The sequence below is a fragment of the Rhizobium sp. R693 genome (assembly GCF_002211315.1).
In the GTDB taxonomy this organism is placed as follows: Bacteria; Pseudomonadota; Alphaproteobacteria; order Rhizobiales; family Rhizobiaceae; genus Rhizobium.
Map to the genome: position 1 here is coordinate 56,588 of NZ_LOKY01000045.1, position 115,343 is coordinate 171,930.

Sequence of the window (115,343 nt, forward strand, 5' to 3'; positions counted from 1 at the left end):
GCACGTGGTCGATATGGTTGGCGTTCCAAAGCGGCTCATAGAGCGCGTTGGCAAAGCGCAGCGCCATCAGGTTCTGCACTGTCTCCTTGCCGAGATAGTGGTCGATGCGGAAGATCTGCTCTTCCTTGAAGACCTTGCCGATCGTGTCGTTCAGCTGCAGCGCGGAAGCGAGATCGCGGCCGATCGGCTTCTCGACAACAATGCGCGTCGACTTGGTGATTAGCTTGTGGTCATGAATCTTCTGCGAGATGTCGCCGAAAATACCAGGCGCGACGGCGAGGTAGAAAGCGCGAACGCGATCCTTGCCTTCATCGAGAAGCTTCTTCAGCTGGTCCCAGCCGGCATCGGAGCGCGCATCGACCGGCACATAGAATAGGCGCTGCAGGAATTTCGCGACTTCGGCCTCGTCGTATTCGCCCTTCTTCAGGTGCTCCTTGAGGGCGTCCTGCGCGAACTTGCGATATTCCTCGTTCGTCAGCGCACTGCGCGAGGCACCGATGATACGGGTCGGCTCGGAGAATTGCCCCTCGATCTGTCTATGGTAAAGGGCCGGCAGCAACTTGCGCTCAGCAAGGTCGCCGCTGCCGCCGAAAACGACATAATCAAAAGGTTCAACGGGGATGATTTGGCTGCTCATGAGGATGTCTCTCAATCAGACGGGTTGTTGGCCTCTTTAATCTAATCGATTTAAAAAAGCCAGTGTGCGATGCAATGAATCTCTCGGAAAGAGGTTTTAGTTCGAATTGCCGCGCGATGAAATCCGCAATCTGACTAAAACTTGTCGCGCAGGGCAAACCAGGAGAGCGCCAGGAAAAGCAGCGGCGCGCGCATGGCCGCACCTCCCGGAAAGGCCGGAATGTCGAGCGACTTGAAAAGATCGAGGTCCGCCGATCTTCCAAGAACCGTTTCCGCGTAGAGCCTTCCGCAATAGTTGGACAGCATCACGCCATGGCCGGAATAGCCGCCGATGGATGTCACACCAGGCATGACCTCGCGCACGAAGGGCTGTCGCGGCATGGTGATGCCGACCGAACCACCCCACGCATGGGTGATCTCGATATCCCGAAGTGCGGGGTAGATCTCCGCGATCTGCCGGCGGATGTGCTGCGTAATGTCGCGCGGATTGTCGGCCGTATAGGCTTCGCGCCCGCCGAAGAGCAGTCGCCCGTCCTTGGACTTGCGGAAGTAGCGCACGACGAAGCGCGAGTCGGCTACGGCTTCACTGCCCGGCAGCACCTGCGGATACCCGTCAAGCGGCACGGTGGCGCCAATGAAGGAGCGAATCGGCATTACGTGGCTCGCCGTCACCGGCTCGAGATTGCCGATATAGCCGTTGCAGGCGATCAGTGCCTGATTGGCGGTGATCGTTCCGTTCGATGTCTCGATTGTTACCTTGCCACCGCCTTGACGTATCGCCGTTGCCTTCGTCATCTCGAAAATCTGCGCGCCGGCGTTGGCCGCAACGCGGGCAAGGCCGATGAGCAGCTTCAGCGGATGGATGTGGCCGGTACCGGTGTCGCGGACGCCGCAGTAATAACGCGTCGAGCCGAGTCGCTCCTGGGTTTCGGCTTTGTCCATGAAGCGCACATGCGGATAGTTGTAGCGCATCGCCGCGATCTCGGCATTTTCGTAGTAATCCGGCTTGTAGCTCTCCTTGTGGGCCACATTCATCTGCCCCGGCATGTAGTCCATGTCGATCTGACGATCGGTGGCGAAATCGAGGAGATGCTGCTTGGCGGCCTCGGCGAGATCGAAGAGGGCGCGGGACCGCTCATAGCCGATCTTTTCTTCAAGCTCTTCCGGCCACCAGCGCTGGCCAGTGCCGAGCTGCCCGCCATTGCGCCCGGAGGCGCCGTCACCAAACCGGCACGCCTCGATGAGAACCACCGAGACGCCTGATTTGGCGAGGTTGTAGGCGGCCTGAAGCCCTGTATAGCCTCCACCGACGATCGCGACGTCACACGTCTTCGAGCCATCCATGCCAGGATAGGTCGGGCGCTCGCCTGATGTTGCCTGATACCAGGAAATGCCGGGCGCAATGGGGCTCTGCCATCTCTCCTGCGATGTCATGATCGAGCCCTCCCTAAACGTTCAGCAGAAGAAATTCGCGTTCCCAGGGGCTAATGACCTGCATGAAGGTTTCGAATTCTCCGCGCTTCACGCCGGCGTAGATGCCAAGGAACTCCTTGCCGAACACTTCCTCGAAGGCTTCCTCGTCTTCCATCAGTGCGACGGCTTCCAGAAGACCGCGCGGCAGATCGATCGAGCCTTCGTTTGCCGTGTCCTCGGTCGGCGCCGTCGGCTCGATGCCCTTCATGATGCCGAGCAGACCGGACGCGAGCGAGGCGGCGAGCGCGAGATAGGGGTTTGCATCCGAACTCGGTAGGCGGTTTTCGACGCGCCTTGCCTGCGGGTCGGATACCGGCACGCGGAACGCCGTCGTGCGGTTGTCGTAGCCCCAGGCATTGTTGACGGGAGCCGACATATCAGGCGTCAATCGCCGGTAGGAATTCACATAGGGCGCCAACATCACCATCGAGCTCGGCACATATTTCTGCAGGCCGCCGATGAAATGGAAGAATTCGCGAGAGGCGGAACCATCCGGATTCGAGAAGATGTTCTTGCCGGTCTGCTCGTTGACCACGGATTGGTGGATGTGCATCGCCGAACCTGGCTGCCCCTGCATCGGCTTGGCCATGAAGGTCGCGTAGATGCCGTGCTTCATCGCGGCTTCGCGGATCGTGCGCTTGAACAGGAACACCTGGTCGGCAAGCTCGATCGGATTACCGTGACGAAGGTTGATTTCCAGCTGCGCCGGCCCTTCCTCGTGGATCAGCGTATCGATCTCGAGGCCCTGCTTTTCAGAGAAGTGATAGATGTCGTCGATCAGTTCGTCGAACTCGTTGATGCCGGCAATCGAATAGCCCTGACCACCGAGGATCGAGCGGCCAGAGCGGCCTTTCGGTGGATGCAACGGGTAGTCCGGGTCGTCGTTCTTGGCAACGAGATAGAACTCGATCTCTGGCGCGACGATCGGCTTCCAGCCGCGGTCGCTGTAGAGCTTCAGCACGCGCTTGAGGACGTTGCGCGGTGTATAAGGGACTTCTTCGCCGTCCGAATTGACGATGTCGCAGATCACCTGCGCCGTCGGATCGGTTTCCCAAGGGACAACCGAAAGCGTCGAGAGATCTGGAACCAGCTTCAGGTCGCTGTCGCGCGGCTCGTAGCGGAAGCTTTCCGTCTCATCCGGATATTCACCAGAAATGGTGTGACGGTAGATCGCCGACGGCAGGGCCAGAGAGGTGTTCGACGTGAATTTGGAGCTCGGCATCATCTTGCCGCGCGGCACGCCGGCAAGGTCAGGCGTGATGCATTCGATGTCTTCGATGCCACGCGCCCGCAAGAACTGCGCTGCTTCCTTCCAGTTTTCCACGCCGCGCTGATGTCCGGGGTCCGGGGGTGTTTTCTTTGAGGCAGGTACGTTTCTGGCAGGCTTCAGCGTCGTCTTTTTTGGGGACATGACACACCGGTTTGCGTTGATCGTGACGGCATCATAGCTGGAGTTTGGCAATTGGCGAGGGGGAGGGCACGTTGACTTTCGCCTCCTGATGGAAAAAGAAGACGCCTTTCGGCAAGGGAAGTGGTTTTGCAGCGAAACAGCGATGTGATCGTCATCGGCGCAGGCGCCGCCGGCATGATGTGCGCCATTCGCGCCGCCCAGCGCGGCCGCTCCGTCATCGTTCTTGACCATGCAAAATCGCCGGGCGAAAAGATTCGCATCTCTGGCGGCGGTCGTTGCAACTTCACTAACATCAACACCAGCCCGAAAAGCTTCCTCTCCGCCAATCCGCATTTCTGCAAATCGGCACTCGCGCGCTTCACGCCTTCGGATTTCATCGCCATGGTCGATCGCCATCGGATCGCCTGGCACGAGAAGACGCTTGGGCAGTTGTTTTGCGACGACAGCGCCAAGGACATCATCCGCATGCTGCTCGACGAGATGCAGACCGCCGGCGCGGCCTTGCATCTGCGTACCGAGATCGCGGATGTCGAAAAGAACGGCGACGGCTTTCGCATTTCGACGTCGGAGGGCGCATATGCATGCAGTTCGCTGGTCATCGCGACCGGTGGCAAGTCGATTCCGAAGATGGGTGCAACCGGTTTTGCCTATCGCATCGCCGAGCAGTTCAGCCTCTCCATGGTGGAGACGCGCCCGGGCCTCGTACCGCTGACCCTCGATCCGGCGACGCTCGAAAGCCTTTCGGAATTGTCGGGCATATCGGCCGCTGCCGAAATTCGTCATGGCAAGACGGCGTTCCGCGAAGCACTGCTTTTCACCCATCGTGGCCTCAGCGGCCCAGCGATCCTGCAAATCTCCTCCTATTGGCGCGAGGGCGATGACATCACCGTCGACATCGAACCTGATGTCGATCTCCTCGATCATCTGAAGGCGGCAAGGAAGGCCAATGGCCGGCAGTCCGCGCAGACGGCGCTGGCGGACATTCTGCCAAAGCGACTGGCGCAATATCTGACGGAACGCGAGGGCATCGCCGGCCACATGGCCGATCTTTCGGACAAGATCCTGGTGCGCCTTGTCGAGGCGGTGCAGAGTTGGAAAATCAGACCCTCGGGTTCCGAAGGATACAGAACCGCCGAAGTGACGCTCGGTGGCATCGATACGGCTGCACTCGATTCCCGCACCATGGCAGCGAAGCAGGTTCCAGGGCTCTATTTCATCGGAGAATGTGTCGACGTGACCGGCTGGCTCGGCGGCTATAACTTCCAGTGGGCATGGGCTTCAGGCTTCGTTGCCGGTGAATCTTTGTAGGCGCGAACAATCTGCTCGATTCAAGAGTTCTTAAGGAGGGTGCGCCATCCTGCCTCAATGACGGATGGAAAAGCACTTACTAAATAGAGCTTTACCAACAAGTCGTTTTGTTGGATTGTATGCCAGAGATGAAGTGAGGTTCTGCAAATGAACAGGAACACACGACGCGCCCGCGCCATTGCAATCGCTCAAGCCAAGCCCGACAACAAGCTCGTTGCCGTCCGCTACTTCGTCCTTTCCGCCAGTGCATTGGCTGCCGTGGCCTCTCTCCTTCTCGCACGCTGGTTCTAATCCCCACGATCTTGCATGGGCTCATGGCAGGAGCCCCTTTTGCTTTGTCCGGTATCTTGCGGATAAATCGATTTGAGCGCGGCTATCCGTAGCTTTCGCTTATCCGAAAATTAAGACATCCTCTGCAAAACTGGCTCGATATTTCTTGGGCGCTTCCGTTCTGCGTGAAGCGAGCTGGCAATGACTGCCGCCTGGGCCTGCGCCTGGGACTCCCACTTGTTCCAATAAAGCAGCTCGATGCACTCGGTCGGCGCTCCGTCAGGCGACCGGCGGGAGGAGTGGTGTATGGAAGGCCGGAACCGCCATGTTGATTGATAAGATTCTTTCCCGTTTCAGGATCAAGACCAAGGTCCTGATCTTTGTATTGCCCTTCGTTGTAAGCATTTCAGCCGTCGGCCTGACCGGTCTCTATGCCTCTGGTCTCCTGCAGGGGCGTATGGAAATCTCCAACAGCGTCCTGCAGTCGTTAAGCGGGTTCAAGGATCTCTATGGCTCCATGGACGACTTCCTGCAGATCACCAGCCAGGAAGCACGCGACAAGCTCTATGGGGACATCAAAACGCAGCAAGGCACGCTGAACGCAACGCTCAAGCAGATTGGCGACAATGGCGGTCGCGAAAACCTGCGGGCTGCAACGGACGGCACCTCGGGGATCGCCGACACCGTGGGCAAGCTCTGGACCCTGCATGAACAGGAACTCGCTCTCCGCAAGTCCATCGACGACGCGCAGAAGGTGATGATCACGAGCCGCTTCAACGTCAACTACGATGCGCAGCAGCTTGAGGAAAACATCCGCAAGGACGAAGGCAACGCCACCGCAACGCTGCGCGCCGCCGATCGCCTGCTGAAGGGTGGGGATACCCTTGCCTCCGTCATGGGTGACTTCAACAAAGCCCAGTTGCCAGCCGACAAGCTGAAAGTCGTTACCGACGCCATTCCCGCCATCGCCAAGGCGCAGCGCCTGATCGAGATTTCGGTACCCGCGAACCAGAAGAGCATGACACAATCGCTGTCGCAGACGATCAGCGACGTGAAGACACAGGCAACTGCCGCCGACGCCGGCACCGATGAGGCGATCGCCAATCTCGGGCGGCTCGTCTCTCGTTTCCGTCAGATGTCCACCTACACGCAGTTGACGGCAACGCAGATGATGCGCGAGGCGACGACCACGTTCGTCGAACTCGACAGCCGCATCGCTCAGACGAACTCTGTTCTCGAGGACACGCGTCGTCTGGAGAGCGCAATCTATTCGCTGCAGCTCGTCTTGGGTGAATTTGCTGCCAAGCCGGGCAAGGAAAATCGTGTCCGCCTGCATCAGGAGATCGCGACACTCGGCACCAATCTCAACACGCTGCTCGCCAGCGCGAAGGGTATGAATTTCGCGGAAGACATCGTCGCGGCGATGTCTCCGGCTCTCGCCTCGATGGACAAGGACGCCCAGAGTCTGGTCGACACGATCAACCAGCGCGTTGCCGATTACGCCTCCGCCCGCCAGCAACTTGATGCCGTCTGGGGTCAGCTGACCACCTTCGCCGAGTTGCAGAAGCAGAGCGCCGGTGCCGAGCGCACCCAGGCGAATGGCATCTCGGTGCTGACCACCGGCCTTGGCATTCTCGTCTCGATCATCGGCGGCATCGCGCTTGTCCTGACGCTGCAGCGTCCGATCGGCCAGATCACCGCTGCGATGCGTCGCATTGCCGACGGCGTGCTCGATACCAACATCTCGGGCGATCAGCGGTATGACGAAATCGGCGACATGGCTCGCGCACTTGGCATCTTCAAGGAAAATGCGATCTCCAAGATTCGCATTGAGGAACAGAGCGAAGAGGAGCGCGTCGCGGCCGACCATGAGCGCCAGCGAAACGATGCCGAGAAGCGCGAGATGGATCGCCAGATCGAGTTTGCGGTCAATGCGCTTGCGTCCGGTCTCGAGCGCATGTCGCAGGGCGACATTTCGACCACGATCGATACGCCGTTCATCGGACGTCTCGAACAGCTCCGCCAGGACTTCAACGGTTCGATGATGCGCCTGCAGGCCACGATGAGCCAGATCCGCGATAACGTCGAGATGATCCAGGGCAACGGCAATCAGATGGCTCAGTCCGCCGAGGATCTCTCCAAGCGCACCGAGCAACAGGCAGCTTCGCTTGAAGAGACCGCCGCTGCGGTTGAACAGATCACTGTGACGGTTCGCTCCTCCGCGGAGCGCGCCAAGGACGCGGATCAAATCGTACGCCAGGCCAAGCGCAGCGCCGACGACTCTGCCGTCGTTGTCAGCAACGCCATCGACGCGATGGGCCGCATCGAAGATGCATCCCGCCAGATCGAGCAGATCATCGGTGTCATCGATGAGATTGCGTTCCAGACCAACCTGCTGGCGCTGAACGCCGGCATTGAGGCAGCACGCGCCGGCGAGGCCGGCAAGGGCTTCGCGGTCGTTGCGATGGAAGTGCGTGAGTTGGCGCAGCGTTCCGCCGCTGCGGCGCAGGAAATCAAGGGTCTGATCAACAAGTCGACGACAGAAGTCAGCTCTGGTTCGCAGTTCGTGCAGGAGACCGGAACGGTGCTCGCAAAGATCAGTGCACAGATCGTCACGATCAGCCAGCACGTCGAAACGATCGCTCGTGCGAGCCACGACCAGTCCAGTGCGCTGCAGGAAGTCAATGCGACGGTGAACCAGATGGATCAGATGACGCAGCAGAACGCGGCAATGGTGGAAGAGACCAGTGCAGCAAGTCGCGAGCTTGCGGTCGAGGCGGATTCACTGCTTCGGCTTATCCAGCAGTTCAAGATCGATGGCGACATGCAGGCGACCGTTCATCGCGCCGCATAAGACGACCGCCGACGCAAGGCATTGGAAGGCCCCGGTCGTCCCGGGGCTTTTCGTTTTCGACCTATCGCGCCTGCGCGGAAGCCCTTAATTTTGGGGCGAGGTAATTTCAAATTTTTGACGATTGCCAATTTTTTGAAGATTTTCTTTAAATTTTTCGAATTACCCTGCGAGGCTCATGTCTCAGGGGATATCCATGCTGCGTTTGTTCTCGGCTTCCATCGTACGTCAGATTGTTGCCATCACGCTTGTATTACTCGTCTGCAGCACCGCGGCGATCGTCTGTGTCACCTATTACAATCTGAGCGCCTACGTGATGGCGAGCGCCGTCTCCGACGCAAAGGACGCAAGCCGGACCATGGCGGTCCTCTACGGCGCAAGCGACGCCACCGTGAAGATTGACGTCAGCAACAACCAGCTTGCCGGGGTGACTGAGGATAAACTTCCCTCGCTCAGCGATCATGTTCTGGTCGATCGCACCGCGCAGTCGATTGCAGGTGTTGCCACGGTCTTTGAACACCAGGACAGCGACTACGTCCGCGTCTCTACGAACGTGAAAAAGGAAAACGGCGACCGCGCCGTCGGCACGAAGCTCGCCGCGGATCATCCTGCGCAGGCAGCATTGGCCAAGGGCCAAGCCTATTACGGCCCGGCAGAGCTGTTCGGTCGGAAGTTCATGACGGGCTATTTCCCGATCAAAAACGCAACCGGTTCAAACGTCGGCATTCTTTTCATCGGCATCCCGATGGAAGTCTATTACAACAGCCTGCAGCAATTGCTGATGCTGGTGGCAGGCGCTGGTGTAGCGGTGTTGTTGCTGGTCGGCGTGGTCGCCTACTTCGCCATCCGCGCGTCCGTCAAGCCACTGGAGGCATTGACCGCGACCATCCACACGATCTCTGCAGGAAATCTCGACGGACCAGTTCCCTGTGTGGAGAAACAGAACGAGTTCGGCGCGATTGGACGCGCTCTGGCTCTCTTCCGGGACAACGCCCGTGCCCGCCAGACATTGGAAATGCAGGCCGCCGAACAGCGGCAGCTCAGCGATGACGAGCGCGCCCGCAACGATGCCGAGAAGCGTGCGCTCGATGGGCAGATCGACTTCGCCGTCAATCAACTCGCGGCCGGCTTGGGGCGCCTGGCGCAGGGCGATGTCTCTCAGACGATCCAGACGCCGTTCGTCGGTCGCCTGGAACAGCTTCGCGTCGATTTCAATGCGTCGCTTGTTCGCTTGCAGGAAACGCTTGCGCGCATTCGTGACAACACGGCTTCGATCCAGACCAATTCAGGAGCCATGCTGGCTTCCGCCGACGAGCTTTCGAAGCGCACAGAAGCGCAGGCCGCCAATCTCGAAGAAACCGCAGCTGCCGTTGAGGAAATCACCGCAACAGTCAAATCCTCCGCGGTGAGAGCGCGCGAGGCGAACGACGCCGTATCCGTGACGAAGAAGAACGCCGATAGCTCAGGCGCCGTGGTCAGCGACGCAGTCGCGGCGATGGATCGCATCGAGGAGGCCTCGAAACAGATCGAGCAGATCATCGAAGTCATCGACGACATCGCGTTCCAGACGAATCTTCTGGCGTTGAACGCTGGCATCGAGGCGGCACGCGCCGGTGAGGCCGGCAAGGGCTTCGCGGTCGTTGCACAGGAAGTGCGTGAGCTTGCGCAGCGTTCCGCAGACGCAGCGCGCGAAATCAAAGGCCTGATTGAGAAGTCGACGCGGGAAGTCATGACCGGGTCCGGCCTTGTGCAGAAGACAGGCTCGGTGCTCGCCGCGATCAGTCAGGAGATCATTGCGATCAGCGGTCACGTTGAAACGATCGCGACAGCAAGCCAGGACCAATCGGCTGCTCTGCAGGAAGTCAACGGTGCCGTTAATGCGATGGACCAGATGACACAGCAGAACGCCGCAATGGTCGAGGAAACGACCGAGGCAAGCCGCCAGCTTGCCAATGAGGCGGATGCGCTGATGGCGTTGGTTCAGCAGTTCCGCTTCGAAGCCACTTCGGATTACGGCCGCGCAAGGCAGGCGGCCTGATCTTCCCGTTCAGACTGACAACGACCGGGTGCCCTGGCGAGAAGTGTTTTGACCGAGATTCCGAAGGATGTGACGAAGGCCGCGACCCGGACCATGCGGGAGCTGCCAAAGCTTTCATAGAATTCGTTTTCGGCTCGTGCCGAATACTTGTCGCGGCTGCAGTTGAGCATGTCTGCAATTTCCGCAATGGCGATTGGGGTAATCATGACGATGTCCTTCCGTGTGGGGCATCGCCTTAACTATCCCTCAAAATCTGCTTTATAAACGCGAGTTATCTCACTATGTTTTTCGTCTATGAAAAACACGCAGTGGGACTCTTTTCAGCTCTTTCTTCAGGTCGCCCGGTTTGGTGGGCTGACCGGTGCCAGCGCATCGAGCGGCCTTAGCCCCGCGACGATCGGCCGTCGCATGCTCGATCTGGAACATGAGATCGGCAAGGCTCTCTTTGTCCGCAGTCAGATGGGCTACAGCCTCACTATGGACGGCCAAGTACTGCTGGACCATCTACAGGACATGGAGGCGGCAGCGCGCAAGGTCGATGCCTGGCGGCAGGCGGGCAGCGTCGGCGCAACGGTGAGGATCGCGGCCGGCACTTGGATCGCGTGGCTTCTGACGGAGAATTTTGCGGCGGTCCGCAAGCCTGGCGATCCCTTCGCAGTCTCGCTGACCATTGGCGAAGCGCGCGCCAACCTCAACTACAGGGAAAGCGACATCGGTATCCGCGCCTTCGAACCGGAAGAAAGCAACCTTGCCGCCCGCCTGCTCGGCGAGGTTGCCTATGCTGTTTATACGAGACGCAATGCCGAAGGCACCGATGAGCGATGGGTCGCTGTCGCCGAAGAGGATGCGATCTCGAATTATCTGCGTTGGCCGCATCGCAACGCTGCCGGCTCGATCGTTGCGACCGTCAACCGGCCGCGCTCGCTTCTGGAATTGCTGAGGGCAGGGACGGGCAAGGCGGTTCTGCCGTGCTTCGTCGGCGATCTCGATCCCGAACTGCAGCGTCTCGGTGGCGAGCTGCCGGAACTGCGCCACCGGCAATGGATCGTCATGAACAACGAGGATCGGCACCGGCCGGAAATCCGGACCGTTGCCGATCGCATGACGAAATTGCTGAAGAGCTACGTCGATCTCTTTGCGGGTAAGCGCCCCAGCCGAAGCTAGGGCGCCCGTGGTCTCAGTTGCGGCCCGCGACGATGACGGGGATCAAGAGGTCTCCCCAGTTCCCGTCGCCGCCATGATGCCTTGCCGAGCGAACCAACTCGACGGAAACCCCGGCATCGACCGCTTTCATGACCGACTGGTTCAGTCGGTGCAGGTCGTTGGCCAACATGCGGATCATCGTCTGCTGGTCCGGGGTCATGCAGGTGGATTGTTCTTCAGCGCGTTCCTTGACGCGTGCAAGCGTAGGCATGGCATTCTCCTCCTTGGTGCGATCATTCTGCTGCTGGTTTGAACTGTGCGTGTTCGGTGGATTCCTTCATTGCCGTGGTCGACGAACGTCCGCCGGTGATGGCCATCGAAACGGCATCGAAATAGCCGGTGCCGACTTCGCGCTGATGCTTGGTCGCGGTGTAGCCGTTGACCTCGGCCGCGAACTCCGCCTGCTGCAGTTCGGAATAGGCAGCCATCTGCCGGTCCTTGTAGCCTCGAGCGAGCTCGTACATGCCGAAGTTCAGCTGATGGAAGCCGGCCAGCGTGATGAACTGGAACTTGTAGCCCATCGCACCGAGCTCGCGCTGGAACTTGGCGATCGTCGCGTCATCGAGGTTTTTCTTCCAGTTGAACGACGGCGAGCAGTTGTAGGCGAGCAGCTTGCCGGGATGCACCTTGTGGACGCCTTCGGCAAAGCGGCGGGCCTGCTCGAGATCCGGCTTCGAGGTTTCGCACCAGATGAGATCGCAGTGCGGCGCGTAGGCGACGGCGCGGGCGATGCACGGCTCGAGCCCGTTGCGAACCTTATAGAAGCCTTCGACCGTGCGACCCGCATCATAATCGACAAAGGGCTGGTCGCGCTCGTCGATATCGGAAGTGAGCAGCTTGGCGGCTTCCGCATCCGTGCGGGCGATGACGAGCGTCGGAACGCCCATGACATCGGCGGCGAGGCGAGCCGCATCGAGGTTGCGGATATGCGCCGCGGTCGGGATCAGGACCTTGCCGCCCAGATGGCCACACTTCTTCTCCGACGCCAGCTGGTCCTCGAAGTGGACACCGGCCGCACCTGCCTCGATATAGGCCTTCATGATCTCGAAGGCATTCAACGGGCCTCCGAAGCCGGCCTCTGCGTCAGCGACGATAGGCGCAAACCAGGTCTCGACGGAGAGGCCGTTCTGCTCTGATGTTTCGATCTGGTCGGCGCGCTGCAGGGTCCGGTTGATCCGCTTGGCAAGCTCTGGCCCGGCGTTTGCCGGATAAAGCGACTGGTCCGGATACATGGCCGAAGCGGTATTGCTGTCTGCAGCGACCTGCCAGCCGGAGAGGTAGATTGCCTTCAAACCGGCCCGGACCATCTGCATCGCCTGATTGCCCGAAAGCGCGCCGAGCGCATTGACGAAATCATCCTGATGCAGAAGCTGCCATAGTCGCTTGGCGCCCATTTCCGCGAGTGTATAGCGCAGTTCCACGGAGCCGCGCAGACGCTTGACGTCGTCGATCGAGTAGGGACGCTCGACCCCGTTGAAGCGTCCTGCCGGAAGGTCCCGGTGCAGCTTGTCAAATTCTGTCATCTCATGCTCCCTTGCAGTTTATGTGGTCGGTTTGGATGATTAACAGAATTTACAAGTTTCCGAGAAAAGCCAGAGATATCTATGGAATAGCCAACAGAAACGAGTTAGGATGCAAAGCCTTTGACATAGGCGCTCTGTAAATTTGTAAAGTATTGTAAATTCCGGTTGGTCGGTATCTTGTAAAGGATTGTCACATGGCGGAGCGCAAGATTTTTGCGGGACCGAAGGTTCGGCGCATTCGCAACGGCCTCGGCTTGACGCAGTCTGCGATGGCCGAAGAGCTTGGCATCTCTCCGTCCTATCTCAACCTCATCGAGCGCAACCAGCGGCCTCTCACCGTGCAATTGCTGCTGAAGCTGTCGTCGGTCTATAAGGTTGATTTGGAGGAGCTGAGGGATGAGAGCGGCGGCAGCCTCAACCAACTGCGCGAGATTTTTGCGGATCCGCTGCTGGCCGGCGAACTTCCCGGCGATCAGGAACTCGTGGAGGTCGCGGAAGCTGCGCCCAATGCGGCAAGTGGCATAATCAAACTCTACCGCGCCTATAGTGAGCAGGCCAGCCGCCTCTCTGACCTGACGTCGCTGACGGCAGGTGCGGGGCAGATGCCGCTTGCCGGTGCGCGACTTCCGGCCGACGAGGTCCGCGATGTTCTGGAGCGGCGCTCGGCATATTTCACCGAACTCGAAGAGGCCGCCGAGACGTTCTCGGCGCGTTTTTCGGAAACCCGCGATCTCCCGGTCGCGTTCAGGGAGTGGCTGCGGGCGGAGCGCGGCATCAGCGTCCGTGTCCTGCCGGTTCACGTCATGCCGGATCTTCGGCGTCGCTTCGATCGGCACTCGATGCGGCTCTTCGTTTCCGAACGCCTGTCGCCGGCCGATCAGGCGCATGAGATCGCGATTGAGGTCGCGACGCTGGCATTGCGCGATGCGATCCTTGCGGAACTCGATGGCCTGGCATTGTCGACGCCAGAGGCGAAGCGGATAGCGCGCTTCGAACTCTGTCGTTACGGCGCATTGGCGCTCGCGATGCCCTATGCACCCTTTCTTGCTGCGGCCCAGGGCAGCCGGTATGACGTGGATATCCTTCGTTCCCGCTTCGGCGTTTCCTATGCGCAGGCGGCAGCCCGGTTGGTCATGCTGCAGCGGCCGGGTGCCTCCGGCATTCCCTTTTTCATGATCGAGATCGATGCGGCTGGTCACCGGCTGCGGCGGGCTGGAGCGCACGGCTTCCCGCATTCGCGTTTCGGCGGCGGCTGTCCCAAGCTGAACATTCATGCCGCCTTCCTGCAGCCCGGCCAGATCCTTGCCGAAACGGTCGAAATGCCGGATGGCGGCAGTTACCTTACGGTCTCTCGGACACTTGAGGGGCCAAACACCGCGTTCGGAGAGCGCATCAGGCGCACCGCCTTGCTGATCGGCTGCGAAACTGCTGCAGGCGAAGCGTCGGTCTACGGCCAGGTTGCGACGACGCAGCAGCCGGTTGCGATCGGACCGGCTTGCCGCCTTTGCGAACGGCGCGGCTGCCTTGCGCGCGCCGAGCCGCCTGTCACACGGCCGCTGGGCCTCGATGAGATGGTTGCAGGTCTCAGCAGCTTCGATTTCCAATGACTGTGAAATGATTGAGACTGCAGGTTTTTGCGCTTGTCGGCTTCTGAAAAGCTTTCTAGTCTGGTTGCAAAACCAGAGGGTAGGCGTCCGTGAAACGGCGCCGCAAAGCGAAGAAGAAGACAGGAGATATCATGAGGTCAACAATCGCAAGACTTGCAGCGAGCGCCGTTGTGCTCGCGTTCGCCGCTGCGCCGTCCTTTGCGCAGGAGCGGGTGGTCAACGTCTACAACTGGTCGGATTATATCGACAGCTCCATCCTCGAAGACTTCACCAAGGAAACCGGCATCAAGGTCGTCTACGACACCTTCGATTCCAATGAGACGGTTGAAACCAAGCTGCTGGCCGGCGGCACGGGCTACGACGTGGTCGTGCCGAGCGGCGACTTCCTGCAGCGCCAGATTCAGGCTGGTGTCTTCCAGAAGCTCGACAAATCCAAGCTGCCGAACCTCTCCAACATGTGGGATATGATCCAGCAGCGCACCGCGATGTATGACCCCGGTAACGAATACGCGGTGGACTACATGTGGGGCACCAACGGGATAGGATACAACAAGAAGAAGCTCGCTGAAGTCCTCGGACCCGACGCAAAGGCACCGGGCCTTGAAGCAATCTTCGATCCAAAAGTTGCTGAAAAGTTCAAGGATTGCGGCATCTATGTCCTCGATGCACCGAAGGACGTCATGCCGTCGGCCTTGACCTATCTCGGACTTGAACCCAATTCGAGCAAGCCGGCCGATCTGCAGAAGGCCGGCGAACTGCTGGAAAAGGTACGGCCCTTCGTTCGCAAGTTCCATTCCTCGGAATATATCAACGCCTTGGCTAACGGCGACATCTGCATCGCGTTCGGTTACTCCGGCGACATCTTCCAGGCTGCCAACCGCGCGACCGAGGCCAAGAACGGCGTGGAGATCGGTTACTCCATTCCGTCACAGGGTGCGCAGATGTGGTTCGACATGATGGCGATCCCGGCGGATGCCAAGCATGTTGCTGAGGCGCACGAATTCCTCAACTACATGATGAAGCCCGAAGTCATCGCCAAGGCCAGCAACTACGTGTTTTATGCCAACGGCAACAAGGCGTCGCAGCAGTTCATCGACAAGGCAGTCCTCGAAGACCCGTCGGTCTATCCGAGCGAGGACGTGATGAAGAAGCTCTATAGCGTCACCCCATGGGATCCGAAAACGCAACGCACAGCGACCCGGATCTGGACGAAAGTCGTCACCGGCCAGTAATTTAAATCAGGCCCGGTCGGCAACGCCCGGGCCTTTTCTTTCTATGCCGGTCTCGGGGAAGCCGGCTTTCAAAAATGACTTTTCGGGGCACAATATGAAGTCACTTGGCAATATCCGCCGTTCCTTTGCGCCGTGGGCAGACCCTGCATCGAAGCCGTTCATATCGTTCAACAATGTCACGAAGCGGTTTGGCGACTTCACAGCCGTTGATGACCTGTCGCTGAACATCTATCACCGCGAGTTCTTTGCCCTGCTGGGGGCTTCCGGCTGCGGAAAATCCACGCTGCTGCGCATGCTTGCGGGCTTCGAACAGCCAAGCTCGGGTGAAATCGTCCTCGACGACACCAACCTCGCCGGAACGCCGCCGTACAAGCGGCCCGTCAACATGATGTTCCAGTCCTATGCGCTCTTTCCGCATATGACAGTGGAAAAGAATATCGCCTTCGGTCTGCGTCAGGATGGCATGCCGAAGGAGGAGATCGCCGAGCGCGTTCTGCAGATGCTGAAGATGGTGAAGCTCGAGAAGTTCGCCACGCGAAAGCCGAACCAGCTGTCAGGCGGCCAGCGTCAGCGCGTGGCTCTGGCGCGTTCCCTTGCCAAGCGGCCGAAGGTGCTGCTGCTCGACGAGCCGCTCGGCGCGCTGGACAAGAAGCTGCGCGAGGAAACGCAGTTCGAGCTCATGGATCTGCAGCAAAACCTCGGTCTAACCTTCGTCGTGGTCACGCACGACCAGGAGGAAGCAATGACCATGGCCGACCGCATTGCGGTCATGAGCCACGGAAAGGTCATCCAGGTCGCGACGCCGGCCGAGATCTACGAAGCGCCGAACTCCCGCTTCGTCGCTGATTTCATCGGCGACGTGAACATCTTCGACGGCAAGGTCGCGAGCGCCAACGACAGCACCGTCGAGATCGCCGTCGACGAGCATTTCTCGATCAGTGTCATCACCCCCGAAAAGCCGGCCATGGGGTCTTCGGTCGGTTTTGCGATCCGTCCGGAAAAGCTGAAGGTCTCACGCAAGCCGCCAGCCAATCCAAAGGTGAACGCAGCCTCCGGGGAGCTGTGGGATATCGGCTATCTCGGCGACATGACGGTCTTCCACGTGAAGCTCAAGAGCGGCAAGGTGGTCAAGGCCTCGCTTCTCAATGCCCAGCGCGCGGTTGACGATCCTTTCACCTATGACCAGGAAGTCTGGATCACCTTCGCCGAGGATGCCGGCGTCCTCCTCAAGGATTGAACCATGGGCAAGCTCGGTTCCGCAGTCTACAATCGCCTGGTCATCATCGTCCCCTATGTCTGGCTGCTGCTGTTCTTCCTGGCGCCGTTCTTCATCGTCTTCCGCATATCGCTATCGACGACGGCGATCGCCATGCCTCCCTACGAGCCGGTCTTTTCCCTTGGTGACGGCTGGGCAGGGTTCTGGGAGAAGGTCGGCACCTTCTCCTTCGACAACTACAGCTATCTCATCGATGATCCGCTCTATGTGAACGCCTACATATCGAGCCTCGTGATTGCCGGAGTATCGACGTTCCTGACGCTGTTGATCGCCTACCCGATCGCTTACGGCATGGCCCAGGCGCCACGCAGCATCCGTCCGACGCTGCTGATGCTCGTCATCCTGCCGTTCTGGACGAGCTTCCTGATCCGTGTCTACGCCTGGATCGCGATCCTGAAGCCGGAGGGGTTGTTCAATCAGCTGCTGTTATCGCTGCACGTCATCGATACGCCGTTGATCATCCTTAACACGAATGTCGCGGTCTATATCGGCATCGTCTATTCCTATCTGCCGTTCATGGTCCTGCCGCTCTATTCCTCGCTGGAAAAGATGGATGGCACCTTGATCGAGGCTGCGCAGGATCTTGGCTGCACGCCGATCAGCGCATTCTGGCGGGTGACTTTCCCGCTGTCACTGCCGGGCGTCGTCGCCGGCTGCATGCTGGTGTTCATCCCCGCGGTCGGCGAGTTCGTTATCCCGGATCTCCTTGGCGGATCGCAGACGCTGATGATCGGCAAAACGTTGTGGAACGAGTTCAACGCCAATCGCGATTGGCCGGTGTCCTCGGCCGTGGCGACGATCCTGCTGCTGATTCTGGTGATCCCGATCGTGTTCTTCCAGAACGCGCAGGCCAAGGCCGACGAGCAGGGGAGATAGACATGCTGAGATGGACCCGTTTCAACGTCGCCACCGTCGCGCTCGGCTTTGCGTTTCTCTACCTGCCGATCGTTCTTCTGGTGGTGTTTTCCTTCAACGAGTCGAAGCTCGTGACCGTCTGGGGAGGCTTCTCGACCAAATGGTACGTTTCCCTCCTGCACAATCAGGCTTTGCTCGATGCCGCCTGGGTGACGATCCGCGTCGGTATCCTCTCAGCCACCGCGGCAACGATTCTCGGAACGCTCGCGGCGATCGCCTTGGTGCGGTACACCCGCTTTCGCGGGCGCATGCTGTTTTCCGGCATGGTGTATGCGCCGCTTGTCATGCCTGAGGTGATCACGGGCCTGTCGCTTCTGCTGCTCTTCGTGGCAATCGGCCTTGATCGCGGCTTCTGGACGATCACGCTGGCGCACACGACGCTGACCATGTGTTTCGTTGCCGTCGTCGTGCAGTCGCGACTGTTGAGCTTCGACCGGTCGATCGAGGAAGCGGCACAGGATCTCGGCGCGCCGCCGGTTAGGACTTTCTTCGAAGTCACGCTGCCGATCATTGCGCCTGCGGTGCTCTCCGGCTGGATTCTCGCGTTTACATTGTCACTCGATGACCTCGTCATTGCGAGCTTCACCTCGGGTCCCGGGGCGACGACGCTGCCGATGAAAATCTATAGCCAGGTCCGTCTCGGGGTGACGCCCGAAATCAACGCGGTCTGCACTATTCTGATCGGCATCGTGGCGATTGGTGTGATCTGCGCCTCCACCATCACGAAGCGCCGCGAATTGCAGCGTGAGCGCGACGAGCGGGCGGCGGCAAACGCGCCGTGATTACTTGGTCGATCCCTGCTGTGTGACGGGCGCAGGCGAGATCACAGGCTCCGGCCAGGCGCCGCCAACGAAGAACGGCAGCGGCGGGAGGCTCGTCGACGCAGTCGGATCTGTCGCTTCGATCGTGCCCGACAACGCCAATCCATTCGATCGGTATGGGATGACACCGGAAAGGATGATCGTCTGCTGCGGTCCCTCGATCCGTCCACCATGGATCGTCGCCGCGCCATCTGCGAGATCGGCGACGATGTCGAAACTGTCGAAGGCGAAGGCTCGGTGCGATACCGCGTTCAAGGGGAAGAAGTCGGCCCGTGTGGCCTCTTCGCGTACTGCTTCAGCATCGAAGCCCGGAAGCGAGCCCGAGCGCGCGTGGAAAGCGATCCTGCCAGTGACGTCGCCCGCGCCGACCTTCCAGAGCGGTACGGATGTCTTGAGCGACATGTCGAGGGAGCCGGTCGTAAGGGGAAGCGGTCCCTTGAGCTGAAGCCGCTCGATCAGGCCGGCGAAGTCGGCTCCCCGGATCGACAGCTGCAGCTTGCCGCCGCCGTCAAAGTCACCGCGCATCGCCTCTAGATGAGCGGATAGCGCCCCGCCTTCGAACTGACCGTCGCCGATGTCGAACTTTGCCTCGTTGCTCGAAACGATGATGCTGGCCCCGACATCCGACAGCATGAAAGGTTCGATCAGCGCTTGTTTCGCGGAAAGCCGGAGGTCGAGATCCAGCTTCTGCAAGGCGCCGCCATCCGGCGGCCCGTTGGCTTCACCTGCGGCCAGGCGAAGGATGAAAGCGTCGAAGAGCGACCGGAAATTCATCTGGTCGAAAGCCAGCGTGCCGCCAAGCTTGGCGCGTCTGCCTGGCGGAAAGGCAACGTCCATTACGCCCTTCGCATTCGATCCATTCATGCTCATGCTGACATTGTCGAAGCGAAACCCGTTCGAAACCGAAGCGACATCGGTCTCGATCGAAAAGCTCTTCAGGGTCGCGAGAACAGGCAATGAACGATCAGCCCAGGTCAAAAGTGCCGGCAGATCGCCGATGCTGAGGGACATGTTGCCGGAAAGATCGAAGAAGTGCGAAATGTTCGCCAAACCCTGGAACCGTGCCGTGAGCAGGCTCGAGGTGAGCGATCCGCTCATTTCGGCCTTGTTGCCACCGAAGATAAGCAGCGGGCTGGGGGATGAGAAATCGAGCTTGAGGTCCTGTCCGCTCGTCCGCGCGATCAGCACGGCGGTAATCGGACTCGATAGCTTGCGCCAGCTGACATCGGCGGTCACACCGTCGAAGCGAAAAGTCCTTCCGCTTGCGACATCGGCAACATTGACCGTCCCATCCTCAACGGTGATGGCACCGACAGCGGCATCCAGTTTCTTGTCGAGAACTTCTCGTCCGCCCTCCTCGCGTGCACCAGCAATCGCCCTTGCCAGAAGTCCCTCATTGGTCCAGTCGATCACGCCGTTGCTCTCACGGGTGAGTTGCAAAGTGGGGCGGAGAAGATGGAACTCGTGGAAGCTTGCGCGCCCCCTGATCGCATCGATCAGGCTGAACTCGGCGGAAAGGCTTTCGATGGTTCCCAAAAGCCTGTTCCCATCGCCCTGCTGGTGAACCGAGATCTTGTTGAGGGTGATGCGAGGCGTCGGCCAGAACTCGATCACCGGCTTGCCGGCAATCTCTGCGCGATAGCCGGCCCATTTGGAGAGTGCATCCTCGATGCCGGAGCGCACGAGGCCGGTGGAAATCAGATAAGGGCCGGCGACGCGAAGCGCGACGAAGATCGACAGGAAAACGAGCAGGATAATCGTGGCAAGCCGCGCGAAGCCCGGCAGCCAGCGCGACACGGGCCTGATTTTCCTCTGCCATCGCGGTCGTCTTGACGTACCCATGAATTCCGCCAGTATTTCGGCCGTCGCCGGCCCTTAATGCTCTGAAATGCCGGATATATCAAATGCCGGCTGCTTGCAAACGCGAGCTGCCGGCGCGGTTCGTTAGTACCTTTATAAGCTGATATTGCATGGTATACAGGCAAGCAAAATAGGAGAAGTGTCGAATGCGCGACGATAAGCCACTCTGGGTGCCTTCGCGAGCATCGGTTGAAGCGAGCCCGATGTACGCCTTCATGCAGCAGTGCAATCGCGACTTCGATCTGTCCCTGGCAAGCTACCAAGATTTGCACGCTTTTTCGGTCGCCGAGAGGGAGCGGTTCTGGACGTCGGTCTGGGAATTCTGTGGCGTCAAGGGCGAGCCCGGAACTCGCGCGCTGCTCAATGGCGACATCATGCTCGATGCGCGTTTCTTCCCCGATGCGACCCTGAATTTTGCCGAGAACCTGCTTTCCGCGGAAGGCGCGGGTGACGCACTGATCTTTCGGGGGGAAGACAAAGCTGCCGATCGCTGGAGCTGGGACCGGTTGCGTGGCCTCGTTTCCAGGCTGCAACAGGCATTCAAGGCAATGGGTATAGGATCCGGAGATCGGATTGCCGCAATGATGCCCAACATGCCGGAGACGGTGGCATGCATGCTGGCGGCCGCGTCGATCGGCGCGATCTGGTCGTCATGTTCGCCTGACTTTGGGGAGCAGGGCGTCCTTGATCGTTTTGGTCAGATCGGACCGAAGCTTTTCATCGCCTGCGACGCCTATTGGTATGGCGGCAAGCTGCAGGACGTGAAGGCCAAGGTGGCGACCGTAACAAAGCAGCTCGGCACACCATGCCTCGTCGTCCACTATGCCGGCGATGCCGCTGCGGTCGCCAACGAGACATCTGCCGCCGAGACGCTGGAAGACTTCATCGCGCCGTTCGAAGCGCGTGCAGTCGAGTTCACCCGCCTGCCATTCTTGCACCCCCTTTATATCCTTTTCTCGTCGGGAACGACCGGCGTTCCGAAGTGCATCGTGCATTCCGCTGGCGGCACATTGTTGCAGCATCTCAAGGAGCACCGACTGCATTGCGGAGTTCAGCCAGGGGAGAAGCTCTTCTATTTCACCACATGCGGCTGGATGATGTGGAACTGGCTGGTGAGCGGCCTGGCGGCCGGCGCCACGCTTTGCCTTTTCGACGGCTCGCCATTCGCGCCCGACGGCAACGTCCTTTTTGATTTTGCGGCTGCCGAGAAATTTGCTGTTTTCGGGACGTCGGCGAAATATATCGACGCTGTGCGCAAGAGCGGGCTGACACCGCGCACCAGTCACGACCTCTCCAGCCTTCGGTTGATGACATCGACCGGATCGCCGCTCTCGCCCGAAGGCTTCTCCTTCGTCTACGAAGGCATCAAGGAAGACGTGCAGCTCGCATCCATTTCCGGTGGCACGGACATTGTCTCCTGCTTCGTCCTCGGCAATCCGTTGCTGCCCGTCTGGCGCGGCGAAATCCAGGGGGCGGGCCTCGGCCTTGCCATGGATGTGTGGGACGACGAGGGCCAGCCGGTTCGCCAAGAAAAAGGTGAGCTCGTCTGTACAAAAGCCTTTCCGTCGATGCCTGTGATGTTCTGGAACGATCCTGATGGCGCCAAATACAGGGCAGCCTACTTCGAACGCTTCGACAATGTGTGGTGCCACGGCGACTTCGCAGAATGGACCGAGCACGAGGGCATCATCATTCATGGGCGGTCTGACGCCACGCTCAATCCAGGCGGCGTCCGCATCGGCACGGCTGAGATATACAACCAGGTCGAACAGATGAACGAAGTTGCGGAGGCGCTCTGCATCGGCCAGGAATGGGATGACGATGTCCGCGTGGTTCTTTTTGTGCGCTTGGCTCCCGGTGTCGTTCTCACCGACGACTTGGCGAAGGCGATCAAGAACCGCATTCGCTCAGGCGCTTCACCACGCCACGTGCCCGCAAAGATCATCGCCGTCAGCGATATTCCCCGCACCAAGTCCGGGAAAATTGTCGAGCTGGCGGTTCGCGAGGTCGTTCACGGTCGGGCGGTAAAGAACAAGGAGGCGCTCGCCAATCCGGAGGCGCTCGATCTCTTCGCGGAGCTTGCGGAGCTGCGCGTCTGACCGACGGACGGCACCACTGATTACAAGCTTTTACCTTTGAGAGATTGAGGGCTGCGGCAACCTTTCGTTAAGAAACGTTGGTCAAAAGTAAATCCAACTTGGGGCTGCATATGAACGAGGCAGCCGGAGCCTTCGGCTCCCAAAACATGATGTTAGCTTGACTAAGCCCTTGTTGAACAGCACCCGAACTCTCAGGCAGCCTCTCGGCTGCCTTTTTTCGTTCAGCCTGCCAGGACGCGCTGCGACGGGAAGGCGATCTCGACCAGCGTGCCTTCATTGGGCGCGGAGCTGATCGCGAAAATTGCTCGGTTGGCGTCAACCATCGCCTTCGTCAGCGGCAGGCCGAGCCCTGTGCCGTCGCCCCGGTGACGCGACTGTGCGGAGACCTGCCGGAACGGCTTCATGGCTTGATCCAGCTCGCTCCGGGTCATGCCGACGCCGGTATCGCGAACCCGCAAGACGACGCTGCCGTTTGCCTCATAGGACGTGGAGACGACAATCTGTCCACCGGCCGGCGTAAACCGTATCGAGTTTGACAGGATGTTGAGGGCAATCTGCTTTATCGAACGAAGGTCGGCGACGACATCAGGCACGGCCTGGGACAGGGCCGTGCGGATGATGACACGCTGGCTGTTGGCCTGTGGCTGAAGGAGCGAGACTGCCTCAGCAACCGCCTCGTTCAAATCGATCGCGCCGAAATCCAGGTCCATTTCGCCGGCCTCGATCTTCGAGATATCCAGCAGATCGTTGACGATATCGAGGACATGGCGTCCGGACCGGCCGATGTCGTTGGCATACTCGACATAGCGGGGGTGTCCGATCGGCCCGAAGCGCTCGGTCGCCATCATGTCGGAGAAGCCGATGATCGCGTTGAGCGGCGTGCGGATCTCATGGCTGACACGTGCCAGGAAGTCCGTCTTGTGCTCGCTGGCGGTCTCCGCTGCGCTCTTGGCGCTACGCAGTTCGTCCTCAGTGCGCTTCCACTGGGTGATGTCACGGATCACCGCGCAGTAGCCGCTGGAGGAGGTGAGCCGTCCCATTGTCATGAAGAGCGGCACGAAACCGCCAGCGGCTTCACGGCCAATGACCTCCCTGCCGTCATTGAGCACGCTTGCGACCCCATGACCCGACAGGCCGCCAAGGTAATCAAGCACGGCCTTTTGGCTCTCATGCGCAAAGAGCATGACGAAGGGCTTTCCGCGGGTCTCGTCTTCGTCGTAGTTGAACAGTGCGCTTGCCGAACGGTTCATCGAGCGGATGTCGCCCTCGGCGCCGATCACTACGACACCGTCCGTTGCCGTCTCCAGGATCGAACGCAGTTCCTCGACTTCCACCTGCAGCTTGGCGACCTTCTCCAGCATCCTTTCGAAGGAACGAGGTTCCGCCGGAGCAACGGGGCGCGCAGGAACTGCGGCGTCACTCGCTGCGGGCATCAGTGCGAGCATTAAGGCACTGCTTTCTTCCCAGCGAATGGATTGCAGCCGCGCCGTGACCGGAACAAGACTATCATCGACCGTTACCAGCATCATCGTGCCGGCGCGGCCGGCGCTCCCCTCTAGCTCCGAGCGCTGTAACAGCGCATCAATGCCACCGACCTCGCTCAGCGCTTCCAGCGTCTGGTAGCCGGTTAGTCGCATGAATTCCGGATTGGCGTGGATCAACTGGTCGCCCGCATGCACGAGGACGGCGACAGGCAACTGGTCGATGGTAACGGCGGATAGGCCCACGCCCATTTTCGCGCGTGGCGGAATGAAGCTCGCCAGCATGTCCATTTGGCTGACGGTTTCCTCCAGCCCTTCGGTCACGTCGTCCGCCGCCTCGGTTCCGTCGGCTGCAGCCCGTGCCTCCTCAGCGCCTTCAATTTCCGGCGCCACATCGACCGCATCATCCCCGAGAGCGACTGTCTCATTGGGGTGCGCGGTCGGGGCTTCCGCTGTCGCGATGTCGCGTTCCTCGGTTTCGTTCGCCACAGGCTCATCGTCGCGCGGCTCCGGCTCGCGGACGCCGAAGGCTTCGAGACGCTTGGCGATCTCGCGGAAATTTGCCTGTTCGGCGGAGGTCAGCTGCGGGCCGACGCCGTGCAATTGCACGATCTTGTCAGTTAGCCGGCGGCTCGGATTTTCGACGATCCGCAAGGCCGGCGGCTCGGTAGCTGGCTGCGGCTCGGTCGGTTCGGACGTCGTCTGAATGCCTGCTTGTGTGGTCGCAGCCTCGTCAGCAGTCGGCTCGGAAGCCGGGGCGACCGTTTCTGCCACCGTCGGTTCGCCGGTCGCCACGTCATCGGCGAGCGCCGACAACACCGTGTCTTCAGAGGCTTCGGCCCGCTGATCGAGTGCGGCCACGTCATTGATGATGCCGTTCGGGCCAAGCGTCAGGCCGAGCGCCAAAGGATCTTCGGCGGCATCGGACAGGCGCACGACCCCGAAGCCGCGAAAACCGTCGAATTCCCGGCTTCGGGTATAAGTGGGCAGGGCCGCGAGATCGACCGGCACAGCCAGGCTTGTTCCCTCGATCGGCCAGTTGATCGTCTTGCCGGACCAGGTGTCACGCCGCGCCAGGGCTTCGCTGATCTTGCCGTCCGGATCGAGGTTGAACAGCGCGGAAATATCGCTGAACGGCGTGCCGATGATATCAGCGGCATGCGGCCCGACGGCTTCGGCAAATTCGTTCGACACTTCGCTGAACCGTCCCGCTGCGTCGATCTTCCAGACAAAACGCGTGGCACGACTGTTCGGATTGAAAACGAAGGCACCTTTCCTGGAGGCCATCCCCGGGTCTGGCTCCGACTGCTCCGTTTCGTTGACGACGTCGGCATCGACGGTTTCGGGCGCTGGTGCTTTCGCCAGGCCATCTTCGACCGCGGCGGACGCTGCTTTCTCGTCCGGAGCAGCCACAGCCGGTTCGTCCGCCAGGCTTTCCGGCGCGGTCTCGATCGCGGTTGGCGCTTCGACGAGCGAGGGCTGTCCGGCCTCTTCCGCTGCGGCGAGTAGCGCTTGGTCTTCGTGGTTGATCTCTTCGGGGGCTGGCTCGGCGTCCAACGCCTCTTCCGCGATTGCTGCGGCTTCGGCGGTCACCGCTTCTGCCGCATCGCGCTCATGCGTTTCCTCTTCAGGAGGCTCTTCCATGTCTTCAATGCCGGCAATGGCATCGATCGCGTCGACGAAGTTCGCGGCCTGCGGAGGCGCAATATGGTTAACGGCGGCTGTGGATAAGTCTTCTTCAGGCGCCGGCGGGTCGATCGGATCGAGGTGACCGATGACGGTCTCGACGGCGAAAAGGAGATGGAGCGCCGGCTCGTCGCTAAGTCGCCCGACAGCCGCCGGAAGGTAGCCTTTGCCGGTCGCAACGGGGCGCTTCGCCAAGCGGTCGGCATGATTGCCTGCAAGCGCGGTCATTGTCTTGGCGGTTTGCTGCGTGACACCCAGCGAGGCAAAGCCGGGCGAGGCGGCAATGATCTCCCCGTCGGCGCCGATAACTGCCATATGCGTATCTGGATCGTCGAGGCCCCGGAGCATCTGTTCGGCGGATGCCGTTATCGACAGGGCGTTGGTCGCAACTGGCAGCGACAGAAGAACGGCGCGCTCCCCGGATGCAAGGCGGATCAGTTCCACCGTTGCCTGAACCGGAACGCGCTGGAAGCCACGAGCAATGCGGATCATGAAGTTGCGGCTGTCGCCGACATTCACGAGCTGCCGCGCTGTTACCTCCAACTGGCGGAAGGTGATGTCGGCTCGGTCTATCCCCTGGTCCAGCAGGTCGTAGACGGCCGATTGCCCGAAGAGTTCGGCGCCGGCGCCGTTTGCCCAGAGCGCGCGGCCGAGATCCGCCGACAGCAGGACCATCGCTTCGCCACGCGAAAAGCGTTCCCGCACCCGGGGATGCACGGCGATGTCGATGAACGGATACTGCACTGCGGGCATGATCGAACCTTCGGCTTCGGTCATCGTGAAAATTAATAGTCTATTAATAACGATAGCCCGGAACGGGGTCCAGAACAGAGCCCGGCTTTCGGCTGGAAAGGTTAACGCGTTGTGCGTCGCACAAACATATTGCAATGCACAAGAATCTGCGCTATATGATGGACATCTAACCTACGAGGCCATCACGCATGCCGAGGCAAAAGGAGCGCAAACCAATGGCTAACATAAAGATGGACGACGTTTTTTCAATGTCGTCATTTGATCCTTCCAAGTTCACCGAATCCTTCCGCGACTTCGCGGAAAAGGGCGCACAGCAGTCGCGTGAAGCCTACACGAAGATGAAGACCGCCGGCGAAGAAGCAAGCAAGACGCTCGAGGCAACGGTTCAGACCGCCCAGGCCGGCGCTGTCGAAATCGGCCACAAGGCGATCGACGCTCTGCGCACGAACGCTGAAAACTCGCTGACCCACATGGAAGCGCTGCTTGCAGTCAAGTCGGTCGCCGAACTCGTCGAGCTCCAGACGACCTTCCTGCGTAAGCAGGTCGAGTTGACGATCGAGCAGGCCAAGACCATGCAGGAAACCTCCAAGCAGGTTGCCGAAAAACTTGCCAAGCCTTCCAAGGAAGCTGCTGAAAAGGTCATGGCCTCCTTCAAGGCGGCCTGATTTTCGACAGGACACACGAAGAGGCTGGACCATTTGTCCGGCCTTTTTGTATATTGGGGAGAGATAGGGCTTGAATTAATTTTCAAGTCCTCGTATGTGACCCCCGTCGCGGCAGACGCGATTTGTGCGGTTGTAGCTCAGTTGGTTAGAGCGCAGGTTTGTGGCACCTGAGGTCGGTGGTTCAACTCCACCCAACCGTACCATTTCTTCCTACAGCAGATGTCATTTCACCGTAGTCGTCAGCTCGCGCGAAAACGGTCATGCTCTCACCTTACCCAAGTAATGCTGCTTCGGAACAATGCGGGTCGATGAAGCGAGCACGGCGGCCTGCACGTGCCCACGGGACCGGTTTCCCAATCAATACTTCGAAGGCACGTAAAGCTCCGGCGGCAGCACCTTGCGCTCATAATCCGGATTGAAGACACGATTCGGCAGCGTGATCTCCTCGTGCGGGACGTCCGTGTAAGGAATTTGATGCAGTAGGTGATCGATGCAGTTCAGCCGTGCCCGCTTCTTGTCGTTGCCTTCCACGATATGCCACGGAGCTTCCGGAATGTTGGTGCGCGCGAAGGTTTCTTCCTTCGCCTTTGTGTAGCCTTCCCAGCGGACTCGCGATTGCAGGTCCATCGGTGAGAGCTTCCACTGCTTCAAGGGATCGTGAATGCGCACGAGGAAGCGCATCTGCTGCTCTTCGTCCGTGATCGAGAACCAGTATTTGACGAGCCGGATGCCCGAGCGAACGAGCATGCGCTCAAATTCCGGCACGTCGTTGAAGAACTGCTCGACCTGGTCCTCAGTCGCAAATCCCATGACCCGCTCAACACCCGAGCGATTGTACCAGGAGCGGTCGAAGAGCACGATTTCGCCACCGGCAGGCAGGTGGGGCACGTAGCGCTGGAAGTACCATTGCGACTTCTCGCGGTCTGACGGCGCTGGCAGGGCGACGGTGCGGACGACGCGCGGATTGAGGCGCTGCGTGATGCGTTTTATCACGCCGCCTTTTCCGGCAGAGTCGCGGCCCTCGAAGATCACGACAACCTTTTCTTTGTTGTAAACCACCCAATCCTGCAGCTTGATCAGTTCCGCCTGCAGCGAAAGTAGCGCGCGAAAATAGTCAAGCCGGGGAACCGACGCCGGATGGGCGTTGCGGTAGATCTTGCGGATCGCGTCGGAAAGCGCCGGCTCGGAAAGCTCCAGCTCGTAGTCCTCGTCAATGGTGTCGGCCAGTTCGGCTTCGAGCCAGTCGGAATAGTTGTTGTCGGTTATACTGTTCATGGACGTTCACCCTCAACGTTTGTGGCACGATTTAAAAAGACGGTCTGCTCAGGTCTCGCTTGAGTGCATATGCGCCACAGCGGTACCGAGAATACAGGTAGAGCAATCACTTTCCTGATCTTGTTGCCTCAAGTGGAGTGTTGGCGCGATCACGACGATGTTCTTCAACCTGAACTATTGTCATCGCCGGCTCCTCTTGGGGCTAATCCTTAGTCGGGTCTATTCCCTTAGAATGAAGCTCCTGTGACATTGGACGCGCGCCTCGTGCGTTGAATTTGAAGAATTGCTCGCTCTGTACGTGCGCCATCAAAGAATTAGACATAGATAGAAGACAATATCGCGATATCGACGAGGTTTGGCCATGTTCCTGCCACCCCTTGTTCATTCTTTGCTAATAAATCGATCCGCGGGGAACGGGCCACCAAAAGGGATCGCGGACTGCCGGAACGTTTAGTACGGTCATTTGTGGAGGCCGATTGGTTCCGGCGCTAGCTGCGATTTCCCGTGTCCTGACCCGAGGCTCAGCTGTCTGCATGGCGGTTTCATTCGCCCGATTTAGGTCACGGTGATTCGTCTCGAAACCGGTGCGAATGCCGGAAAATAGGTGACAAATCGCCGCGTGCGAGACGTTTTTTTGGCGTGTGGACGCCTCTATCGGCGCCATCAGGTGGGCCGGCAAAACTGCTTTGCTTACAAAGGGCAATCAGATTTTGCCAACTTGTTCGAACTCCCGTCGTTGGGCTCTCGTCGATCACGGATTAACCATACTGCATTGCAAATCGTGATCGAGAGTGCCATTTTCTCGCCGGGGGCTAATTCAGAGTGATTTCAGAAGGAGACGTAAATGTCCATTTCGCTCAGCAATCTGGATGCATCCAAGGCTACCGCCGTTTCGGCCATGAATGTAGCCGCTGCTGTACGTGCCGCTCGAGAGGCAGTCGGCTATAGCGTCGATGACCTCGCAGTAACCTGCGGTCTGGTTGTCAATGAGATTGAGGAAATCGAGAGCGGTGAGGATGCGGATCCCGCCAAGCTCAAGCGGATCGCCTCTGCATTGCAGGTGCCGGTCTCATCATTTGTTCCGATGTGAAGATAATCTCAGGGCCGGGCAGGCAACTGCCCGCCTGGCCTTGCCCCCGTCAAACCGCCTGAAACGACCTTCCTTCATTTCTTTTTAACTTTCCTCTCCGACCCGGCTGAACGCTTTTACCCGCAAAGGGTAGTTTTACCGTCGCTGGTTGTGCGGTGCGTTAGCAACTTCATAGCAAATGTCCCTCGAATGAGCCGAGCGCCTGCGCGCTGCGGCGGTTTGCTGTATCGGGGAGAGGGGAATGAGCCGGGTTCGTCGCATTGGCGCCACGCGACTTGATTTGAACGAAATTATGAAGCGCGGCGCACTTGCCGTCCTTTCCGTTCTCGCAGTCCTGCTGCCGATCCTGAAGATCAGCTTCACGAGCGAGACAGACGAGGTCGTTCTGGGGGATTTCCAGCTGCTGGGTGGGGCCGCCTATCTTCTGCCTGCTGCATTTCTATGCGGTCTTGCGACCGTCGTCTTCGATGGCATGCGCGTCCACGCCCGCTTCGTTGACATCGCCGGATTGATCATCGTTTTCGCAGCGGTCTCGCGTGCCGCTTATAGCCTCGGCTCAAGCCTTAGACAGGACGCTGCGGCGGTTGATGCACCTGCACAGAGGCTGGATCAATTGGCACAGGTTTCCTTGTCCTACGGCAGCATCCCGCTGTTGCTCGTCCTCTTTGGTGCCTTGTGGCAGTTGCGGAAATCATGGCGCAGCTGAGCGATGCGTTGGCGCATGGAACTGTCATGTCTCCTTGGACGTTCGGTCTACAGGAGAAATGTGCATGTCGAAAACGCCTCTTTACGGTGCAACCAAGGTGGACGAAGGCAACGAGGCTTATTCCGCGCTTGCGAGCCTTGAGCAGTTCCAGTGGCGCAACCGCGTCCTAGTCATCTTCCCCGACAGGAGAAACGCGCGGGCTGCTCGCCAGGAAAACCAATTGCTTGCCGACCGCGATGCCTTGCAGAACCGCGATATGGTCATTCTCAAGATTGCCGGCGGCAGTGTCAGGGTGCTATTTGGGGCTGGTGAAAGTCTGGATGCTACAGCGATCGCGAGCGAGTTGGGGGATCCAGCGGCCGGAGAGTTTGCGGCCTTTCTCGTCGGCAAGGACGGGACGGTTAAGCTGAAAGTCAGCGAGCCGATCTCGAGGGGTGAACTGCTTGCCATTGTCGACAGCATGCCTGTGCGCGCGGCCGAGATTGCCTCGGACAAGCAGCAGACAAGCGACGAGTCCGAGAAGCGCGACGACTGACCTGATGTTGAACCGATGTCATAGAAATATGTGGCGCTCGGCGGCGACGAGTTCCTGAAGGAAATCGGAAACCGTGCGTACCCGCACGAGTTCGCGCGCGCTCTCGTGAAATGTCGTCCAATAGGCTCGCCGGATCGAAATATCCGGCAGAATGCGCACCAATTCGGGATGCTGCCGGGCAATGTAGTCATGCAGGATGCCGATCCCTGCACCCGAAAGCACGGCTTCTGTTTGGCCAGTCGCCGAAGAAATCTCGAAGGCGGCGTTCCAGTTGCGCATCACCTCGCCGGTGAAGTTCAGCGACTGGGAGAAGATCAGATCCTCGACATAGCCTATCCGTCGGTGCTGCTTCAGGCCCTCTGCATCGGAAGGCAGGCCGTTGAGGTCGGCATAGCTTCGAGAGGCGTAGAGACCGAGCGTGTAGTCGGTGAGCTTGGCTGAGACGAGGCGACCCTGTTCAGGCCGTTCCAGAGTGATCGCAATATCAGCCTCACGCTGCGAGAGCGAGAACGAGCGTGGTACGGGTACAAGCTGGATCTTCAGTTCTGGATGGCGCTCGATAAGGCGCCCCATCCTTGGCGCGAGAAAGGAAACGCCGAAACCGTCAGGTGCCCCTACACGCACGGACCCCGCGATCGCCGTATCGGTGCGACCGAGATTGGCCTGCACGGAGAGCATCTCGGTTTCCATCCGCTCCGCCGACGCAAGGAAAACTTCGCCTTCTGCCGTCAGTTCGCAGCCGTTTGTGCGGCGAACGAAAAGGCGGCTCTGCAGCGCCTCTTCCAGCGAGGTAAGCCGCCGCGAGAGCGTGGCGTGGTTGAGACCCAGTCGCTTTGACGCGGCAAGGATTTGACCGGTACGGGCGACAGCCAGAAAGATGCGGACGTCGTCCCAGTTCATAATTTGCCATGCATTGTGATGGGGTCGACGTCGATAAGCGTCAGGGACGTCACCATCCCGGCGGTTGCGTTCTTGTATTTGAGGAAATGCGGTGTCTGCAGATGCGCTTCGTAGGCCGTCTGGTTGGCGTACACCTCCAGGATTCGGATCTTATGGGGACTGCCCTTGATGGAAACCGCGCTTAGCGACAGAACGCCAGTCTCGAGTGCGACGGCGGCCTCGATCTCCTCAGTCAATAGGAGGCGATAGGTTTCAAGCTGGTCGGGCTCGATCTCGAGCTCCGCAATTCTGACAATCAGTTTCCCGCCCATTGAAGCACTATCTCCTCTTCAGTTTGGGTCGACCGTGGTAGTCTAACCAAGTCCTGCGTAGACGATCAGGAAGCGTCAGCCTGATCTAGCTGGCTTCAATTTATGCACAACGGTTGCTTATATCAGATCATTGATTTGTGCAAATTGTAGTGCGATTGTTCGCCATCCAAAAAACAGGAGGAGCACTCATGCGTGAGATTGGTCATTTCATCGGCGGTAAGCATGTCGCCGGCACCAGCGGCCGCACCAGCAACGTCTATAATCCGGCAACCGGTGAAGTTCAGGCAACGGTGGCGCTCGCAAGCGTCGAGGACATGCGCGCCGCTGTCGAGAACGCCAAGGCCGCTCAGCCGAAGTGGGCAGCAACGAACCCGCAGCGCCGCGCCCGCGTCTTCTTCAAGTTCGTCGAACTGCTGAACAAGCACATGGATGAACTCGCCACCCTGCTGTCGAGCGAGCACGGCAAGACAGTCGAAGATTCCAAGGGCGACATCGTTCGTGGTCTGGAAGTCTGCGAATTCGTCTGCGGTATTCCGCATCTGCAGAAGGGCGAGTTCACGGAAGGCGCCGGCCCGGCAATCGACATGTACTCGATGCGCCAGGCGGTCGGCATCGGTGCGGGCATCACCCCGTTCAACTTCCCCGCCATGATCCCGATGTGGATGTTTGCTCCGGCAATTGCCTGCGGCAACGCTTTCATCCTGAAGCCGTCCGAGCGCGATCCGTCCGTTCCGATCCGTCTGGCAGAGCTCATGATTGAAGCCGGCCTCCCGGCAGGCATCCTCAATGTCGTTAACGGCGACAAGGCTGCGGTCGACGCCATCCTGACCGATCCTGACATCGGCGCGGTGTCCTTTGTCGGTTCCACGCCAATTGCCCGGTACGTCTATGGAACGGCTGCCATGAACGGCAAGCGTGCACAGTGCTTCGGCGGCGCGAAGAACCATATGATCATCATGCCTGACGCCGACATGGACCAGGCCGTCAACGCCCTTATGGGTGCAGGTTACGGCTCCGCCGGCGAGCGCTGCATGGCGATCTCCGTGGCCGTCCCGGTCGGTGAGGAAACCGCCAATCGCCTCGTCGAGAAGCTCACCCCGAAGATCGAGTCGCTCCGTATCGGTCCATACACGGACGAGAAGGCTGATATGGGCCCGCTGGTCACCAAGGAAGCCTATACCCGCGTCAGCGGCCTGATCGATCGCGGCGTCGAGGAAGGTGCCAAGCTCGTCGTCGACGGTCGCGGCTTCAAGCTGCAGGGTTATGAAAACGGCTACTTCGTCGGCGGCACGCTCTTCGACCATGTCACGCCCGACATGGACATCTACAAGACCGAGATCTTCGGGCCGGTTCTTTCCGTAGTTCGCGCCAAGAACTACGAGGAAGCCCTCGACCTGCCGATGAAGCACGAATACGGCAATGGCGTCGCGATCTATACCCGCGACGGCGATGCCGCCCGTGACTTTGCCTCGCGCATCAACATCGGCATGATCGGCATCAACGTCCCGATCCCGGTTCCGCTCGCCTACCATTCCTTCGGCGGCTGGAAGGCATCGAGCTTCGGTGACCTCAACCAGCACGGTTCGGACTCGATCAAGTTCTGGACCAAGACTAAGACGGTCACCGCTCGCTGGCCCTCGGGCATCAAGGACGGCGCCGAATTCGTCATGCCGACGATGAAGTAAGGCGAAAGAACGATGATGTTATCGAATTGGGGGCTGCGGCCCCCAATTTGCGTTGAGGAGGTCGAAGGGCATGCTTCGGGTGCTGTCCCGGTAGTTGCCGACTCCGAACGGACCGCTTGAAAAATTGTCGCGGCAATCCGTCTCACATAAGCTGAATATGAATTTCATATTTTGGAATTGTTCAAAACTACCAAAGCCACTATATAGACTGCTTGTAGACGACGATTCTGGAGATCGGCATGCGTTTGACCAAGCAGACCAACTATGCGGTTCGCATGTTGATGTATTGTGCCGCCAATGATGGGCATTTGAGCCGGATTCCGGAGATTGCCAAGGCATACGGCGTTTCTGAACTCTTTCTGTTCAAGATCCTGCAGCCGCTCAACAAGGCCGGCCTGGTCGAGACGGTTCGCGGTCGCAACGGCGGTGTGCGGCTTGGCAAGCCGGCGAAGGACATCAGCCTCTTCGACGTGGTTCGCGTGACGGAAGACAGCTTTGCGATGGCAGAGTGCTTCGAGGATGACGGTATGGTCGAATGCCCGCTGGTCGACAGCTGCGGTTTGAACTCCGCCTTGCGCAAGGCGCTCAACGCCTTCTTCGACGTGCTGGCGCAATATTCGATCGATGATCTCGTCAAGGCGCGGCCGCAGATCAACTTCCTGCTGGGGCTGACGGGCGAACAGCCGCACCGCAAGCAGACGGTTGCCGCTCCGGCAGCCTGAACTGCGATGACAAGATTTTGATACGGCCGTGGCAACTTTTGTGTGCCGCGGCCGTTTTGCTTTAGGCGAGTTTGAAGCGAAAAATTCGCGCGCGACGTGCGCAATGATGCTGTCCCCGACGCGAAATTATACCAAATGCGACAGGAATCGTGTTTATCCAATCCGTTTATTTCTAAATGCGGCTCATTTTTGGCGGAAAATTACTAAAGTTGTCCATCTGGAAAAATTTTCCACTTCGGTCGTTGATTTCAGCAAATAAATGTCGTTCCATCTGCCGTCATTCCGGAGGGTTTCCGGGATCTCAAAGAAAAGAACAAACCTGGGAAACGATATCATGAAAAAGATGTCTGTCTTGTTGGCCGCGACGGTCCTGGCTTCGGCCATGGCATCCGCAGCCTGGTCCAAAACTCTCGTTTACTGCTCCGAGGGCTCGCCGGAAGGCTTCGATCCCGGCATTTACACTGCAGGCACCACCTTCGACGCTTCTTCTCGTACGGTCTACAGCCGCCTTGTCGAGTTCAAGCATGGCAAGACCGAAGTCGAGCCCGGCCTGGCCGAAAGCTGGACGGTTTCCGACGATGGCATGGTCTACACCTTCAAGCTGCGTCCGGGTGTCAAGTTCCAGACCACCGAGTTTTTCACGCCGAGCCGCGATCTGAACGCTGACGACGTCGTCTTCTCGTTCGAGCGCCAGCTGAAGGCTGACAGCCCGTGGGCCAAGTATGTTGCAGGCGTTTCCTACGAATACGCTGCCGGTATGGGTTTTCCCGAACTGATCAAGTCCGTGGAGAAGGTCGACGACCTGACCGTCAAGTTCACGCTCAACCATCCGGAAGCCCCCTTCGTTGCCGACCTGGCAATGGACTTCGCGTCCGTGCTGTCGAAGGAATATGCCGACAAGCTGCAGGCTGACGGCAAGATGGAACAGATGAACCAGATGCCGCTCGGCACCGGTCCGTACACGTTCGTTGCTTACCAGCCGGATGCCGTCATCCGCTACAAGGCCAACGAAGCCTACTTCAAGGGCAAGGAAAAGATCGACGATCTCGTATTCGCGATCACCCCGGACGCTTCTGTCCGCGCTCAGAAGTTGAAGGCCGGCGAATGCCACATCATGCCGTATCCGAATGCGGCTGACATCAAGGACCTGCAGACGGACTCGAACCTGAAGGTTTTGGAACAGCCGGGCCTGAACGTCTCCTATCTCGCCTACAACACGCTCCAGGCTCCGTTCGACAAGGCCGAAGTGCGCAAGGCGCTGAACATGGCGATCAACAAGCAGGCGATCGTACAGGCCGTCTTCCAAGGCGCCGGCCAGGTTGCCAAGAACCCGATCCCGCCGACAATGTGGTCGTATAATGACTCCATCCAGGACGACGCCTACAACCCGGACGAAGCCAAGAAGATGCTCGAAAAGGCTGGCGTCAAGGATCTCAGCATGAAGATCTGGGCAATGCCGGTTTCACGTCCGTACATGCTGAACGCACGTCGCGCCGCTGAACTGATGCAGGCTGACCTTGCCAAGGTCGGCGTCAAGGTCGACATCGTCACCCACGAATGGGCTGAATACCTGAAGCTCTCCAAGGACAAGGCCCGCGACGGTGCTGCGATCCTCGGCTGGACCGGCGACAACGGCGACCCGGACAACTTCCTTGACACTCTGCTCGGCTGCGAAGCCGTCGGCGGCAACAATCGCGCGCAGTGGTGCAACAAGGAATTCGACGATCTCGTAAAGAAGGCCAAGAAGACCGCCGACGTCGCAGAGCGCACCAAGCTTTACGAACAGGCGCAGGTCGTCTTCAAGAAGGAAGCTCCGTGGGCGACGATCGATCACTCCACGGAATTCGTACCGATGAGCGCCAAGGTTTCCGGCTTCGTGCAGGACCCAGTCGGTGTTCACCGTTTCGACGGCGTTGATATCGCCGAGTAATCAAAATTATGCAAAGATGCCCGGCAACCCCGGGCTTGGCCGGCGGTCAGGTTTGATACCTGACCGCCGGAACACTACGGACACTTGCCAATGTTGCGATTTCTCATCGGACGCCTCGCGATCCTGATCCCAACCTTCATCGGCGTTTCACTCATCGCCTTCTCGTTCATCCGCCTGCTGCCCGGTGACCCGGTCATGCTGATGTCGGGCGAGCGTGTAATGGCGCCGGAACGCCATGCCCAGGTCATGCATGATCTCGGCCTCGACAGACCAGTCTACGTTCAGTACCTGGATTACCTCGGCAACGTAGTGCAGGGCGATCTGGGCTCGTCGATCGTTACCAAGCGCCCGGTTCTGCAGGAGTTCGGGTCGCTCTTTCCGGCGACGCTTGAGCTTTCGCTTTGCGCGATCATTTTTGCCATCGTGCTTGGCATTCCCGCCGGCGTCTTTGCGGCGGTCAAACGAGGAACCTGGTTCGACCAGAGCGTGATGGGTGTTGCCCTCGTCGGCTATTCGATGCCGATCTTCTGGTGGGGCCTGCTGCTCATCGTTCTCTTCTCGAACACGCTGCATTGGACACCTGTGTCCGGCCGCATTTCGCTGATGTATTTCTTCAAGCCGGTCACCGGCTTCATGTTGATCGACAGTCTGCTGTCCGGTCAGGCCGGTGCGTTCAAGTCGGCGTTCGTCTCGTTGATCCTGCCGACCATCGTCCTCGGTACGATTCCGCTTGCGGTCATCGCGCGTCAGACGCGCTCGGCAATGCTTGAAGTGCTGGGCGAGGATTATGTTCGGACCGCGCGCTCGAAGGGCCTTGCCCCCATCCGCGTCGTTGGCCTGCACGCGCTGCGCAACGCGATGATCCCGGTCGTGACCTCAATCGGTCTGCAGGTAGGCGTGCTGCTCGGCGGCGCAATTCTGACGGAAACGATCTTCTCCTGGCCGGGTATTGGCAAATGGATGGTCGATGCCGTCTTCAAGCGCGACTACACCGTCGTTCAGGGCGGCCTGTTGATGATCGCCGGTATCATCATGATCGTCAATCTGATCGTCGACCTCATGTACGGTCTCATCAATCCACGTATTCGTCACTAGGAGCGGCTTATGAGTGTGATAACCACCAAGTCGACCCAGCCGTCAGGGCTCTCTGAGTTCTGGTACTACTTCTCACGCAACAAGGGCGCGGTCATCGGCTTCGGCATCTTCCTGCTGGTCCTTTTGATGGCGATCTTTGCGCCGTTGATTGCGCCGCATGATCCAAACGTTCCTTTCGACGGTATGCAACGCGTGCCCCCGGTCTGGGCGGAAAAGGGCAATCCAATGTTCCTGCTTGGAACGGATGCCGTCGGTCGCGATATGCTTTCGCGTCTGATCTATGGCACGCGCTTCTCGCTGTTCATCGGCCTCGTCGTCGCGTCGCTGTCGGCTGTCGCCGGCGTGCTGCTCGGTCTGATCGCCGGCTATTTCCGTGGCCGCGTTGATACCTTCATCATGCGCGTCATGGACATTATCCTGGCTTTCCCGTCGCTGCTGCTCGCTCTGGTGCTGGTTGCCGTTTTGGGTCCGGGTCTGCTCAATGCCATGATCGCCATCTCGATCGTCAACCAGCCGCATTTCGTACGACTGACGCGCGCTGCCGTGATCAGCGAACGCGAGAAGGAATATGTCGTAGCGTCGCGCGTAGCCGGCGCCGGCACCTTCCGTCTTATGTTCAAGACGATCCTGCCGAACTGCCTGGCGCCGCTGATCGTTCAGGCGACGCTTGCGTTTTCCGCTGCGATCCTCGATGCCGCAGCCCTCGGCTTCCTCGGCATGGGCGCCCAGCCTCCGACATCTGAGTGGGGCACGATGCTCGCCGATGCGCGCGAATTCTTCCAGAGCTCGCCGTGGCTCGTCACTTTCCCGGGTCTGTGCATCCTGATCACCGTTCTCGCCATCAACCTGATGGGCGACGGACTGCGCGATGCGCTCGACCCCAAACTGAAGAGGTCCTGAGATGGCACTTCTTGAAATTGAAAATCTCGCCGTTGAATTCCAGACGTCGACGGGTCCGTTTCGTGCCGTCGATGGCGTGTCGCTCAAGGTAGATGCGGGTGAAGTTCTGGCAATCGTCGGAGAGTCGGGGTCCGGCAAGTCGGTGTCCATGCTCGCGGCGATGGGGCTTCTGCCGTGGACGGCAAAGGTGACGGCCGACAAGATGGTCTTTGACGGCCGCAATCTGCTCGGCATGTCGGCAAGCGAACGACGCAAGATCATCGGCAAGGATATGTCGATGATCTTCCAGGAGCCGATCGCCAGCCTCAATCCATGCTTCACGGTCGGCTTTCAGATCGAAGAGGTTCTGCGGATCCATCTCGGGCTGGACAAGGCTGCGCGGCGCAAGCGCGCTATCGAGCTGTTCGAGGCCGTTGGCATTCCCAACCCTGCCGAGCGCCTTGGCCATTTCCCACACCAGATGTCGGGTGGCCAGTGCCAGCGCGTCATGATCGCCATGGCAATTGCCTGCAATCCGAAGCTGCTGATCGCCGATGAACCGACGACTGCACTCGACGTCACCATTCAGAAGCAGATCCTCGATCTCCTGATGCGGCTGCAGACAGAGCATCGGATGGGTCTCATCATGATTACGCATAACATGGGCGTTGTCGCCGAGACGGCCGATCGCGTGATCGTGCAGTACAAGGGACGCAAGATGGAAGAGGCCGACGTCCTGTCGCTCTTCGAGTCCCCGAAGAGCGATTACACCCGCGCGCTGCTTGCCGCCTTGCCGGAGAATGCCACGGGCGACCGACTGCCGACCATCGGCGAGATTTTCAAGGGAGCGGCCCAATGACGCCAGTCCTCGAAGCAAAGAACATTGTCCGCAACTATTATCTGCCGGGCGGCCTCTTCAAGAAGGAGAGGACCGTACATGCCGTCAAGGGTGTGAGCTTCAAGGTGGAGCAGGGCAAGACGCTGGCCATCGTTGGCGAAAGCGGTTGCGGCAAGTCGACTCTCGCCCGCATCGTCACGATGATCGATCCGGCAAGCGGCGGCGAGCTGTTTATCGATGGCAAGAAGGTCGATATCGCTGCCGGCGATCTGACACCGGAAATTCGCCGCAAGGTACAGATCGTCTTCCAGAACCCCTACGGTTCGCTGAACCCGCGCAAGAAGATCGGCGACATCCTGATGGAGCCCCTGATCATCAACACCGATACGCCCGCCGCCGAGCGGCGCGAATTGGCGATGGCGATGTTGAAGAAGGTCGGCCTGCAGGAGATCCATTTCAACCGCTATCCGCATATGTTCTCTGGCGGCCAGCGTCAGCGCATCGCGATTGCTCGTGCTCTGATGTTGAAGCCGAGGCTCCTGGTTCTCGACGAGCCGGTGTCGGCGCTCGATCTTTCGGTCCAGGCCCAGGTGCTGAATCTGCTCGCCGATCTGCAGGACGAACTGAATCTCACCTATGTCTTCATCAGCCACGACCTGTCGGTCGTCCGCTACATGGCCGACGATGTCATGGTGATGTATTTCGGAGAGGCTGTTGAGTACGGCACGCGGGATCAGGTTTTCAATGATCCGCAGCACAGCTATACGAAGACTTTGTTCGCTGCCACGCCGCGCGCCGATGTCGACACCATCAAGGCTCGCCTTGCGCGCAAGAGCACGGCGCTCGCTGTGTCTTAGGGTCGAGTTCTCCCGTCTCCGGGAGTCCCGGAACGATGGGAGTGATAAGCAATGCCAGAGACCAACGAAACCCCTTACGCCATCATCGTCATGGGGGTCAGTGGCTGCGGTAAATCCTCGATCGGCCTGAAGATTTCGGACGCCCTCGGCATAAAATTCGTCGAGGGTGACCAGCTGCATCCGGCATCGAATGTCGAGAAGATGTCGAAGGGCATCCCGCTGACGGACGACGACCGTATGCCTTGGCTCGATCTCATCGGTCAAACGATGAAAGCATCGCTTGATCGCGGGCAGGGCGTCACCGTTTCCTGCTCGGCGCTGAAGCGCACCTATCGCGAGCGGTTACGCAACGCCGTAAATGGTAATCTGTCCTTCGTCTACCTGTCAGGCTCGAAGGAGCTACTGACGAAGCGCATGGGTGAGCGCAAGGGTCATTTCATGCCCCCATCATTGCTGGCAAGCCAACTCACGACACTCGAAGTGCCGACCGGTGAGCCGGGCGTCGTGACGGTCGATATCGACGATACGGTCGAAGGAATCGCGGCAACGGCGCTCCGTGATCTCAAGTCTTTGGGCGTCGCTTAGCTCAGATGAAACGCTGCGGCGAATAGGCGGAAATATCGATGAACGGCCTCTCGCCGGTGATTACCTCCGCCAAAGCGCGGCCGGTGACCGGTCCCAGCGTCAATCCGTGATGAGCGTGGCCGAATGCGAACCATAGCCCGTCGTGTCGAGGCGCCTTTCCAATAATGGGCATCATATCAGGCGTGCAGGGGCGGGCGCCCATCCATGGCTCCGGATCAAGCCTCTCGCCGAGCGGAAAGACCGTGCGCGCCACCTTCTCGGCTCGATCGAGCTGCACGGGTGTCTTTGGTGCATCCAGCGCGGCGAATTCAGCACCCGTCGTCGGCCGGATGCCGCGGCTCATCGGTGCAAGCAAGTAACCGCGCTCAGCGTCCAGCGTCCAGTTGTGGAGGGTAGCATTGTTTGCCGCGGCATAGTGCATGTGATAGCCGCGCTTGACGCCGAGCGGAAAAGCATAACCGAGCCGACGTGTGGCCACTGTGGCCCAGGGGCCGAGCGCCAGGACCGCGTGCTCCGCATCCAGAGAGCCTTGGCTGGTCACCACCCTCCAGCTCGCGCCGGAACGACCCAGGGAGTTGGCGTCACCGGTGACGTACTTTCCACCCAAGCTCTCGAAATGGGTGCGATAGGCCATTGTCAGGCCAAGCGGGTCGAGCACTGACCACGGATCACGCCACCGCAGACCGCCAACGAAATCGCCCTTGATGTGGGGTTCGAGCCGCGTTACGTCAGCGGCATCCAACTGCTCGTGCATGACGCCGAACTCGGCGCGTAGCCGCTCGGCCTCGGCGAATTCGGCATTGCGCCGGGCGGCCGTGCGAAATATCTCCATCCAACCATTCTTCCGGATCAGATGCTGCGCATTCGACGCTTCAATCAGATCATTGTGCTCCGAAATCGAGTGCGCGATTAGCGGTGCATAAGCGCGGGAAATCATCTTGTGACGTTTGGCGTTGGAATTCCACCAGTAGCGGCCAAGGAACGCCAGCTGTCCGGGCAGCGCCCGGAGGTGATAGTGGGCATCGATCCGGTTGTTGAAGGCGTAGCGGATCAGAACGCCGATCTGCTGCGGAAAGCCGTATGGCACGACGCCTTCGCGCTGAATGAGACCGGCGTTGCCGAACGAGGTTTCAGTGCCCGGCGGCTTGCGGTCGATCAACGTCACCTGCAGGCCTCGGCGCTGCAGGTGAATGGCCGTCGATACGCCGACGATACCGGCGCCAAGTACGATTGCATTCTTTGTCATTGCCTTGCATTCCACCTATTGCAAGCAATGAAAATGCCGCTCCGCCAAGCGGCAGGCAAACGAATAATTTCGTTTCATTTCAAAAACATTGTCGTTTTCAATGCCTTGTTTTCGGCTTTGATGCGGACGTACAGCACTGCGGCGTTGAGCACCGAGAATACCGCTGCGTAGACGGGCATGCCGAAAGCCAGAGGAAGGACGGCGATCTCGCCTACCACGACGACATAGTTCGGATGCGCGAAGAACCGGTAGGGTCCACTGCTGACGAGCGGAGCTCCTGGCAGCACGATGATGCGTGTCGTCCATCGTCCTTTGAGCGTGCCGATGACCCAGAGCCGGCCCGCCTGTAGAGCCATGAAAACGGCAAACCATAGCGGTTCGATCGGACGGCCGATCGCCAGCAGCCACAATCCGGCGATCCAGCAGCTATGCAGGGCCACCATATAAGGGTAGTGCTGCGGCGCAGCCTCCTTCGCACCGCTGCTCAAAAGTACCTGTGTATTGTGGCGCGCAAGGGCGAGTTCCCCGAGGCGCTGCGCCGTCACGAAGGCGAGGAGTGCAACTGAGGGCCACATCATGCAACCCTCTTTAAAGTCACGCAGCTTGCCGTAAAGCCCGGTCCCATGGCGACCATGGCACTGCGCTTCGGTAGCCCCGTCCTCAAGGCACGCTCAAGCACGAAAAGGATCGTAGGCGAGGACATATTGCCATATTCGGCAAGCACCGCGCGCTCATGGTCTAGCGTCCCCGATTTAAGCGACAAAGCACTTTCCAAGGCAGCCAGCACCCTTGTGCCGCCGGGGTGGCAGATGAAGCGATCGATGTCGGCCCGAGAGAGACCGTTGCGGCCCAGTATCCCGTCAACCGCCGGACCGAGCTCGGTCTCGGCAAAGGGTGGTAGCGATTGAGCGAGAACCACACCGAAGCCGGTGTCGTCAATCTTCCACCCCATGATGCCAAGCGTATCGGGGAAAAGATGTTCACCGGTCGACTCGACCTCCACCTTTCCCTCCGGCCCTGCCCGGAGAATGCAGGCCGCCGCGCCGTCGCCGAAAAGCGCCGTGGCGATAATGTTCGCGCGCGTCAACTCATCCAGCCGGAACGCCAGCGTGCAAAGTTCGATTGTCACGAAAAGCACTGTTGTGCCTGGCCGATCCCTGGCAAACCGCGAGGCGATGGCGAAGCCGGAAACACCGGCCGCGCAACCGAGCCCGAAAACCGGAACACGTTCGATATCCGAGCGAAAACCCATTTTCTGTGCGAGCTGTGCATCAAGGCTCGGCGTGGCAATGCCGGTGGACGAGATGGTGACGATGCAGTCGACGTCGCTTCCTCGCAGGCCCGCCTTCTTCAGCGCATTGGTGGCCGTCTTGAAAAACAGGCTGCGCGCCACTTCGCCATAGGCTTCCATCCGGTCCTGCCAGCCATGCGGCTCGATGAACCATTCCAATGGACGAGCGGCATAGCGCTTGCGAATGCCGGCATTGTCAAAGACGCCGGCGAGGTGGGAGAAGTCCTTGAAGCGTGATGAAAACAGACGGGCGGAAGTCGCCGCCGCCTCCTTCTGTGTGATGACATGTTCCGGCGTTGCTACGGCAAGACTCAGTAATTTTACGGTATCACTCACGGAATGCTCCTTGTGGCCGGCGCGTGAGCGGCTAACACCTCAGCCCTGCATTTATTCGTCGGCGTCGGGATTGCGACACCCGAAAAAAGAAGAACACGCAATCGAATAAAGTGCCAGCCAGCAGTGTTCACTCGCCGCCAACGTCATTTCCCTAGGAGATATCCCATGACGATCGCGACTGTTCGTATTGCTTCCATCCTGGTCGGCGGCTGCATTGCCGCTTTCGCGCTTTCCGCCCCTGCCTTCGCGATGGGTGGCGGTGGCAGCGGCAGCGGTGGCGGTAGCAGTAGCAGTAGCAGCAGCGGCTCCAGCGGCGGCTCTGGAGGCAGCAGCAGCGAAAGCACCATGCCGACCTGCAAGAAGGGCCAGATGTATGACAGGAGAACGAAGAAGTGCGTCAAGCAGAGCGGCGCCAATGTGACGGAAGAAAACCGCACGGACTACGCCTATTCGCTGGCAAAGGCCGGCCGCTACGACGAAGCGCTTGCCATGCTCGACACGCTGAAGAACCCGAATACCGCTGAAGCCCTGAACTATCGGGGCTACGCCACCCGGAAACTTGGGCGTACGGATGAAGGAATTTCTTACTATCTGAAGTCCGTCGAGCTTGATCCCAAGTACGCGCAGGTTCGCGAATATCTCGGCGAAGCCTACGTCATCAAGGGGCGCCTCGATCTCGCCAAGGAGCAGCTCGAAACGATCAAGACGATCTGCGGCACCGAATGCGAGGCGTATCGCGATCTCAACGAAGCGATCCTCAAGCCGTAGGAACTATGACACTGACGAAAAGCGGGAATGCGCAATTTCGGTTGAACGGGAACTACCAAATGCCGGTCGCGTACACCACATTTCCTGCCTATAGTCGCGCGAAACCAAAGCCGTCGGCGAAACCGGCGGCTTTGGAAGAAAAACCCGTGGCGGAGGCTCTCATTATAAGCGAAGCCGACATCAGGAGCGGCCTGGCGGATAATCTTGTGCGGTTGTGGCGCTATGGCCTCGTGCTCTCGCATCGCCGCGATATTGCCGACGATCTCGTGCAACAGACCTGCCTGCGCGCCCTCGAGCGCGTCGAGCAGTTCGAGGCCGGAACGCGGCTGGACCGTTGGTTGTTCTCCATTCTGCATTCCATCTGGTTGAATGAAATCCGGTCGCGGCGCGTGCGCCTCGGTCAGGGCTTTGTCGATGCCGACGAGGCCTTGGTCATCGATGGCGCCCATGCCACGGAAACGCATGTCATGGCGAACCAGGTTCTACGACTGGTCAATGCGCTGCCGGATGCCCAGCGGGCCGCGGTCTTCCTCGCCTATGTGGAAGGCCTTTCCTACAAGGAGGTAGCAAGCGTATTGGATATCCCGATCGGAACCGTGATGAGCCGCCTTGCCGCCGCGCGCGCCAAGATCGCAGCCAATGTCTCGGGCGAGGGGGCGACATGAACGACAAGCACCTGATTCTTTCCGATGAAGAGTTGACGGCCTATATCGACGGTGAACTGTCGGATGCTGAAGTATCGCGCATCGAGGCAATTCTCCACTCGAACGAGCGTGTGGCGGCAAGGCTGGAGTTCCTGTCGCGTAGCGGCCTTCCGTTCAGGCAAGCCTTCGAGCCGCTGCTTGCCGCAGCACCGAAGACCGAACTTGATGCCATGCTCGGCGTTGCGCCGCGCGACGCAAAGCCGGCTGCCGCGCGCGCTGGTCGCCGAGGCTTCCTTGGTGCGATTGCTGCCTGCCTCGTCGCGGGTGTTGTCGGCGACCGGGCCTTCATCGGCATTCGCAATCGCATGCATGCACCTGACGAAAGCAGTGAATGGCGCACTGTCGTTGCCGAATATATTGCCCTCTATACAGTGGATACTCTGGCTGGCCCATCGCCGTCCGATGACGCGAAGGCCGCTCAATTGGCCCGCCTCGACGATAAGCTTGGCCTTTCCCTGTCACCCCAGACGGTGTCGCTGCCAGGTATCGAGTTCAAGCGTGCCCAGCTGTTGCAGTATGACGACAAGCCACTGGCGCAGATCGCCTATCTGGATCCCGAGACGGGGCCGCTGGCGTTGTGCATTGTCCGCTCGGATGTCGGCACGAAGGAACCTGACGTCGAAGGCCGACACGGCATGAACGTTGTCTATTGGTCAAACCCCACGCACGCCTTCATGCTGATCGGCCGTATTCCGATCGACCGTATGCAGGAGCTGGCGGAGGATGTCAGGAAAAGGACTTCGGCGTGAAGTGGAAGCGGCGGCGAGAGCCGCTGCGAAAAAAGGACTGCCCAACTTCGCCATTTTTTGAGACAATTGGATGGGGAGGATTGCCCCTGTGGCTCGTGTAGCCGGTTTCGAACCTATCCCATCGAAACACTCTTGGATCCTGCCCCGTCCGCAGCGTGAGTCGGCTGTCGGCAAGCATCTAGCGAACATTCTCATTGTTCAGCACACGCTAGCCAGGAGCACTTCACATGGTAACGTGGAAACCTGATCCAAGCTTCTATCCGTCACCGCGCATGGCCATGAAGGCAGCGCCGGAGGCAATTGCCTACGTCGTCGCCTTCGATCCGACGCGAGCTGTTCCCGACGAGCTGGCGGTCGTCGATGTCGACCCGGCATCGGCCACTTACGGTCAGATCCTAAATGCGCTTGCGATGCCCAACGTCGGCGATGAATTGCATCATTTCGGCTGGAACGCATGCTCGTCCTGCCTCTGTCCGAACGCACCGCACCCGCACGCTGAACGCCGCTATCTGGTGGTACCGGGACTGAAATCCTCCCGCATCCATATCATCGACACCAAGCCGGATGGGCGGAGTCCATCGATTGTCAAGGTGATCGAGCCCGGTGAAGTGGCTGAACGGGCCGGCTATTCCCGGCCGCACACAATCCACTGCGGCCCTGAGGGCATCTATGTAGCCGCACTCGGCAATGCCGAAGGCAAGGCACCAGGCGGCATTTTCCTGATGGATCACGAGAGCTTTGACGTCCGCGGTCAGTGGGAGATGGATCGGGGGCCGCAACAGCTGTCCTATGACGTCTGGTGGCACCTTGGCCACGATACGCTCGTTACCAGCGAGTGGGGTACGCCGGATACGTTCGAAAACGGCCTCATCCCGGACATCCTGCTCGGCGCGAAATACGGACGCCGTCTGCATTTCTGGGATCTGCACAAGCGCAAGCACCTGCAGACGATCGATTTCGGTGACAAGTATCAACTCGTGTTCGAGCTTAGGCCCGCCCACGATCCGACCAAAGCCTATGGCTTTGTCAACTGCGTGCTCAGCCTCGAGGACCTCTCCTCGTCAATCTGGGTCTGGCATCGTGATGGCAAAAAATGGGGGGTAACAAAGGTAATCGACATTCCGGCCGAGCCTGCCAATGCCGACCAATTGCCGCCGATGCTCAAGGGCTTCAACGCCGTGCCACCGCTCGTCACCGACATTGACCTCTCAATGGATGACAGATTTCTCTACGTGTCCTGCTGGGGAACCGGCGATCTGCTTCAGTACGATGTCTCCGATCCCTTGAAACCGAAGCTGACAGGCAAGGTCCGGATCGGCGGCATCGTTTCGCGTGCGTCACACCCGGGCGCGAAGAATGGCGCGCTCAACGGAGGCCCACAGATGGTCGAGATCAGCCGCGACGGTCGCCGTATCTACTTCACCAACTCGCTCTATGGCGCGATCGACGAGCAGTTCTATCCCGACGGCATCTCGGGCTGGATGGTGAAGCTTGACGCGCAGCCGGACGGCGGCATTGCCTTCGACGAGAAATTCTTCGTGGAATGGCCGAAGTCGCATCGTCCGCATCAGGTCCGTCTGCAAGGTGGAGATTGCTCGTCGGATTCCTACTGTTATCCCTAGGGAAACGACGTCTGGCAGTGAGGCGCCGATGAACGAGCTCTGGCCATGGATGCTGCTGGCGGGACTAGGTGCCTTTCACGGTCTCAATCCGGCCATGGGATGGCTGTTCGCCGTCGCGCTTGGCATTCATCGGCAGAGTTTTATCGCGGTGGTTCAAGCAGTGCCCGCCATCGCCCTCGGACATGCTCTCTCCATCGCGCTGGTGGCGGGAGCCGTGGTCGCCGCCGGCCTTTTCGTGAACCAGGATGTTGTGCGCACGGCCACCGGCGGAGCGCTTGTTGCATGGGCAATCTGGCATCATATCTTTGGGCACAGTCGCCGCGTTCGCATCGGCTTGCGCACAGGGCTCGCCGGCCTTGCGTTATGGTCGTTCCTGATGGCGACGGCTCATGGTGCGGGGCTCATGATCCTGCCTGCCCTGATACCTCTCTGTCTCGCCCAGCCGCCATTGCCCGAAATCGGCGGCATTGGGTCGGCGGGGATGACGATCGCAGCGGTCGGCGTCCACACGCTTGCGATGTTGGCGGTTACAAGCCTCGTTGCCCTGACAGTGTACCACTGGGTCGGGCTCGAGATATTGCGCAGCGCTTGGATCAACGTGGATCTGCTGTGGACCTTGGTGTTGCTTGCCACCGGTGTCGGGCTGCTGATCGTCGCGTGAGGGCGACACCGCTCGCTGCTGTCGATACCTAAAAAGGATCTGTCTCGTTGGAGAGAGCACGCATCTTGGGAAATTAGAGGAATTTGGCTGGGGAACCTGGATTCTCACATAAATTCAAAGGCTTGTCGTAATCGCCTTTGAATTCCCTCTGTTTTCCTGCCGCGAGCGACCGTGGATGCCACCTTTGTGCCCTGGCTTTGGGCATCAGTCAATACGGGCGGTGGAGCGGCAATAATTTCCGCTTTCGGACCTCACGTTTGCGGTGCCGTAGCGATAAAGCGCCCGGCAGCTTTGCGCCCGCATGTCGGTCATTTAGGTCTGTCCGCGGAATTCTCGAAAGCTGCCGGTCTGTGTACGCAACTGCGATGTCCGTGAACGGGTGGGAAGCGGACTGGCGGCTGTCGGACATGTGCGTCGAGAAAGCTGCCCTTCCGAGTGAACTAGCTTCAGCGGCAACGCGCCCCTTTGGTCGCCGTGCGTTAGCATCGCGATTGGCGAAGAGAAAGGGCGTTAGTAACGCCGCATGTTCGGTCCCTCCATTAAGATAGGACAGGCACGGCAAACCTGACTCAACTATTTGTTGAAGTGGCGATTTCGTTGTCCTAACTTCTTTCGAACATTGGTACGGGAACTGATTCTGCGGCTCAAGCGCCTAAGATAAAGGCTTTTTTGGGGATCATCGTTTGCCTCGGCAATGAAAGCGAGTGACGTTGGTTTTTTTCGGCAAGGGGGGAGCGGTAGCTTGCGCGTAATTCATGTGCCGTGCGGACCATTCGCAAATACGAGTGAGCTTAAAGCGTTCAAGGCGATCGATCAGGAGATCAGAAGGAGAACCGGCGACGGAAGCGCCTACATCCTCACTAATCTGACGCATCCGAATCTTCGCGGCCAAGCCGATGAAATCGATATCGTGGTGATTGGACCCGGTGGCGCCATCGTGGTTGAGGTCAAACACTGGGACGCGTCGGCGCTGCGAAAGTCTGACCTCTCCGACCCGGCCGCCGAGCTCATCGTGGCCAAGTCCAAACGAATTGCCGGGAGCTTGCGCTCCGCCGATCAGAGGATTGGTTTCGTCGCCCCCGCGTTCCTGTTTACGCGAGAGGCGGGTTCTATCAAGAAGAACGGACATCTGCCTCGCCATCCAATGGGAGTGGTGACCTACGGGCTTAAGGACGTGGCGGAACTTGTCGCCGGAGCGACTTCTTCCGGACCGATGGATTCGGCGCGCCTCGCGAATGCGCTCGCGGGACGATACAATCTTGTCGATGCTGGACGGCTTAAACGCCTTGCGCGCTTCGACGAACTTCGGCTGCTCACCGACGACCAGGACCGTTTCCAGCGCATCTTCGCAGCGCGCGATCCCCGCACTGGCGATCGTGTTCTACTTCACACCTATGATCTGTCCGCTGCTCCATCAGGAGAGGCTGCGACCCTAACCGATCGTCGGGCGCGACGAGAGTTCGACGTCATTCAGCGGTTTCAGAAGTCGCCACATCTTCCAAGCATCGTCGACACCTGGCAGGCGGTGCCGAACTATGCAGGGGAGATGTATTTCTTCAGCGTCGGCGACAGTTCGGCTGTGCCGATATCCGCACTTCGCGACGATCCGGAATGGACGTCGGTTCAGCGACGCGACTTCGCCAGTCGTACCCTGGCGGCGCTGGCGGACTTCCTTGAGGCTGATGGGGGCGCGCTGCTCCATCGCGCCCTCGACGAAGACAGTCTACGTGTTCGTGCAGACAACACGCCGTTGTTCGCTGGCTGGCGATGGGCCCGGCTGACGCCGGCTCAGACGGTGGGCGCCGACCGACTCGGCAATCAGGCGGGAGATTTTGCCGCACCGGAAGTCCTCTCTGGCGGGCTTGCGGCCGCTACTCCGAAGTCCGACATCTACAGCCTCTGCGCAGTCCTTGCCGAGATTTTCGACGGAGCGGATGACGAGGACGTGCTCACGGTGCTGCAGCTCGGCTGCGACCCTGATCCAGCGCGCAGGCCCTCCATCGCGGAGCTTCGCGCCCTTCTTGATGACCGCCCTAGCGGGCCTTCATCCAATACAAATGCATCTGAGCCATGCGCTGCGCTATCTCCGTCCCGATGGGATGAGGGCCACCTCGTTCAGTGGAAGAAGGCCTCTTATCGCGTGGTCTCCGTCCTCGGACAAGGATCCGTCGCGCGGACCTTCAAGTTGGAGCAGGTTGATGCTGCCGGGGAGCCAATAGGCACCTTCGTCGGGAAGGCGGTCCTCAATCCTGAATTCGGTCCGACCTCACTTGCGGCCTACCAGCGGATGCGCACGTTCTCGCTGCATCCGGGGCTATCGAACATCCTCGAATGCGCGAGCGAATGGAACGCTGGCGAACTTATGGCATTACTGCGCTGGAGCCAAGGCTCGCCTTTGGACGCGTGGCGGGGCGATCTCAACTTCATCGCCCAGGAGACGGGGCAGGATTCGGCCGAGCAACTTCTTCTTGAGTGGTTCGAAAAATTGTGCGAGGCGCTGCTCGCGCTGCATAGTCAAGGATGGGTACATGGGGACGTCAGCCTGTCGAACATCCTTGTCGATGAATCCCGCGTCATGCTCATCGACTATGATCTCTCAGGTCCAATAGGACACAGGCCACTCAGCTCGGGGACGCTCATCTACGCATCACCGGAGCGTCGGGGTGGCGGAGAGATCCAGGCCCGGGACGACGTCTATAGCCTAGCGGCTTCCCTCTTCCACGCCATCACGGATCGCCCGCCAGCGTTTACCGAAAATGGGTCGGGACTTGACTGGACGGACGATGAGAGGGCGGCGTTCCCTACTCTGATCCCGATCCTCGATCGGGCGACCGGTCCGATCGACATGCGTTTCTCAGACGCTGGCGCTGCCCTGTCCGCGTTGCGTTCTGTCGGCTCAGTGCCTCCAGTAGCGGGCGGAGCGAGGTCGGTTCCACAGGTGTTTCAGCCGGCTCTGAGACCCAATGTGGTGCCGAGGGTGAGAGATATCCTGAGCAGCTATCCGGGTTCGCGCTTCGGCAACGCCGAAACCCGCGGGCTCGACACGGAATTCGCCTTTAACACGTATGTTACAACCGACTTGGACACTACGCTCCCGGCCGAGATCAGGTTGGGCAACGTGTCTCTGGTAATCCTCTGCGGGAACGCCGGCGACGGAAAGACCGCATTCCTGCAGCGTCTCATCCGGACGCTTGGTGGGGAGCCGCCGCAATCCAGCGAGCGCGTATGGTCGGGGCGACTCGCCGACCGCAAGGCGATGATCAATTTTGACGGGGCTGCAAGCTGGAAAGGACGGTCGGCGGACAATCTGCTGGACGACCTCTTCGGACCGTTCCTGGATCAACCGCCCAAGGACGGGAGTATACATCTAGTCGCGGTGAACGACGGTAGGCTTATGGAGTGGATCGAGCAAGCGGAGATGCGGCACGGGGAGCGTCCGTTGACCAGCGCACTGACGGCTGCGCTTACCCAGCAGCGCCAAGACATAGCCTCGCACATACGGCTCGTCGAGTTGAACAACCGATCGCTCGTGGGCGGCCTCGATCTCGAGCGAGGCTCCATCTCGACGCATTTCGTGGATGAACTGATCCGCCTTCTGGTGGGTGGCGAGCAAGCCGCGCAGGTCTGGGCTTCATGCCGCACCTGCAGCGCTCAGACCCGATGTTCGATGAAACGATCGGCGGACATGATGGGCGCCAGCGCGGATCCGGCGATCTTAGCGGAAGGCGCCCGACTTCGCGAACGGCTGACCGAAGCACTGCAGACGGTTCACCAGCGCAACGAGATCCACATCACCGCCCGGGAACTCAAGGCAGCGATCAGCTACGTCCTGTTCGGTCTCAACGACTGCGAGGATGTCCATCGCAACCCCGAACTAGACCTGCATGATCCAGCAGATCATGCGTTCAATCCGGAATCCCGCGGACGACAGGGAGAGCTTCTGCGTGAGCTTGCGCGGCTGGACCCCGCCCTCGAAGGCCATGCCCGCGTCGATCGGTATCTCGTTGGGAAGGGTGCGCCTGATCCCACGCATGGCGCCCGCAGGTACCGCGACGCGGTAGGACGCGCATTGCCGCTGCGAGATGCTAGACGACGCGCCTATCTGAGCTGGTCGAGCGACCAAGTGAAGGCAGTCGGGGGCGACGATTATGCGTTGACGCTGCGTGATGGTCGCCGGGCGAGCGAATTCAGGGTATTCCCGCTGTTGTCCGACGATGAGCGGCTTCGCATCAAGCAGCGGCTGTGCAGAGGGCTATCTCGCCTCGAAGCGCTGCCCGATCTCGCCTATCGCGACCCGGAGCGCGTTCCGATCCGTGTCCTACCTCGGACGCCCACGGAAACGGCGTTTTGGATCGAGAAGTCGGCTTCCCGCTTTTCGCTCGCCGCCGAGCGATTTCAGTCGGTCGCCGGGCTCGAAACCCTTCATCGCTTCCTAGTGCTGCGCTACGAGCTTGATCACGGCGGAAGCGAGGAGCTCATCGTGCCGCTTGAACTCTATAGTCTGCTGATGGATCTGGCGGACGGGGTGCAGATCCTTGACGCTTTTTCCGACGACGTCTTCGCCAACCTCGGTGTGTTCACACGGCGGCTTGCGCAAGAGGACGAGCGCAGGCTTAGCGGATGGAACCCCGTTGAAAGCGACGTCGTGTGGCAACTCGGTGTCGTTGATGCTCGGGGCCGGCAGACGATCACTCTTTCTAGTGGGGCAGCCTGATGGCCAACGAGATACGCCAAGTGGTCGAATCCGTGCTGGGGAGCCAGATGACCTTGCAGATATGGACCAGCACTTATCCCCCCGCGTTTCCCTTCACCCCGCAGGACTTCTCGGTCGGTGCCGTTCTGCCCATGATGCTCTATCTGTTCCGGTGGGGTAACCGGCGCGGAAAGGGGCAGTTTGCGGCTACCTACGGCGCGGATGGACCGCCCACCATATCCTCCACTGTGGACCGTCTGATATCGGACGGCGCGATCGAAGGGTTCGACTCCGCGTCGGGCCGGGCGATTCTCGGCGATTTCCTGCTTACCTCGATCATCGAAAACAGGCGGCACTCGGAATCACACGATGAGCAGGTCCAGCGCTGCTTTGCAAACCACTATTACGCTTCTTGGATCGACCTGCCCGTAAGTGCCGCGAACCTTCGCGGCGTTCCGGAGATGGTGACCGCGCTGCTCAGTGACCAAGCTGAAGGAGATACGATAGAGCCGTTCGCCGAACGCGGACGCTATCGCGTCGGCGCTCGCATTCAGGACAACGACTTGCTGCGGGCGCTCGCGCCGGCCACGTCGACGACAGGCTTGAAGAGCGACTTGCGCTCCGACGAGCTCGACGAGGCCGTTCCGCTTCCATTGGATCAACTGCTGACTGTCCGGTTGGCTCAGGGGTGCGGAGAGGCGCCTGCGAAGGCAGTGGGGAGAAACAACCCAGGGCCCATTCCCAATCAGCGACCGATCGCGGTGCGCGCGGGAGAGAACTTCCGCGATGACCTGCTGGTCTTCCTTGATTGCTACGCCGGTGGTGGAACGATGCCGCGATCGACGCTTCTTCAAATGCTCGAATCTGCGATCGCGATCGGGCTTACGAGCATCCTCACTGGCTCAGTTGACATCATGAACCGTTGGGCCACCTCCGGAGTGCTTCCCGAGGTTGACGAGGCCCCGCAGTTCCCATTGTTCTTCGATTGTTCCAGCGGGTCGGACCCAGTCTTGCGTGCAACCTCCGAGGAATCTGGCTTCCTCCTGAGGCAGGCGCTCAACCGCCTGCCTGCGATCTTGATGCACGCCAGATTACTCGATCACTACGTGCGGAGCGAATCTGATATCGATCGGCGAAAACTCCCGGCGACATCGCCAGATGCCACCGCTTGGCTCAATTTAACGGGAAGCCTGCTCAATGGGAGTCACGAGGAGGCTCGGGACGCCCGCCGTCATTTCGCGAGGATTGCGCGCAAGTTGCGGGATGCCGCCGAGGAGGCGGGGGAGCTAGAGCTACGCATGCTGCTTGGTGAAGAAGGATCTGACGGCGATCCAGGCCGCGCCCTGGCGGAGGCGTTGAGCGCTGCCTTTACCGGTTCGTCGAGCAGCGGCACCGAGCGGCTGAATAACTTTCTCTCGTCCGCCTTGATGATAGACGAGGTGAACGGACTTGGTAAGCGCCGTAAGGTAACGCTCCATCAGACACGTCGGAAAGGTCAAGGCCGCACGGGAGATGCGCTGTCTTTCGTGATGACCAATCCGGTGATCGAGTATCTCGTCCATCGACATATCCGGAAGACCGGAAAGGGTCGGAAGGAACGCCCGCTTTCTTACCCGGAGTTCCTGACCATTCTGCGCGAACGCTACGGCTTCTACGTTGACCACGCTCCCCCCAACCTCGCTGTTCCGAGCGAGGTGCTGCAGCGAAATCGGAGAATATTCGAGCGCCGCTTGAGAGACCTGGGTCTGCTCGCTGGCGTGAACGATGCCGAACGGATGAAGAAGATCAAATGGCGATACCGTGCCCAGCAGGATGCTCAGGTGGAGGGCCAGCCGGCATGATGACATTGCAGCATGTCTCGCATCTCGCGCAGGCGATCACGAACCGTCTTGGCGCCCCAACGGTCGGTGCTGTGGCCTTCCTGCGCTGTCTACCGTCCGAGCACGTAGACGCACTTGTAGACAGTGTCGCGTTTAACGTGCCGGGCTGGACCGTCAACGCAGTCGTCGACTCGGCTGGCCCGCGACGCATCACCGCCGACCAAGCCGTTGAACATCGCGAGGACAAAGCTGACGCGGCGCTGCTGTTGATCGATCCACTGCGCGCCGGCGCGGGCCTTGATGGCATCTACAGCGCTGGTCGCGAGATCGGCGAAGCCGAACTCTTCCAAGAGGCGCTCAAGCTGGCGCGAAAGCCGATGTATGGGCGGACAGGCGTCCTTGACAACGCCGTCTGGCGCGCGGAACGCCTCGGTCGACGTCGCCGGCTCACGCCCTGGTCGAAGTTCGATTTCTACGTGAGCGCGGCACAGGACATGGGCCGTTCCCTCGCACGGCTCGGGCTCTGGCCGATCGCGAGCGGTGAGGACCCTTCGACGAGCGAGCTGGATCTCTCCGCGGAGCTCGCAGACCGGCTGCTCTATGTGAGCGATACGCGGGCCATCGCGGAACGCGTGCGGACGCTTCAGCTCGAAGATGCTGAAGACAAGAATCCTGCGCTTGAGCAGGCGCTTCGATCGGCGGCAGGAATGAGTCCCGAGGAGGCTGCCCGCCACATTGAGGACCAGCCTGATCTTTGGCTTGGGTCGATCAAGCCTGGCTTCGCCAGCGAGGAGCTCAGGCGGCTGCAGCTCACCTCGTGGCGCGATGCAAAGGGTAACGTTCTCAAGTGGTCCGGCCTCACGCGACCGGACGACGAGGACACTGTGCCGAGGCTCCTTCTCGACCGCACGGCTTCGACGAAGGACCGAGCGAAGCTGACCGTTCGATGGACCACCGATCCCGAAGTAATCGTGGCCGGCGGCGTTGATTACCGCGTGTCCGTCATTGCGGGCGAGGACATACTCGCTGAGCGCGTCGTGCACCACCGCGACCATCGCACGCAGCAGGTCGCAATCGGGGTTGACGACTTCGAGGACCTAGAAGGCACCGAGAAGTTCGACGCGATCGTCGAGGTCGCCGCTTTAGGCCAGGAGACTGTCGCCCCTGCGCAGAGCGAGGCGTTCACGCTGGAGTTCGGCGAGACGGTTAAGCAGCTTACGAGTTCGTCGGGCCAGGCGGTGCGGACGCTTGTGGAAGGCGCGATAGCGATCGGAGATCGCGCGGCGTTCGACCAGCTCGTCAGTGGTCCCGGCGCGGTTGAGCGGGCCGTGGAGGACAAGAAGGGGTACCTTACTTGGAGGGGCGACGCCTCGACAAGGGCGGCAAAGGTTTTTCGTCCTGCGCTGCTGCGCGCAATCGAGCGGGATTGGGTCCAGCGGGGCGGCAAGATTGGTTACTGGACACAGGTTGTTCGAGCGGATGGGTCACCCGTCCGAGACGTAGAGTTCGTCGAGATCGAAACCGCGGACGTCAGTGCGGCAACCGAGCGTGCTCGGGACGCGAGCAGAAAGCTCGCGGACGAACTCGGGACTGCCGGGATGCTTGGTGTCGTGATACCTCCGGGTTGGACGGCTGCCGACAACTACGTGAACGCTTGGGAGAAGGCGCTTGACGCGGGTGCTCCCATCTTGGCGCGACACGGCACGATTGAGGTGCGGGCGCAGTCGGGCGTTCTAATCGGACTTCTCGTGACGCCCCTGCATCCGCTTCGATTCGCGTGGCAAGCCCACTACGATCAGGTCGTCTCGCACGCGCGGTTCGAACAGGGACTACTCCCGAGCCACATTCAGTCAGCAGTGCAGCCGATCGATTCCTCCTTCTTCCCCTTCGCCCTCCCAGGTAAAGATAACGACCCAGGATTCATCTTCGCGGATGTCATCGGCTTCCACACAATCGCCATGACAGTTGATGGCGAACGCGAGCCGAAGGCAGCGACCGCGCTTCTGACCGCTTGTCTGGGAGCGGGCAGTGCCTCGGCGCCTTCTATCGGCCAAGCGAGCGCGGCCGCGATCGCGCGCGAAATCGGCCACTATCTCGATTGCTACGGAGGAGCGAGCGGCCAGAGGCCGGACCTGCTGTCGGTTCAGGCTTGGCGCGCGGGTGATGGCCTTACGGTCGCTCGGGCGCTTGGCCAGACGCTGGCGGCAAGAGGTCTGAACGAGGACGATGAGGCGGAGGCGCCACTGTGTTTCACTCTCGACCTATTCCACGCGGTTCAGTCCAACGGTGCCGGCCAGTTTCTGTCAGCGGTTGGTCAGCGCCGCCGCGCAGGCGGTCAGGTGCTCGATCCGCGCGACCGTTGGTTGGCGGAGACCTCTGCGCGGCCAGGCGAGGTGCTAGTTCCCCGCTTGCGGTGGGCTAAGCACCAGGAGCCTCCCATCGACGACGAGCAGGCCTGGAGCCACATGCGGGCGTCGCACCTCAGTCTTGCCTTTGATCTGTTCGAGACCAGCCTTTGCACTATACCGCTTTCCTCGGTTTCCGAAGTGCGTCCGCTTCAAGCCTGGGGACTGTTGCGGACTCTGGAGCGACGTGCGACGCCGGACCTGAACCTAGAGTGGATGACATACTGCGCGCCGGAGCTACATGGCGAACCTGCGCCGGAAGGGCGGACGGCAAGCGACAGGCTTCGACGCATTGATCGAGCTATCGGTAGGGCCACCGCTCGAGCGCTCGGCGGTACGAACGAGGATTGGCCGGTTCTCAAGACCCGCCTTTCGGTCGAGGACCAGCTTAAGATCGAGCGGATGCACGCACAAAGCGACTGGGTGATCACACTCGACCGGAACGCTGCGCTCGACTATTTCGATTCTCCGCAGGTAAGCCCTGACGCCTATGAACGGTTCGTCATCGACACGGTACCCGAGCGGGCTGACCTAACATCTATCCAGCTCGTCACCTCGACAACGAAGCTCGATGCGGTGCGCGATCTCGTCGACGAGGCGCTTGGCGACATGGGCCTCAGCAGCAGCGAGCGGAACAGTCGCTTCCTCGTAACCAATCTCAAGGCGCTGAGTGGCAGGCTCGCGATCCGACTTGCCGATGGCGGGACCCGCACAGGTGAACTGATCGCGCTGGCATTGATGTATGCGCACTGTGTGGCAGGCGGCGAGCACAAAGGGCCCTGGCTCAATGTCGCGCAAGGCGTGCTCATCCCAGTCGATGAGATCGCAGACCACGCACCTATCGTCCAGATGCCAGCGCGCGAAGGGGAGAGCGCGCGTCGAGCTGACTTCATCCATGTCAGCGCACCCGCTCGTGGACCGCTGGAGTTCCGCTTCATCGAAGTGAAGCACCGACGTCACTTGAGGACCGCTCGGCAGCCCGACATGCTCGCCCATATGGCAGAACAGACGGGCGAGCTGCGTGAACGATGGATGGACTGGTTCTTTGGCGATGGGCTTGAACCTCTTGATCGCGTGGTGCGACGCGCGCAGCTTGCAAGGCTCTTGCGCTTCTACGTTGATCGCGCAGGGCGGCACAGGCTGTCCGCGCAGGCACTGACGAGGTTGAACGTCGAGATCGACCAACTGCTGCTCAAGGAGAACTATCTGCCCGGCACGGTCGATAGCCCGGATGTGGGTTATGTGTTTTGCCCTGAGCATCGCTCGGGGCAAGTGGAGCGGATCTATTCCGAGCGTAGCGACACAGCGCTCTGGCTGTTCGGTCCGATGATGTTGCCCGACGAAGTCAGCGGCGCTGTAGGCATGAACGTTCTGCCATCTACTTCGACGACGTTGGAGATCGAACCACTGGAAACGGAAGACGTCTCATTGGATGAAAAGCCAGCAGTAGACGATCTGGCGTCGCCAGATAGTGAGAGGCATAACACGGCAAATAGTCTCGCTGACGGTCGGCGCGAAAGCGGCAAGGTAATAAATGAATCGGCTGAAACGCTGGTCGGCTCTGGGCTTCCGACTGGCATCTTAGAACACCCCGGCAATGCGGGGAGCGCCGCCGCCGTAGCAGTAGTCGATCCGGTCGACATCCGCCTCGGCGAGTCCCTGACGCAGCTACCGGTCAATTGGTCGGTGTCGATCCGCAGCAATCCCCACATGATGATGGTTGGTCTCCCCGGGATGGGAAAGACTACCGCCCTGATCAATATCTCGAAGCAGCTAACTACCGCTGGGATCGCGCCGGTTATCTTCTCATATCACGATGACATCGATGAGAAGCTTGCGGACGCGATCGGACCGATGCGCACGATCGACTTCGATGGCCTGGGATTCAATCCACTGCGCGTGGATGCCCCCGGGCCCATGGCCTACATCGACGTCGCGGGAACGCTTCGGGATATCTTCGCCTCAATCTTTCCCGATCTCGGCGAGATCCAGCTTGAGGAGCTAAGGGGGGCCATCAAACAGAGCTACGACGACCTGGGTTGGAACGAGCGAGGCTCGGAACGGTCTGCGCCCCCGCGCTTCCGAACGTTCCTCGACATCCTCAAATCACGCCCGAAGCCGAGCCAGAACCTGCTAGCGCGCCTGCAGGAACTGGAGGATTACGGATTTTTTGACGGTGACGATGGTGCGCCAGGAATATTGATTGATGGAAAGCCGACGCTAATCCGCGTCCATCTCAGTACCAACGAGATCGTGCAGCGGGCCTTTTCGTCTTTCGTCCTATACAGCATCTACAAAGACATGTTTCGGCGTGGTGTTCAGCAGAGGCTGACCCATGCCGTGATTTTCGACGAGGCGCATAGGGCGGCTAAGCTAAAGCTCATCCCACGACTGGCGAAAGAATGTCGCAAATATGGTTTAGCACTTGCATTGGCATCGCAGGGCGTGCGCGACTTCGATGGTGGACTGTTTGAGGCGGTAGCGAACTATCTCGTCCTGCGTGTCACCGAAGCCGACGCCCGCACACTAGCTCGCAATACAGGGCCAACCGTCGAACAGCAGCGGACGACCGACCGCCTGAAAGCTCTCGAACCCTACAGTGCAATGTTCTTCTCTGCGGCATCGCAAAGGCCAATCTCGTTGAGGCTGAGCTCAGCGTAACAGCAGGCATGGTGCGGCCAGCGCAATCGGCGCTGGTGATAATACGGGCTGCTGACGGTTCCAGCTCTGCCGATGGGCGGAACCGAATGAATGGCAAGTTTTGGGTGGCAAAAGCTGTAGTCGGACGGCGACAATGGGGCCGGCAGCGGTCAGGCAACTTTCGCGGCTGCTAGCGGTTAGCAGTCGATGGTCTTTTGCTGCCAATCTACTCACCTGAGGACCAGCCATCTCTATTATCTGGTCGCGCCCACTCCCGCGTGAGCTTTCGAATGCGGCGCGAATCTGAGCCGCAAAATCGATCTCGCCCATGATCCGCAAGCTGCCGCTGACGCCAGCGTCAAAGGACTCCTACACGCGCTACATTCAAAAGAAGGAGATCAGGGTCACGCCCGAGCATCACCTGCTCGAAAAAGCATTCTTGGCCTTCCTCAGGACGATAAACGCAACGGCCATATCGCAGAACAAGAATGCGGTCGACGTTCGCTTCGACCTTTCAAGCTATGGCCACATTATCGCCGAACTCAAACCAGCCGCCCCTGGACTGACGAAGTATCCCATTCGCTTCGCCGTGGGCCAAGTCCTCGAGTATCTGCATTTCCAGAGCCCCAACGCACGCCCTCTCATCGTCCTGGGTGCAAAACCGAAAAACGAGGAGATCGAGTTCTGTCACTCGCTTGGGATAAGTGTGGCGTGGAAAACGGCGACCGGTTTCATCCTTCACTGGAGTTAGTGAGCTGGACAGCCAGCCGAGTCGCTTTGCTGGATCGGGCCATGATGAGAACCAGATGATAAACCTCATTCCAGTGTCCCGATTAAGCAGGCTCTGCCATCGACGGCACTGGTTGGTCGGCGGCAGCTTGGTCTAACTGCTTTTCCAACCGTTCTTTCCACACATGGAACGCTGATCTACACATTGCAGCATATGGATTTTTCCAGTGTAGATAGAGCTTTATGACCTCCCTGAGTTCAAGTCTCAGCCGCGCGAGTGCCTCATTGTAGCGAGTTAAATCCCCCTTGTGTTTTTCGGCGTCTAACCTGCCTCGTTCAATGCTACGCAGTGCAAACTCAAAGCAGCTTAAGCGCGATGTTCGTGCCTTAACGAGACCTGGTCGATTCAAGCCATAGATGTCGATTGACGTTCGCCCCTTGGGATCTTCTACGCCCGCGGCGTTTACTGGTGCAAAAGCGGCAACTTCTTTTTTGGGAGCAATCACGAACCCGAGGTGCGTTGAAGGGTCTTCCGATGATGGATCAATCAGCAAAGGTATCTCGTTTGCGATCCCCGTCTCATCGACGGCATGGTCTGGAGACGCCAAAGGAAACTTGCTGTGTTTCCCGTAAAAGTACCTCTGCTTTCCTACCTTGTGCCATCGTCCCCGATTGCAATCCGTACACGACGGAAGAAGATTTTCCCAAGTTGAGGCACGAAACCAGTAACCCGTCGGTAGCATGATGCCGCTCGCTGTAAAAACCTCGCCTTTGGGCCGAAAATGCTCCACCTCCATCGGTTGGGTAGCCTCGTACGCAGATTCGCAATAGGCGCATTTCCCCGCGAACAGCCTGTTCAGCGCTTCCTTGACCTGATCACGCTTATAGACATTGAATGTCATATTGGTGCCTGGCGGCGGATCTGCAGTGTAGTACGCAACAGCTCTTGCGCGCTCCGCTGCGGCGGGCGATCCAACGTCAGCCAGAACCTGTGGGCGAGCTATGAGCGCTCGTGCTCTAAAGATCATTCGCCATGTCCTGCTCTGCCGCTTCCACTTCGCGGAGAAGGTCGGATATGACATCGACGTTCCACGCATCGCCCCGCGCGGCTTTTTCGGTGGTCTCAAGGTATCGGTCAACGACAGCCATCACGAGGCGCTCCCGCTTTGTCGTGCCGATTGGCAAAGCCGGGCCCAACTCCTCTCTTAGCGTGTCCAACTGAATTCGTTCATCGGCTGGGAGGTTGATCTTTCCCAAGCGCCGATAATAATCGGCCAAAAGCCTGCCGCGTGCAGGATTCTCGGTGCTCTCCAGCCCAAACAATTCAGATGTCAGAAGCTGATCGATGCTCATGCCTTCGATGGGGACTTCTGCAGCCTTGGTGACGGAAATTTGATCGCCGTCGTTGTCGAGTATTGCGACCTCCTCCCTTTGAAGACCTCGCAAGACTAAGGGGTCGTGGGTGGTGATCAGGAATTGCGCTCTTGGGAACGCCTCTCGTAGCGACTCGACGATCCGCAGTCGCCAGGCGGGATGTAGGTGAGCGTCGATTTCATCGATCAAAATCAATGCCTGACCGGCGGTTGCTCCGTCCCAGACTTCATACATGACATCCATTATATCGGTCGCCAAGGTGACAATGCTTTTATATCCGGAACTTAGGTCCCGCATCGGGCGGTCGTGGCCATTCTGTTCGATCACAAGACGACCATCAAGTGTGACCCGAGCACGGGCTTGATTCAACAGCAATGCATTCAAGCTGCGGACTGCATCTGCCTCGCGATCGCCAGCATTGAAGTGTTTTTTCAATCCGAGCGCCCCGTTGACCAGATGACGCTCATCAAAAAGACTATGAACCCGATACTGGTAACGCCGCTTTGGCTCTCCGAGTTCCCGCCGGGCAGGCAAGCGATAAGGTCCGTACCCGAGGACCATCACGTCTACTTCAGTTCGTCCTCTGAGGCGACGGGAGGTGCTCGAAAACTCCACGACATTCACATCATCCGTGTCGAAAAAACGGACCATGATGTGTCCAGACCGCTCGTTGTCCCGGAGGCACCAATCGGCTGATATGCCGATTGCCCTCGCTTTCTCGTGGCCGAGGCAGCCAATCGCAGCAGCTTGCAGGACGGTGCTTTTCCCAGTGCCATTCTCCCCCAGCAGCGCAATCGAACCTGGCTCTGACGTGTGCGAGGTTCGTTGCTCTGGAAACTCGACGAACGCAGACCTGATGCCCCGAAAGTTGACCACTTCGACGCTCTTCACATACCGGTCGAATTTGAATGAAGGGACAGGGTTGGAGCTCAGCCGAGGCGGCAATTCAACGTCCTGATTGAGGTACTGATGAGGTCGCCGCAGTATTTCAGACAGCATTTTCATGCGTCTTTGAGGCGTGACATCGCCGCTGCGAAGCTGTTGAAACTTGCTATCTTCCCCAAGCATCGAGAACAAGTAAATCAACAGCGCGCCGCGAAATCTTACGCTCGGATCGCCAAACCAGCGGCTATCTATTGCCTCAGTGGCGCTGGCATTGCTGTAGCTTAGATCGTCCCGAAACGAATATATGATCTCACGGCGACGTTTTACCAGTTCGGGTCGATTTAGCTGGAGCACTTCGAGCGTAGTCTCGCCTTCATCAGTGATTGGGAACATCAATCCTTCATGGTCGACTTTAAAATGTTTGGTGGGGATGTCCCAACTCGGATCTAGGAGCAGAGGCTTCTCTGCATTGCGCAAATAGGCCAGCGAAGCAGCAATTGGTCCGCGCTTTCTTACGGGGAATTGGCTGCCTTTAAGACGACTGCAAGAATTGCAAACCGGGTAGAGATTTTCCCATTCAGTAGCGAGCCAGCAGTAGTATTGAAAATCGACTTGTCCGTCCTGGTTGATTGCTCCCATTTCAGGTCGATGGAGGTTCAGGTGTCCATCTTGACCGCCAAGGTCCGTTTCGCAGTAAGCACAAGCATCGGAAAAAATATAATTCAACTCTTTCAAAAGCACTGAAGAGCTGAGGACACCTTCGGGTACTCGCGGCGGTCTTTCGTAATTGATGCCCGCGTCAAGATAGTTCTTAATCATGCTTCGATGATTGGCGACGTCCGCTTCTCGATACAGATCCGGCTCTTCGCGTCCAGATCTATCAACGTAACGCATCCGCTTGCTCCTTGGGATCGAATAAACGATCCGATGGCACCTTGCCTACTACGGACGGATCGATGTTCACTGAACGACTTATGAAAGAAAATCTAAATCGTCGCAACCGCACCGTTAGGCCTCGATTCTTCTGGCGTACGCGCGCACTGGCCGCGACCGGCATTCGATGGTGCGTCTGATATTAACTCTTCTTCTTTGCCACCTGGGCCCCACGGAGCGGAAATAATTTCCGTGCCCACGTCAGGTCGGATCGCAATCCTGTTGCACAGTGCTTGTCTGGCGGCTCTACTCAAGGCATATCGGTTTATATGATTTTTCTCGTTCGACGGGTGACCCGTTCACACGCAAGGCATGCTTAGCTAATGAAAATCATCGACAATACCTCTCAACTTCTTGGCGATGATCTGAGGGAAACCCTCGGCCGTGGCTCGCGCGTGAAGATCGCGGCGTCGTGCTTCTCGATCTATGCGTATGAGGCCCTGAAGTCCGAGCTGGCGAAGGTTGAGAGTCTTCAGTTCATCTTTACCTCTCCGACGTTTGTACCCACGGAAGCGACCGACAAACTACGGAAAGAAAAACGCGAGTTCTTCATTCCTAAGGCTGGTCGGGAAAGCAGCCTTTATGGCACCGAATTCGAGATCAAGCTTCGCAACAAGCTCACACAGCGCGCCGTTGCTCGCGAATGTGCGGAATGGATCCGTAAGAAGGCGCGCTTCAAGTCCAACGCCACACAGGCAGCCATGCAGCCCTTTGCGCATGTAGAGGTCGGAGGCGCTGCCGTCGCCTATCAGCCGATCAGCGGCTTTACCGCCGTGGATCTTGGCTATCAGAAGGGCAACGCCGTTTCCAATTTCGTGACCCGGATGGATGAGCCGGCGCATGCCGGCCTTTATCTCCAGCTCTTCAACCAAATCTGGAACGACGCGGATAAACTGAGGGATGTGACGGACGCTGTCTGCGACCACATCGAGTCCGTCTACCAGGAAAATGCCCCTGAGCGGGTCTACTTCCTGATGTTGTACAACATCTTTCGGGAATTTTTGGAGGATATCGATGAGGACGTTCTGCCGAATGATTTGACCGGCTATCGAGACAGCATTGTCTGGAACAAGCTGTTCAACTACCAGCGAGACGCGGCAACGGGGATCATCAACAAGCTCGAAACCTACAACGGCTGCATCCTGGCCGACTCTGTCGGTTTGGGTAAGACCTTCACCGCGCTCGCTGTGGTCAAATACTACGAGCTTCGCAACAAGTCCGTGTTGGTTCTCTGCCCGAAGAAGCTGGCGGACAACTGGCGGAACTACAACACCAATCTCACCACGAACATCTTCGCCAAGGACCGCTTCAACTATGACGTCCTCTGTCACACGGATCTATCGCGCACGTCCGGTGAATCCTTCGGCATCCCGTTGAACCGGGTGAACTGGGGCAACTACGATCTTGTGGTGATCGACGAGTCCCACAATTTCCGGAACAACGACGTCTACAAGGACCGCGAGACGCGATATCAGAAGCTAATGAACAAGGTCATCCGCGCCGGGGTCAAGACCAAGGTACTGATGCTGTCCGCGACGCCGGTGAACAACCGCTTCAACGATCTGCGGAATCAGCTCGCCCTCGCCTACGAGGGGCAGTCAGATGCGCTCAGCAAGAGCTTGAAGTCGCAGACCAGCATCGAGGAGATCTTTCGGCGGGCCCAAAAGGCCTTCAACGAATGGTCCGCCCTGCCACCCAATGAACGAACCGCGGCGTCGATTCTGCGCACGCTGGACTTCGATTTCTTTGAGCTTCTCGACGCGGTCACCATCGCCAGGTCGCGCAAGCACATCGAGACCTTCTACGACACCAAGGACATCGGCAAATTTCCGCAGCGCCGGAAGCCTCTCTCGTTCCATTGCCCGATCACACAGCGACCGGACGTGATGGGCCTGAACGAGATCTTTGGCCAACTATCCCTGCTGAAGCTCGCGGTTTATGCGCCGATCAGCTACATCCTGTCGAGCCGCCTCGCGAAGTACGAGGCGATCTATGACACGCAGGTAGAGGGCGGTCGTGGCAAGCTGCGGCAGGCAGACCGTGAGCGAAGCCTTCAGGCCCTGATGACCACCAATCTGCTGAAGCGCCTGGAAAGCTCGGTGGAAGCGTTCCGACTCACCTTGCGGGCGCTTGGCGGCAACATCACGCGGGCACTCGACGCTATCGCGGAATATGAGCGAACCGGACGTAGCGGCAGCATCAGCGATCACCTTGAGGACATGAGTGATTTTGATCCGGAGGATGAAGACCTTGCAGGGCTTGATGAGTTCACGGTTGGCAAGAAGGTTCAGATCAGCCTCGCCGACATGGATTTGCCTTCCTGGAAACATGATCTCGCGGCCGATCAAACCTTGATCGATGCGCTGATTGCTTCGATGGAGAAGGTGACGGCTGCGGACGACGCCAAGTTGCAGCACCTCATCGCGCTTCTGAAGCAGAAGGTTGCCGAGCCTCTCAATCCGGGTAACCGAAAGGTCATCGTGTTCACCGCCTTCGCCGACACGGCCAACTACCTGTTCGCGAACCTGGCGCCCGTTGCGCAAGAGCTCGGGCTCCAAGTGGGGGAGGTGACCGGCTCCGGCTCACCGAAAACCACACTCAGGAAATCCTATGATTTTCAGAGCGTCTTGACGCTCTTCTCGCCGCGCTCGAAAGAGAAGGCCGTCGTGCTGCCGCATGAGACGGCGGAGCTGGACATCCTGATTGGAACGGATTGCATATCCGAAGGCCAGAACCTGCAGGACTGCGACTTCCTGGTGAACTATGACATCCACTGGAACCCGGTCCGCATCATCCAGCGGTTCGGCCGTATTGACCGTATCGGGTCACCCAACGACCAGATCCAGCTCGTCAACTACTGGCCTGACATCACGCTCGACGAATACATCAATCTCAAAGAGCGCGTCGAAAACCGGATGGTGATCGCCGACGTGACCGCGACAGGCGATGACAACGTCCTGACCGCGAAGTCGAGCGATATCGCCTATCGCAAGGAGCAATTGAAGCGGTTGCAGGATGAGGTCATAGAACTGGAGGACGTCAAGGCCGGCATCTCGATCACCGATCTTGGTCTGAACGACTTCAGGATGGACCTCCTGAACTACGTCAAGGACCATGGCGACCTCGAAAGCATGCCTTATGGCATGCATGCCGTTGTGCCGGCAGCGCCGGACCTGGGACTGCGTCCTGGCATGATCTTCGCGCTCAAGAACATCCACGACAGCGTCAACATCAACCAGCAGAACCGCCTGCATCCTTTCTACCTCGTGTACATCGATGACCACGGAGAGATCGTCGCGGATCATACTGAGGTGAAACGGTTGCTCGATCTGATCCGCACGAGCTGCAAGGGACGTTCTGAACCGATCCCGGATGTCTGCCGTCTGTTCAACGAACGGACAGATGATGGGCGGCAGATGGGGCGCTATTCCGATCTGCTCAGCCAGGCCATAAGGTCGATGATCGAGGTCAAGGAAGAGAAGGACATCGATAGCCTGTTCAGTGGTGGGCGCACGACCGCACTGACGCATACGATTCAGGGGCTGGATGACTTCGAACTCATTTCCTTCCTGCGGGTCGAGGAGACGGGAGCCTGATGCTCTACGACTGGCCGCGGGCAACAGCCTTCGGGCGTGTGATCCCCAAAAACAAGATCTATGAACACGCAGGCGCCAGCACCGCGCTCAAGGATCTGTTCGTGCGCGAGGTCGATCAGATCGTCTGGGCGCACAAGCTGGCGCCGGAAACGATCAACCTGCCAGCCTCGAAGTCTGTCAGCGAGATCCAGGTCTTTCGGCTCAGTCAGCGGGAGAGCAGTCTCAATCTGGACGCCCTGCGCGCGATCGATCGCGCCATCCCTTTCCCCTTGCTGTTCGAACTGACCCATAACGGCAGGATCAAATTCGTGGCGGCTTACAAGCGGCCGAGCGAGGCGAACAGATCCAGATGGGTCCTTGTTGATTATTTCGAGAGCGAATGGCAGCCAGAGGAGACGCCGCGCGTGCCGCTCCCGGTGGCGCTGAACATGGGCGCGCTCTATGAACTGCTGCTCAGCCCGCTGGTCGAACAACAGGCAGCCAAGCTGCTCTCCAGGCCTACAGCGGGGTTCGCAGAAGACCCGCAAGCGCCCTTTGGTCCGGTGTCCTCGGACGAACCGATGTCGCTCGAAGCAAGGATCGCCCATGCTGAGGCAGTAAAGGCGAAGACGCGCGAGATCGAGCGGATCAAGACGCGCTTGGCGCGCGAGAAACAATTCAATAAACGTGTCGCCATCAACGCAGAGCTGCGCACCGCCAAGCAGGAGCTGGAGCGGCTGGTAGGCGAGAGTGCGGCAAGCGCACCGAGCACGGAATAAGAGGAAGAGCATGGACAAGCTGAAGATGCACAGCCCTGATCTGACCCAGGAGAACATCGCCCGGATCCGCGATCTGTTTCCCGGCTGCGTGACCGAGGCGCGTGATGAGGTGACCGGCAAACTACGTCTGGCCGTGGACTTCGATCAGCTTCGTCAGGAATTGAGCGACAGTATCGTGGAGGGGCCGCAGGAGCGATATCGGCTGGACTGGCCGGGGAAGCGGGAAGCTCTGTTGGCCTCCAATGCGCCGATTGCTAAAACTCTTCGGCCAGCCATCGCCGAAAGCGTGAATTTTGACAACACGCGAAACCTTTTCATTGAGGGTGATAATCTTGAGGCTCTAAAATTACTTCAAGAAATCTATCTTGGGCAAGTCAAGCTGATATATGCTGACCCGCCATACAATCGTAAGAAAGGTAATAATTTAGTATATCGAGATGATTTTGTCGGAAACACATTTGAGTACCTAGAAAAAACCAATCAAGTGGATAATCTTGAGAATAGGCTTTTGGCAAATTCCGAGTCTAACGGACGGTTTCATTCGGATTGGCTGGGGATGATCTATCAGCGGTTTCGGGTTGCGAAGAACCTTTTAGCCCAGAATGGTGTTATCATGATTTCTATCGATGACGCCGAGACCGCTAACGTCCTACATATCTGCAACGAAATTTTTGGCGAAGCAAACTTTGTAGGCACTTTGATTTGGAAAAACGCAACAGATAACAACCCAAGCAATATAGCGATAGAACACGAAAGCATCCACGTTTTCGCCAAGAATAGCACTGTGTTGGAGGGTGTGTGGAAGAGCTTGGTTTCGGATATCAAAGATGTGCTTGTTCGCGTAGGTACCGATCTTGTTGCGCAATATAGTGACGGCGATGAGCTGCAATCTGCATATTCCGCCTGGTATCGGGAAAACAAGGCTCAATTGGGCCCGCTTGCGGATTATAAGTTTATCGATGAACATGGTGTCTACGCGGGTAGTCGCAGCGTCCATAACCCTGGGAAAGAGGGCTATCGGTACGACGTAATTCATCCCGAAACCGGAAGGCCGTGCAAGCAGCCGCTTATGGGATATCGCTTCCCCCAGGAAACGATGACACGAATTCTGTCAGAGGGTCGAGTCTTATTCGGCGAAGACGAATCTAAACTTATAGAGCTAAAGGTTTATGCGTCTGAGTATGAGGATAAGCTTTCTAGTGTATTTGACCTTGATGGTCGCTCTGGCGCTTATGACTTGCGAAATCTCTTTCCTGAGGCAAGTAAAGTATTCTCAAATCCCAAGCCTGTATCCCTCATGGAGAGGCTTTTGTCGTTTTCTACTGGCAAAAATGATCTAAGTATTGACCTCTTTGCTGGATCGTCGACCCTCGCTCAGGCTGTTTTGGAGCTGAATAAACGTGACGGTGGAGGTCGCCAATTTATAAGCATTCAGTATCCGGAGCAAATCGGTCAAGAGAGTAAAGACGCGAAAGAGGCTTACAATTTCTGCTTCAAGGCTGGTATCGAGCCTAATATTGCAGAAGTCTCAAAAGAGCGAATTCGGCGAGCCGGGGCGAAGATTGTTCAAGAGAGTGCCTTGCTGCATTCTGTCAATGACATCGGATTCCGAGTTCTGAAAATTGCGTCGTCTAATATGAAGGACGTCTACTACCGTCCCGACGAGCTGAAGCAGGGTGACCTGCTGGATATGGTCGACAACGTCAAGGAAGACCGGACACCTGAGGACCTGCTGTTCCAGGTGCTGGTCGATTGGGGCGTCGACCTGACGCTGTCGATCCGCCGCGAGACGGTGCAGGGCAAGACCGTCTTCTTTGTGGACGACAACTCCCTTGTCGCCTGTTTCGACAAGGGTGTGACAGAAGATCTGGTGAAGGAGCTGGCAACGCGCGAACCGCTCCGCGTCGTCTTCCGCGACAATGGCTTTGTGTCCGATGCGGTCAAGATCAATGTCGAGCAGATTTTCCGCCAGCTTTCTCCGACCACCGATGTCAAGTCGATCTGAGGCCAAAGCATGGATCACGCCGCGCTTTCCGCCCTGTTGACCCAGCTCATCTCCCATTGGGAAAGCGAGGTGGTTGAGTTCAAGCGCGGAAAGGATGGCTTTTCGAACAGCGATCTTGGCAAATATGTTTCGGCACTTGCAAACGAGGCCAATCTCCGAGGCCGTGAGCGCGCCTGGCTGGTATTCGGCGTTGAAGACAAAACGCGAGTGATTGTCGGCACATCCTACAAGGAAAAATCGGCCCATCTTCAGGCTGACAAGAAGTCGATCCTTGATGGTACGGGCAGTTTCACGGTTCGGGATATTCATGTGCTGAACCATCCGGATGGCAGGGTTGTTCTTTTCGAAATCCCGGCAGCACCCCGTGGCATGCCGATCAATTGGAACGGCCATTATTATGGGCGCGCTGGTGAGAGCCTTGTAGCCCTTGGGCCGGATAAGCTGGACGAGATACGCGCGCAGACGCTCGCGACTGATTGGACGGCCCAGATTGTCGAGGGTGCCAGCCTCGATGACCTCGATCCGCAAGCGCTGAAGGTCGCGCGCGAGCGCTTTGCTGCCAAGCATGCGAACCGCTTCAACGCGGAAGAGATCACCGGCTGGAGTGATGCGATATTCCTCAAAAGGGCCAAGCTGACACAGAACGGTGCGATCACCCGCGCTACGCTGCTGTTACTGGGCAAGGCCGAGTCCGCCTGGAGGCTCAATCCGCATCCGGTCGAGATCACCTGGAAGCTCGAGGGAGAAGAGCGCGCCTACGAGCATTTCGGTCCGCCCTTCCTGCTGACATCGTCAAAGGTCTTTGCTCGTATCCGGAATATTCAACTCCGCTTGCTTCCGGAGAATGACCTGTTGGCCCACGAAGTGGCGAAGTACGATCAGAAGGTCGTTTTGGAGGCGCTGCACAACTGCATTGCCCACCAGGATTATGCCCGGATGGCGCGTATCATCGTAAAGGAGCGGCCAGACCGGCTGATACTGGTCAATGAGGGGAGCTTCTTCGAAGGCGAACCCGACGACTACGTGCTGCACGACCGCACCCCTTTGCGCTATCGAAACCCATTCCTCACCCAGGCCATGACCGAACTGAACATGATCGACCATATGGGCTATGGCATCCAGGACATTTACAGGCGGCAGCGCCAGCGCTTCTTCCCGCTGCCGGACTATGATCTGACTGAACCGGACCTTGTCCGCCTGACCATTCATGGCCGGGTTGTCGATGAGGCCTACAGCCAGTTGCTCATGCAGCAGACCGGACTGCCGCTGGCCGATGTTCTCGCGCTAGACCGGGTTCAGAAGCATCTGCCGATTACCGATGACGCTGTGCGTCATCTCAGGCAGGAGCGCTTGATCGAAGGCCGTAAACCCAACTTCTTCATATCTGCCAGGGTTGCAGATGCGACCTCGCAAAAAGCCCAGTACATCAAGACACGGGCGTTCGACGATTATCACTATGAAGAGATGGTCGTCGGATATTTACGAGAGTTCGGACAAGCTTCACGTAAAGAGCTGGATGACCTTCTGAGGAAAAAACTCAGTGACGTGCTGAACGAGACGCAGAAGACACACAAAATTGGCAATCTTTTGAGTGCCTTACGGAGGAAGGGGCGAATTCGCAATTTCGGTTCCACGGCGGCTCCTGAGTGGCGCCTTGTGGAATAAAGCACGAACATCCTACGAAAGCTTTACGAGAGCTACGAAAGAAATTTAAGAAAGCCGACGTCCTATGAAGCTCAAATTCAAGGTCCAGCCCTACCAGACCAACGCCGTCGAGGCCGTCGTCGATTGCTTCGAAGGCCAGGCCAAATCGGATGCGTTGAGCTACCGGATCGATCCCGGCCGGAAAGCTCAGAAGAGCGCCTTCGAGGAGGGCTTCAAGAATGCCGATTTCTCGATCAGCGAGGCGCAGATCCTTGAAAATATTCGCAAGATCCAGCGGCGCCAGAACCTGCCTCTGTCGCAGTCGCTGACCGATTTCACGACGTTCAACCCACGTGGAGAGCGCGTCGCCGTTGCCGCCGCCTATAAGAGGGATGCGATTGCGGCGACCCGCGTTCATCTCGACGTCGAGATGGAGACCGGTACAGGCAAGACCTACTGCTATATCAAGACCATCTTCGAGATGAACAAGCGATATGGCTGGTCGAAGTTCATCATCATGGTGCCCTCGATTGCCATCCGTGAGGGCGTGGCTAAATCGCTACAGATTACCGCCGAGCATTTCACCGAAGGCTATGGCAAGAAGGCGCGGTTCTTCATCTACAACTCGAAGCGCCTGCATGAACTGGAGAGTTTCTCGTCCGACGCCGGCATCAATGTGATGATCATCAACATCCAGGCGTTCAACGCGCGTGGAGCTGATAACCGCCGCATCTACGACGAGCTGGATGACTTTCAGTCGAGAAAGCCGATCGACGTCATCGCGTCGAACCGTCCGATCCTGATCCTCGACGAGCCTCAGAAGATGGAGGGCGCGGCGACCACCGAAGCCCTGCCGAAGTTCAGGCCGCTGATGATCCTGCGATACTCAGCCACGCACAAGACGCAGCACAACCGCATCCACCGCCTCGACGCGCTCGACGCCTATAACCAGAAGCTGGTGAAGAAGATCGCTGTACGCGGTATCCAGGCACGCGGCCTCGCAGGCACCAATGCCTACCTCTATCTCGAAGGCATCGAGATCTCGAAAAAAGCTCCCGTTGCCCGGATCGAGCTGGAGGTGAAGCTGACTTCGGGGGAGATCAAGCGCCAGCTTCGCCGTGTGGAGTTCAAGGACGACCTCTTTACGCTGTCGGGTGAGCTTGATCAGTATCGCGGCTTTACCGTCAGCCAGATCGATGCCGTGAGCGAGACCGTTGAATTCACGAACGGTGTCGTCCTCAAGGCGGGTGAACCTAACGGCGACGTCTCGGAACGCGACATTCGCCGCATTCAGATCCGGGAGACGATCAAGGCGCATCTCGAAAAGGAGAAGCAGCTCCATTCCCGTGGCATCAAGGTGCTGTCCTTGTTCTTCATCGATGAGGTGGCGAAGTATCGCGACTATACGCAACCCGACGAGCGGGGCGAGTATGCCCGTGTTTTCGAGGAAGAGTATGCGCTTCTCAAGGGCGAATATCTGTCGGAGCTTGCAATCGACAACGAGGCCCATCGCAAATTCCTGGCCGGCATCGACCCCGCGAAGACCCACAATGGCTATTTCTCCATCGACAAGAAAACCAACCGCCTCAAGGACCCCGATGTCGTCAAGACGGGGGACAATAAGGGGCAATCAGAGGATCCGGACGCCTATGACCTCATTCTGAAGGACAAGGAGAGGCTGCTATCGTTTGCAGAGCCGACCCGGTTCATCTTCTCCCACTCCGCGCTGCGTGAGGGCTGGGACAATCCGAACGTCTTCGTGATGTGCATGTTGAAGCACAGCGAGAACCAAATCTCGCGGCGCCAGGAGGTCGGTCGTGGTCTGCGTTTGAGCGTGGACCAGAACGGCGATCGCATGGACAATCCGGTCACTGTTCACGACATCAACGTGCTGACGGTGGTCGCCAGCGAGAGCTACAGGAATTTTGTGGATGCGCTTCAGAAGGAAATGGTCGAAGCGCTGACTGCCCGACCGCGGCAGGCGAACGAGGAGTATTTCAAGGGTAAGCTCATTCAGGCGGATGGCGCGCCGATCGAGGTATCGTCCGACATGGCAGCGGGCATCGAGTTCTATCTCGTGCAAAACGGCTATGTTGACCGGCAGAAGAACATCACTGAAAAGTATCAGAGCGCCCGTGAGAACGGGACGCTGGCTGAGCTACCGGAAGATTTGAAGTCCTACACCGACCAGATCGTGGAACTGATTGACGGCGTCTTCAATGAACGGCAGTTGCCAAAGATGCAGGACGACCGCCGTTCGAAGCGCAACCCGCTGAATGACAACTTCCACCGGAAGGAATTTCAGGAGCTCTGGAGCCGGATCAACCAGAAGGCAGTCTACAAGGTCGAGTTCGAGCCGGCGGAACTGATCCGCAAGAGCATCAGCGCGCTGGACAGCCATCTTCGGGTGACACCGCTGCAATATACGGTCACCGCAGGCATCCAACGAGACGGCCTGACCTATGACGCGGTCGGGGATGGCAAGAGCTTCCGCGAAAACGAGCAGGAGACGTACCAGGCCGAAACGGTTGTCTCGCTCGTCAAGTACGACTTGCTGGCAAAGCTCGCAGAAGCGACCCAACTCACCCGGCAGACCATCGCGGAGATCCTGTCTGGGATCCAGTCGAGTGTGTTCGGCCAGTTCAAGCAGAACCCGGAACACTTTATCAGCGAAGCGTCCCGCCTGATTATCGAGCAGAAGGCGACGATGGTCATCGAGCGCCTGACCTACGATGCTGTTGCCGAGCGCTATGAGTCCGACATCTTCACGGCCAGCCAGACCGTTCAGGACTTCTCCAGGGCGAGCGAGAAGTTGAAGAAGCACGTCTACGACTATGCGTTTCTCGATTCAGACACCGAGCGCAAGTTCGTCGAGCAGTTGGACACCAGCAACGAGATCGTCGTCTACGCGAAGCTTCCGAGAGGCTTTGCGATCCCGACTCCTGTAGGTGACTACAATCCGGACTGGGCCATCTCGTTCAAGGAAGGTTCGGTTCGGCACATATACTTCGTCGCCGAGACGAAGGGCACCTTGTCATCCCTGAAGCTGCGCGAGTTCGAGAGCACAAAGATTGAGTGCGCCCGGCGGTTCTTCGAAAAAATCGGAAACTCGATGACGACTGACAAGGTGAAGTATGACGTAGTCACGGACTACTCACGGCTCATGGACGTTGTGAGGAGCGCGTGACGCCCGACCCTAACCGCATCGCGGAGCCAGACCGATGATACCGGACTACCAGAGCCTCATGCTGCCTGTGCTGCGCCTCGCTGCCGTAGGCGAAACCCGCGTCGCTGACATCGCGGAGCGGGTTGCTGACGATCTGGATCTGACGCCGGAGGAGCGAGACGAATTGCTGCCGAGCGGCCGCCAGCGCGTGCTCCATAATCGCATCCATTGGGCGAAGTTTTATATGAGCAAGGCCGGGCTGATCGCCTCGCCAGCGCGGGGCCGCTTTGTTGCGACAGACAAGGGGAAGGTGCTGTTGGCGACGGCGCCGGAACGCATCGACGTGGCGGTCCTGATGCGAGAGCCGGAGTTCCGCGAGTTCTACAGGAACGAAGGCGGTGCCGCCGAGCAGGACGGCGTCATCGCGAAGCCACTTAATCTGGCCTCTCCCCGGACGACGCCGGAGGAGCAGATCGATGCAGCCCATGCGGCACTCATGGCCGCGCTGCGCGACGAACTCCTTCAACGCATCCTCGCGAACAGCCCGGCCTTCTTCGAGCAACTGATCGTCGATCTCCTGGTCGCCATGGGCTATGGCGGTAGCCACAAGGACGCCGCTGCCCAGCTCGGTCGCTCCGGCGACGGCGGTGTCGATGGCATCGTCAACGAGGATCGCCTCGGCCTTGACCGAATCTATGTCCAGGCCAAACGCTACGCGCCCGGCAATCCGGTCGGCCGCCCGGACGTGAATGGCTTCGTGGGAAGTCTCGTTGGCCTCGGCGCCACCAAAGGCGTTTTCGTTACCACCTCAACCTTCAGCCAGCCGGCGCGTGACTACGTGAAGCATCTGGCACAGCGGGTCATTCTCATCGATGGACAGGAACTGGCTGATTTGATGATCGAGCACGGTGTGGGCGTCCGCAGCTATCGCACCGTCGAGTTCAAGCGACTAGACGAGGACTTCTTCGGCGAGGAGTGAAGGGGAGAATGGTAGAAAGAGCGGAAATCATTTCCGCCACCTTACCCCTTGAACACCTGCTCGCGATGATACTGTAGGAACTGCGAATGCGGCCGTTCGTCCGGCCGTGATGGGACGAGCAGGCGCCGCTCCGGCTTGATAAGCCGCGTGATGGTATCGGGTACGCCGCCGCCTGCGATCAGCAGGCTGTAGTCATCATCAACCGAGATCAGGCCGCGATCGAACATCCAATGAACCGTCCCGGAGAGCGCGAGCCCGTTTCGCACACTGTCCGGCCCACCATTTGCCACCGGACGAATATGAGCCGCCTGGACTTCTGATCTTCCGCCACCGTTGATCAGCTTGAGTCCGGTGACGGCACAGGTGTCATGATAGGCCGTCTTGATGGCTGCGGAGAACGCTCGATCCCGGAAGGGGCGCTGTAACACCTGGGAGACGATCCGGCGATCGATGTTGTCGATCTCGTAAGGCATTTGCGGATTGTCGCCAAAGCCGATGTGTGCTTCCTCGGCCGGATCCGGCGTCGGCCGCGCGCGGTCACGTTTCCCGAGGACATGCGCGAAGCCAGCCGCGAGGATCAGGTCATACTCGGCGTCGGGGATGTTCCGGACAGCGCGGCCGAACGCGCCTTTGTTCGTCGAGCCGTCCTCCTTGCGCAGGCCGCTCTCATAGTAATGATCCGCCTCCTTGAACGGGACGGCATGATCGAAGGGCAGAAAGTCCTTGATCAGCGCGTAGAAGTGATCGGGCTTCGATGGATCCGGTATGATGTCGGCAATTCGCGCCGTCGCGAAATACGCCTGTCTGCCACCTGTCTTCATCAAGTCGCCGCTCGGACGCCTCGGTTCATAATAGACGATCCAGTCGCCGCGGGCCGCCTCGACCTGACGCAAGTAAGTCCGCGGAAAATGGTACCGCTGTTCCGGGAGATCGTCGTAGGTCGGATCGACCTTGGTGGTGAGTATGGCCTTCACCATTGGGATGGACTTGCCCTCACTCTGCAAATCAGGCTGCGGGACCTTGTTACCAGGTCGCAGGCTGACTTGAAAAGAGCCGGATGCTCCCGCCGTTTCAGCCCTACTTTGGCGGAAGGAACGCACGTATTAATTGTGCTTGTTGCTTGCGTTCGCGGAAGTGAAAATTTTTTGAGGTGATGCCGACATGAAGTAATTTAAGGTATTTTAAAGTAATTATTGATGTCTAATTCAGTGAGATACTTGGAAACAATTTATTGCAAAACTTAGGATTGCTTTCCTATGGCAGACTGTTCTGAGATAATAGAGGGGTAAAGGCGGCTATGCTTTTACAATCATCCCTCTTACATGGAGATAACCATGACCAAGACTGCCAACGCATCCGCTCTCCCGTCCGCCGCCCGCACGTTCTACGAAGCCAACGCTGTCGCAGAAGACATCAAGAGCCAGCTCGAAGAGACGGCCATGTTCCTCATCAGCGTTTCGCGCCGTTCAACCGAAGAGACCTTCAAGCTCGGGGAGCATCTTGAACGCGCAGCCGAGCTGCTCCCGGATGGGACGTTGGAAAAATGGGCCGTGGAGCGCTGCGGTTATACCGCGCGCCACGTCCGGACCCAGCGCGCGGTATTTCGCAACCTGGATGCCTACCGGGATATTCTGGTGGAGCTGGCCGTGGGTCCCACAGTCCTTGGGAAGTTGAGTGCTGCGGAGCCCGAGCAGATCGAGCAGGCTATTGGCTTCGCCGCCCAGAACGGCAAGCTCAGGGTCCAGGACGTCGCAGCGATTATGGCCGGCTCGAAAAACGAGACAGAGGCACGGCCGCAGATCGATCCGTACGATATCGGAGGCCTTGACGGGCTCAAAGCGATCATTGCGATCAAGGTCCGGGATGGCACCAAATCCTTCGTCGGACACCTGGAGGAGATCCGCGCGCACGTCAGTGAGGCGTTGCCGAAGAAGAACATCGTCAAGAAGACCCTCGCCGAAAAGACACATCTGACGGCGCGCCTTGCCCATAAGGAACTGGAAAGTCTGGCGCAGTTCGTCAGGCCCTATCCAACCGCGGCATATGTAATCTCAAATAGTGCCCTGCCGAGCAAGACTGGTTGGGCCGCGGTCAGCGCGCTGCTCTACAAGATGGGCAGCGAAACGACTTGGCCGGACAAAGGCGAGCTTCGGACCTGGTTGGAAACGGAAGTCGTGCCGATTCTGGAATGGGCCACCTCCAAATCAAGCGCCCCGGCCTGGCCAGGTGCGGAAACAAGTGAAGCACCGAGCGCGAGTGTTCCGGTCGAGGTTGGTGCGGACGAGCCAGCTCCTGCGGATGTCAGCGGCAGCCCCGACTCGGTACTCACGCCTATCCCCTCGGTCGAAGAAAGGATGGAGTCTATCGCTGCGGCGTTTGGAGCCACTGCCACGATCGAGGCGCCCAAGTCCAAGCTCACACTGGGGGATGACGTTCCATCCGTCGCTGAAGCACTGGCCAAGCCTGAAAAGCGCCCGACGCGAGCGGAACTCGTCGGCCGGATCAAGTCCGAGTCGGGCATCGTTACGAAATCCGTAACGCCACCAAACGCCGCCGCGTGATCGCTTGACCCAAGACCGGGCGGCCGGAATCCCGGCCTTACCTCCGAACTCGAAGGGGCCGCACGTCGGCCCTTTTCTTTTTTTCAAGCGAGCGCGAGCGGCGACACGCTTCCGGGCAATGCCGATCGAGTGACGCGTTCGCCGGGCCTAATGCTCGTGAGCCCACTGTTAACCTTGTACCGGCTTCGTTCTCTTTTTTGCTCCCGGGTCCTTGAGCCCGGCTCCCGGTCCTGCCAGGTTGGGGGCGTTCGGAAGACCGAACACAAAACGGCCCAAGGCAGCGCGCCAACGCTACCAAGGGCCTGACCCTCAGCCTTTCGCATAAAAGGAATCGGGCTATGACCACGCATACTCTCTCTACCCCTGCCGGGGAAGTTCTTCGTTCGACTGTCGCCGCGGCATCGATGTTCTCCCATCGCTCATTCGGTATCGGTGCCTACAGCATCAGCGAACCGGCCGCGCTGCGCCGCCATCCGCACATCGTTCGCTTCGCCGAAGTCGAAGCCGATGTCGATCTGCTGATCGACCGCGCCATCGCCGCCATCTCCGACGGCGAGCCGGTCGAGGACGAAATCCTCGGCCACTACGTTCACGTGGCCTCGCTCGTCCGTGCCGTGTCGTTCCGCGAAGGCAAGCTCCTGGAGCAGGCGGTCGAGCGGCTGGCGAAAGCCAATCCCAACATCGTTGTCCTGACCCAGTCGCTGAAGTTGCCGCTGGTCAAGGCGGCGCTTGAATCCGTCTCCGGAAACGACTGGGAAAGCCTAGATGGTGTAAAGCTCGATTGCGAGGCACCGGCCAAAGGCAGCTATACGCCGGACCTGATCCTCGTAAACCGCGCCCGGCACACTGCCTACATCCTCGACCTGAAGCGGTCGCTCGCTTCTTACGGCGACACCAGCCGCCTCGAGGAACTGAAGCTGAAGATGATGGCGTCGGCGATGGTGCTGCCGGACTGGCTGTACAAGAACCACAAGCGCATGATGGTCGACACGGTCGAGGTTGCCATTGTCGATGGTGCCAGCCGCCCGAGCGACCACGCGACCGGCATCTGGGCTTTGTCCGAGATCGACGACTTGCTGGAAATCGACGGAGTTGCAGCCTGTATGGCCGAACTGCGTCTGCGCTTCGGCCGCCGCGTGCAACAGCTTCTTGAGGCGGAAGCCCGCAAAGCGCTCGGCGTGATGATGGTCGCGTCCGACGCGGACTCTACCTTGACCGTTCCCGGCAAGCCGCTGATTGCGCTGAATGGTTCGTCTCGCGCTTACGAGGAAGAGAAGGCGATGGCCTCGCAGGACGAGGACGATGGTCACTACGATCTCGGCTGCTTCGACGAGGATCAGGACGACGAACCGGAGCCGGTCCGCATCCGGGTTGGCTTTGCCCGCCGTCCGCGCGGGCACTGACGGGCCGCTAGCCCAACGGCACTGATCGCGGCCGCGCCTGAAGCGCGCGGCCGGCTTCTCAAGTCCTTTCCATTCCACGAACGCCGGATGCGATGCGGTCCGGCGAGGAGACACTCATGTCCATCGATACCCACAGCCCGTCTGTGGCCGGCTTCCGTTGCGAAGCGGTCACGACCGATATTATCGCGTTGCCTTGCCTTCACAGCAGGCTCGCGAATATCCCTCCTGTACAATCCGATGACCTGGATCACGGTTCGAGCTACCGCTACGACCCCGCCGTTCTGATCGGGCTGGCACTCGCCTTCGTCCGGCAAGGTCCTCTGCTGGATGGCTTTGTGCCGGAGCCTTTGATGCTTCGGTTGAATGCACTTGCCGACTGCGGCAACGCGGCATGCCGCCTGCTGCTCGACTGGCTGCGGAGCCGCAACCGGGACCTCAATCCGTCCCGGAACGAACACCTGAGCCTGTCGGTCTCGACTGGCTCGTCGGCTGACGCGCATCCGCCACGTCGTTCGCCGGGCGAGCATCCGTTGGCGCTGATTCCGCAGCCCGGTGTCATTGACGGGCGGCGGCGTGGTCGGACGCGTCGGCGCGATCCGGTGCAGAACGCCCAAACGGCAATTATTGCCGCGGAGACGGGAGGCCGGATTGATGGATAAGCTCGCCCGGCTGTTTATCCGCCGCCTCCGTCATCTTGCCCGCCGCGAGGCGCGCCGGATCGCTCTGCGCAACGGTCTGCTGGAAAGCAGGGTCGTCGATGTCGACGGTCATCTTACCTGCCGCTACAGCCCGACGTTCGACACGACACGACTGACCGGCGATCCGATCCGTGACGATACCTGGTTCCGGCGGAATTTTGCGGATTGGCTTGTCCGACCGAAGGAGACCGGCAATCCGACGCCGGGTTCTGGTGGCGAGGGTGTCGTGACCGCCGGGATCGTTCATCCGCCGTTCGCCTCGCAACTTGCGGCCTTCCCTCGGGCGCGTCGCGGCACAATCGCGCAAGACGCAGTGCTAAGTAACGGCATCGATCGGCGTACCTACGCGGTCGGCCTGGTGGATCGGGTGGCGGCCGCGCCGCTGGTCAGTCACATCGTTGCAACCCTGGTTCTGGCGCGTGCGATGCAAAGGAGCGGACGGTCGCTTCGGGAGATCGTTTATACGCTGACCCGTGTTACACCGGTCGTCACTCTGCATGCGCCACTCGATGGTTTCGAGCGGGAAGTGCTGGGGCTCCTTGAAAAATCCCGGCTGGTGCCCGGCGGCCCGTTTGCGATCGTCGATGCGGACCACATGTTCAACGACGATTACTTCGACGTCGTGGAAGGCGAGACACGCAGGCGCCTCATGACCTTCTCGGGCGCCGGCGTGCATCGTGTCACCGGCAATGCCCTGCGCCGGCGGATGCTCAGCGCGCTGTCGCGCGACTTGGCCGTCCTCGCCATCGCGGAGAAACGATCGGACATTCCCTCGCTGCTGCAGATCGCCGCCGACCTGTCGCTGGAAACGGGAAAGCTTGATCGCAAGTTCGTGGCCGATCTGGTCGAGGTGCTCTATCCGGACGAGACAATCGACACGCTTGGCCTGCCGTCGGATTCCGATGCGCGCTGGTTGTCGCTGGAGGATGTGGTTCTTGCCTTCCGTCCAGGGCGGCATATCAGGGACGTGCTGCATGTCCTGGCGACGCTCATTAAGCGCAATCGCGCCGACTTCGAGGAAGAGGAGGACGGTGATGGCGGAAGCAATGACAAGGCATCCGGATCGGCATCGTCGAACACATCCGCCGAGAAGCCCCAAGGCTCGCACGAAAAGCCGAAATCGTCCGACACCGATAGCAACGGCCGCTGGAAGAAGGACAAGCCGTCCGGCGCCGAAGTGATCCGGCCGGAACCTTTGCCGACGGTGGGCGAGATCGGGCACACATCGCCAATGACCGTCGAGACCCTCTCCGGATATGGCAAGGCGAAGGATTGGGCGCTCGATCTCAAGGCAGATCTGGATGACTATCGCGCCAGCATCCTCGCTTGGTCGGAGATGAGCACCAAGCTTTTGCTGTCCGGCCCGCCAGGCACCGGCAAGACCACCTTTGCCCGGGCGCTGTGCAACAGCCTGCAAATCCCCCTGGTCGTCACATCCGTCTCGACCTGGCTGCAGGGCGGACATCTGAACGATGTGATCGACAGGATGGTGAAGACGTTTGTCGAGGCGCGTGCCATGGCGCCGGCGATCCTGTTCATCGACGAGATCGACGGCATCGGCAAAAGGCAGCCGGCCGAGCGGGAATATGCCGACTACTGGAATACCGTCGTAAACAAGGCATTGGAGCTGCTGGATGGCGCAATCAAGAACGAGGGGCTGATCGTCGTCGGCGCCACCAACCGGCCCGACCATATCGACGATGCCATCAAGCGTTCCGGGCGGCTGGAGACCCATATCGAAATCCCCAGGCCCGATGTCCCGACGCTGGCCGAAATCTTGGCCCATCATCTCGGTGACGATGTGATGGCGCTGATCCGGGAGCCAGTACCGGGTATCCCATCAGAGGTCGATGAAGGATTCTCGCTGAAGAGGATCGTTGCCGCCTATCTGGAGGAAGACGCAGAAAGTGAACGGAAAGGAGCCAGCCGATGACCGAGCCGCAGAATGGCAACGCGTCGGAATTGTCGGCAGCCGCGCAAGAAGGTAATTCCGCCGATGCGATCCTGCGGCGTCTCGCCACGCGGGCGATGGGGCTGACGGGTGCTGATATCGAACGCATCGTCCGGGAGGCGCGATTGAAGGCGCGCCGCGGCAAGCGGGCGATCCGCTATGAGGACATCGAAGACGGCATCCGCGGTCATCGCCCGCCCGTGCCTTATAATCTCCGTTGGCGCTTCGCTTTCCACGAGGCAGGGCATGCAGTTGTCCATCATACGCTTGATCTCGGACCTGTTCGCGGCCTCAATATCGACACCGGCGAGGGCGGCTACAATCTCGTCGGCTTCCATATCTGGGCGACCGACACACGCGACTGGTACGAAGACATGCTGACCATGCTGATGGCGGGGCGGGCTGCCGAGCAACTGATGCTCAAGCGTGTCTCGAGCGGCTCTGGTGGCGCCGACGACAGCGATCTGGCGCGGGCCACACGGATGGCGCTCGATATGGAGCGGACGCTCGGCTTCGGAACCGAGCATCCGCTGCTCTATCGCCCGCATCGCGATCCGGGCGCGATTCTGGATCGTGACGTCCAACTGGCGGCTCGTGTCCATGGAAGGCTGGCAGCGGCGCTCGATCGGGCTGCTGTGATCCTCGGGAGGCGCAGGCCGACCTTCAACGCTTTGGCCAAGGCGCTGTTCGATGCCCAGGCAATGGATGAGACGGCGGTGCTGCAAATTCTGACAGACGGTGATCTACCGCCCTAAAGCTGATAGTCATGCGCCCGATGAGCAGAAGCGGGGTGCAGGATGAGCGTCGCGGTTGTCGCCCATTGCGATTGGAGTATGGAGCAGAAAAAGCGCTGGATGGCTGTGGCCATCAAACGCGGCGGACACTGGCGTGTTCAGCCTCCGGAACTCGTCAGTGACACGTCGAGCTTGTTCGAGCGGCTGCAGCGTCGCGCCGTCGATCCGGGCGCGCTTCTGATCGGCTTCGACTTCCCGATCGGCCTGCCGGAGGCCTATGCACGAGCAGCCGGCATCGGTTCCTTCCGGGAGGCACTGACGTCATTTGGTTCCGGGATCTGGTCGGATTGGTACAATGTAGCTGATCATCGCGACCATATCTCGCTGCAGCGCCCATTCTATCCCGCCCGCCCTGGTGGCACGGCGCGTGCCCATCTCTTCGATGCCCTTGGGATTTCTGGTGCGTCATCGCTCCTGCGTGTCTGTGAACGGGCGACCGCCGATCGGCAGGCTGCCTGCATGTTGTTCTGGACGCTTGGCGGCAATCAGGTCGGCAAAGGCGCGATCTCGGGATGGCGGGAAATCATCGTGCCGAGACTGGGCGAGATTGCACTGTGGCCGTTCGATGGAAGCTTGGCCGAGCTCGCCAACAGAAAGCCAGTCATCCTTGCAGAAACTTATCCTGGTGACGTGTACCGTCAGATCGGCATGCCACGGCGTGGCTGGAGCAAGCGGCGTCAGGCAGACCGCACACGGATGGGGGAGAGGATATTGCCTTGGCTTGCAGCGCGGCCGAACCTCGATACCGGTCTGCTTCAGCCGTTCATCGGCGATGGCTTCGGCTCGGACAAGTCAGGCGAGGATCGTTTCGATGCCGTGGTTGGATTGCTGGGGATGCTCGATGTCGTCGATAAGCGGCGCGGTGAAGGCATCCCGGCAATCGATGCCATTCAGAAATGGGAAGGCTGGATCCTCGGACATCATCGCGATAATGTGACGTGACTTGAGATGTGGTGTGGCAAGTTGTCGGCGACTCACATCAAGTCTCCGGCAACCTGAAACAAATTGCGCTCATTTGATTCCGAACACAGGATTTTTGATTCGGGACTCGAATACGACGATTCACAAACGCCGTTCGCGGTCGAACAGGTCGTCTTGACCCGAGATAACGTGCCCGCAACTCGAAACAAATTGCGGTCATTTGATTCATTGTTCTGCGCCGCCGATTCAAGGTCCGAAATTTCCGATTCAGCCGAACAAGGCTTGCGCCGGCAGGCCGGTCCCCTGACCATTGAAGAGGTCGAGGATCGGGAGGAGCATCATGAACTTGAAGGCAGCAAGGCAGCGACAGAAGGCACTTCGCGACGCCAACAGAAGGGCGAAGCGGCCTGACCGAGATGATGTGGCTCGGGTGGCGCTGTTCTGGCTGATTCGGCGGGCGATCGAGAAGGGTCAGCAGATGGAGCTCGAGAAGTTCCAGAACAAGATCGTCTCGATGCTGACGGATCAGGGTTTCGATGAGCGCGAATGCGACGTAGTGTTCGACGATCTGGTCGCCAAGTACCGGATGGGCGGCTCGCCGTTTCGCAGGAAAATCCACCTGATCTATCCCGATGGTCCCGACACGGAGGTCTGAGCGCGTCCGTGTCCACTTGGTCTGTTGTTACCGGATCGGCTTGCTCGACGAGGCCGAGGCCTAACGGCGTTTGCTTCCTTTACGACTTCTCCCCCCATTACTCCCGAAAACGCCGTTTGATTCTGAATCGGATTTCTGATGATGCAGACGGCTCCAATCCTTCGTTAATCCGCTTCGCTTAGCTCGGCCGGCCCCTCGCACAGAGGGTCCGAGTAACGAACATGATGAAGTGAAATGACCAAGCTAACTGCAATCAAAGCCTTCCAACGTAAGATCGACGCCTATTGCGAACTGCGTCTCTCGACCGCCTTTTCCAGCGACGAAGCCGAAGCCCTCAAGGCCTACATGCGGCGACTTATCGAACGAAGGTGCGGACCACCCCGGACGGCAGGTCACACCGAATGGGATGTCGTTGCTCGCATGACCGGGATCGATGCTCGATCGCTTGCTTCGCATCACCGTTTGATCGACCCCGGGTTTGATGCAATCGTTCGTTGGAACAAGGACGGCGGGAAAACAGCCGGAGATGCAGGGGGGCCCTCCCGCAAGCCTCAAGGCACGACAAAGGCAAAAAGGGCCGCCGCCGAGGAGACGAAACCGACAATCAAGTCCGCGCCTTCGAAGACGGCACGTCCTCACCTCGCCTCGGCGGAGCCTAAGCCTGGCGGGAAAGGAGAGTTTCCAGAGCCCTTGTTTCGCGAGTGGGATGACCCTGCCGATTTCGCTGCCGCGCTCCTGCTTCACATGCGTCGCCACGGTGAGACCTACTGGGTTCTCTATCGATCGGTGGTGCGACCTGATGAGCCCATGGACAAGAATACGCTGCTGAGTTGGATCGAAGGCCGACGTGTGCCGCGGAGCACTGATAGCTTCGACGTGCTTGGTCGTATCGAGCGCCGTTACCGCCTCCCGGAAGGCTATTTCAAAGCGAAGCTGCCGCATCAGTCGCGATCGGCATCCGGGTTTAATCTCTCGGGCATCGAGCCTGCTGAGCGACGCAGGATCGCGTGGCATCTACCCGATGACTTCAATTCGCTTCCGTTCGCCAAGCGTGAGGAAATCCTCGATTGGGTCCGTCGCGTCATCATCAGCGGGTCGACGGATTATCGCAAGTTCCAGGCTGCCGCGGCGAAGCAGCGCTATGCCATTCGCTTTCCCGGCGTATCCTACGGTGGACGCGCGCCGCGAGATGGAAAGATCGTAGTCCCGGCGAACTATGAGGAGACTTGGATTGAGGATCCCGACCTCCTGTCCGGCGTCATCGATGCGCCGCCGACGCTTGCCATGGAGATGGCTGATTTGGTCCGCTTCAAGACATCCGCGCTGACCTCGATTGGATTTCAGCGAAACGGTGTCTGGGGTGAGGAAACCGCCTCCCAAAAGATCGAGCATCTCGGTCTGATGTTTGGCGCTCTTGCGGCGTCAAAGGCGGGAGAGATCAAGGGATATGGGGTGCCGCTGCGCCAACTGACCTTCGGACTGCTCATCTTTCCGGGCGTCTGGGACTGGTATCTGCAATGGCGCGAAAGCCGCCGGGGTTTCTACACGGCGTGGGAAGTCGACATGCTGCGGATAGCCTTGGCAATCACTAAGGAAAGCACCGGGTGGCTTCGACAGCATCCGGAACTCTTTTCGCGTGTGCAGCCGATTGCCGGTCTCGTCTCGCAGAACGAAATCGATTATGCCCGTGAGGATTGGCACGGCGCCTGCGAGGATTTTCACAAACATGCCTCTCACCGTGTGAAGGAAATCCAGCGCATCGCCCGGGTCCATCGCGATCCGTTCGAGCCCATCATGCCGGTCCTCGAAGCTGACAGTCCTGTCGGCGAATATCGAAAGATCACCGAGGAGATCATCCGGCTGATGCCTGATGAGGAGCGCTATCCGCGTCCGGCTGCCGAGGCGGTTCGCTCGTTCCTCATGTTGAGGCTGGGATTGCATCTCGGGCTTCGCCAGAAAAATCTTCGGCAGTTGATGCTATGCCCACGCGGACAGATGCCGCGCCCGGAACGCGTGCTCGAAAAGCTCAAGCGCGGTGAACTCCGCTGGAGTGACCGAGATGGTGGCTGGGAGGTGTTTATCCCGGCGGTGGCTTTCAAGAACGCCCATTCGTCGTTCTTTGGAGACAAACCATTTAGGTTGGTGCTGCCCGATCTGCTCGACCTCTACCGCCACATTGATGATTACGTCGAGCGACACCGTTCGGTTCTTCTTAAAGGTGCTGCCGATCCCCGGGACGTTTTTCGTGAAGACGGTCAAGACAACAAGTACCGACGCCGCCTACGACATCACCAGCTTCTATGAGGCATGGCGGCTCACCATCCAGCGCTACGGCATCTACAATCCATACACCGGCCGTGGGGCGATCAAAGGTTTGTTGCCCCATGGCCCTCACAACGTTCGTGATGTGCTGGCGACCCACATCCTGAAGCAGACCGGCTCATACGAGCAGGCGAGCTATGCCATCCAGGATACGGCGGACATGGTGGCAAAGCACTACGGCCGTTTCCTTCCGCAGGACAAGGCGGCATTGGCGGCGCGAATTCTCAATCAGGTTTGGGAAGCAGCCTAGTCACGCAGCATGCCGGGGCGGAAATCATTTCCGCCCCGGGCTTCACTTCTTGCCTTCTCGCGCCCATGGCGGCGGCTGCTTGTTCTCGATCCACGGAAGAAGTTGCAGCGGCTTCGGTTCGATGGTCGAGGTAATGATCGGATAGTGCTTGAGCGCGCTGCGCATCAATGGAAGGCCGGCTGGATTGGTGTATCGTGTGTTCGTTTCACTGCCTTCGCTCAGCCGGCCCGAGATGTCATCAATAACCTCGGGCGACACGCCGGCCTGTTTCAGGGTGTCTGCCATGCCGTGGCGAAGGGCATGAATTGATCGGTTCCACATTTTTTCACCGAGCGCGCCGCGCATGACAGGGATGAAGGTGTCGTAGAAACGATTGCCCGGATCATTCTCCGTCTTGTCCGAGAAGAGATCCGGAAACAGAGCCTCGTATCCAAGCTTCTTGATCGCTTGAAGATAGTCGATGAAACCCAAGCGAACCATTTCACCAGGCATGGGCAGCAGTCGTTCCGATTGTGCGGTCTTCAGCCGCCGAAGGCTGTTCGTGCGAAGGATGATGACATAACCTTCCTCGTCCTTAGCAATGTCGTTGACTGTCAGTCCGGCGAACTCTTTGCGTCTGGGTCCGAGATAGGTGAACAGGATCGGCAGGTAGTAGAGCGAATCGTGGAACACATGCTTGCCCGGCTCCCGCCGTTGTCCACGCAGATGGCCTCGTGAACCTCGATAGAGAGGGCTGGCGAAAATTGGGGCAATATCCTGCGGCGTTGGCTTGTACTGTTGGCGGCGGATTTCGCCAGCTTTGGGCTTTCTGGGGCGCAGACCTTCGAACGTCCAGTTTTCGATTTCGAATCCGTGGCCCTTCAGATGCTTCAGGAAGTGCTGCAGGTTTCCGAAATGTTTGCGAATGGTTCCCGCCGCCAGACCAACCTTCGCCTTGGTTCCCGCCCCGTCAGCCGCCTTGCGCAGTTTCTCGCCTTCCGCTCGAAGTTCCGGCGCTGACATGACGCGCATCTTGCTGCTTCGGCCCCAGTCGGTCGGAATGTCGTTGAAGTGCTGACGCAGCAGGCCGATGTGATACTGCTCGATCTCTCCGGAATGCTCCACACCGTGTTCCATGAGCACCGATTTGAACATCCGAACCAGCGCCATCGCATCTCGACCCGTTTCCGTTGTCCATTCTTCGCCCATATTCGCGATGAGTTTGTCGCATGCTTGCTCGAAATCTGCGACGGCTACGACCCTCTGGCTTGCGCCTTGAGTTTCAGCCGCTACCGTCTTGGCGTTCGGCGCCACGCGCGGTGAGAGGTCGAGGTAGGCGATTTCCTCTGGCTGCGGGATACCGGTTGCAGTCGGTGCCGGCTTGCTCTCCTTGGCCAGCATCAACGAGGAAGCGGCAACAGGTTCGACCTGGACGGGCTTCTCCTCGACCACGGACTTCTTCGCTCTGCCGCCCCCTGTGAATTCGCTTAAGCTGCGGTCGACGAGGTCGTGGCGTTCGTCGATATCCAATAGGGCCGCAGCGCGGCCTTCGAACATTTTCGACATGGCGCGTTCGCGATTGAGCGCCGTGTCCTCAATCTCGAAGTGGTAGATCAGTCGTCTGATACCATCCTCAAATCCAGGGCTACGAGCCGTGCTTAGCTCGCCTCGATAGTTTGCCCGGATGGCATCGACATGCGAGGCGGGGACGCCGTTCTTCAGCAGATAGGTGAGACCAGGACAGTCGCCTTCGAGGCTGAGCTCCGAACGGGTCCCGAACTTTGCCAGGACTTGGCAGGCCCAGCCAACTTCGAGATCGAGCTCCATCTCGACGACATCGCCACCGCGGCCGTTGCGCTTGGCCATCGTGCTGATGTCATCGAGCCTCTCGATTTCCTCATCCCGCACGTGCTCGAACAGGATCTGGAGCTGCTTCTTGGTAGACATCGCTTCCTTCGAATTCATCTTCAGTTCGGCCAGTCGCATATTGAGCTTCCGGCCGATGATCTGAGCCTTTCTATGGTCGGAACAATGAAGGCTGAGTGAAAGGCGACTGCCTGGACGGCAATGGACGAAGACGGCCGGAACGCGCGCCCGCCAATAGAAGATGTTTCCGCGACGGACCAGATTCTCGACCTCGTGGCGCACGGCCATGACGAATACCCTGTCTTCGCCCGAAGGGTCGGCTGCGGCGCACTAGCGCTTGGGCATCACCTGTGGGCTACAGTTCTGGGCATCAGGTCGCCAATGATGCCAAAACGATATCCGGCACGACTGGAAAATCAAGGAATTAAGGGCTTTTAGGGAGAATTGGCTGGGGAACCTGGATTCGAACCAAGATCGACGGAGTCAGAGTCCGCTGTTCTACCATTGAACTATTCCCCAGCAGGTGCGGCGCGCGAAGCGGCTCCGCTGGTGTGCGGCGCTTATAAACAAAAGCTGGCGGATTGCAAATACCTGTTTCGAAAAAAATCACGTGGCTTTGAGAAGGTCTTTGATGCCCCCGAAAATGCCGGTTTCTCTAGCGCCAAAAAGAATTTGGCGTTTTCGCCATGCGCTGGTATCTTCGCGGCAACGCAAAATCGAATGAGCGCCTGCTGCATACCTTTGGACTTGCGCGGCGCGATGGAAAAAGAACGTGGAAGACCCCGAAAGCGGCCAGAGGTCGCAAGGTAACGGGGCGTTGGCGGCAGGGCGCAAGGACGGCAAGAAGTCCAGGCGCCGCAAGGGCAAGCGTGGCGGGCAATCCCGCAATGCGAACCAGTCCGCTCAGCATGTCCTCTCCGGCGATACCGGAGAGGCGGCACGCCCAATTGAAGCCGGCAGCGCGGCGCGCAAGCGAAAGCGTCGTCGTCGTGGCGCCGGGGCCTCTGATGAGGCCGGGCAACCGCATCGGACAAGCAACGAAATCTCCGCAGTCGCAGGGCAGGGCGTTCGCAGCGACAGCGAATCGGTGCCGAGCCGTCGCAATCGCCGCAAGCATCGTGGCAAGCGCGGCTTGCAGGGGCGTCCGCTGGTGCACGAAAAGCCGGTAGGCCATCCCGCCCAGCCGCAGCCAGCGCCCGCTGGACGGAACGGGGCTGCCGAATCGCGACCCGGTCACAACGACAATCGTGCAGCACGCCAGTCCGACGGCGGGCAGCGGAGCCATAATGAGCACCCGTGGCCGGATGAGCTTTATGCCGCTCTCGATCTCGGCACCAACAATTGCCGTCTGCTGATTGCGCAGCCGACGCGACCGGGTCAGTTTCGTGTCGTCGATGCCTTCTCGCGGATCGTGCGGCTTGGCGAAGGGCTTGCGGCGAGCGGCCGCCTCTCCGACGACGCCATGGACCGTGCCGTCGATGCACTGCGCGTCTGCGCCTCCAAACTAAAGAACCGTGAGATTCGCCGCATGCGGCTGATCGCGACCGAGGCCTGCCGACAGGCGAGCAATGGGGCGCAGTTCCTCGAGCGCGTTGTTGTCGAGACCGGCCTCGAGCTCGAGATCATCGATCGGGAAACCGAAGCGCGGCTTGCTGTTTCCGGCTGCTCGTCCCTTGTCGGGCGGGAGACGCGCTCCGTCGTCCTTTTCGATATCGGCGGCGGCTCTTCTGAAATCGCGGTCATCCGCATCGGCGACAACCGCTTCAATCGCCTCGCCAATCACATCACCCACTGGACCTCGCTTCCGGTCGGCGTCGTAACGTTGTCGGAGCGCCACGGCGGACGCGATGTTACCCCGGATGTCTTCGAAGGCATGGTGATCGAAGTGCAAGGCATGCTTGCCGCCTTCGATTGCCCCGCGATCGATATCGGTCATGCGGGTGACTTCCATCTCATCGGCACCTCGGGAACAGTGACGACGCTCGCCGGCGTCCATCTCGATCTGCCGCGCTACGACCGACGCAAAGTCGACGGCATCTGGCTTTCAGACGACGAAGTTTCGGCGATGCAGGCGAAGCTGCTGTCGTGGGATTTCGCAAGCCGCGCCGCCAATCCCTGCATTGGGCCGGATCGCGCCGATCTGGTGCTCGCCGGTTGCGCGATTCTTGAAGCGATCCGCCGCCGCTGGCCGAGTCCGCGCATGCGCGTTGCCGATCGCGGCTTGAGGGAAGGCCTGCTGACAGACATGATGGCGGACGATGGTGTCTGGCGGCGCCACCGCCACCGCCGCGGCCAGCGCGGCAAATAGGGGACAAGCATGGCGAAGCCAACGATTGCGGGTAACCGCACCGGCCGCAAACTCGGCCAGCGCGTCAAGAACAAGAAGATGAAGGCGTCGTCGCGGCAATGGCTGCAGCGCCACATCAACGATCCCTACGTGCAGCGCGCCCAGCTCGAGGGCTATCGCGCGCGCGCCGCCTTCAAGCTGCTGGAGATCGACGAGAAGCACAACATCCTGAAGGGCGCTCGCCGCATCATCGATCTTGGCGCTGCACCGGGAAGCTGGTCGCAGATCGCTGCCAAGGTCACCGGGTCGACGGATGAGGATATCCGCGTCGCGGCGATCGATTTTCTGGAGATGGATCAGCTACCGGGCGTGAAGATCCTGCAGCTGGACTTCCTCGATCCTTCAGCGCCGGCGCAGCTGATCGAAGCGGTCGGCGGTACACCGGATCTGGTGATCTCGGATATGGCTGCCCCTACTACCGGCCACCACCGCACCGACCATTTGCGCACCATGCATCTTTGTGAGGTGGCTGCCCACTTTGCTGTTGAAGTGCTGGGCGAAGGCGGACACTTTCTGGCAAAAACCTTCCAGGGCGGCACCGAGCGCGATCTTCTCAACATGCTGAAGCGACACTTCAAGCAGGTCGTCCATGTCAAGCCGGCATCCTCGCGCGCCGAATCCGTGGAAATGTTCCTGCTGGCGAAAGGCTTCAAGGGGCGCCAAGCGGAACCCGACGCCGCGGAAGCTTGATCTTTGGGCTGGTCTTGGGTGATGATCGATCTCCCAAGACTTGGAATGCCCGGCACCATGCTCCTATACGTCACCCTCGGAACCAACGACATCGACCAGGCCAGGCGGTTTTACGATATCGTCCTGCCGCTTCTCGGCTACCGGCGTCAGCGCCATTCAGAGGAGGAAATCGGTTACTCCGCCGACGGGGATACCCGCTGCCGGCTCTGGATCGTCACCCCATTCAATCGCAGGCGCGCGTCGAACGGAAATGGTTCGATGGTCGCGCTTCATGCCGAACGTCGTGCTGATGTGGATGCATTCCATGCCGCCGCAATTGCGGCAGGCGGCATTGATGAAGGCGCGCCGGGATTGCGGCCGTTTCACGCTAATTTTTACGCGGCTTACGTGCGGGATCCGGACGGCAACAAGCTCAGCGCCGTCTGCGAGACCCCGGCATAAGCCTTACTTCACTGCGTGCTGTTCTACCTCGATCGCCGCCGGGGCGATGCGTTTTGCGCGGTGGCCGGAGACGAGCGCGCCGGCGCTCTTGTCCATCCGGATGATGGGGATGGTCGCCACGACCGTCAGGATCGCGATCACGTAGAAGGCGATGTGGAAGTCGGCCACCTGCAGCGCCTCGCCGCGGAAATAGATCGACGTCTCCAGGATCGCGGCGGCAACGGCAACACCGAGAGCCAGGCTGATCTGCTGCATCACCGAACTCATCGACGTTGCCTGGCTCGCCTGCGCGTCGTCAATATCGGCAAACGCCAAGGCATTGACCCCGGTGAAGAAGAACGAGCGGGAAAAACCACCGATCAGCAGCACGGTGATAATAACGAGGTGCGATGTTTTAGGCGTGAAGAAGCCGGTCGTGACAGTTACCAAGGTCGTGACGCCTGCTGCCGAAAGCAAGGTCGTTCGGAAGCCGGCCGCGGCGAACACGCGACGGGCCATGAACTTGGTGGTGATGGCGCCGATTGCGCCGGCAAAGGTGATAAGGCCGGATTGGAAAGGCGTCAGACCGAAGCCGAGCTGCAGCATCAGCGGCGTCAGGAAGGGCATGGCACCGATGCAGATGCGAAACAGCGTGCCGCCGGTTGTCGATGCGCGGAAGGTCGGGTTTCGGAAGAGGTTCAGGTTGAGGATCGGTGCCGGATGCCGTTTTGTGTGGCGTACGTAGAGAAAGCCGCAGACAAGGCCGATTGCTGTCGCCGTGATGCCGATAATGGGCGGAAGCGCCGGTAGGCTGACGACGGAGAGGCCGAAGACCACCCCAGCTGCCGCAAACGACGTGAGCAGGAAGCCGATGACATCCAGCCTCGGCGGCGCCGTCGCCTCCACCTCAGGCAGGAAGATCGTTGCGAGCCAGACACCGATGATGCCGACCGGCACATTGATCAGGAAGATCCAGTGCCAGGTGAAATAGGTGGTGATGAAGCCACCGAGCGGCGGTCCGGCAAGTGGTCCGACGAGTGCCGGAATGGTCAACAGCGCCATGGCCGAGACAAGCTCGCTTCGCTTCGTCGTTCTCAGAAGCACAAGACGACCCACCGGGGTCATCATCGCGCCGCCCATGCCCTGCAGGAAGCGGGCGAAAACGAATTCGATCAGGCCCGAAGAGATCGCGCAGAAGATTGAGCCGACGACAAAGACGCAGATGGCAAGGCGGAAAATGCGCTTGGCGCCGAACCGGTCCGCCATCCATCCGCTGATCGGGATGAAGACCGCGAGCGACACCATATAGGAGGTCAGCGCCAGCTTCAGCGTGATTGGCCCGACATGGAGATCGTTGGCGATGGCGGGCAGGGCGGTCGATATGACGGTGGAGTCCATCTGCTCCATGAAAAGAGCGACGGCGAGGATCAGCGGAACGATGCGATTCATACACGAATGCCTTGAAGGTCTTGCGAAGGCGGCTCGGGAAAGCCAGTGCTCTGTAGTCCTCGCGAAAGGCTCTGCCAACCCTTCTTTCAGCTTCTGAGGCACGTTTGCATCACGTCTGCGTGAGACCGCTTGTTCAGTAATTTCAATGGTCAAGATTGGCATATGTTTGCTTCGGCCGGGCGCAAGAAACGCAGCGGTCGGCTGGTCATTTGGGGGTGTGCCGCAAGGAAGTCGCACGTTATTGGAAGAATTGGATATGGCGGTACCGTCGGAAGCCCGACTGGGAGGTTCGGTTTGACATGGACAAGGCGCAGGCGGCGGCAACGCGCCGCAAGGTGTTCGGCATGATCGCGGCCGACAAGATTGCCTTCCTCGGTTACCATATGCCGTTCGCGGCCGTTGGCTTTGTCGAGACATATGGGGACGGCTATCGCTTCGTTCCGAAGACCTATCAGTTCGACCTGTGAGGTCGCTGCATGGCAGCCATACCAAGCCCGGCGGACATGTCGGGCTTTTTGCTATTCCCTTCCTGTCATAGACGTGTTACCAGCCCTCGCCAACTTCCAAAGCAACCCTTGCACACCGCCGGTGCGGACGATTCGTTCCGGGAGGCGTTGCATTTTTCGTAATTGAAGGAAATTGGCCATGGCTCGCATCATAGAAACGCCAACCGGTTTGGACGCACTCACCTTTGATGACGTGCTTCTGCAGCCCGGTCATTCCGAGGTTCTGCCCGGTCAGACGAGCGTTGCAACACGCATCGCCACTGATTTCGAGTTGAACATCCCGATCATCTCTTCGGCCATGGACACCGTCACGGAAAGCCGCCTAGCTATCGCGATGGCGCAGGCCGGCGGGCTTGGCGTCATCCACAAGAACCTGACGCTGGCCGAGCAGGCCGAGCAAGTCCGCCAGGTCAAGAAGTTTGAAAGCGGCATGGTCGTCAATCCGGTGACGATCGGCCCCGACGCGACGCTCGCCGATGCGCTCGGTCTCATGAAGACCTACAGCATCTCGGGTATTCCTGTTGTCGAAAAATCCGGTCGTCTCGTTGGTATCCTGACCAACCGCGACGTCCGTTTCGCGTCGGATCCGAAGCAGAAGATCTATGAGCTGATGACGCGCGAGAACCTCGTCACCGTCAAGGAAAACGTCGACCAGCAGGAAGCCAAGCGCCTGCTTCATGCGCACCGCATCGAGAAGCTGCTCGTAATCGACGGTGAAGGTCGTTGCGTCGGTCTCATCACCGTCAAGGATATTGAAAAGTCGCAGCTGAACCCGAATGCCTCCAAGGATGCGCAGGGTCGCCTGCGCGCCGCTGCCGCCGTCGGCGTCGGCGACGATGGTTTCGAGCGCGCCGAACGCCTGATCGAAGCTGGTGTCGATCTTCTCGTCGTCGATACTGCGCACGGCCATTCGCAAGGCGTTCTGAATGCCGTGGCACGCGTGAAGAAGCTCTCCAACTCGGTGCGCGTCATGGCCGGCAACGTGGCAACATCGGAAGGCACGAGGGCGTTGATCGATGCTGGCGCGGACGCCGTCAAGGTCGGTATCGGTCCCGGCTCAATCTGCACGACGCGTATCGTCGCCGGTGTTGGCGTTCCTCAGTTGGCGGCCATCATGTCGGCCGTCGAGGCTGCGCAGGCGAAGGATATCCCCGTCATCGCGGACGGCGGCATCAAGTTCTCGGGTGACGTAGCTAAGGCGATCGCATCGGGTGCCTCGGCTGTCATGATCGGTTCGCTGCTCGCTGGCACTGATGAAAGCCCGGGCGAAGTCTATCTCTACCAGGGCCGCTCCTTCAAAGCCTATCGCGGCATGGGCTCCGTCGGCGCCATGGCGCGCGGCTCTGCAGACCGCTACTTCCAGGCGGAAGTGCGCGACACGCTGAAGCTCGTGCCTGAGGGCATCGAAGGCCAGGTTCCCTACAAAGGCCCGGTCTCCGGCGTCCTCCACCAGCTTGCCGGTGGTCTCAAGGCAGCCATGGGTTATGTCGGCGGCAAGGATATCAAGGAGTTCCAGGAGCGCGCGACCTTCGTCCGCATCTCTGGCGCTGGCCTTCGCGAAAGCCATCCGCACGATGTGACGATCACCCGCGAGAGCCCCAACTATCCGAGCGCCGGCGGCTGAAAATGAAAGCGGGCAGCCGTATTCCACTCTGGATTATCGCGCTGCTCGCGGCCATCTGCCTTGGCGTGCTTGCGTGGACGACATTCGGCTTTGTCGTCCCCTTCAAGCATGAGACTGGGCAGGCGGTCCTCGATGTTTATTTCGCCGGTTACGACCAATTGACCGTCGGCCGGATGCAGCAACTCCTCGGCCAGAACGAGATCGCCAACAATTTGCTGCGGGCCATGTACGTTGGTCCCGAGCTGATTTTTCCAGCACTCCTGACGGCGCTCTTGCTGCTGGTATTGATGAGGTTGCGGCCAGGCGGATCCTATTTCGCGCGTCCGATCAGTCCCGTTCTCGTCAAGCTCGTCTATGTTCTTCCCTTCATTTATGGCCTTGCCGACTACGGCGAGAATGTCGCCAGCCTGATTGCCTTCGGAGATAGCGCCTGGACGGATCCGGCCGCTCAACTATTGCCGTGGATGACACGGCTGAAGTTCGCGAGTCTGGCCATTTGTCTGATCGTCATTGCCCGTTTCGCCCTTGTGCGCGTGATGCATCGCGATGACAGCGAACAGTGATCTCACCACGGCCGAGGGCACCATTACCCAAGTTCTGAGAAAGTGGTACCCATCTCCGAACCGCGCCGGGCATTTGCGGCGCTGATGCTTTTCCTCTACAGCACGGAAATCAAACGGAAGGCAGCAAGGAAGAGACAGAATGACCGGCTACGAAATGTTCTGGCCCGTAATCGCGCACGTAGCCCTAGTCTATAGTCTCTACATGCTTCTCGGTTACCGCCGCCGACAGCTGGTTCAGGCCGGAAAGGTCCAGCGCTCGAACTACCGGGAAAATCGCGATGAGCCGCCGGAGGGCCTGGTGGTCAAGCATTGCCTGGCCAATCAGTTCGAGCTTCCCGTGCTTTTCTACGCCTGCTGCGTCCTTCTTTACATCACGGAAGCAGACAACCTCGTGGCTGTCGTTCTTGCGTGGATCTTCGTCGCACTGCGCTATCTGCATGCCTTCATCCATGTAACCAGCAACAACCTCCGATATCGAAGCCCGCTTTTTGGTGCTGGCTACGTGGTGCTCGGTGGCATGTGGCTGTGGGTCGCCGTCTGGATGATTTTTCCCAACGGCTGATCGGCCTATCAACCTGAAGTAACGCAGTTTTGTTCCCTCGTTACTGGCCACTGACCTATCTTCCCCGGCAGGCGAAAGCCGACAGGTAGGGAACAGGAGGCCTCAAATGAACAAGCCGGAAATCACGCAGGCGATGATCAACGCCTATGACGAATACACGCATCTGACACTCGACCGCCGCAGCTTCATGGACAAGCTGACGAAACTGGCCGGTTCCGCCGGTGCAGCAGCAGTTATTGCGCCGATGCTCGCCGCCAACAAGGCGAGCGCGGAAATGATCGCCGCCGATGACAAACGGCTGGTCGCAAAGGACGTGACCTATCCCGGCGGAGCCGGTGAGATGAAGGGTTACCTGGTAGAGCCGAAGGACGCTTCGGGAAAACTCGGCGCCGTGATTATCATTCACGAGAACCGCGGTCTCAACCCGCACATCCGGGATGTCGCGCGCCGCATGGCGCTTGAAGGGTTCATCGCGCTGGCGCCTGATTTCCTTTCGCCGAATGGCGGCACGCCGGAGAATGAAGACAAGGCCCGTGATATGTTCAGCATGCTGGATCGCGCCGCCACGGTAGCGAACGCCGAGGCAACGCTCACCTACCTGACTAAGCTCGACAACTCCAATGGCAAGGTCGGTGTGATCGGATTTTGCTGGGGTGGTGGGCTGGTGAACGACTTCGCGACCAAGTCGCCGGAGCTAAAGGCCGGCGTCGCCTATTACGGCGCCCAGCCACAGGCCGCCGATGTGCCGAATATCAAGGCGGCCCTGATGCTGCATTATGCGGGTCTCGACGATCGCATCAATGCCGGCATCGACGCCTACAAAAAGGCGCTGCAGGAGAACGGAAAGGACTTCCAGATCTTCGTCTATGACGGCGTCAATCACGCCTTCAACAACGATACGTCGTCGGCCCGCTACGATAAGAAGGCCGCTGATCTTGCCTGGAGCAGGACCATTGAATTCCTGAAGAAGAACCTCTCCTGATCAGGCTGCCAGTTCACGCGGGGCTGGGGCGACAGCAATGATCGCTTCTGCCAGCGCCTCCATCTCCTTGCCGCGATGATTGCTACGCCGCCAGGCGAGACCGATCTCGCGCGACGGCTGCGGATCGGCAAACGGGAGTATGCGGATCGAGTTGCGGCTGGTCTCGGTCGGAATGGCGATCTCGGGAATGAGTGTCATCCCCATATCGTGCGACACCATCTGCAGCAGGGTTGCCATCGACGTCGCACCGAAGTTGACGAGGCTGCGCTTGCCGGCGCTGCAGACGGCAAGCGCCTGATCGCGGAGACAATGTCCCTCCTCGAGCAGCAGGAGCCGATCGACATTCACCTCATGCTCGGTCAGCGGTGATGTCAGTACGGCCTCTCCATTGTCTGCCACCGCCATGAAGAAGCGGTCGGTGAAGAGCGGCCGCGTCTGGATACCTTCGATGTCCAGCGGCAACGCCGCGATCACGGCGTCGAGTTTCCCCGTCAAAAGATCCGCCATCAATCGATCGGTCACGGCCTCCCGCAACTCCACCTCAACACTAGGGTAGGTTTTGCGCAGATGCGGAACGAACTGCGGAACGAGGTAGGGGGCAACCGTCGGGATAATTCCGATGCGGATCAGACCCTCGAGCGTACCGCCGCCCTTTCGGGCTGTCTGCTCGAGCAGGTCGACCTGATGCAGGATGGCGCGGACGTAGTGCAGCACCTCCTCGCCCTTCGGCGTCAGAAAGGTGTTCTGCCGTGTGCGCTCGACCAGCTTGGCGCCGAGATACTCTTCCATCTCCATGATTTGGGTCGACAGGGCCGGCTGGCTGATATGGACCATTTCGGCGGCTCTGCCAAAATGGCGCGTCGTCGCCAGCGCATCGAAATAGCGCATCTGTCGTAGTGTCAGCATGATAACTTCTTTCAATCGAATTCCTCAACAAATACGGCTTGAGGTTATTGAAGGTCAATAGTCACAAGGGGACTGCCGCTTTCCGGCACTTGCAGCGAGAACGAGATGCAAGCTCATTGGGCGCTGGCAGGCACATCGCAAGCGCGGTTGAAAAGGCCACGAATCACAGCTCCGTGCAGGGCGATTGAAAGGGATATGAAATGAGTAGTCAGTTGCACCAAGTCGAATAAGTTCCCGGTCGAAAGCCAACCAAATCCGGGTGTATCACCCCGATTTTGCTGTGCTTTTCGGGATCCGTACAATCCGATCTATCTCGTTTACGAGTCGTGAAGACCTGCATGTCATATCGGCGAAAAGGCGCCGGCATGAACCTCCTCCGTCGCTCCACATAGAACAAATGGGAACGACATGAAGGTCGGAAGTTTGGATCGTATTGGCCTCCGCCGGAAGCCAAAGCAGGAACGCAGTATTCAAAGGCTCGACATCATCTTGTCGGCCGCCGCAGCAATCATTGCAGAAAAGGGCGTAAGCGCCATGCGGATGACGGAATTGGCCGTTGCCGCCAAGGTTCCGATTGGCTCCGTTTATCAGTATTTTCCCGAGAAGGCCGCGATCGTCAAGGCGCTTTTCGACCGCCATGCTTCGGCAATTCAGGCGCGAATTGCAGAAGCCTTCGCCTCCGTGCACTCGGTCGATCATGCACTTGACGTGCTCGCCGCGACCATCGACTGGCACTATGACGACTACCGCAGCGATGCTGCCTATCTCGGCATCTGGATGGGCACGGAAACCGACCACGATCTGCTGCGGCTCAACATCGAGCATAGCAAGCGGATTGCTGACATCTTTCAGGATGCCATCCGCCGCGTTGCACCCGAACTGTCCGCGGCCGACATGCAGGCCAGAACCTACTTGTTCAGTCACCTGCTTGGGGCTTCCATCCGCCTTGCGGTCGTCAGCGAGGACTCGCTCGCCAGACGCATTCTCGACGAGTGGAAGCGCGTGATCCGCACGGCTTTCCTCTCGTCGGCTGCTGCGTGACGCCTACCAGCTCGGCAGGACGTTGGCGATCTTGAGGCGGGGTTGGACCCGCCCGTAGGCGTTCTTCACATCAGGCTCCAGATTGTCGTCGACGACAGCGGGCGTGATGTTGTCGAGGCAGGCGGTGATGTGTGCGGTGATCGCGTTCATCAGCGAGATCGACACGCCAGGCCGCTTCATGATGCCGATCTGGACCGGGGGCAGCGCAGGGAAACCGTCCGCCTGGCTCAGCACCTTCATTCCTGTGCGCAGTGCCGATTCCGGCATGACGGACACGGCCATGCCGGCAAGAACCGCGGCCGCGACGACCGTGCACGACCAGCTGGTGAAGAGGATCTGGTGTTCGCGGCCGACCGCGTCGAGCGCCGAGCAGGCGAGTTGGCGCCACTGGCAGTCGCGACGGCCGACGGCCAGTGGTACCGGCGCATCGTCACGGATCGGATGGTTCGCCGAGCCGACCCAGCAGAGCGGTTCCGTTCGCACGACGTCCGACATGCGCTCGCGCGGATTGTGCGTCACCAGCGCGATGTCGAGCTCGCCGCGATTCATGCGCTCCGCGAGACCCACCGAGGGCTCGCAGACAATGTAGAGCTCGACGTTCGGGTGCGTCTTGGCGAAGCGGCCGATGATCTCCGGCATATAGCGGTCGGCGTAGTCATCGGGCGTGCCGATACGCAGCGTGCCCTCGAGACGATTGTCGTCGAAGGCTGCGATCGCCTCGTTGTTGAGGCGAATGATGCGTCGCGCATAGTTCAAGAGCTTCTCGCCTTCGACGGTCAGGCGGTTGCCACGCCCGTCCTTGATGAAAAGCTGCTTGCCGATGCGCTCTTCCAGCCTCCGCATCTGCATGGAAACGGCCGACTGCGTCTTGTAGACCCTATCCGCAGCCTTGGTGAAGCTGCCGGAATCGACGATCGCGATGAAGGTCTGCAACTGATCAATATCAAGAGGCGCGGACATGAGTTCACCTATAACAATCTCTGATGCTAATCATTAGAAACATTCGTTGGACTGATCAATAGGTGTTTGGCATCTTCGGGATGCAAATCAAGCAAAGTGAAGGACAGACACCCTGCCTGTTCGCTCGGATTTCAACCCGATGCCTTCCCGCTCGACCTCGCGGGAGGGGTGGGTTGTTGCGCGCCAATGAAAGGATCAGCCATGCGCACGACAGACCGGATACTCGAACTCGACTGCAGCCAGACCACCCTGACGTTCTCCCAGCGTCTCGCAAATGGCTTTGCAACGTTGTCATCCGTACTGCGCGTGTTCCGCAACCGTATGGAGATCAACCGGCTGCACGATCTCGATGACAATCAATTGAGGGATATTGGCCTTAGCAGGGCCGATCTCACCTCGGCCTTCCTGGCGTCGACCTTCTTTGAAGATCCGTCGGAACATCTGACGCGTTCCGCGCGCAATCGCGGACCGAAGTCGCTCTTCAGGTCCCGAAAGGATTAAGGGCGGCCCAATTTTTTCCCCGCAGGGTGATAGCCAATAGCCCTGCCTCTTGCCCGGTGACTGGCCTCCCAGCCGTCTCCGGGTTTTTTTATGCCTTCGGGGGCGAGGAGGGAGGCGCCTTCGGCATATAGGTCTCGAAGATCGCTTCCATGCTTTTCTGGTAGCTCTTCTGCACCTCGAGCCCGCTGTCGAACATGTTGCTCAGCATGTCCATGTAGCTTTCCGTTTCCGCCTTTGCCTGCTCCTTCGGAGTTTCGGTCGGCTTCGGCTCAACTGGCTTTCCAAGCGAACCCATCATTTCCTGAAAAGCCTTGGCGAAAGGGTTGTCGAAAAACGGGTTGGTGACCGTCTTCTCTACCTCCGGCTTCTGCATACCGAACATCAGCTGCATCGCCTGGGTGAAAGGATTGTCGAAGATGCTCGGCTCAGGAGTGGGCTTTTGCTTCGGCGCGAAACCGGTGCTTTCGAGCCATTTCTGAATAGTTTCGCCCATCGCCGTGTTGACGAATGGATTGACCGGTGCATTCATCTGCCCCATCGACTGCTTGAACAGCCCGCCCATCAACGTGTCGGCCATGACAGGCAGCATCTGCTTGTAGATTTCCTGCCCGATTCCGGTCATCTGGGCCGCCTGGGCTGCCACAGCACGCGAAACTTCCTTTGAGCCGAACAGCTGCGCAAGGATGTCGTTGCCGTCCGATATTCCCTGCGGCGTGAAAGCCTTGCTCATGTCCTCGAAATATTTGGCGTAGTTGCCGGAGCCGACTGCCTGCATCAGCCCCATGAAATCGTAGGGGTTGCTACCGCTCCGTTTGAGGCCGGCGGAAAAGGCCGGCACGAGCGCCGCCATCGCCTTGGCGGCCTGCTCCTGAGCAAGATTGAACTGCTTGGATACGGCATCCATTGCCGCGCCGTTCTGGGCCTGCATCATCATGTCGAAGAGTGGCAGCATGGAAATCCCCTTCCCGGTTCGCAACGCTTAATTGAGTCACTATAGCCGGAAAAAGGAATGCGCAAACCGCTTTTTGCAGAAGGATTTAGTATTGATATTCTTCGAAGACCGGCGCAACGGAACCGTTCCAGCGGCCATGGTAGAGCGCCAGCAGGTCTTCGGCCAACGTCGCCTTCTTGGCCATGACTTCGTCGAGCGGCGCAAGGAAGATGGTTTCGTCCTGGCCTTCCCGGTTGAGCTTGTTACGCGCCCTGAGACCCGCCTTCGAAACGGCTATCACTTCGCGTGCGGTTTCATAGAGCTCATGCCCACGAAACTTTGCCCTCAAGCCTTGAGACGGCACGGCGTCGCGCAAGGCGTTGACCTCGTCGAACGCCCAGTCCTTGGTCAGCATATCGGCATCTTCAAGCGCCGCCTCGTCATAGAGAAGCCCGACCCAGAAGGCCGGTAACCCACAAATCCGTCGCCAGGGGCCACCGTCCGCGCCACGCATTTCGAGGAAGCGCTTCAGGCGCACATCCGGGAAGAGCGTCGAGAGATGGTTCGTCCAGTCTCCCATCGTCGGCTCCCACTCAGCGACTTCGCCCTTCAGCGCGCCGTTCATGAACTGCCGGAAGGTGATGTGGGTACAGTCATGATAGTGCCCGTCACGCACGACGAAATACATCGGCACGTCGAGGGCCCATTCGACATAATCATGAAAACCGAAGTCGTCGCGGAAGGTGAAGTCCAGCAGACCGGAGCGATTGTTGTCGGTGTCGCGCCAGATGTCGCCGCGCCATGAGAGCAGGCCGTTGAGCTTGCTTTCGGTAAAGGGCGAGGAGGCAAAAAGGGCGGTTGCCAGAGACTGGAGCTTCATCGAAACGCGCATCTTCTTGCGCATGTCGGCTTCCGAGGAAAAATCGAGGTTCACCTGGATCGTGCAGGTGCGATACATCATGTCGAGACCCTTGGATCCGACCTTCGGCATGTAGCGGGTCATGATCTCGTAGCGGGATTTCGGCATCACCGGCGTTTCGGCCAACGTCCATTTGGGGCTGCCGCCAATGCCGAGGAAGCGGATGCCCATGGGCTCGGCGATCTCACGCAATGTCGCAAGATGCGCGTTCGATTCCTTGCAGGTCTCGTGGATCGTTTCCAGCGGCGCCCCGGACAATTCGAACTGGCCGCCGGGCTCGATTGAAATGGCGCCCATTCCCTTCGGCTCGCCAAGGCCGATGATATTGTCGCCGTCCATGATCGGATCCCAGCCGGATTTCTGCTGCAGACCTTTCAGCAGCGCCGAAATGCTGGCCTCGCCGAAGTACGGCACCGGGCTGTTATCGGCCCGGAAGAAGGCGAACTTCTCATGCTCGGTGCCGATGCGGAATTTCTCCTTCGGCTTGCTTCCCGCAGCAAGATAATCGGTCAGCTCCTGAACCGATGAGAGTGGCGTCTGGTCGGTGGTATCGCGAGCCATTCAAGTCTACCTGCAATGGGAGAGCGCCTGGAAAAAACCCGGGCAATTGGAAGGGTGATTAGGACCGCTCCCACGTATGTTGCAAGTGAAATTGTTTCAACGGCTCATCAAAAAAATAGCGGCATATTTTGGCCATCACCGATCCTAAGGTTAATTCCAGTCGCCGATCGACGCCTGAATGACGGCCATGGCAGCAACTGCAGCCGTATCGGCTCTAAGTATCCGCGGCCCGAGCGGGATTGCGGTGACGAAATCGAGGCTGCGCAGCCGCGCACGCTCCTCCTCGGAAAAACCGCCCTCTGGTCCGACCAGAAGGGCCAGCTTTCGCTCGCTGATTTTGGACAGCAACGGCAGCGGGTTTTGCCCCGCGTCGCCCTCGTCGCAGTAGACGATGCGGCGGTCGCTCGGCCAGGTATCCAGTAGGTCGGAAAGCTTTATCGGCTCGGCAACATCGGGGATGTCCAGTATCCCGCATTGCTCCGCCGCTTCGATGACATTTGCCCTCAGCTTGTCGAGATTGGTGATCTTGCCCTGCACGTGTTGTGTCATCACGGGGCGCAGTGTGCCGGCCCCCATCTCGACGGCCTTCTGCACCAGATAATCCAACCGCCCGACTTTCAGCGGCGCGAAGAGATAGTGCAGGTCGGAAGGGGCGGGCTGCGACCGCGTCTGCTCCTCCGCAATCAGCACAACACGTTTTCGCGTTGGGAAGGTGAGGCGTGCCTTCCACTCGCCGTCGCGGCCGTTGAAGACGAGCAGCTCGGCGCCCTCGGCCATACGCAGCACGTTGGCGAGATAGTTGAAGTGATCTGCCGTCGTCTCCACCGTTGTTCCGGCAGCGAGCGGGGCGTCCACAAACAGCCGTTGCATCCGAAAATTGGCGCGCATTGAATAGTCCTGCTCAAACAAAGAGCGCGAACATAACCCAATAGAGGATGGCTGCAAGCGCTGCCGAGGCCGGCACGGTGATGACCCAGGCAGCAATGATCGTCATGAAATGCGAACGACGGACGAGATAGCGGCGGCGAACCTCATGCGTGTTCGGGTCTTCCGGTTCGTCGATCGCCCAGCTTTCCGCCTTGCGGCGCATGTATTCGATACGGCGCTTCGAATGTCGCGTGTACCACTCGCGGAAGAAGCCGACGCCGAACACCGAGCCGACCGCGATGTGCGTCGTACTGACGGGCATGCCGAGCCATGAAGCGACGATAACGGTGAAGGCCGTGGACAGCGCCACGCAATAGGCCCGCATGGGGTTGAGCTTGGTAATTTGCTCACCGACCAAGCGGATTAGGCGAGGCCCGAACAGCAGCAAGCCGACCGAGATGCCGAAGGCGCCGATCAGCAGCACCCATATCGGAGGCTGGCCGTGCACCCCCTCAGAGGGTTCACCTACGGCGCGCACGATGGCCGAAAGCGGTCCGACGGCGTTGGACACGTCATTGGCACCATGGGCAAAGGAGAGCAGGGCTGCCGAGCCAATCAACGGGATCTGAAACAGGACGCGCAGCGAACTGTTGCGGTTTTCGAGCCCGACAGCCTGCCGCAGAACGAACGACCGCGCCGCGATCCATCCGATGAAGCCGGCCGCGACCCCGAAGAGGTGTATGGTTAGCGTCGCGAATTCGCCGGGCGTTTCGAGCTGCAGCATCATGTAGGACGAAAAGCCGCCAACCATCATGGCGATCAGGATGGGCACCCAACGCCGCGCCGCGGCGATCTTGTCGGTGCGGTAGATGATCAGGGTCTTCACCATGAAAAGCAGACCGGCGGCAATCACGCCGCCGAGCAGCGGGGAGGTCACCCAAGCCGATGTGATCTCGATCATCACCCGCCAGTTCACCGGCTCGGGACCGACCGCGCCGATACCCGCGCCGATCACCGCGCCGACGATGGCGTGCGTCGTCGATACCGGCGCGTTCATCCAGGTTGCGAGGTTGATCCACAGGGCGGCGGCCATCAATGCCGCCATCATGATCCAACCGAGCGTCGCTGGCGGCACCTGCACCGCGTCCACGATGCTTGAGGAGATCGTCTTGACGACCGCGCCGCCCGCAACCGTCGCGCCGAGAATTTCGAAGATTGCGGCGATGACCAGCGCCTGTCCCATCGTCATCGCGCGGGCGCCCACCGCCGCGCCGACGTTGTTGGTGACGTCGTTCGCGCCGATGTTCATGGCCATGTAGGCAGCGAGCGCTGCGGCGGCGATCACCAGCACCGCACTTGGCCGGTCGAAGACGTAGACGCCCGCAAAAAGCATGGCCAGTCCGAGGAAGATCAGTCCGAGACCCGGCGCCACCAGCTTTCGTGACACGAATTTCGCCGCATCCTCGACATGCATAAGCTTGTCGAGGTCCTTGTCGAGCGTTCGTTTGGTGAGGACGGCTGGTCGGTCGGGCATTCTATTCCTTCGTTGAATCCTGCTTTAGCGCCGCCAAGTTTAGCAGCGCAAGATGGCAGTATTCATTCCGCTGGAATTTGCCTTGGCGACCTTGCGGCGAGCTGTTCCGTCATACGGCGTTTAAACTGCAGAAAGAGACTGCGAAGTTCGGGCTCGTGGACGCGCTTCACTGCCTCGTTGCAGGAGACCCACTCCGTCTTGCGTTCGCCCTTTTCCTTGAAGTTCTTGGACATCTCCGAGACCTCAAGCGCATAGACTTGAACCTTGCAGGTGACCTTCAAGCCGTTCTTCAGCATCTTGGGATAGCAGTAGGCGCCAAGCGTTTGGTGCTCGATGGTCCCACGAACGCCGGCTTCCTCGAATGCCTCGCGGGCTGCGACCTCATAGGAGCAGCGTCCGTCCATCGGCCATCCTTTGGGGATAACCCAGCGGCCGGTATCGCGGCTGGTTAGCAAAAGTACTTCAACATCGTTGGCCTTCTTTTTGACCCGGTAGCAGAGCGCAGCATATTGTTGACGCGGGGGGCGCCGAAACATGAGCTGAACGTCTGAAGCGAGGCGGGCAAGAAGAGTCAACGGTCGGGTCACCTTTGCATTTTTATTGGAGTGAGTCGTCTATATTAGTATCCGCTGGAAAGCTTTCGCGATCCATAAGCACTTCATGCGTTTTGCACGGATTTGATTGCCATCAATAGGAACTTTTTGTTTCGCCGGGTAACAAAAAATCCGCCAGATACTATCCTGATTCCGCCAATGCACAGGCGTTCAATATGCGCCTGTCCTGTATTTCAATCAACGAGTGCATAATGTAGTGCACTGTTATGTCCGCAGTGTGGTAACCATGCGTCTTCCTCCCCTAAAAGCGATCCGTGCCTTCGAAGCCGTTTACCGGCATGGCAGCATTCTCGGCGCTGCCGCAGAACTCGGTGTCGTGCGCGGCGCCGTGCGTCAGCAGATCTCGATCCTTGAAAACTATTTCGGCGAGAAACTGTTCGAGCGCGATGGCAGAAAATTGGCTGCAACCGCGAAGGCAACCGAGTTTGCGGAAGCCTCCAATGCAGCCCTTGTTCTGCTCGAGCGCGCCGCGGCAGACTTTGTTGGACGTGAGCAGCGCCGCGTCCGCCTCGGCGTGCCATCGGCCTTTGCTATATGGTGGCTTATGCCGCGACTTGCAAATATGCAATCAGCGCTTGATGGCGTGGATGTCGATATCGTGCCGATGTCGATTGTCGAACCCTTGTCGCTGCATCCGGAGCTCGATGCGGTCATTATGGGCGGTGAATACCGGCCGGCCGCAGGCGTGACCGCGGTCAAATTCATGGAGGATGAGTTCGGACCCGTTGCCACACCGGATCTTGCGGCAAGGATCGCCGACAATCCCGCCAGAATGGTGGAGAGCACCGCTCTTGTTAGCCGCAGCGCGCCAACCCTCTGGCAGGAGTGGTTTGCCGAAAGCGGTACCCAGGCCGTCATCTTCCGGCGCAAGCAGGAGTTTGAAGATTTGCTGCTCGCACTCGGAGCGGCGCGATCGGGCGTGGGAGTCGTGCTCGCGCCGCGCGCCGCCATCGAGGATGATTTGCAGCGCAATGTGCTTGCGGCACCCTATGGCTTCGTTCGCCGACCCGCGGGCTATAGCCTGTCTTGCGGCGATGCCGATGCCAAGAGGCCGGCGTTCACCGCTCTCCGGGACTGGCTGCGTCGCTCCGACGTGTCGAAGCAATAGGGCAGATTTTCTGCCCTATTGCGAAGAATTATCTCCATGGTCGAAAAGCGTGCCCGGGTCTAGCACTGCATTGACAGCGGAAGGACATCGGACATGCAAAGAGACGCAACGCGCATCGAATGGATCGGCAACAACTGCCGATTGCTCAAGGCAACGGCGGCGGAGTTCGAGAAGACGCAACCGTTCGCCGGTCTGACCATCGGCACCGGCATCCATCTGGAGCCGAAGACCGTGGCGCTGCTGATGACACTCAAGGCCGGCGGCGCACGGCTCGTCTGCACCGGAAACCTGAACAGCACGCAGCCTTCGACCGTGGAGTTTCTCCGCTCGCAGGGGATCACCGTGTTCGCGACCCAGACGACGGACCCCGTCGCGCATCATAAGAGCTTGGAGGCGGTCGTCGCTGAAAAGCCGGATCTGCTGCTCGACAATGGCGGCGACCTCTTTGCGATCGCGGCTGGGGCTTCTTACGTCGGCCTTCTCGGCGGCACCGAGGAAACGACATCAGGCCGCACACGCCTGCTGCCGATGCGGGCAAAATTGAACATGCCGATCCTGGTCATCAATGACAGCCCGATCAAGCAGTTCGCCGAAAACAGACATGCCGTCGGCCAGAGCCTTTTCGAAAGCTACATGCGCTTCACCAACCGCTCGACCAACGGTAAGCGTGTCACGGTTTTCGGCTACGGCGCCTGCGGGAAGGGGACAGCGGCCTGCTTCCGCAATGCGTTTTCAACCGTCAGCGTCGTTGATATCGATCCGGTGACAGCGCTGGAGGCGCACCTCGACGGCTTCTCCACGCCGCTGCGCAACGAGGCGATTGCCACAGCCGATGTGCTTGTCACGGTCACGGGCTCTCCCGCGATCGTCACCGCCGCCGACCTTCCGCTGATCAAGGACGGTGCGATCTTAATGAATGGCGGACATTTCCCGCATGAGATCGATGTTGCGGCATTCCGGCAGCATCCAGATGTCGTGCGGATCGATCGCTACGAGGCGGATCATATCGAGACCTTGCACCTCCGCGACGGTCGCTCTTTCCATATTCTCGGCGGCGGGCATATGGCAAACCTCGCCGGCCCCCGGCCGCTCGGCAATTCCGTCGAATCGATGGATCTTGGTTTCACGCTGCAGGCGCGCTGCCTTGAGCGTGTCGCCAGGCGCGATGTCGGCGCCGAGAGCTGTATCGTCCCGGTGCCTGCAGATATCGATGCCAGGGTGGCAAGCGCCTATCTCGATCTGGCGCGATAAGTGACGGGCGCGGCGAGAATCCGCCGCGCACCTCCAAATTTCAGGCAATCTCCACCACCAGCTTGCCGTTTGCCTGGCGGCTTTCGATCAACGCATGGGCTTCGGCGACATCCGAAAGTCCGAAGCGGCGCGCGTCCAGCCTCGGCATCACCTTTCGGCCTCGACGAGTTTGCCGACCTCCCTCAGGATCTCGCCATGGTGGCTGCGCCCTTCGCCGGTCAGAAGCGGCAGCAGCGTAAAGACGCCCGAATAGCTCGCCGCCTTGAACGACAGCGGGGCAAGCGCATGCGTTCCCCATCCGAGCGCGCTGACGACGTGACCGAATCGTCCGACCGCCTGGAAGGCCCCATCGAGGCCGGGACCGCCGACGGTATCGTAGACGATGTCGAAGCCTTTGCCGCCGGCGTGACCGCCGACATAATCCGTCACAGTCTCTACTCTGTAGTCGATCGGCGTTGCTCCGAGGCTTGCGAGGTAATCCGCCTTGGCGGCGCCGTCGACCGCAAACACATCAGCGCCTGCGGCTTTCGCGATCTGTACCGTAATGTGCCCAACGCCGCCGCCGGCGCCGAGGACGAGAACCTGCTGGCCCTTGCGGACATTGGCGCGATCGACCAGCCCTTCCCAGGCGGTGATTGCGATCAGCGGCAGGGCTGCTGCTTCCCGCATCGAGAGATTTTGGGGCTTCGGCGCAATCAGCCTGGCGTCGACCGCGGCGAATTCAGCCAGCGAGCCCTGGATGCCGCCGACGCCACCGGTCATGCCATAGACTTCGTCGCCGCGGTGGAACTCGGTGACGCCGGGGCCGACCTGCTCGACGACGCCAGCCAGATCAATGCCAAGAACGGCCGGAAACGGATGCCCGCATGGGCGGCATTGCCGGCGCGGATCTTGGTGTCCAGCGGATTGACGCCGCTTGCCTTGATGCGGACCGAAATCTCACCCTCTCGCGGCGTCGGCTTGGCGACCTCGGCGAGACGGAAATCGGCCTTCGGCGCGTCAATCAGGAGCGCCTTCATCGTTGTGAACTGGGACATGCAACTCTCCTTTCGTCTCTGTCGCTCGGAGAATGCGCGGCGGCTTCCTGCGCTTGTCTTCTTCGGAGTGGTTCGGAGCACATGGCTTGCGCCGGTGCTTGCGGAATTCTCGCTGCGTCATCCGAAGATCGTCGTCGAATTGCTGACCGATAGCCGCCTGCTCAACCTCTCCCGCCGGGAGGCTGATGTCGTTGTGCGGATCGCGCCCTTCATCGAGCCGGACGTGATATCGCGCAAGCTGCTGCATATCGACTACCGGCTTTATATCCGCCGGGGCGCCGAGCACCCGAGGGCAGGGGATGGCGCGGGTGCCCGTCTGGTCACGATGGACGAGGCCTTTGGCGGCGTGCCCGACGTGGCGTGGGTGACGCGTCTTTTGCCGAAGGCCGAGATTGCCATGCGCAGCAACAACCGAGATGTGCAGGCGGCGCTATGCAGGAATGGGGCCGGCCTTGCCGTTCTGCCGCGCCCCATTGGCGATTTGATCGCTGACATCGAGCCGGTCGATCTCGGTGAAGCGCCGCCCGGGCGCGACACGTGGATCGGCTATCACCGGGACATGAAACGGCAGGCGCGCTTGCGGGCACTGCTTGATCTCGTCATCGAGAGGCTGGCGAACTGGCCGGTGAAAGCCCCTAGCGTTCCCAATAGGGGACCGGGCCGTAGACTTCGGCGAGATAGTCGATGAACAGCCGCACCTTGGCCGGCAGGAATTGGCGGCTCGGATAGACCGCAGAAAGCGTCACGTTGCGCGATCCCTCGTAGGCGGGAAGGATGTGAATCAATCGGCCATCCTTCAACTCGCCGCTGATGTCCCAGGTGGAGCGCAGCGCGATCCCGAGCCCGGATATGACAGCCTCCCGCACCACTTCGCTGGAATTGGTGACGAGCATCCCTTCCGGCCGCAGAGAAAGCGGGCCCTCGGGTCCTTCCAACCGCCAGGCATCGTTGTTGTGCGCGGGCAGGCAGCGATGTTGCTTAAGATCTTCGATCGTCTGCGGCGTACCGTTGGCGGCGAGATAATCCGGGGAGGCGCAAAGCAGGCGTCTGACCGGTGCAAGTCGCCGCGCGACAAGACTCGAGTCGGTCAGTTCCGCAATCCGGACGGCAAGGTCGAAGCCTTCGCCCACGATGTCAGTGAATTCGTCGCTGAGCACCAGATTGATCGCAAGCCCCGAATGCATGTCCATGAAGGACTTCAGATGAGGGGCGACATGCGTGCGTCCGAACGAGGTCGGCGCCGTCACTTTCAGAGTTCCCTGCATCTGCGCGGAGCGCCCGGAAATGTAGTATTCCGCCTCCTCGATACCGGCGAGAATGCCGAGCACGCGATCGTAGAAGCCCTGGCCCGCCTCTGTCAGCGAGATCTGCCGCGTCGTGCGTTGCAGGAGTCGCGTGCCCAGCCGATCTTCTAGCCGCTTGATGCGTTTGGAGACCACGGCCGGCGAAAAGCCGAGCGCCCTACCGGCAAGCGACATGCTCCCTGTCGAAACGACTTTTGCGAAAATTTCGAGGTCACCCAGATTGGTCATGCGCTTTGATTGTTTGTCCTTTTGGAATAAGTGCTTAGCATTTGCGCCATAATGGGGAAAGTGCTAAGCCCGATTGAGCCGGCACCGCGGAGGATGCGTCCGGTTTTCGCTGCCGCCGGCGAAGGGAGAGAGCTATGTCCGACACCATTTCGTTTCTCGCCCCGCGTGCCGACGTACTTGCCCGCCGCCGGCAGATCGTCGCCGATCTTGTCGACTTGCTGCCGCCGGAATGCCTGGTGCATGAGGCGCGCGAACTGATGCCGTTCGAGACCGATGCCTTCGTTTCCTATCGCCGGATGCCGCTGGCGGTTGCCCTGCCGCGAACGACCGCGGAAGTGGCCGCTGTCATGAAATACTGTCATCGCTATGGGGTCCCGGTGGTGCCGCGCGGCGCCGGAACGTCACTCTCGGGCGGCGCGATTCCGCAGGAGGATGCGGTCGTCGTCTGCGTTTCCAAGATGAACCGCATTCTCGACATCGATCTGCACAACCGCGTGGCGGTCGTCGAAGCGGGCGTGACCAATCTGAATATCTCGGAATCCGTCGCCGCGGACGGCTTCTTCTATGCGCCCGATCCGAGCTCGCAGCTGGCCTGCACGATCGGCGGCAATATCGGAATGAATTCCGGCGGCGCGCACTGTCTGAAGTATGGCGTGACGACCAATAACTTGCTCGGTGTAAAGATGGTCCTGACGGATGGCACCGTCATAGATCTCGGGGGCAAGGCGTTGGATGCCGGAGGCTATGACCTGCTTGGGTTGGTTTGCGGACACGAAGGCCAGCTTGGGATTGTCACGGAAGCGACCGTCCGGCTGATCGCCAAGCCCGAGGGCGCGCGGCCGGTCCTGTTCGGCTTCGATACCTCCGAGGAGGCAGGGTTCTGCGTCGCCGATATTATCGCTGCGGGTATCATTCCCGTTGCCATCGAATTCATGGACAAGCCTGCGATCGAAATCTGCGAAGCCTTTGCCAAGGCCGGCTATCCCTTGGATGTCGGTGCGCTGTTGATCGTGGAGGTCGAGGGATCGGAAGCGGAAATGGACGACATGCTGAAGAGCATCGTCGAAATCGCGCGCAGGCATGGCGTGAAAACCGTCCGCGAATGCCAGTCGGCAACCGAGGCTGCGCTGATCTGGAAAGGCCGGAAGTCGGCCTTCGGCGCCACCGGGCGCATTGCCGACTATATCTGCATGGACGGCACCGTGCCGCTCAGCCAGCTTTCCCACGTGCTGAAGAAAACCTCTGAAATCATCGATCGCCATGGGCTTCGCGTCGCCAATGTGTTCCATGCCGGCGATGGCAACATGCATCCTCTGATCCTTTTCAATGCCAATGATCCGGAAGATGCCGCGCGCGCCGAGGCAGCGGGCATGGAGATCCTGAAGCTCTGCGTCGATGCCGGTGGCTGTCTGACGGGCGAACACGGCGTCGGCATCGAAAAGCGAGACCTGATGCGCCATCAGTATTCCGAAGCGGACTTGGCACAGCAGATGGCCGCACGCGCTGCGTTCGATCCCGACTGGCTCCTGAATCCGTCCAAGGTCTTCCCGCTCGAGGGACGTCCAGCCGCATGATCGACCTATCGCCTATGACGGACGAAGAAGCTGCGGCAGTCGTCCGCAGCCATGCGCAGGCAGGCAAGCCGCTCGCACTCTGCGGCGGCAACACGCGCTCTGGTTTCGGAAATACCGTGGTGGCGGAAAGCCGCCTACGGTCGTCCAATCTGAGCGGCATCGCGGCCTATAATCCGGGCGAGATGGTCTTGACCGCACGCTCGGGAACACCAATGTCCGAGATCGAAGCCGCACTGGCCGAGAACGGTCAGATGATGGCCTTCGAGCCGATGGACCATCGGCTGATTATGGGAACGTCAGGCGAGCCGACGATCGGCGGCGTCTTTGCTGCAAACGTCTCGGGCCCGCGTCGTTTCGTGGCGGGAGCCGCGCGCGACAGTTTGCTTGGCGTCAGCTTCATCAATGGCAAGGGTGAGGTGATCAAGGCTGGCGGTCGCGTAATGAAAAACGTGACCGGGTTGGACCTCGTCAAGCTGATGGCCGGTTCGCACGGCACGCTGGGGTTCCTGACCGAAGTGACCTTCCGGGTGCCGCCGCGACCGCGAACCGAAGCGACCGTCGTCGTCTCGGGACTGAACGATGCCGAAGCTGCCAACGCCATGGCCGCGGCGATGGCATTGCCGGTCGAGGTCTCCGGCGCCGCGCATTTGCCGATGACCGTGTCCTGGAAGTTTCTCGACAGCACGCTTTCCGGAGGGGAGGCGACGTGTCTGCGCATCGAGGGCCTGCCGGGCTCCGTCGATGCTCGGGCAGCCAAGCTCGTTGCGGCCATGCAAGTGTTAGGATCGGTCACGCGGCTGGAACAAAGTGAGAGCGCCCGTCTTTGGAAAGATATCCGGGATGTCGCGCCTTATGCTGACGGCACGATGCGGCCCGTTTGGCGGGTTTCTGTCGCGCCAACCGTCGGCCACCAACTCGTCGCAGCCCTTCGCCTGGAAGCCGGCGTCGATGCATTCTACGACTGGCAGGGCGGGCTGATCTGGATGCGAATGGAGGCAGATGCCGACGCGGACCTCTTGCGCCGCTTCATCAAGGCGCTGGGCGGCGGCCACGCCACGCTGATCCGCGCCCCGGAGAAGATCCGGGCGATGACGGCGGCCTTTCAGCCGCAGCAGGAGGCAGTGGCCTTGCTCTCGCAGCGTCTGAAGCTGAAATTCGATCCCGCCGGCATCTTCAATCCCGGGAAGATGGCAGGAGCATAGGGCAATGCAGACTAATTTCACGCCCGCCCAGCTTGCCGACCCCAATGTTGCTGAATCCGAGAAGATCCTGCGCAAATGCGTCCATTGCGGCTTCTGCACCGCGACCTGTCCGACCTATGTGACGCTCGGCAATGAGCTCGACAGCCCGCGTGGCCGCATCTATCTGATCAAGGACATGCTGGAAAACGGGCGCCCGGCAGACGCTGAAGTCGTTACCCATATCGACCGCTGTCTCTCGTGTCTCGCCTGCGTGACGACCTGCCCCTCCGGCGTCGACTATATGCACTTGGTCGACCACGCACGGGCGCATATCGAAAAGACCTACAAGCGTCCTTTCATGAACCGGCTCGTGCGGGCCATCCTTGCCGCTGTTTTGCCCTATCCCGATCGGTTTCGCCTCGCGATCAAGCTGTCGTCGGCGGGGCGGCCGTTCGCAGGCCTTCTCAGGCGTTCGCCCGCATTGAAACCATTTGCCGCGATGCTGGCGCTGGCGCCGCGACGTATTCCTCCCGCCTCGAGCTATGCCGCGCCGGCAAGCCACCCTCCTGTTGGTGAGAAGCGCGGTCGCGTCGCGATCTTGACTGGCTGCGCACAACCGGTCCTCGACCCCGGGATCAACGAGGCAACCATCAGGCTGCTCACGCGGCTTGGCGTCGAAGTCGTCGTTCCCGAGGGGGAGAGCTGCTGTGGCTCACTCGTCCATCACATGGGGCGCGAAGAGCAGGCTTTGGCGAGCGCACGC

General features: G+C 59.5%; 87 protein-coding genes, 2 tRNA genes and 4 pseudogenes (2 of these 93 running past the window's edge). 63 read left to right on the forward strand and 30 right to left on the reverse strand.

Translation table 11 applies throughout. The features are described 5' to 3' along the window. From zwf to ATY79_RS23250, 3 genes are all read right to left on the reverse strand, one after another. Nucleotides 1-637, reverse strand: partial view of a glucose-6-phosphate dehydrogenase gene (zwf, locus tag ATY79_RS23240; protein ID WP_088705009.1) — the beginning only. It extends 839 nt beyond the left edge of the window; 637 of the gene's 1,476 nt are visible here — the first part of the coding sequence; the start codon lies at nucleotides 635-637; its stop codon lies off the left edge, out of view. A gap of 134 nt (nucleotides 638-771) precedes the next feature. Then, complete coding sequence (locus tag ATY79_RS23245) at nucleotides 772-2,070, reverse strand: FAD-binding oxidoreductase (RefSeq protein ID WP_088705010.1); 1,299 nt, start codon at nucleotides 2,068-2,070, stop codon at nucleotides 772-774. A 13-nt stretch (nucleotides 2,071-2,083) separates the two neighbouring features. Further along, nucleotides 2,084-3,520: a glutamine synthetase family protein gene (locus ATY79_RS23250; RefSeq protein WP_088691420.1), complete on the reverse strand. Its 1,437-nt coding sequence runs from the start codon at nucleotides 3,518-3,520 to the stop codon at nucleotides 2,084-2,086. 126 nt (nucleotides 3,521-3,646) lie between these two features. Here ATY79_RS23250 and ATY79_RS23255 point away from each other — a divergent pair, with 126 nt between their 5' ends. The 4 genes from ATY79_RS23255 to ATY79_RS23265 all read left to right on the forward strand — a co-directional run bounded on the left by ATY79_RS23255 (nucleotide 3,647) and on the right by ATY79_RS23265 (nucleotide 9,987). Next, on the forward strand, nucleotides 3,647-4,828 hold the full coding sequence (locus ATY79_RS23255; protein ID WP_189638065.1) for an NAD(P)/FAD-dependent oxidoreductase: 1,182 nt from the start codon (nucleotides 3,647-3,649) through the stop codon (nucleotides 4,826-4,828). A 147-nt stretch (nucleotides 4,829-4,975) separates the two neighbouring features. Further along, the gene (locus ATY79_RS31020) at nucleotides 4,976-5,119 is read left to right on the forward strand and encodes a hypothetical protein (RefSeq protein WP_167540362.1); all 144 of its coding nucleotides are present in this window, start codon (nucleotides 4,976-4,978) and stop codon (nucleotides 5,117-5,119) included. A gap of 304 nt (nucleotides 5,120-5,423) precedes the next feature. Beyond that, nucleotides 5,424-7,952: a HAMP domain-containing methyl-accepting chemotaxis protein gene (locus ATY79_RS23260; protein WP_088705012.1), complete on the forward strand. Its 2,529-nt coding sequence runs from the start codon at nucleotides 5,424-5,426 to the stop codon at nucleotides 7,950-7,952. Nucleotides 7,953-8,145: 193 nt separating this feature from the next. Further along, the gene (locus tag ATY79_RS23265; protein WP_088705013.1) at nucleotides 8,146-9,987 is read left to right on the forward strand and encodes a methyl-accepting chemotaxis protein; all 1,842 of its coding nucleotides are present in this window, start codon (nucleotides 8,146-8,148) and stop codon (nucleotides 9,985-9,987) included. Here the strand turns inward: ATY79_RS23265 and ATY79_RS23270 are convergent. Beyond that, nucleotides 9,960-10,193, reverse strand: coding sequence for a hypothetical protein (locus ATY79_RS23270; RefSeq protein ID WP_088705014.1), 234 nt, complete (start codon nucleotides 10,191-10,193; stop codon nucleotides 9,960-9,962). The genes ATY79_RS23265 and ATY79_RS23270 overlap by 28 nt on opposite strands. 88 nt (nucleotides 10,194-10,281) lie before the next feature. On the opposite strand from ATY79_RS23270, the gene ATY79_RS23275 reads away from it, so the two are divergent. Beyond that, entirely contained in the window at nucleotides 10,282-11,151 is an 870-nt protein-coding gene (locus ATY79_RS23275; RefSeq protein ID WP_088705015.1) for a LysR family transcriptional regulator, read from the forward strand. 13 nt (nucleotides 11,152-11,164) lie between these two features. Here ATY79_RS23275 and ATY79_RS23280 read toward each other — a convergent pair whose 3' ends face one another. Further along, nucleotides 11,165-11,401, reverse strand: coding sequence for a hypothetical protein (locus tag ATY79_RS23280; RefSeq protein WP_088694697.1), 237 nt, complete (start codon nucleotides 11,399-11,401; stop codon nucleotides 11,165-11,167). A 22-nt stretch (nucleotides 11,402-11,423) separates the two neighbouring features. After that, nucleotides 11,424-12,713, reverse strand: coding sequence for an isocitrate lyase (gene aceA / locus ATY79_RS23285; protein ID WP_088694696.1), 1,290 nt, complete (start codon nucleotides 12,711-12,713; stop codon nucleotides 11,424-11,426). A gap of 194 nt (nucleotides 12,714-12,907) precedes the next feature. On the opposite strand from aceA, the gene ATY79_RS23290 reads away from it, so the two are divergent. The 5 genes from ATY79_RS23290 (at nucleotide 12,908) to ATY79_RS23310 (ending at nucleotide 18,525) form a co-directional block, all read left to right on the forward strand. Beyond that, nucleotides 12,908-14,320 carry a short-chain fatty acyl-CoA regulator family protein gene (locus ATY79_RS23290; protein WP_088705016.1) on the forward strand — a complete coding sequence of 471 codons (1,413 nt, stop codon included), beginning with the start codon at nucleotides 12,908-12,910 and terminating at the stop codon, nucleotides 14,318-14,320. Nucleotides 14,321-14,451: 131 nt separating this feature from the next. Continuing rightward, nucleotides 14,452-15,552, forward strand: a complete 1,101-nt coding sequence (locus ATY79_RS23295) for a polyamine ABC transporter substrate-binding protein (protein ID WP_088694694.1) — start codon at nucleotides 14,452-14,454, stop codon at nucleotides 15,550-15,552. 94 nt (nucleotides 15,553-15,646) lie between these two features. Further along, complete coding sequence (locus ATY79_RS23300; protein WP_088694718.1) at nucleotides 15,647-16,789, forward strand: ABC transporter ATP-binding protein; 1,143 nt, start codon at nucleotides 15,647-15,649, stop codon at nucleotides 16,787-16,789. Nucleotides 16,790-16,792: 3 nt separating this feature from the next. Then, nucleotides 16,793-17,704, forward strand: a complete 912-nt coding sequence (locus tag ATY79_RS23305) for an ABC transporter permease subunit (protein WP_088694693.1) — start codon at nucleotides 16,793-16,795, stop codon at nucleotides 17,702-17,704. Nucleotides 17,705-17,706: 2 nt separating this feature from the next. Beyond that, complete coding sequence (locus ATY79_RS23310; RefSeq protein ID WP_088705017.1) at nucleotides 17,707-18,525, forward strand: ABC transporter permease subunit; 819 nt, start codon at nucleotides 17,707-17,709, stop codon at nucleotides 18,523-18,525. Here ATY79_RS23310 and ATY79_RS23315 read toward each other — a convergent pair whose 3' ends face one another. Continuing rightward, nucleotides 18,526-20,406: an AsmA-like C-terminal region-containing protein gene (locus ATY79_RS23315; protein ID WP_088694691.1), complete on the reverse strand. Its 1,881-nt coding sequence runs from the start codon at nucleotides 20,404-20,406 to the stop codon at nucleotides 18,526-18,528. A gap of 164 nt (nucleotides 20,407-20,570) precedes the next feature. Here ATY79_RS23315 and ATY79_RS23320 point away from each other — a divergent pair, with 164 nt between their 5' ends. Further along, nucleotides 20,571-22,523 carry an acetoacetate--CoA ligase gene (locus tag ATY79_RS23320; RefSeq protein ID WP_088705018.1) on the forward strand — a complete coding sequence of 651 codons (1,953 nt, stop codon included), beginning with the start codon at nucleotides 20,571-20,573 and terminating at the stop codon, nucleotides 22,521-22,523. 221 nt (nucleotides 22,524-22,744) lie between these two features. Here the strand turns inward: ATY79_RS23320 and ATY79_RS23325 are convergent, their stop codons facing one another. Beyond that, the gene (locus ATY79_RS23325) at nucleotides 22,745-26,443 is read right to left on the reverse strand and encodes an ATP-binding protein (RefSeq protein ID WP_088705136.1); all 3,699 of its coding nucleotides are present in this window, start codon (nucleotides 26,441-26,443) and stop codon (nucleotides 22,745-22,747) included. Between the two features lie 215 nt (nucleotides 26,444-26,658). Here ATY79_RS23325 and ATY79_RS23330 point away from each other — a divergent pair, with 215 nt between their 5' ends. Together ATY79_RS23330 and ATY79_RS23335 are read left to right on the forward strand one after the other, a co-directional pair. Then, nucleotides 26,659-27,108, forward strand: coding sequence for a phasin (locus ATY79_RS23330; RefSeq protein ID WP_088694689.1), 450 nt, complete (start codon nucleotides 26,659-26,661; stop codon nucleotides 27,106-27,108). A 126-nt stretch (nucleotides 27,109-27,234) separates the two neighbouring features. Further along, nucleotides 27,235-27,311 (forward strand) — tRNA-His (locus ATY79_RS23335). 154 nt (nucleotides 27,312-27,465) lie between these two features. Here ATY79_RS23335 and ppk2 read toward each other — a convergent pair. Then, the gene (gene ppk2 / locus ATY79_RS23340) at nucleotides 27,466-28,383 is read right to left on the reverse strand and encodes a polyphosphate kinase 2 (protein WP_088694688.1); all 918 of its coding nucleotides are present in this window, start codon (nucleotides 28,381-28,383) and stop codon (nucleotides 27,466-27,468) included. Between the two features lie 844 nt (nucleotides 28,384-29,227). On the opposite strand from ppk2, the gene ATY79_RS23345 reads away from it, so the two are divergent. The 3 genes from ATY79_RS23345 (at nucleotide 29,228) to ATY79_RS23355 (ending at nucleotide 30,714) form a co-directional block, all read left to right on the forward strand. Then, nucleotides 29,228-29,473: a helix-turn-helix domain-containing protein gene (locus tag ATY79_RS23345; RefSeq protein ID WP_007796787.1), complete on the forward strand. Its 246-nt coding sequence runs from the start codon at nucleotides 29,228-29,230 to the stop codon at nucleotides 29,471-29,473. A gap of 241 nt (nucleotides 29,474-29,714) precedes the next feature. Beyond that, the gene (locus tag ATY79_RS23350) at nucleotides 29,715-30,179 is read left to right on the forward strand and encodes a hypothetical protein (RefSeq protein ID WP_088705019.1); all 465 of its coding nucleotides are present in this window, start codon (nucleotides 29,715-29,717) and stop codon (nucleotides 30,177-30,179) included. A 64-nt stretch (nucleotides 30,180-30,243) separates the two neighbouring features. Next, nucleotides 30,244-30,714, forward strand: coding sequence for a DUF4174 domain-containing protein (locus ATY79_RS23355; protein WP_088705020.1), 471 nt, complete (start codon nucleotides 30,244-30,246; stop codon nucleotides 30,712-30,714). 18 nt (nucleotides 30,715-30,732) lie between these two features. Here the strand turns inward: ATY79_RS23355 and ATY79_RS23360 are convergent, their stop codons facing one another. Together ATY79_RS23360 and ATY79_RS23365 are read right to left on the reverse strand one after the other, a co-directional pair. Then, nucleotides 30,733-31,614, reverse strand: coding sequence for a LysR family transcriptional regulator (locus ATY79_RS23360; protein WP_088705021.1), 882 nt, complete (start codon nucleotides 31,612-31,614; stop codon nucleotides 30,733-30,735). Further along, nucleotides 31,611-31,925 carry a putative quinol monooxygenase gene (locus ATY79_RS23365; protein WP_088705022.1) on the reverse strand — a complete coding sequence of 105 codons (315 nt, stop codon included), beginning with the start codon at nucleotides 31,923-31,925 and terminating at the stop codon, nucleotides 31,611-31,613. Before ATY79_RS23365 ends, ATY79_RS23360 begins: the two co-directional genes overlap by 4 nt. A gap of 188 nt (nucleotides 31,926-32,113) precedes the next feature. Between ATY79_RS23365 and ATY79_RS23370 the strand changes: the two genes are divergently transcribed. From ATY79_RS23370 to ATY79_RS23405, 8 genes are all read left to right on the forward strand, one after another. After that, nucleotides 32,114-33,610 carry a CoA-acylating methylmalonate-semialdehyde dehydrogenase gene (locus ATY79_RS23370; RefSeq protein ID WP_088694683.1) on the forward strand — a complete coding sequence of 499 codons (1,497 nt, stop codon included), beginning with the start codon at nucleotides 32,114-32,116 and terminating at the stop codon, nucleotides 33,608-33,610. Nucleotides 33,611-33,849: 239 nt separating this feature from the next. After that, on the forward strand, nucleotides 33,850-34,332 hold the full coding sequence (gene rirA / locus ATY79_RS23375; RefSeq protein ID WP_088705023.1) for an iron-responsive transcriptional regulator RirA: 483 nt from the start codon (nucleotides 33,850-33,852) through the stop codon (nucleotides 34,330-34,332). A gap of 334 nt (nucleotides 34,333-34,666) precedes the next feature. Further along, nucleotides 34,667-36,262 carry an ABC transporter substrate-binding protein gene (locus ATY79_RS23380; RefSeq protein WP_088694716.1) on the forward strand — a complete coding sequence of 532 codons (1,596 nt, stop codon included), beginning with the start codon at nucleotides 34,667-34,669 and terminating at the stop codon, nucleotides 36,260-36,262. 90 nt (nucleotides 36,263-36,352) lie between these two features. After that, nucleotides 36,353-37,357, forward strand: a complete 1,005-nt coding sequence (locus tag ATY79_RS23385; RefSeq protein WP_088705024.1) for an ABC transporter permease subunit — start codon at nucleotides 36,353-36,355, stop codon at nucleotides 37,355-37,357. Between the two features lie 9 nt (nucleotides 37,358-37,366). Then, nucleotides 37,367-38,257, forward strand: a complete 891-nt coding sequence (locus ATY79_RS23390; protein WP_088694680.1) for an ABC transporter permease subunit — start codon at nucleotides 37,367-37,369, stop codon at nucleotides 38,255-38,257. Nucleotide 38,258: 1 nt separating this feature from the next. Then, nucleotides 38,259-39,095: an ABC transporter ATP-binding protein gene (locus ATY79_RS23395; RefSeq protein ID WP_088694679.1), complete on the forward strand. Its 837-nt coding sequence runs from the start codon at nucleotides 38,259-38,261 to the stop codon at nucleotides 39,093-39,095. Continuing rightward, nucleotides 39,092-39,931, forward strand: coding sequence for a dipeptide ABC transporter ATP-binding protein (locus tag ATY79_RS23400; RefSeq protein WP_088694678.1), 840 nt, complete (start codon nucleotides 39,092-39,094; stop codon nucleotides 39,929-39,931). The genes ATY79_RS23395 and ATY79_RS23400 overlap by 4 nt, the downstream gene beginning before the upstream one ends. 51 nt (nucleotides 39,932-39,982) lie before the next feature. Next, entirely contained in the window at nucleotides 39,983-40,516 is a 534-nt protein-coding gene (locus ATY79_RS23405) for a gluconokinase (RefSeq protein ID WP_088705025.1), read from the forward strand. Nucleotide 40,517: 1 nt separating this feature from the next. Here ATY79_RS23405 and ATY79_RS23410 read toward each other — a convergent pair whose 3' ends face one another. From ATY79_RS23410 to ATY79_RS23420, 3 genes are all read right to left on the reverse strand, one after another. Continuing rightward, nucleotides 40,518-41,762 (reverse strand): FAD-binding oxidoreductase, encoded by a 1,245-nt coding sequence (locus ATY79_RS23410; protein ID WP_088705026.1) that lies wholly within the window; start codon nucleotides 41,760-41,762, stop codon nucleotides 40,518-40,520. A gap of 74 nt (nucleotides 41,763-41,836) precedes the next feature. Then, nucleotides 41,837-42,340, reverse strand: a complete 504-nt coding sequence (locus ATY79_RS23415) for an isoprenylcysteine carboxylmethyltransferase family protein (RefSeq protein WP_088705027.1) — start codon at nucleotides 42,338-42,340, stop codon at nucleotides 41,837-41,839. Then, nucleotides 42,337-43,389 (reverse strand): type III polyketide synthase, encoded by a 1,053-nt coding sequence (locus ATY79_RS23420; protein ID WP_088705028.1) that lies wholly within the window; start codon nucleotides 43,387-43,389, stop codon nucleotides 42,337-42,339. Before ATY79_RS23420 ends, ATY79_RS23415 begins: the two co-directional genes overlap by 4 nt. A gap of 165 nt (nucleotides 43,390-43,554) precedes the next feature. On the opposite strand from ATY79_RS23420, the gene ATY79_RS23425 reads away from it, so the two are divergent. From ATY79_RS23425 to ATY79_RS23475, 9 genes are all read left to right on the forward strand, one after another. Beyond that, nucleotides 43,555-44,157, forward strand: a complete 603-nt coding sequence (locus tag ATY79_RS23425; RefSeq protein WP_088694673.1) for a tetratricopeptide repeat protein — start codon at nucleotides 43,555-43,557, stop codon at nucleotides 44,155-44,157. Nucleotides 44,158-44,216: 59 nt separating this feature from the next. Further along, nucleotides 44,217-44,822, forward strand: a complete 606-nt coding sequence (locus tag ATY79_RS23430) for a sigma-70 family RNA polymerase sigma factor (protein ID WP_088705029.1) — start codon at nucleotides 44,217-44,219, stop codon at nucleotides 44,820-44,822. Then, nucleotides 44,819-45,610 (forward strand): Fis family transcriptional regulator, encoded by a 792-nt coding sequence (locus ATY79_RS23435; RefSeq protein WP_088694671.1) that lies wholly within the window; start codon nucleotides 44,819-44,821, stop codon nucleotides 45,608-45,610. The genes ATY79_RS23430 and ATY79_RS23435 overlap by 4 nt, the downstream gene beginning before the upstream one ends. Before the next feature lie 227 nt (nucleotides 45,611-45,837). Beyond that, a complete protein-coding gene (locus ATY79_RS23440; RefSeq protein ID WP_088705030.1) occupies nucleotides 45,838-47,232 on the forward strand; it encodes a selenium-binding family protein in 1,395 nt (464 codons plus the stop codon). Between the two features lie 28 nt (nucleotides 47,233-47,260). Beyond that, complete coding sequence (locus ATY79_RS23445; RefSeq protein WP_088705031.1) at nucleotides 47,261-47,893, forward strand: hypothetical protein; 633 nt, start codon at nucleotides 47,261-47,263, stop codon at nucleotides 47,891-47,893. Between the two features lie 742 nt (nucleotides 47,894-48,635). Next, complete coding sequence (locus ATY79_RS23450; RefSeq protein WP_088705032.1) at nucleotides 48,636-52,607, forward strand: NERD domain-containing protein; 3,972 nt, start codon at nucleotides 48,636-48,638, stop codon at nucleotides 52,605-52,607. Continuing rightward, complete coding sequence (locus ATY79_RS23455) at nucleotides 52,607-54,427, forward strand: hypothetical protein (RefSeq protein ID WP_245312439.1); 1,821 nt, start codon at nucleotides 52,607-52,609, stop codon at nucleotides 54,425-54,427. Before ATY79_RS23450 ends, ATY79_RS23455 begins: the two co-directional genes overlap by 1 nt. Then, a complete protein-coding gene (locus tag ATY79_RS23470; RefSeq protein WP_245312440.1) occupies nucleotides 54,424-59,472 on the forward strand; it encodes an ATP-binding protein in 5,049 nt (1,682 codons plus the stop codon). Before ATY79_RS23455 ends, ATY79_RS23470 begins: the two co-directional genes overlap by 4 nt. A gap of 307 nt (nucleotides 59,473-59,779) precedes the next feature. After that, nucleotides 59,780-60,202, forward strand: a complete 423-nt coding sequence (locus ATY79_RS23475) for a hypothetical protein (RefSeq protein ID WP_088705033.1) — start codon at nucleotides 59,780-59,782, stop codon at nucleotides 60,200-60,202. A gap of 82 nt (nucleotides 60,203-60,284) precedes the next feature. Here ATY79_RS23475 and ATY79_RS23480 read toward each other — a convergent pair whose 3' ends face one another. Then, nucleotides 60,285-61,208, reverse strand: coding sequence for a hypothetical protein (locus ATY79_RS23480; RefSeq protein WP_141105762.1), 924 nt, complete (start codon nucleotides 61,206-61,208; stop codon nucleotides 60,285-60,287). After that, on the reverse strand, nucleotides 61,198-63,333 hold the full coding sequence (locus ATY79_RS23485; protein WP_088705035.1) for an ATP-binding protein: 2,136 nt from the start codon (nucleotides 63,331-63,333) through the stop codon (nucleotides 61,198-61,200). The genes ATY79_RS23480 and ATY79_RS23485 overlap by 11 nt, the downstream gene beginning before the upstream one ends. 362 nt (nucleotides 63,334-63,695) lie before the next feature. On the opposite strand from ATY79_RS23485, the gene ATY79_RS23490 reads away from it, so the two are divergent. The 6 genes from ATY79_RS23490 (at nucleotide 63,696) to ATY79_RS23515 (ending at nucleotide 75,520) form a co-directional block, all read left to right on the forward strand. After that, nucleotides 63,696-66,968 (forward strand): helicase-related protein, encoded by a 3,273-nt coding sequence (locus ATY79_RS23490; protein WP_088705036.1) that lies wholly within the window; start codon nucleotides 63,696-63,698, stop codon nucleotides 66,966-66,968. Next, on the forward strand, nucleotides 66,968-67,726 hold the full coding sequence (locus tag ATY79_RS23495) for a DUF4391 domain-containing protein (RefSeq protein WP_189638066.1): 759 nt from the start codon (nucleotides 66,968-66,970) through the stop codon (nucleotides 67,724-67,726). Before ATY79_RS23490 ends, ATY79_RS23495 begins: the two co-directional genes overlap by 1 nt. Before the next feature lie 10 nt (nucleotides 67,727-67,736). Next, nucleotides 67,737-69,731: a site-specific DNA-methyltransferase gene (locus ATY79_RS23500; protein ID WP_088705038.1), complete on the forward strand. Its 1,995-nt coding sequence runs from the start codon at nucleotides 67,737-67,739 to the stop codon at nucleotides 69,729-69,731. Nucleotides 69,732-69,740: 9 nt separating this feature from the next. Then, entirely contained in the window at nucleotides 69,741-71,396 is a 1,656-nt protein-coding gene (locus ATY79_RS23505; protein WP_088705039.1) for an RNA-binding domain-containing protein, read from the forward strand. A gap of 64 nt (nucleotides 71,397-71,460) precedes the next feature. Then, nucleotides 71,461-74,562 (forward strand): DEAD/DEAH box helicase family protein, encoded by a 3,102-nt coding sequence (locus tag ATY79_RS23510; RefSeq protein WP_088705040.1) that lies wholly within the window; start codon nucleotides 71,461-71,463, stop codon nucleotides 74,560-74,562. A 34-nt stretch (nucleotides 74,563-74,596) separates the two neighbouring features. Beyond that, a complete protein-coding gene (locus ATY79_RS23515; RefSeq protein WP_088705041.1) occupies nucleotides 74,597-75,520 on the forward strand; it encodes a restriction endonuclease in 924 nt (307 codons plus the stop codon). Between the two features lie 41 nt (nucleotides 75,521-75,561). On the opposite strand, the gene ATY79_RS23520 is transcribed toward ATY79_RS23515, so the two are convergent. Beyond that, nucleotides 75,562-76,497 (reverse strand): HNH endonuclease, encoded by a 936-nt coding sequence (locus tag ATY79_RS23520; protein ID WP_088705042.1) that lies wholly within the window; start codon nucleotides 76,495-76,497, stop codon nucleotides 75,562-75,564. Between the two features lie 357 nt (nucleotides 76,498-76,854). Between ATY79_RS23520 and ATY79_RS23525 the strand changes: the two genes are divergently transcribed. The 8 genes and pseudogenes from ATY79_RS23525 (at nucleotide 76,855) to ATY79_RS23560 (ending at nucleotide 87,075) form a co-directional block, all read left to right on the forward strand. After that, nucleotides 76,855-78,081 (forward strand): hypothetical protein, encoded by a 1,227-nt coding sequence (locus ATY79_RS23525; protein WP_088705043.1) that lies wholly within the window; start codon nucleotides 76,855-76,857, stop codon nucleotides 78,079-78,081. Nucleotides 78,082-78,419: 338 nt separating this feature from the next. Next, complete coding sequence (locus tag ATY79_RS23530; protein WP_088705044.1) at nucleotides 78,420-79,484, forward strand: hypothetical protein; 1,065 nt, start codon at nucleotides 78,420-78,422, stop codon at nucleotides 79,482-79,484. A gap of 116 nt (nucleotides 79,485-79,600) precedes the next feature. Further along, entirely contained in the window at nucleotides 79,601-80,143 is a 543-nt protein-coding gene (locus ATY79_RS23535; RefSeq protein ID WP_088705045.1) for a hypothetical protein, read from the forward strand. Next, complete coding sequence (locus ATY79_RS23540) at nucleotides 80,136-82,115, forward strand: ATP-binding protein (RefSeq protein ID WP_088705046.1); 1,980 nt, start codon at nucleotides 80,136-80,138, stop codon at nucleotides 82,113-82,115. The genes ATY79_RS23535 and ATY79_RS23540 overlap by 8 nt, the downstream gene beginning before the upstream one ends. Further along, complete coding sequence (locus ATY79_RS23545; protein ID WP_088705047.1) at nucleotides 82,112-82,888, forward strand: ATP-dependent Zn protease; 777 nt, start codon at nucleotides 82,112-82,114, stop codon at nucleotides 82,886-82,888. The genes ATY79_RS23540 and ATY79_RS23545 overlap by 4 nt, the downstream gene beginning before the upstream one ends. 42 nt (nucleotides 82,889-82,930) lie before the next feature. Continuing rightward, nucleotides 82,931-83,869, forward strand: coding sequence for a DUF429 domain-containing protein (locus ATY79_RS23550; RefSeq protein ID WP_088705048.1), 939 nt, complete (start codon nucleotides 82,931-82,933; stop codon nucleotides 83,867-83,869). A gap of 319 nt (nucleotides 83,870-84,188) precedes the next feature. Continuing rightward, nucleotides 84,189-84,503 carry a hypothetical protein gene (locus ATY79_RS23555; protein ID WP_088705049.1) on the forward strand — a complete coding sequence of 105 codons (315 nt, stop codon included), beginning with the start codon at nucleotides 84,189-84,191 and terminating at the stop codon, nucleotides 84,501-84,503. Nucleotides 84,504-84,737: 234 nt separating this feature from the next. Next, nucleotides 84,738-87,075, forward strand: a pseudogene (locus ATY79_RS23560) (hypothetical protein). Nucleotides 87,076-87,117: 42 nt separating this feature from the next. Here the strand turns inward: ATY79_RS23560 and ATY79_RS23565 are convergent. Both ATY79_RS23565 and ATY79_RS23570 read right to left on the reverse strand, forming a co-directional pair. Further along, nucleotides 87,118-89,208, reverse strand: coding sequence for a DUF6538 domain-containing protein (locus ATY79_RS23565; RefSeq protein WP_088705050.1), 2,091 nt, complete (start codon nucleotides 89,206-89,208; stop codon nucleotides 87,118-87,120). Nucleotides 89,209-89,365: 157 nt separating this feature from the next. Next, nucleotides 89,366-89,439: transfer RNA gene (locus ATY79_RS23570), tRNA-Gln, on the reverse strand. A gap of 253 nt (nucleotides 89,440-89,692) precedes the next feature. Here ATY79_RS23570 and ATY79_RS23575 point away from each other — a divergent pair. The 3 genes from ATY79_RS23575 to ATY79_RS23585 are packed head-to-tail and all read left to right on the forward strand — an operon-like array spanning nucleotide 89,693 to nucleotide 92,398. After that, nucleotides 89,693-91,228, forward strand: coding sequence for a Ppx/GppA phosphatase family protein (locus tag ATY79_RS23575; protein ID WP_088694668.1), 1,536 nt, complete (start codon nucleotides 89,693-89,695; stop codon nucleotides 91,226-91,228). 9 nt (nucleotides 91,229-91,237) lie between these two features. Then, complete coding sequence (locus ATY79_RS23580) at nucleotides 91,238-91,957, forward strand: RlmE family RNA methyltransferase (RefSeq protein WP_088694667.1); 720 nt, start codon at nucleotides 91,238-91,240, stop codon at nucleotides 91,955-91,957. Nucleotides 91,958-92,014: 57 nt separating this feature from the next. Next, the gene (locus ATY79_RS23585) at nucleotides 92,015-92,398 is read left to right on the forward strand and encodes a VOC family protein (RefSeq protein WP_088694715.1); all 384 of its coding nucleotides are present in this window, start codon (nucleotides 92,015-92,017) and stop codon (nucleotides 92,396-92,398) included. Between the two features lie 3 nt (nucleotides 92,399-92,401). Here the strand turns inward: ATY79_RS23585 and ATY79_RS23590 are convergent, their stop codons facing one another. After that, nucleotides 92,402-93,826: an MFS transporter gene (locus tag ATY79_RS23590; protein ID WP_088705051.1), complete on the reverse strand. Its 1,425-nt coding sequence runs from the start codon at nucleotides 93,824-93,826 to the stop codon at nucleotides 92,402-92,404. Between the two features lie 275 nt (nucleotides 93,827-94,101). On the opposite strand from ATY79_RS23590, the pseudogene ATY79_RS23595 reads away from it, so the two are divergent. The 5 genes and pseudogenes from ATY79_RS23595 to ATY79_RS23615 all read left to right on the forward strand — a co-directional run. Next, nucleotides 94,102-94,293, forward strand: a pseudogene (locus ATY79_RS23595) (MBL fold metallo-hydrolase); the annotation flags it as partial. A 178-nt stretch (nucleotides 94,294-94,471) separates the two neighbouring features. Beyond that, nucleotides 94,472-95,956: an IMP dehydrogenase gene (guaB, locus tag ATY79_RS23600; RefSeq protein ID WP_088694665.1), complete on the forward strand. Its 1,485-nt coding sequence runs from the start codon at nucleotides 94,472-94,474 to the stop codon at nucleotides 95,954-95,956. Between the two features lie 2 nt (nucleotides 95,957-95,958). Beyond that, a complete protein-coding gene (locus tag ATY79_RS23605; RefSeq protein ID WP_088694664.1) occupies nucleotides 95,959-96,519 on the forward strand; it encodes a hypothetical protein in 561 nt (186 codons plus the stop codon). 139 nt (nucleotides 96,520-96,658) lie between these two features. Then, the gene (locus ATY79_RS23610) at nucleotides 96,659-97,081 is read left to right on the forward strand and encodes an MAPEG family protein (RefSeq protein WP_088694663.1); all 423 of its coding nucleotides are present in this window, start codon (nucleotides 96,659-96,661) and stop codon (nucleotides 97,079-97,081) included. Nucleotides 97,082-97,187: 106 nt separating this feature from the next. Beyond that, the gene (locus ATY79_RS23615; protein WP_088705052.1) at nucleotides 97,188-98,063 is read left to right on the forward strand and encodes a dienelactone hydrolase family protein; all 876 of its coding nucleotides are present in this window, start codon (nucleotides 97,188-97,190) and stop codon (nucleotides 98,061-98,063) included. Here the strand turns inward: ATY79_RS23615 and ATY79_RS23620 are convergent, their stop codons facing one another. Continuing rightward, complete coding sequence (locus ATY79_RS23620; protein WP_088694661.1) at nucleotides 98,064-98,969, reverse strand: hydrogen peroxide-inducible genes activator; 906 nt, start codon at nucleotides 98,967-98,969, stop codon at nucleotides 98,064-98,066. Between the two features lie 408 nt (nucleotides 98,970-99,377). Between ATY79_RS23620 and ATY79_RS23625 the strand changes: the two genes are divergently transcribed. Beyond that, nucleotides 99,378-100,010, forward strand: a complete 633-nt coding sequence (locus ATY79_RS23625; RefSeq protein ID WP_088694660.1) for a TetR family transcriptional regulator — start codon at nucleotides 99,378-99,380, stop codon at nucleotides 100,008-100,010. Between the two features lie 3 nt (nucleotides 100,011-100,013). Here ATY79_RS23625 and ATY79_RS23630 read toward each other — a convergent pair whose 3' ends face one another. Continuing rightward, nucleotides 100,014-100,970 (reverse strand): LysR substrate-binding domain-containing protein, encoded by a 957-nt coding sequence (locus ATY79_RS23630; RefSeq protein ID WP_088694659.1) that lies wholly within the window; start codon nucleotides 100,968-100,970, stop codon nucleotides 100,014-100,016. 201 nt (nucleotides 100,971-101,171) lie between these two features. Here ATY79_RS23630 and ATY79_RS23635 point away from each other — a divergent pair, with 201 nt between their 5' ends. Next, nucleotides 101,172-101,471, forward strand: a complete 300-nt coding sequence (locus ATY79_RS23635; RefSeq protein WP_088694658.1) for a DUF1127 domain-containing protein — start codon at nucleotides 101,172-101,174, stop codon at nucleotides 101,469-101,471. Between the two features lie 88 nt (nucleotides 101,472-101,559). Here the strand turns inward: ATY79_RS23635 and ATY79_RS23640 are convergent, their stop codons facing one another. From ATY79_RS23640 to ATY79_RS23660, 5 genes are all read right to left on the reverse strand, one after another. After that, entirely contained in the window at nucleotides 101,560-102,423 is an 864-nt protein-coding gene (locus ATY79_RS23640) for a DUF937 domain-containing protein (RefSeq protein ID WP_088694657.1), read from the reverse strand. Nucleotides 102,424-102,508: 85 nt separating this feature from the next. After that, a complete protein-coding gene (locus ATY79_RS23645) occupies nucleotides 102,509-103,882 on the reverse strand; it encodes a glutamate--cysteine ligase (protein ID WP_088694656.1) in 1,374 nt (457 codons plus the stop codon). A 150-nt stretch (nucleotides 103,883-104,032) separates the two neighbouring features. Beyond that, nucleotides 104,033-104,770, reverse strand: a complete 738-nt coding sequence (locus ATY79_RS23650) for a 16S rRNA (uracil(1498)-N(3))-methyltransferase (RefSeq protein ID WP_088705053.1) — start codon at nucleotides 104,768-104,770, stop codon at nucleotides 104,033-104,035. A gap of 13 nt (nucleotides 104,771-104,783) precedes the next feature. Then, nucleotides 104,784-106,283, reverse strand: a complete 1,500-nt coding sequence (locus ATY79_RS23655) for an inorganic phosphate transporter (protein ID WP_088705054.1) — start codon at nucleotides 106,281-106,283, stop codon at nucleotides 104,784-104,786. A gap of 62 nt (nucleotides 106,284-106,345) precedes the next feature. After that, nucleotides 106,346-106,858, reverse strand: a complete 513-nt coding sequence (locus tag ATY79_RS23660; protein WP_088705055.1) for an NUDIX hydrolase — start codon at nucleotides 106,856-106,858, stop codon at nucleotides 106,346-106,348. Between the two features lie 265 nt (nucleotides 106,859-107,123). On the opposite strand from ATY79_RS23660, the gene ATY79_RS23665 reads away from it, so the two are divergent. Beyond that, nucleotides 107,124-108,005, forward strand: a complete 882-nt coding sequence (locus ATY79_RS23665) for a LysR substrate-binding domain-containing protein (RefSeq protein WP_189637244.1) — start codon at nucleotides 107,124-107,126, stop codon at nucleotides 108,003-108,005. A 93-nt stretch (nucleotides 108,006-108,098) separates the two neighbouring features. Continuing rightward, nucleotides 108,099-109,256, forward strand: coding sequence for an adenosylhomocysteinase (locus ATY79_RS23670; protein WP_088705056.1), 1,158 nt, complete (start codon nucleotides 108,099-108,101; stop codon nucleotides 109,254-109,256). Nucleotides 109,257-109,343: 87 nt separating this feature from the next. Here the strand turns inward: ATY79_RS23670 and ATY79_RS23675 are convergent. Together ATY79_RS23675 and ATY79_RS32010 are read right to left on the reverse strand one after the other, a co-directional pair. Continuing rightward, a pseudogene (locus tag ATY79_RS23675) lies at nucleotides 109,344-110,018 on the reverse strand (zinc-binding dehydrogenase). Further along, nucleotides 110,015-110,293: a hypothetical protein gene (locus tag ATY79_RS32010; protein WP_348627576.1), complete on the reverse strand. Its 279-nt coding sequence runs from the start codon at nucleotides 110,291-110,293 to the stop codon at nucleotides 110,015-110,017. Before ATY79_RS32010 ends, ATY79_RS23675 begins: the two are co-directional and overlap by 4 nt. Before the next feature lie 41 nt (nucleotides 110,294-110,334). On the opposite strand from ATY79_RS32010, the pseudogene ATY79_RS23680 reads away from it, so the two are divergent. Next, nucleotides 110,335-110,909: pseudogene (locus ATY79_RS23680) on the forward strand (substrate-binding domain-containing protein); the annotation flags it as partial. Between the two features lie 19 nt (nucleotides 110,910-110,928). On the opposite strand, the gene ATY79_RS23685 reads toward ATY79_RS23680, so the two are convergent. Further along, nucleotides 110,929-111,825, reverse strand: a complete 897-nt coding sequence (locus tag ATY79_RS23685) for a LysR family transcriptional regulator (RefSeq protein ID WP_088694650.1) — start codon at nucleotides 111,823-111,825, stop codon at nucleotides 110,929-110,931. Nucleotides 111,826-111,959: 134 nt separating this feature from the next. Here ATY79_RS23685 and ATY79_RS23690 point away from each other — a divergent pair, with 134 nt between their 5' ends. The 3 genes in view from ATY79_RS23690 to glcF are tightly spaced (at most 4 nt apart) and all read left to right on the forward strand, a layout consistent with a single transcriptional unit that may run on beyond the window. Beyond that, nucleotides 111,960-113,399, forward strand: a complete 1,440-nt coding sequence (locus ATY79_RS23690) for an FAD-linked oxidase C-terminal domain-containing protein (protein ID WP_088705057.1) — start codon at nucleotides 111,960-111,962, stop codon at nucleotides 113,397-113,399. Further along, complete coding sequence (locus ATY79_RS23695; RefSeq protein WP_088694648.1) at nucleotides 113,396-114,601, forward strand: FAD-binding protein; 1,206 nt, start codon at nucleotides 113,396-113,398, stop codon at nucleotides 114,599-114,601. Before ATY79_RS23690 ends, ATY79_RS23695 begins: the two co-directional genes overlap by 4 nt. Before the next feature lie 4 nt (nucleotides 114,602-114,605). Further along, on the forward strand, nucleotides 114,606-115,343 hold the 5' portion of the coding sequence (glcF, locus tag ATY79_RS23700) for a glycolate oxidase subunit GlcF (protein ID WP_088705058.1). 576 nt of this gene lie beyond the right edge of the window; 738 of the gene's 1,314 nt are visible here — the first part of the coding sequence; it begins with the start codon at nucleotides 114,606-114,608; its stop codon lies beyond the right edge, outside the window.

Bases quoted from the DNA above. Each gene is read 5' to 3' on its own strand.
- ATY79_RS23500 (WP_088705038.1), top strand. From the start codon at position 67,737: ATGGACAAGCTGAAGATGCACAGCCCTGATCTGACCCAGGAGAACATC.
- ATY79_RS23345 (WP_007796787.1), top strand. From the start codon at position 29,228: ATGTCCATTTCGCTCAGCAATCTGGATGCATCCAAGGCTACCGCCGTT.
- ATY79_RS23330 (WP_088694689.1), top strand. From the start codon at position 26,659: ATGGCTAACATAAAGATGGACGACGTTTTTTCAATGTCGTCATTTGAT.
- ATY79_RS23490 (WP_088705036.1), top strand. From the start codon at position 63,696: ATGAAAATCATCGACAATACCTCTCAACTTCTTGGCGATGATCTGAGG.
- rirA (WP_088705023.1), top strand. From the start codon at position 33,850: ATGCGTTTGACCAAGCAGACCAACTATGCGGTTCGCATGTTGATGTAT.
- ATY79_RS32010 (WP_348627576.1), bottom strand. From the start codon at position 110,293: ATGTCCCAGTTCACAACGATGAAGGCGCTCCTGATTGACGCGCCGAAG.
- ATY79_RS23320 (WP_088705018.1), top strand. From the start codon at position 20,571: ATGCGCGACGATAAGCCACTCTGGGTGCCTTCGCGAGCATCGGTTGAA.
- ATY79_RS23430 (WP_088705029.1), top strand. From the start codon at position 44,217: ATGCCGGTCGCGTACACCACATTTCCTGCCTATAGTCGCGCGAAACCA.
- ATY79_RS23615 (WP_088705052.1), top strand. From the start codon at position 97,188: ATGAACAAGCCGGAAATCACGCAGGCGATGATCAACGCCTATGACGAA.
- ATY79_RS23310 (WP_088705017.1), top strand. From the start codon at position 17,707: ATGCTGAGATGGACCCGTTTCAACGTCGCCACCGTCGCGCTCGGCTTT.
- ATY79_RS23480 (WP_141105762.1), bottom strand. From the start codon at position 61,208: ATGATCTTTAGAGCACGAGCGCTCATAGCTCGCCCACAGGTTCTGGCT.
- ATY79_RS23510 (WP_088705040.1), top strand. From the start codon at position 71,461: ATGAAGCTCAAATTCAAGGTCCAGCCCTACCAGACCAACGCCGTCGAG.
- ATY79_RS23355 (WP_088705020.1), top strand. From the start codon at position 30,244: ATGTCGAAAACGCCTCTTTACGGTGCAACCAAGGTGGACGAAGGCAAC.
- ATY79_RS23590 (WP_088705051.1), bottom strand. From the start codon at position 93,826: ATGAATCGCATCGTTCCGCTGATCCTCGCCGTCGCTCTTTTCATGGAG.
- ATY79_RS23645 (WP_088694656.1), bottom strand. From the start codon at position 103,882: ATGGCTCGCGATACCACCGACCAGACGCCACTCTCATCGGTTCAGGAG.
- ATY79_RS23620 (WP_088694661.1), bottom strand. From the start codon at position 98,969: ATGCTGACACTACGACAGATGCGCTATTTCGATGCGCTGGCGACGACG.
- ATY79_RS23650 (WP_088705053.1), bottom strand. From the start codon at position 104,770: ATGCGCGCCAATTTTCGGATGCAACGGCTGTTTGTGGACGCCCCGCTC.
- ATY79_RS23525 (WP_088705043.1), top strand. From the start codon at position 76,855: ATGACCAAGACTGCCAACGCATCCGCTCTCCCGTCCGCCGCCCGCACG.
- ATY79_RS23505 (WP_088705039.1), top strand. From the start codon at position 69,741: ATGGATCACGCCGCGCTTTCCGCCCTGTTGACCCAGCTCATCTCCCAT.
- ATY79_RS23585 (WP_088694715.1), top strand. From the start codon at position 92,015: ATGCTCCTATACGTCACCCTCGGAACCAACGACATCGACCAGGCCAGG.
- ATY79_RS23545 (WP_088705047.1), top strand. From the start codon at position 82,112: ATGACCGAGCCGCAGAATGGCAACGCGTCGGAATTGTCGGCAGCCGCG.
- ATY79_RS23360 (WP_088705021.1), bottom strand. From the start codon at position 31,614: ATGAACTGGGACGACGTCCGCATCTTTCTGGCTGTCGCCCGTACCGGT.
- ATY79_RS23470 (WP_245312440.1), top strand. From the start codon at position 54,424: ATGATGACATTGCAGCATGTCTCGCATCTCGCGCAGGCGATCACGAAC.
- ATY79_RS23625 (WP_088694660.1), top strand. From the start codon at position 99,378: ATGAAGGTCGGAAGTTTGGATCGTATTGGCCTCCGCCGGAAGCCAAAG.
- ATY79_RS23400 (WP_088694678.1), top strand. From the start codon at position 39,092: ATGACGCCAGTCCTCGAAGCAAAGAACATTGTCCGCAACTATTATCTG.
- ATY79_RS23295 (WP_088694694.1), top strand. From the start codon at position 14,452: ATGAGGTCAACAATCGCAAGACTTGCAGCGAGCGCCGTTGTGCTCGCG.
- ATY79_RS23435 (WP_088694671.1), top strand. From the start codon at position 44,819: ATGAACGACAAGCACCTGATTCTTTCCGATGAAGAGTTGACGGCCTAT.
- ATY79_RS23485 (WP_088705035.1), bottom strand. From the start codon at position 63,333: ATGCGTTACGTTGATAGATCTGGACGCGAAGAGCCGGATCTGTATCGA.
- ATY79_RS23635 (WP_088694658.1), top strand. From the start codon at position 101,172: ATGCGCACGACAGACCGGATACTCGAACTCGACTGCAGCCAGACCACC.
- ATY79_RS23300 (WP_088694718.1), top strand. From the start codon at position 15,647: ATGAAGTCACTTGGCAATATCCGCCGTTCCTTTGCGCCGTGGGCAGAC.
- ATY79_RS23640 (WP_088694657.1), bottom strand. From the start codon at position 102,423: ATGCTGCCACTCTTCGACATGATGATGCAGGCCCAGAACGGCGCGGCA.
- ATY79_RS23250 (WP_088691420.1), bottom strand. From the start codon at position 3,520: ATGTCCCCAAAAAAGACGACGCTGAAGCCTGCCAGAAACGTACCTGCC.
- ATY79_RS23515 (WP_088705041.1), top strand. From the start codon at position 74,597: ATGATACCGGACTACCAGAGCCTCATGCTGCCTGTGCTGCGCCTCGCT.
- ATY79_RS23655 (WP_088705054.1), bottom strand. From the start codon at position 106,283: ATGCCCGACCGACCAGCCGTCCTCACCAAACGAACGCTCGACAAGGAC.
- ATY79_RS23265 (WP_088705013.1), top strand. From the start codon at position 8,146: ATGCTGCGTTTGTTCTCGGCTTCCATCGTACGTCAGATTGTTGCCATC.
- ATY79_RS23390 (WP_088694680.1), top strand. From the start codon at position 37,367: ATGAGTGTGATAACCACCAAGTCGACCCAGCCGTCAGGGCTCTCTGAG.
- aceA (WP_088694696.1), bottom strand. From the start codon at position 12,713: ATGACAGAATTTGACAAGCTGCACCGGGACCTTCCGGCAGGACGCTTC.
- ATY79_RS23315 (WP_088694691.1), bottom strand. From the start codon at position 20,406: ATGGGTACGTCAAGACGACCGCGATGGCAGAGGAAAATCAGGCCCGTG.
- ATY79_RS23495 (WP_189638066.1), top strand. From the start codon at position 66,968: ATGCTCTACGACTGGCCGCGGGCAACAGCCTTCGGGCGTGTGATCCCC.
- ATY79_RS23445 (WP_088705031.1), top strand. From the start codon at position 47,261: ATGAACGAGCTCTGGCCATGGATGCTGCTGGCGGGACTAGGTGCCTTT.
- ATY79_RS23380 (WP_088694716.1), top strand. From the start codon at position 34,667: ATGAAAAAGATGTCTGTCTTGTTGGCCGCGACGGTCCTGGCTTCGGCC.
- ATY79_RS23365 (WP_088705022.1), bottom strand. From the start codon at position 31,925: ATGGGCGGGAAACTGATTGTCAGAATTGCGGAGCTCGAGATCGAGCCC.
- ATY79_RS31020 (WP_167540362.1), top strand. From the start codon at position 4,976: ATGAACAGGAACACACGACGCGCCCGCGCCATTGCAATCGCTCAAGCC.
- guaB (WP_088694665.1), top strand. From the start codon at position 94,472: ATGGCTCGCATCATAGAAACGCCAACCGGTTTGGACGCACTCACCTTT.
- ATY79_RS23690 (WP_088705057.1), top strand. From the start codon at position 111,960: ATGTCCGACACCATTTCGTTTCTCGCCCCGCGTGCCGACGTACTTGCC.
- ATY79_RS23290 (WP_088705016.1), top strand. From the start codon at position 12,908: ATGGCGGAGCGCAAGATTTTTGCGGGACCGAAGGTTCGGCGCATTCGC.
- ATY79_RS23305 (WP_088694693.1), top strand. From the start codon at position 16,793: ATGGGCAAGCTCGGTTCCGCAGTCTACAATCGCCTGGTCATCATCGTC.
- ATY79_RS23540 (WP_088705046.1), top strand. From the start codon at position 80,136: ATGGATAAGCTCGCCCGGCTGTTTATCCGCCGCCTCCGTCATCTTGCC.
- ATY79_RS23440 (WP_088705030.1), top strand. From the start codon at position 45,838: ATGGTAACGTGGAAACCTGATCCAAGCTTCTATCCGTCACCGCGCATG.
- ATY79_RS23610 (WP_088694663.1), top strand. From the start codon at position 96,659: ATGACCGGCTACGAAATGTTCTGGCCCGTAATCGCGCACGTAGCCCTA.
- ATY79_RS23530 (WP_088705044.1), top strand. From the start codon at position 78,420: ATGACCACGCATACTCTCTCTACCCCTGCCGGGGAAGTTCTTCGTTCG.
- ATY79_RS23270 (WP_088705014.1), bottom strand. From the start codon at position 10,193: ATGATTACCCCAATCGCCATTGCGGAAATTGCAGACATGCTCAACTGC.
- ATY79_RS23455 (WP_245312439.1), top strand. From the start codon at position 52,607: ATGGCCAACGAGATACGCCAAGTGGTCGAATCCGTGCTGGGGAGCCAG.
- ATY79_RS23385 (WP_088705024.1), top strand. From the start codon at position 36,353: ATGTTGCGATTTCTCATCGGACGCCTCGCGATCCTGATCCCAACCTTC.
- ppk2 (WP_088694688.1), bottom strand. From the start codon at position 28,383: ATGAACAGTATAACCGACAACAACTATTCCGACTGGCTCGAAGCCGAA.
- ATY79_RS23670 (WP_088705056.1), top strand. From the start codon at position 108,099: ATGCAAAGAGACGCAACGCGCATCGAATGGATCGGCAACAACTGCCGA.
- ATY79_RS23630 (WP_088694659.1), bottom strand. From the start codon at position 100,970: ATGTCCGCGCCTCTTGATATTGATCAGTTGCAGACCTTCATCGCGATC.
- ATY79_RS23415 (WP_088705027.1), bottom strand. From the start codon at position 42,340: ATGATGTGGCCCTCAGTTGCACTCCTCGCCTTCGTGACGGCGCAGCGC.
- ATY79_RS23580 (WP_088694667.1), top strand. From the start codon at position 91,238: ATGGCGAAGCCAACGATTGCGGGTAACCGCACCGGCCGCAAACTCGGC.
- ATY79_RS23275 (WP_088705015.1), top strand. From the start codon at position 10,282: ATGAAAAACACGCAGTGGGACTCTTTTCAGCTCTTTCTTCAGGTCGCC.
- ATY79_RS23350 (WP_088705019.1), top strand. From the start codon at position 29,715: ATGAGCCGGGTTCGTCGCATTGGCGCCACGCGACTTGATTTGAACGAA.
- ATY79_RS23665 (WP_189637244.1), top strand. From the start codon at position 107,124: ATGCGTCTTCCTCCCCTAAAAGCGATCCGTGCCTTCGAAGCCGTTTAC.
- ATY79_RS23475 (WP_088705033.1), top strand. From the start codon at position 59,780: ATGATCCGCAAGCTGCCGCTGACGCCAGCGTCAAAGGACTCCTACACG.
- ATY79_RS23245 (WP_088705010.1), bottom strand. From the start codon at position 2,070: ATGACATCGCAGGAGAGATGGCAGAGCCCCATTGCGCCCGGCATTTCC.
- ATY79_RS23535 (WP_088705045.1), top strand. From the start codon at position 79,601: ATGTCCATCGATACCCACAGCCCGTCTGTGGCCGGCTTCCGTTGCGAA.
- ATY79_RS23410 (WP_088705026.1), bottom strand. From the start codon at position 41,762: ATGACAAAGAATGCAATCGTACTTGGCGCCGGTATCGTCGGCGTATCG.
- ATY79_RS23685 (WP_088694650.1), bottom strand. From the start codon at position 111,825: ATGACCAATCTGGGTGACCTCGAAATTTTCGCAAAAGTCGTTTCGACA.
- ATY79_RS23370 (WP_088694683.1), top strand. From the start codon at position 32,114: ATGCGTGAGATTGGTCATTTCATCGGCGGTAAGCATGTCGCCGGCACC.
- ATY79_RS23605 (WP_088694664.1), top strand. From the start codon at position 95,959: ATGAAAGCGGGCAGCCGTATTCCACTCTGGATTATCGCGCTGCTCGCG.
- ATY79_RS23425 (WP_088694673.1), top strand. From the start codon at position 43,555: ATGACGATCGCGACTGTTCGTATTGCTTCCATCCTGGTCGGCGGCTGC.
- ATY79_RS23555 (WP_088705049.1), top strand. From the start codon at position 84,189: ATGAACTTGAAGGCAGCAAGGCAGCGACAGAAGGCACTTCGCGACGCC.
- ATY79_RS23695 (WP_088694648.1), top strand. From the start codon at position 113,396: ATGATCGACCTATCGCCTATGACGGACGAAGAAGCTGCGGCAGTCGTC.
- ATY79_RS23260 (WP_088705012.1), top strand. From the start codon at position 5,424: ATGTTGATTGATAAGATTCTTTCCCGTTTCAGGATCAAGACCAAGGTC.
- ATY79_RS23395 (WP_088694679.1), top strand. From the start codon at position 38,259: ATGGCACTTCTTGAAATTGAAAATCTCGCCGTTGAATTCCAGACGTCG.
- ATY79_RS23550 (WP_088705048.1), top strand. From the start codon at position 82,931: ATGAGCGTCGCGGTTGTCGCCCATTGCGATTGGAGTATGGAGCAGAAA.
- ATY79_RS23520 (WP_088705042.1), bottom strand. From the start codon at position 76,497: ATGGTGAAGGCCATACTCACCACCAAGGTCGATCCGACCTACGACGAT.
- ATY79_RS23325 (WP_088705136.1), bottom strand. From the start codon at position 26,443: ATGCCCGCAGTGCAGTATCCGTTCATCGACATCGCCGTGCATCCCCGG.
- ATY79_RS23565 (WP_088705050.1), bottom strand. From the start codon at position 89,208: ATGGCCGTGCGCCACGAGGTCGAGAATCTGGTCCGTCGCGGAAACATC.
- ATY79_RS23405 (WP_088705025.1), top strand. From the start codon at position 39,983: ATGCCAGAGACCAACGAAACCCCTTACGCCATCATCGTCATGGGGGTC.
- ATY79_RS23280 (WP_088694697.1), bottom strand. From the start codon at position 11,401: ATGCCTACGCTTGCACGCGTCAAGGAACGCGCTGAAGAACAATCCACC.